Here is a 115,343-nt window from a genome sequence, read left to right as displayed (position 1 = left end):
TTGATCGACAACACTTTGAATTCGGTCCGGCGGTTTCGCTGGTGCTCAGCTTCCGTACAATTCACTTCATTGGTGCAATTGTTGAGCAGAACCGATTCGCCATAACCGGCCGCGACCATTCGTTTGCGGCTAATCCCTTTTGACGCCAGGTAACTGACCACCGAATTGGCCCGCTGCGCCGACAGATACCGGTTGTAAACCGCATCGCCCCGGCTGTCGGTGTGGGATCGGAGTTCGACCGTGAGCGAGGGGTATTTCTGCATGGTGGCCACCAGCTTATCCAGTTCCCTGGAAGCATCCGACCGAATCGTCCATTTGTCGAGGTCGTAATAAATGTTGTTCAACTGAACAATGTCGCCCACGCGAAGCATGTTCAAATCTGCCGACAGCACTTTGTTTGTCGCCCTGGTTGTCAGTCTTTTAATCCGGTTTGTATTCGTACCATACCGTTCTTTTGAGGCACTGAGGGTGTAGTCGCAGCCTTCGGTCAGTTCAAATTCATACCGGCCATCGACGCCGGTAGTGATTTGCCGGATGGCGCCGTCACAGTCGTTTTTCAAATTGACCGTGACGCCTTCAATCGGCTTCCGGTCTTTTTCGCTCATGACAATACCTCGCACTTTGGCTTTCTGAGAATCGACGATATCCCAGCCGTCATTCGCCGGTAGCGGTATATACTGCACGGTATCAATAATTTTCGGGGGCTGATTCAGCGCAATTTCCAGCCGGGAGGGCGAATCGTCGGTGAGTGAGTTGGTTGAGAAACCAACTGTGCTGGTCACGTAACTATCTTTGGAAGCCCGAAAAATAAAATCGTTGTTGGACTCCAGACACAACTGCACCAACCCGTCTTTTTTGGTCACCACCGTTCGGTCTTTGCGCCCTTCGCCCCGGGCTTTTATGTCGATCAGCACACTATCGATAGGTTGCTTCGTTACTTCATTATAAAACCGCAGTGTCAGGTTCCGGCATCCGTAGAGCGAACTTTCCCGGACAAAACGGAAAATATCGTCGTTGCCTTTTTGCCGGTTGGTGCTGAAATAACCGCCTTTGCGGTTTCCGTCGGTAATTATCCCAAAATCATCCTGGTCGGAATTGATCGGCGCATCAAGGTGTTCGACCGGTCCTACCGGCGTTCCATTGACGAGCGGGGCGTAGTAAATATCGAGCCCGCCCAGCCCTTTTCGGCCGTCGGAGGCAAAATACAGATTGCCCCTTTCGTCGATAAACGGGAATAAATCGTTGCCTTTCGTATTGATTTCCTTCCCCAGATTGACCGGTTTCGACCACTTCCCATTTTCATTCCGGGCAACGTACAAATCCGTCCCGCCGACGCCCCCCGGCATATCGGAAGCAAAAAACAGCAAGCGGTCGTCTTTGCTCAGAGCCGGATGCCCGACCGAATAATCGTCGCTGTTGAACGGTAATTCCTGAATATTGATCCAGGTGCCGTTTTGCTGAACGGCCGTATACAGTTTCAGGTTCGTCACGCCTTCCGTGCTTTGGCGTACCCGTCGGCCATCGTAGTTGTTCCGGGTAAAAACGACCTGATAGCCGTCGCTGAAAAAAGTCACCGGCCCTTCGTGGTAGCGGCTGTTGAGCGCGCGGCTGAAAGGCTGAATGGTTTTCGAAAACCGCAATCCCTCCGAAATATTGATGCCACCATCGTACCCGCCAATCGTGCGGGAATCGTTGGCCGAAGCGCGGCTGCGCGAATTGCCGCCGGACTGTTGGGCCTTGCGGGCCTTTATCGACACCGGTTTCGAAACCGTGCCATCGGCTTTAATCAACTGCGTGGCCTTCAACTGCTGCCGGTCCTGGACGTAAAAGAGGTCGAGATAACTGCCTCCCCCGCCTTTCCCGGACGTTTCGATGGCGGCACTGGCTTTTTTCCCGGACACGAACACCAGCCCGTCCCGGTAATACATCGGACTAAATTCAGCGTCTGAGGTGTTGAGGGCGAGGACTTCCAGCCGGTAGCGAGTCGGTGTTTTTTTGCCGCCCCCCCCCGTTGCTGGGTCTAAAAACGGCGCGGATTCTGCCTGGACGGCTTTTTCTTTCAGTTTTGTGTATTGATCATACTGCTTCTGTGACTCGCTGTATTTGCCATTGGCCGCCAGGGTCTGGGCATAGTGAAGGTAGCTTTCAATCTGGTTTCCGGTCAATTCGGTTGCAGTGGTCAACTCCTGGTAAGCCCGTTCGGCTTTTTTCAGATCACCCGCCAGTTGATAGGAATGGGCCAGATTAGCCTGGGCCGTTGTGCGTTGTTCAGCCGTCAACTTGTCCGGCAAATCGGCCAATAATTGGGTGTAAATCTCAATGGCCCGCCCGTAGGCTTTCAGGGTATACTGCCGGTTTGCCTGCTGCAACAGCGTATCGGATTGCGCATAGCCGATAGCCACCGCACAGAAAAACAATCCGCAGGTGAACCAGAACTTATGCCAAAGTTTCAAAATACAAGTGCCCATACTTGATCGTGCCAAAACCATTTACGATGCCAAAGCCGTCCTTTTTAGACAGGCCGCATTTTATTGTTTGACAAAGCAACTAAAAGTGAGCTGCGGATTTGCTCCATCAACATGATTATACCAATAAAATCCACGGATTGGTAACAAATCTGATGGTACATAAATCATGCCAGCCCAAAACTGGCGGAGTAGATACCAATTTTCGGTTCCCCTGGAAAAGCAAACGCTTCCTACCAATTATTAGCTAAATTCGCTACCTCAATCCTGATCCTTTATTTTTATATTCCATGCCCTCCTTTTTCTATTTGATGCTGTACGGGTTTGCCCTTCTCCTGACTGGTCCGGTCGCCGATTCCAGTCATCCACTCTCACCCGGCCATTTGCCGGTGGTGGTGGCCGAACCCAGCGGCAAGCTGCATCTGACTTTTGGCCAGGATTCGGCGATTTATTACGCGACCACATCCCCCAAAACCGTGTCATTCGGTAGGCCCACCGTGGTAGCGGTTTTGCCAAACCTGGTAGCAGGTGCCAAGCGAGGTCCCCAAATCGCCGTTACGGCCCAGTACGTCGTCATCAGTGCCGTCAACCGGGCGGGTGATCTTTTTGCCTATTCCCTCGATCGGGCAACGGGCCGGTGGTCATCCGCCGTTCGCATGAATGATGTGCCTCAGATTGCCAAAGAAGGTTTTCAGGCCGTTGCCGGGGCGTCCCGCGGAGTCTTTCATGCCGCCTGGCTCGACCTTCGGGACGATAAGAAGAACAAGATTGTAGGAACCACCTCCCGCGACGGGGGCCGAACCTGGTCGGCCAATCAGGTGATTTACCGCTCCCCCGACGGCACGGTTTGCGAATGCTGCCGGGTTTCAATGGCGGCTAAAAACAATGACGTGTATGTCCAGTTCCGCAACTGGCTCGACGGCTCCCGGAATTTATACCTGGCCCACTCGACCGACGGCGGAAAAACGTATGCCCCGGCTCAAAAACTGGGCACCGGCACCTGGCCACTAAAAGCCTGCCCGATGGACGGCGGTGCCGTGGCGGTTTCGGCTGCGGGCCAACCCTTCACTGCCTGGCGACGCGAAAACACGCTGTATACCTGCCAGCCCGGCGAACCGGAGCAAGCCATTGCCACCGGTCGCAACATCACCCTCACTGCCGGACCAACGGGGCCACTCCTGGCCTGGGACGATGCCGGGACGGTTTGGGTAAAATCCGGGACCGAGCCCGCAGTTTCGGTCGGAAAGGGCCAGATGCCCAGTGTGGCCGTCACGGGCAAAACCGCCGTCTGCGTTTGGGAGTTGGATGGAAAGGTGATGACGGGGACGGTGGGGTTGTCAGATTAATCCTGGGTAATCAGTTTAGGCCAGACTACGGAACCATTAATCAGAATATGGAGCAAAACGGACCATATCAATCCGTTGTTAATCCGAATGGTGCTAGCAATCAAGCCCATGAAAAATTGAGGCAGGACGTAGATGGGATATAGATACCATACCGGATAATTAATCGGATCAAAATTACCAAGGTGAGACAGACTGAAAATAACAGAGGAAACGATGATCCATCCGGAGGGTCTTACAGATGAATAAATTTCTACAACTTTCTTGTCAAAGCGACGTATTATTAAAAAAACGATCAGGCAAGCCAGGATTCTGAGGTAGTAAGAAATCCCATCAATATAGTAAACGTCCCCTGTGAAGTAAAAAAGTAATAAAGCTACTGAAATAGCGATTGTAAAACCCGAGGGTTTCAAAAATAATCTAAAGGCTAATTCTTCAAAAATTGGCATCAAAATCGTAATCAGAATCACGCCGTAAAAAAGTCCTATCTCTTTAAGAAGGTCATCGATCTTATAATGTGTAGCGTAAATGGAAGGCTCACCGAGCCAGGGAAGGATTCCCCTATCAACAATTATAATAAAAATAACGGAAAACAGAGCAAATAAAATATGAAGCAGCCATCCCCTAAATACGGATTTAAAGTTATCCTTAGTACTCTTACCTACGTATAATATTTCATTAAAAAAATCTATTAATCTATACATATAAGGCTTTTTTAACAATTCACATACAGAGTAATTTTAATTTTACTTAACCTTTTTCAGTCTTATGTATTCATTAACAAAATTTTCAAAGTGTATCCGTAATAGACACCTCTCAATGAGGTCATGTCTGCTATTGAGCAAAAAATGATTTTTTTACTTGGCAAACTCTTTCCCGATGTCAAAAAAACACCTTAGAATCGCCAATGAAACCATACCCATCCCTATCATACCGAGAAATAAATTAATGTCCTTCTGTGTATCTGCATCTAGGTGCTTCATATAAATGGTATTAAAAATTCACAAGTAGGAAATCCTAAAATCCTACACCTGTACATTACGGCTCGCAACTCACTACGCACATTTTCCATAATATCTGCCTAGGAAATACGCCAGTTGGCCTGCCAGTAAAATGAAAAAACAGAAAGCCATTACTAACAGAGAGATTGTTTTGATATCTAATGTATCAGTGTCTAGTCCACGCTTTAGGTCGCGTTTAATCAGCCTGTATAAATTGGTGATGGTTGTCATTTTCCTGAGCGTTATTTAAAGCGGTTTTTTCCCGAGACCTAATGATGCGCTCCGTGGCATAGTCATACCCCAAATGAAACAACCTGATCAAGGTTAGTATTAACACCGTTAACCAGGCTAGTTTTACTAGTTTTGACGCGATACGCATTCGGTTTTTCTTATATTAGACGCCCTGTAGTCCGGAAAGTAACACTTACGCAACCGGTTTCTTTACAACTAAAAACGGGTAGGCTTGAAACAAAAAACCGCCCTGATCCTCAGACCAGAGCGGCTTTTGTAACGCTCTCTACAATCAATTGCCCGGCTTCACCTCCGCCACGACTTTGATTGTGTTGTAATACAAGGTCGTCAGCCCTTCGAAACCGGAGTCCGTGCCGACCAGCAGCCACAACTCACCGGCACCGTTGGTTTTGGCCGTAATCGGTTGCGTGGTACTGCGCTGGATGAGTTTATACTGCGTTGCGTCGTCCCCGGCACCAATGTTGCCCAGCACCGGCACGGCATCGCTGCCCGTAGCCTGGTTGCCTTTGTCGATGTTCAGGCGGTAGTCGTCGCCTTCCTTCACTTTCTTCGGTTCCGTGGCCGAAACTCCGGCTTTCAAGTAGACACTGCCCCCCGGCGAACCGCCAATCCCGACGCTTTTGTCGGCGTATTGCGACGCCAGTTCCACCTCAAAATCAATCGCATACGTCTGGTTCGGCTTCAAACCCGTCACTTTCTTTTTCAGAAACATGAACAGATCGTCGCTGCGGTTGTGGCCCGAAATCATGAACGACTTTTTGGAGACATCCAGTGGCTCGGGCAATGCCTTGTGGCCCGACTGAAACTCAATAATATCCTCCTGCGCCGTCGAATAATCCGTCACTTCGGCAACCCAGCCGTCGGTATTGGTCCGAAAATCAGAGTTGGTCAAGGTTACCGGCCCATTGGGATCCACTTCACTATCCTGACAAGCTGCGCCCATGAATAACCAGATGGCGGCAAACGTCCATTTTACAAACTTCATACGGGTACTTTTTCGTGAAAAATAAACAAACAGTGTGGTAGTTACCGGTTGAATGACCCCGGTTTTGAAGACACCGTTGGAACGTTCGTTTATTTTTCGGCGGTTTTCTTCGCCACATCCGATCCATGCGACAGAGAATGAGCCAGTTTCACCAGGCGAATAAATTCACTCCGGTAGCCTTCCGGGTCACGGCCCAGCGCCTGTTTCGCCAGTGTTTCGACCTGATTATACTGCGCCTTCCCCTTAAATTCCGAGTCGCGGAGCAGCAACCCGAATTCAGCGACGGAAGCTGCAAAGCGGAAGTCGGCCGAGGTGTTATCCCACGGTTGCGGCTGGCTCATCACGACCTGCTTCATCAACTGGCTGGTTTCGTCATCCGGTTTTTTATAGCGGATTTTCAGCGTCAGCAATTCCGTCTGATGGGCCGTCGAAGGCGTCTGCCGCTGGTATTTCAGTGAATCCACTTTCTGCAAATACCGGCTTTCGACGCCCGCCGGAATGATTTCGTACAAGGCCGTTACGGTATGCCCCGACCCCATTTCGCCGGCATCTTTTTTGTCATCGTGGAAATCTTCGTTGTTCAGCATCCGGTTTTCGTAGCCGATCAGCCGATAGCCCTGCACCCGCGCCGGGTTGAATTCCAACTGGAGTTTCACATCTTTCGCAACCGTAAACAGCGTCCCCCCGAACTCTTTGCCAAATACTTTCTGCGCTTCCTGCAAATTGTCGATGTACGCGTAATTTCCGTTGCCTTTGTCTGATAATACCTCCAGTTTGTTGTCTTTGTAATTACCCATTCCGAAACCCAGCACACTCAGAAAAACGCCCGATTTCCGCTTTTCCTCCACCAGCCTCTGCATGTCGCCGTCGCTCGAAACGCCCACGTTGAAATCGCCGTCGGTGGCCAGAATCACGCGGTTATTGCCGTCTTTCCGGAAATTTTCCTGCGCAATCTGGTACGCCAGCCGGATGCCTTCGCCCCCCGCCGTGGAACCTCCCGCTGATAACTGACTAATCGCATCCTTGATTTTTTGCGGTTCATTCCCCGGCGTCGAAGGCAGCACCAGCCCGGCGGCTCCGGCATACACGACAATCGCCACCCGATCCTGCGGGCGGAGTTGATCGACCAGCAAGCCGAGCGCGGTTTTGACAAGCGGCAGTTTGTTGTCAGATTCCATCGAACCCGATACGTCGATCAGAAAAACCAGGTTGGAGGCAGGCAGGTTGCCGGTCGGAATGCTTTTGGCCTGTAACCCGATGCGAAGCAGTTGCAAACCCGGATTCCAGGGTGAATCGGACAACTCGGTTTTAACCGCCACCGGATCAGTCCCGGTCGGCTGCGGATCGTCGTATTCGAAGTAATTGACCATTTCCTCGATCCGGACGGCATCTTTGGGCGGCAAGTTTCCGCCGTTCAAAAACCGCCGGATGTTGCCGTAAGAAGCCCGGTCTACATCGACCGAAAACGTGGTAACGGGCTGGCTCTGAGCCATTCGAAAGCCGGTTTCATCAATTTTGCTGTAATCTTCGGTGTTGAAACGTGGAGCTGCGGGCATTGAATAATGGCTGGCAGAGATCCGACCGACGGCTCCCGTAAAATCCCGTTTCTGATGCGTTTGATAACCGACAATCACAACTTCTTCCAGTGTTCGTACGTCGGTGTTCAACTTTACATCGATGACGGTTTGCCGGGTGATCTTCACGTTGGTTTTCTGATAACCGACTAACTGAAATACCAGCGTTTGTGGACCTTCGGGTATAGTCAGGGTATAACACCCATCGGAATTTGTAGTTGTACCGGTCAAAGCCTCTTTGAATGAAACACGAACGCCTGACAGTGGTCGATTGGTGACAGCATCCGTCACGCGGCCCGTAATGGTGCGACTGGATCGAACGGTCGATACAAAGAGCAGTCCGAGCATCAGAATTGAAAAAATAGTGCGCATGGTCGTATGGAATTGAGGAGTCTTTTTTCTCCTATGGATGCAAACCGGTTTTGAATTCCATACGGCACCGAAACTTTTTTTTGTAAGTTGCACGGCAGCCGTATCCAGCATATGTTTTTCAGGCAGTTCCGAAAATCCAAACCCATTACCGACGCCGATTACCTTTCGGCTTATAAGGCTACGGGCGATCTGGAACTGCTTGGGGCGTTGTACGAACGGTATATGGACCTGGTGTATGCGGTGTGTTACAAGTATTTGCGCGACGAAGACGAAAGCAAGGACGCGGTGATGCAGTTATTTGAACAACTGATTACGGATTTGCGGAAATACGAGATTCAGAACTTTAAAAGCTGGCTTCATTCGACCGCCCGGAACCATTGCCTAATGCACTTGCGACAACGGAAAATGATCGCGGGAGAGGTGAATGACGAGACCGAAATCAGAGCAATGCCGCTGACGGTTTGGCCTGAAACCGACGGTCTGGAACTGGAAATGAAGTTGAACCAACTGGACGATTGCCTGAAAAAGCTGTCGGAGGAACAACGCACCAGCATTTCTCTGTTTTACCTGAACCAGAAAACCTATGCCGACATCGCCGAACTGACCGGCTACGATCCCAAGCACGTGAAAAGCCATCTGCAAAATGGCCGGCGTAACCTGAAAATCTGCCTGGACCGGAACACCGACGCAATCCATGACTGATGCCAACCGACATAACGACCTCCTGACCGCCGACGACCTGCGCAACTACCGGGCCGGTACGCTTTCCGCTGCCGACCAGCACCGGGTGGAACGGCTGTTGCTGGAAAATCCGTTGTATGCCGACGCGCTGGAAGGGCTGGAAACCGCTGAACAGGAAGGTGTTGCGCTCAGTACGGCGTCGAATGCGTTGCGCGAACGGTTGCAAAACCGCATCGGCGACCAAAAAGTCCGGCGATGGCCGGTTTGGATCCCGGCAGCCGCAGCATCGGTGGTGCTTGTGTTAAGTATTGGTTTGTATATGCGGTGGCATGAAAAACCAGAATCGGAGAACGTAGTTGGTTTGCCAGTTCCCCAGCCTCAGATTTCAGCTTCAAAGGAAGATGCTCCAAGGGTCGTTCCTATTGAAATCCCTCACTCGGAGCAGATTGCAAAAAAGGTTGCACCACCGAAAAGCGCGTTACCAACTCAAAAGAGTAGGATGTCAACTGATAGCCTCACGATTCTAACGAATGACCGAATCGCGAATGCATTAAACCCGGGCCTTCTATACAACATTCAGCCATCAGCAATACCCGCCCCTGCGAGACAACGCATCCGGGTAAATCCTGACGTAATACAACGCCAGATCATAAGCGGTCGGATCGTTGACGAAACCAATCTGCCCCTGGCCGGTGCTTCGATCCTCGTTAAAAATTCCCAACGCCGAAGCACGACCGATACAACGGGACATTTTCGGATGGATCGGGTACAGAAAAGTGATACGCTACAAATTAGTTATATCGGTTATTTGAAGCAGGAGGTACGGGTAAGTGATCTGCCTGCCAACGTTATTCAACTGAGCCCAGATCCACAGGAACTGGCGGAAGTCGTTGTAACCGGGTATTCTGTTCAACGGAAGACCGAGTTGACGGGTGCCGTTGCCGGGAATAATCTTCCTGGAATGGCCCCTCCCTCCGCTCCTGCCAACTTCAAAACCTATGTCGAAGAAAACCGCCGGATGCCGCCAGAAGCGAAGGCGAAAACCGTTACCGGCACGGTGCGCGTCCGGTTTCAGGTCGCTGCCGACGGTTCGGTCAGCCAGTTCACGATTGTTCAATCCTTGGGTTATGGTTGCGATGAAGAAGCGGTCCGGCTCATCCGTGAAGGCCCGCGCTGGAAACCGGCTTTCCGGAATGGCAAACCACTCATCCAGTTTGTAGAACAGGACATTGCGTTCTGAAACCGTCTAACCGGCGGGGCTGTTTTCGGCGGAAATTCCCGGTAACTTGCCATACTGATGTTCTACCCAAACCGGTCACCTGCTCCGGAAAAGACATGCTTCAATCCAAAAAAAAGGCGCAACTACAGGAGACCTACGGCAAACCCAAATCAGAGTCCTTCGATTTTTTCAGGATTGAGCAATTCTTCGCCAACCGGCCGAAAGAAAGCACGGATCACCTGATTTCCGAAAAGACCTATCAGGACCTGGACTTTGATGAGGTTTTCATGTTTGTAGACCGGACGGTTTCGAGAGTGGGCCAGCAATATTTATATGCCAGGCTGCGAACCATCGATTTTTTAGAGGCTAAAAACCTGTCCTTCGAACGTCTCATCAAAACCTTTCAGAACAATGGCGAATTACGGCAGGATGCAGGAATTCAGCTCGCCAGCCTTTCACACCAGAACGCCTACTACATTCCGTCGCTGTTTTTAAAATCCCATCTTCAGCCTCCCGACTGGTTTTGGGTGGTAAAGATGCTTCCTTTTATCAGCGTTTTTCTGCTGCTGTTGCTTCCTTTTTACCCACCCGCCTTTTTAGGGTTATTTGGCGTTTTGGCGATTAATTATGCCATTCATTACTGGAACAAAAATAATGTATACCAGTACATTGCCTCGATTCCGCAACTGCTTCGTTTAAATCAGGTTGCGAAAGACCTGCGCCAACACGAAGCGTTAAAACCGGAAACTGATCACGTCGATCAGGCGATTGAAACCCTCAATGAAATGGGCTATTCCATGTCTTTCTTCAAACTGGAGTCCAAATTGCAGAGTGAAGTGGGCATGATCGTGGAAGTGCTTACGGAACTTGTCAAAGCCTTGTTTCTCATCGAACCGCTGTTGCTGTTTCGGGTACTCCACCAAATCGATGCGAAAAGGGCGCAGATCGACGCGGTTTTTCAGTATGTCGGCAGAATCGATACGGCCCTGTCCATTGCCTCGCTGCGGAAAGGCGTAACGCACTATTGCCAGCCGGAAATCACTGAGAAGGCGAAAAAACTCAGCGCGACGGATTTGTATCATCCGCTGATTCCCAATCCTGTTGCCAATTCCATCACCCTAGTCGATAAATCGGTTTTGCTGACCGGATCGAACATGTCGGGAAAAACGACCTTTATCCGAACGATCGGGATCAATTGTATTCTGGCCCAAACCATTCACACCTGTTTCGCCAATGCGTTTACGATACCTCCGATGCGCATTTTGTCTGCCATTCGCATCGCCGACGATCTGCTCAGCGAGAAGAGTTATTATTTCGAGGAAGTGCTGACCATTAAAGGAATGATCGACGAAAGTCAGTCCGAAATCCAGACCTTATTTCTGCTGGATGAACTCTTCAAAGGAACCAATACTGTCGAGCGGATCGCGGCCGGAAAAGCCGTACTGACCTATCTGAACAAAGGGCCGCACCTGGTTTTTGTTTCTACGCACGACATCGAACTGACTGATTATCTAAAAGATACGTTTGATCTATACCACTTTACTGAAATCGTGGAGGAAGACCGAATTGCTTTTGATTTCAAGCTCCGGGAAGGCAATCTCAAGACCCGGAACGCCATTCGGATCCTGGAACTGAACGCTTATCCGGCGGAGGTGATCCGCGAAGCCAACGCTTTATCGGAGAAAATGAGCAATGCCAGCGGCTAAAATCCGTTGCCTTTTAAAAGCACCGCCGAAAACCGGTGCAACCGATGCTCGTTTTCGTTCCGTGGATTCGGTCTCTTTAAAGCGGCACCGGTTTGCGGAAACCTTTATCTTTGCGCCCTTCGAAAGAATGTCAAACATTTAATGACAGGAACAGTTGTAATGAATGCAAATCAAACTCACCTCACGCGAATGAATCGATTACATTGCACAATGAGAAGAAGTATAGTATTGGGAATGATGTTATTAGTAACCAGCTCGTCTACCCTGCTGGCTCAGCAACGCTGGAGTGCCGGCCCCCGTCTGGGTGTCAATATCTCGAGTCTGTATGGCAAGAGCAGTTATTACAATGCCAAAGTTGGTTTAGTGGCGGGTGGCTTTGTCAGCTACAGTTCGATCAATCACTTTGGTATTTCGGCAGACATTCTGTATTCACAACGGGGTGGTAAATACGATCAGCCCAGCGACCGAAGCAGCCATACGCAACACCTCAATTACCTGGAGATTCCGGTGGTTGCCCGGTATTATCTGAATCTGAGCGGTAATTTCCGCCCCAATCTGTTCATCGGACCCTCTTTGGGAATTTTGCTGAACTCCAAACGGACGAATTCTATTTATCAGGGGCAGGCTTTCCCCGATGCGAAAACCGATGAGGAGTTTGAACCCCTCGATCTGGGCGGAACGGCTGGTTTTCAGGCTAATTTCAAAGTCAAAAATCGCCAGCGTTTCCTGATCGATGCGCGGTATACCCTCGGCCTTACGAACGTCAGAACGAATCCATCGCCCTGGCTCGGTAATTCAACCGTATCGCTTACCCTCGGTTACAGCTTCGGCATTGGCCGAAATTATTAAGCCCGTATCCAAGGGCCGTCTGTGCGGCCCTTGGATACGTATATCACTGTCCGTATAACGCTTTTGAAGCGGCTTCGTATTTATCACCGGCAACCCACTGCGGCCGGGCGGGTCTGTTGGCAATTAACCGGGCGGCATACGAAAAGGCCTGGCTGAACTTGAGCAAATACCCAAAGTCTATCGTCTCCGGGTTGTCGGCCGCCTGGTGGTAATACTTCATAAGTTCCTCATCGAATTTCTTAAAACCGGCTGAGAAAGTCGGGGCCGGGATACCTTTCACCGCAAAATTGACATTATCGGAACGGTCGAACAGGTTTTGTTCGGGGGCCGGATCGGCAAAAACGCTCAGTCCAAACGCTTTGCTGGCGGTTTCAATCTCGGTTTTTGCACCCGTGCGCTCCAATCCTACCACCGAAACGAGCGTGGTGTCATTGTAACCTGCACCATCGCTGTTGAGGTTGAAAATGGTTTGTTTCAAAGGGATCAGCGGGTGTTCAGCGTAATACCGACTGCCCAGCAATCCCGTTTCTTCGGCCGTCAGTGCCAGAATCAGAATCGAACGTTTGGGCCGCTGAGCCTGCAAGGCCTTCGCTGATGCCAGGAGCGCCACGGTTCCAAAAGCGTTGTCCCGCGCCCCGTTGAAGATACTGTCCGCCGACGTATACGGCTGACCGCCCTGTTTGCCAATACCCACATGATCGAAATGGGCCGACAGTAACACGTATTCGTCCTTCAATTTCGGATCCGTTCCTTCAATAACCCCCGCGACATTCACTGCATCGACAAACTGTTGCGAACGCCCCGACGTCTGAACCGTCACCGTTTGGGTAGCCTCTTTCAGTCCGGCCAACTGGTTTTTTCCGTTATCAACCCAAAGGTGCAACAGCGTCGGTAATTCGGTGGACGTGGCCAGTGTCATTTGCTCACCCTGAAACGCACGGGTTACAATCGGCCACGGATACGTTCCGCTTGTATACAATTCTATCAGCCCTACGGCTCCTTTCTTGGCAGCTAGTTTCCGCTTCTGTTCCGAAGCCGCCAGCAAGGCGCGGTTGGTGGTGGCTTCCGGCGAACCGACCTGAGCCACCACGATTTTGCCCTTCACATCCCGTCCATTGTAGCCGTCGGCGGTTTCCGTAAGGCCATAGCCGACGTACACGGTTTCCGCTTTCAGATTGGTTTCCTTCCCGCCAATGACCACAAACTGTTTTCCCGGTTGCAGCGAATCGCTGCCGATTTGCAGTCGGGCGTAAGCGGCCGGTTTTGACCGAAGAAAGGGTACTTTCTGAAAATAATCCGGTTGCCCGGCCACCGGTTTTAGCCCCAGCGTCCGAAATTGTTCGGCAAGGTAGCGGGCGGCCACAAAATTGCCCGGATCGCCCGTCCGGCGACCCTGGAGTTCGTCGGCGGCCAGAAAGCGCATGTGCGCTTCGAGTTCGGTGCGGCTGAGTTTGGATTCGGGAAGTTTAGCCACCGGCTGGGCCACCGCAAGGGCGGAGAGGAAAAAACCGGTTAGGAAAAGGCCGTATGATTTCTGCATGATTGTGAAGTGTATAATTTAATTGGTCTGTTCAAAACGGCTGTTTCCCTGTTCGGCTTTGTCGCGCAGTTTTTGGGTGGGGCGAAACCGCTCTCCGTAGGCATCGGCCAGCCGGTCGGCTTCCTGCACGAAGCTCCTTATGCCCACAAAATCGACAAACGACAACGTGCCGCCCGTGTAGGCCGGAAAACCCCAGCCCAGAATGGAGCCAATGTCGGCATCCAGTTGGGTTCGAATCACGCCTTCTTCAAAACAGCGTACGGTTTCGATTACCTGCCGGTACAACAGCCGCGTTTTAACTTCGTCAACCGTCGGCTGTTGGTCGGCCAGCGGAAAGAGTTCCGACAGTCCCGGCCAGAGGTATTTCTTTTCGCCTTCGGGATACTCGTAAAAACCGGCTTTCGATTTTTTCCCCAACCGGCCCAGAGCCACAAATTTTCCGGCCACCTGGTGCACCGTATCGTCGTCGGTCATCATGCCGTCGTGGATGCTCTGACTGGAAATTTTGCTGATCAAATCCAGCGAAACCTCGTCAGAAACCGCCAGCGGCCCCACGGGCATCCCGGCATTTTTGCCCGCGTTTTCGATCAAGACCGGATTGACGCCCTCTTTCAGCAGTTCCATGCTTTCTGAGGTATAGGTCGTAAACACCCGCGATGTGTAAAAACCGTGGGCGTCGTTGACGACAATCGGCGTTTTGCGGATCTTTTTCACAAAATCCAGGGCGAAAGCGAGCGCATAGTCCGACGTTTGTTTTCCCACAATAACCTCCACCAACTGCATCTTATCGACCGGCGAAAAGAAATGCAGACCGATAAAATTTTCGGGTTTGGCCGATGCCTGCGCCAACCCGCTGATCGGCAGGGTCGAGGTGTTCGACGCAAAAACGCCCGATTCAACCAGCATCGATTCAGCTTCTTTCGTGACCTGGGCTTTCAAATCACGGTTTTCAAAAACCGCTTCAATAATGAGATCACAGCCCCGCAAATCTTCGGCTTCGGCGGTAGTTTTGATCAGACTCAAGGTAGCTTCGGCCTTTTCGGGCGTTCCTTTCCCGCGCTCGATGGCTTTTTTGAAAACCGTCCGCGAATAGGCTTTTCCTTTTTCGGCCGCTTCGACCGACACATCTTTCAAAACCGCTTCGATACCGGCCAGTGCGGTTGCGTACGCAATGCCCGACCCCATCATGCCAGCCCCCAGAATTCCCACTTTTTTAACGTCCGTCGGCGGAATCGTCTTCGGACGGCTGATGCCTTTGTTGACCTCGTTCAAACCCAGAAACATCGTCTGGATCAACCCCTTGGCTACTTTCGAGGTCGCGACCTGGACAAAATACCGGGCTTCGATCACCAGCGCGCGGTCGATGTTCACCTGTAAGCCTTCGTAAACGCACGACAGGATGGCGAGGGGTGCCGGGTAGTTTCCGCGCGTTTTTTCCATCAGCATCGCTGTTCCCGCACTGAAAACCCGCGCCCCCGTTGGGCTTTGCACCGCTCCACCCGGCACCTTGAAATGCTCTCTTCCGACAATCCGACCGGTTTTGCGGTCGCGCTCGTCCCACGGCTGCAAGGGTTCGGGATTGGCGGAAAGCCACGCAAACGCTTTTTCCAGCAGTTCGTCGCGGGAGGTTGCCAGTTCATCCACCAGACCCAGGGCCAGGGCTTCTTTCGGGCTCACGCGTTTGCCTTCCAGCAACAACGGCAGGGCGGCTTCCATCCCGAGCATCCGGGGCAATCGCTGGGTTCCGCCCCCGCCGGGCAGCAAACCGAGCGTTACTTCGGGCAAACCGATGACGGCTTTCGGGTTGTCGAGCGCAATCCGGTGGTGACAGGCCAGGCAGGCTTCGTACCCCCCGCCCAGCGCCGTACCGTTGATGGCAGCGACAACCGGCTTGCCCGATGTTTCGATGGCCCGGAAAACCCGGTTCAGTTCCGCTGAGACTTTCAACATGTCGCCCGGCTCTTTATCATTATTGCGAAGAATCATCTTCAGATCGGCGCCGGCGATGAATTCATTTTTCTCCGACGTAACAATAATGCCTTTGACCTCCGCGTCGTCGTAAGCCCGTTGCAATGCAGCCTCAAACGCCGGAATGGAGTCGTCGTTGAGCACGTTCATGGGCGAGCTGGTCATGTTCCAGCTCAGCATGGCGACGTTTCGGTCGATGGTGTAGTTAATCATGGTCAATGGCTTAGTTGATTCGTTCAAAAACCGTGGCAACGCCCATTCCTCCGCCCACGCAGAGCGTTGCCAGCCCCGTTTGCCGACCGGTTCGTTCCAGTTCGTCCAAAAGTGTTGCCGAAAGAATGGCCCCGGTTGCGCCCAGCGGATGACCCAGGGCAATGGCTCCGCCGTTCACATTCAACCGGCTGTGATCGACGCCCAATTGGTCCATATACAGCAGCGGAACGGCCGCAAATGCTTCATTCACTTCGAACAGGTCGATGTCGCTGAGCTGCATACCGGCTTTTTTCAACACTTTTTGCGTGGCCGGAACCACCCCGGTGAGCATAATCGTCGGTTCGGTTCCAATAACGGCAAAAGCCCGAATGCGGGCGCGGGGTTTCAGACCGGTTTTTTCGCCAAATTCTTTCGAACCAATCAACAGTCCGGCGGCTCCATCGACAATTTGTGAGGAATTGCCGGCGTGGTGAATGTGGTTAATCTGGGCCAGATCGGCGTATTTTAGTAAGGCCAGCGCATCGAAACCGGCTTTCCCGATGGCTTCGAAGGCGGGTTTTAGTTTCGACAGACTTTCGGCGGTGGTGCCCGGACGAACGCCTTCGTCGCGGTCGAGCAAGGTTGTACCGAGCTCATCTTTGATGGCAACCAGCGTCCGGCCAAATCGGTTTTCCTGCTGGGCTATCGTGGCCCGTCGGTAGGACTCGGCGGCAAAGGCGTCGGCATCGGCGCGGCTAAAACCGTATTTGGTCGCAATTAAATCGGCGGAAATGCCCTGCGGAATGATGTTGTGACGAGCCACAATCTGCGGGTTCATGAAAAGAGCCCCTCCGTCGGACCCGATGGGAACGCGCGACATCGACTCCACGCCACCGGCCACAACGGCCTCAAATTGCCCCGACAGGACATAAGCGGCTGCCATGTTGATGGCTTCGAGTCCGGACGAACAAAAGCGGTTTAATTGCACCCCGGCGACGGTTTCGGCATAGCCCGCTTCGATGACGGCGGTGCGGGCTATGTCGGCCCCCTGTTCGCCAATGGGCGTTACGCAGCCCATGATGATGTCGTCGAGAAGGGCTGTGTCGAGTTGGTTCCGGTTTTTGAGTTCGTGCAGAACGCTGGTCAGTAACTGAATGGGCTGGACGTCGTGCAGGGAGCCGTCACTTTTTCCCCGGCCACGGGGGGTGCGAACAGCGTCATAAACAAAGGCCTGGGTCATAGGAATGGTTGCTTATCGGATTTCACAACTGTATGCGGACATACGATCACCGAAAAACAAACTTACCGGTATGGCCAATAGGCCGCAAGCAAATGCCTTAAAATCGACAGGGCAAATTGGTTATTTTCCTGAACTCGTGGAAAGTTACAGTTCAACCGCTTCGGTTTTTTGGGAATCCAGCGCGGTAAAAATGGAGTTTTTGCTAATGTATTCCGGAATGACCAGTTTTATGATCCGCACCAGTTTCGTGGCATCGCCCTCGACCAGGCGATACCGCAATTCTTCCAGAACGGCTTTTATCTCGTTCACATCCGGCGTGTTGACCCGGGCAACCATGATTTTGGGATGGTGGGTCGGCAAGGTTTCTTCGTTGTTGTTCAAGAGTTCCTCAAACAGTTTTTCACCCGGACGCAGCCCACTATAAACCACCTGAATTTCTTTGCCCACGGTATACCCGGAGAGGTGAATCATTTTGCGGGCCAGTTCGGCGATTCGTACGGGCTCGCCCATATCGAAAATGAACACTTCGCCCCCCTTGCCCATCGTTCCGGCTTCCAACACCAATTGACAGGCTTCGGGAATGGTCATGAAATAGCGGATGATGTCCGGATGTGTTACCGTTACCGGCCCGCCGGCCTGGATTTGCTGCCGAAAAACCGTTACGACCGAGCCATTGGAACCCAGCACATTACCGAATCGCGTGGCTATAAACCGGGTCTGATGCAGCTTTCCAGGCTGCTGATTCAGGCTCTGCACATACATTTCGGCCAGACGTTTGGTGGCTCCCATCACGTTGGTGGGGTTCACTGCCTTGTCCGTCGAAATCATGACAAATTTCCGAACACCGTATTGAAGCGCTAAATCGGCCACGATTTGAGTCCCCAGCACATTGACCCGAACCGCTTCGTAAGGATGCTCTTCCATCAGCGGAACGTGTTTGTAGGCGGCTGCGTGGAAGACGTAATCGGGTTTGACATCCTGGAAAATATGGTGCATCCGCACTTCATCGGCCACATCCCCAATTTTCAGGATCAGGTTCGTGGTGGCCAGCACGGTTTTATACGCCCGGCGCAAGTTAAATTCCAGATCGAACAAGGCCGACTCGGCCTGATCCAGCAATACAATTGTATGCGGTTTATGGCAGATCACCTGCCGAACCAGTTCGCTCCCGATGGACCCGGCGGCTCCGGTAACGAGCACCACCTGATTGCGCAGTTGTTCGCCGGTAACCGGATTGACGACCTGAATGGGAGCCCGTCCCAGCAAATCTTCAATCCGAATGTCCCGAATCTGCGAAGATTTTAGTTCGCCATCGATCCACTGCCCCACCGTCGGAATGGTTTTAACGCTGACGTGATGCTGTAGAAAAAACTCGGTTATTTCGTTTTTCTGACGCAGATCAGCGGTTCCCATCGCCAAAATTACCTGCGGCAGAACGGCCTGATTCCGTACATACCGCTCATAGGCTTCCTGGCGCGAGATGACTTTTATGCCCTGAATTACTTTCTGGATTTTGTACGGATTGTCGTCAATAAACGCCAGAATGGTGTAGCGCTGGATGGAGTCCTGGGCTAATGCCTTGCGCGTCAACAGGCCGGTTTCACCCGCCCCATAAATCAAAACCGGCGACCGAACTCCTCCGTTTCCGGCCCGTAAGGTCCAATAAAATGCTTTGGCCATAAACCGGCTGACGGAGAGCAAAACAAGGCAGGAGAAATAGTCGATCAGTAAGATGGAAACCGGGATGTAAAAGGAAACCCGGCCGGTCCATTGCCAGAAAAGAAACGAACCCACCGCCGTGACAACTGCGCTGAGCGTAACGGCATAAACCAACAAGGTGACATCTTCCAGACTCGTGTGCCGGATAATGCCCTGATAAGGCCGAAACAGCAAAAAAAACAGAAACCGAATACCGACAATTACCTGTAAACAATATAAAAAGTCGGCCCGGTTAAGACTGCTGGTTTCAAAATTAAACCGCAAAAGGTAAGCAACTGAAAACGATACAATGCAGATGATTACATCGATACTCAGCACGAGATAACTGGACACGAAGCGTGTTGCACTCGTTTTTAGTAGTTGTTCAATCATTTTTTCACAGGTCGATGAGTACTGGTTACCTCATTGCCAAACATTTCTATAAGTATTTTTACATAATTGTTTGTAAAAGCAATTATAACGATATTAAAATTAATCTGCACTATCGATACGAACTGTTAGTGTAATAAATCCCGCAAGGCTGGCAATAAGTCTGGAAATAGATACTCAAATGTAGTTTCTTCCCGTATCCGTTTATTCAACACATAATTGCCTCCCAGTACGACAATAGCCATTTCACCAAAAAGCAATCGAATGGCAAAGGCCGGTACGCGGGGTAAAAGATGCGGCTTGTTGAGTAAATCTATTATTTGACGCGTAAAAGTCTCGTTAGTCACAGGCTTGGCGGCAACGGCGTTATAAATTCCCCGCCAACGCTCATCGGTAGCCGCCTGAACATACATCCGGCATAGGTCGTCAATGTGAATCCACGACATGTATTGATGCCCCGACCCCAGCGGAGCACCGGCGCCCAGGCGAATGGGCTGCACGAGCTTGGGCAAGGCACCGCCCTCCATCGTCAGCACGATTCCCGTCCGGAGTTTAACGGTCCGAATGCCCAGGGCGGCCACTTCGTCGACGGAACGCTCCCAGGCCCGAACCACCTGCGCCAGAAAATCACTTCCGCCTTCGCTGATTTCGGTCAGCGGGCGGTCGCCGGTATCTCCTCCATAATAGCCGATGGCCGAGGATGAGACAAAGGACTGAACGTGGTGTTTGCCCGAACGCAGGGCATTGGCCAGTAATTGCGTGGATTTGGTGCGGCTTTCGATGATTTGCTGTTTGCGCTGGTCGGTCCAGCGTTCGTCAGCAATACCGGTTCCGGCCAGGTGAATGATGTGATCAGCCGTCAGGATGGCCTGCGGGTCGATATGCCCTTTATCAATGTCCCACTGATAAACTGTTACGTTCGGAATATCTTTTTTGGATGCAGAACGACTCAGCAACGATACCTGAAAGCCCTGCTGAAGTAACATTTGAGTAAGTCGGCGGCCGATGGTGCCGGTGCCGCCGGTAATCAGAATAGTTTTTGCCATGACGATAGAGGATGGTCATGGTTTAACCAACCGTAGAATGAATTTGTTGCCTCACTTCGCTTATTTCAATGCCGATATGAGAGCCTGATTTTGCGACGACGGACGGGCCGCTACGGTTTGCGGGGCGGCAAAAACCGCCTTGCCTTCATCCAGAAAGCCGGCGAAATTATTGACATCCAGGTCATAATTCTTCGGCTTGACCAGCAATTTTCCCATCTGGTCGACGATGCAGTAATGAGGCTGGGCGTTGTTGTTGTAACGCACAATCTGCAAATCGGCATTTTGTGCCCCGATGGTTTTCTTCTGCTTTTTGTCGTAGGTCGAGGTATACCAGGCGGATTCCGGCAATTCGGTTTTGTCATCGACGTACAAGGCCAGAATGACGTAATCGTTTTGCAACCGGCGCAGAATCGGCTCTTCAGCCCACACGCGGGCTTCCATTTCCCGACAATTCACACAGCCGTGGCCCGTAAAATCAATGAAAACGGGTTTGTTCACTTTGGCCGCGTAGGCCAGCGCCTGTTTGTAGTCGAAAAAGCCCTGAAGTCCGTGGGGCAACCGGAACAATTCGCTGTATTTCGGTTTTTCGCCCAACGTATTTTGTTCCGTTGCAGAATTGCTGGCTCCCCGGAAACCAAAATCCTGCGTCGTTTCGGGTGGCAGATAACCAGCCAGGGCTTTCAAGGGAGCACCCCACAAACCGGGAATCATATACACCACAAACGCAAAGGTGACAATGGCCAGCAGCAAACGCGGTACGCTGACGGTTTTGGTTTCGCTGTCGTGCGGCAACCGGACTTTTCCGAGCAGGTAAAAACCGATGAGGGCAAAAATAACGATCCAGAAGGCCAGATACACTTCGCGGTCGAGCAGGTTCCAGTGGTACACCTGGTCGGCAATGCTCAGGAATTTCAGCGCCAGCGCCAGTTCCAGAAAACCCAGCACCACCTTCACCGCGTTCAGCCAGCCACCCGATTTCGGCAGGCTTTTGAGCCACTGCGGAAAAGCCGCAAACAGCGTAAACGGAATGGCAAAAGCCGCCGAAAAAGCCGCCATACCGACGATCGGTTTCAAGACTTCACCACCTGCGGAGGCCACCAGTAAACTGCCAACAATCGGCCCCGTGCAGGAAAACGACACCAGCACCAGCGTGAAGGCCATGAACAGAATCCCGGCCATACCGCCTTTTTCGGATTTGGCATCGATGGAGTTGACCAGTGAATTCGGCAGAACAATTTCGAACAAGCCCAAAAACGACAGCCCAAAAATGAAGAAAATCGCGAAGAACAGGACGTTGGGAAGCCAGTGGGTACTGACGAAATTGGCAAATGCCGGGCCGTTGATCCGCGAAACCACGGTGCCAATCAGCACGTAAATAAAAATAATGGACAAACCGTACAGAACCGCTTTCCACAATCCGTGATCCTGTTTGGTAAAGTAACTGACCGTCATCGGAATGATCGGAAACACGCAGGGGGTCAGCAAAGCCAGCAGACCCGACAGAAAAGCGGCAATCATAAATCCGATCAGGGATTCTTCCGGTTTTTCCGCCGATGCATCGGTCAGTTGGGGTGTAGCGACCGGCGCTTCGGCAGTGGTTACGGTTTCCGAATCCGGGCTGGCGGCTCCGGCTGAAGGGGCAACGGCGACGCGGGAAGTGGTGTCTGGCGCACTCGAAGCAGATGCGGGTTCACCCGTTGCGACGGCTTCCGAAGTTGGTTTTACGGGCGTTGGTGCCGCAGCCGCGCCCACGGTTTTTACCGATACCGAAAATTCGTGTTCGGCGGGCGGCAGGCAATTGGTACCGGAGCAGGTCTGGTACTCCAGCGTTCCGGCGATAACCGGATTGGCTTTCAATATTTTAACCTTCTGAATGAGCGTCGCTTTGTTCTCAAAAAACCGCACTTTGCTGTTCCAGACTTCTTCAAACTCCTCTTTCGGGGCCACCGAAACGAACGAGCCGACTTTTTCAAAGCTGCCGTTTTCCTTCAATTTCAAGGTTGTCGGAATCGGGCCAATGTCCGGATTCAGATCCGAAGCATACATGTGCCAGCCTTTGTCGATGGTCGCATTCATGCGGATCTCAATCACCTCACCGACTTTGGCTTCGGTTTTTGATGCGGTGAATGTCCAGTGCGTCGGATCGGGCTGAATTTGCGCTGTTGCCGTCAGCGTTACAAAAAATACCGTCAGAAAAGAGAAAAAATGACCAACTTGTTTCATATCAATGGCTTACTAAATTGCCCAACCTTACAACACGATTTCTGCAAAAATATCTCCAATCCACGCACAAATCATCCAGACACCAAAAAAAACACCCTGCCGGAGCTCCAGCGGGGTGTTCTGCACAACCAACCTATATTTTGTTTTAGTCAGGATAAAAGAGCAAAGACAAGCGAATACATTTAACCACCGGGTAATCCATTTTTACTCTGTCGTCTCTTGTCTTTCTTCTTTACTCTCCATTCTTTATTTTCTTTCAAACAGCAACGGATTCAGCTCACCTTCGGGCTTGCTACCGATGGGGTAACTCCCCAACCACGTCGTCCAGTCGGCTTCCTGATACGTATTTTGGGGCTGCGTAATCGTTTGTTCGGCATCCATATAAATCATCGTCATCACTTTACGCGGGGTGCTGGAGGTGTTGGGGCCCGCCCGGTGGAACGTCCAGCCGGCGTGGTAGCTCACCTCACCCAGTTCGAAAGGCGTGTCGTTGATGGTAAAATTCTGGTTGGCCAGTTCCTCGGCCAGCAATCGCTCGCTTTCGTCACTGATCTCGATGTTGCGGCCAATTTCCACCTGCTGGCTCTGCTCGGCGAAGGCCAGCGGCCCCATTTCCATTGGCGTATCCTGCAACGGAATCCAGACGGTGACGGTTTTGGGAGATGAAAGAGGCCAGTAGAACTGGTCGGCATGCCAGGGCGTAAAACCGCCCGACGGTTCTTTGTACAGCGCCTGATCGTGGTAAAGCCGAACGGCATCGACACCCATCAGGTCGGCCGCGATTTTGGCCAGTCGACGGGAGAATACGAACTCTCTGGCGGTTTTGTCTTCCCGCCAGAGATTCATAATCTGGAGGAACGCGCGCTCGTAAGTCGTACGCTCTTCCATGGATTTGGTCAAGGTGTTCAGCCTGATCACCAAATCGGTAATCACGTCTCCGTAGTGCTTGAGAACGTCCGGGCTGAGCACATTTTTTAATTTGACGTAACCGTTTTTTTGATAAAACGCGATTGCTTCCGGACTGACGGTATAGGCTTCGTTCAATTCGTCGAGCAAAGAAGTGTTGTCAACGGTCACTGGCATACAATTAACGGGTTTAGGAAAAATCAGTGACACAAATTTGATTCAATTGTTTCTTGTAAAAATTTAATTATTATGCCAATAAGTGTATAATTGTGACTTTTTCTTCCCCATATTACCCGTAGAGAGTAAAAATACTGCATGTTGTGAAAGCTTTGTTTGAAAAAATTGAATTGGGAGATCATAATTCCCTGCGGGTGATGCACGTCGACCTGCCGTATTTCGACGCGCCCTGGCATTTTCATCCCGAATACGAATTGACGTATATCGCCCGAAGCCACGGCAACCGGTTTGTTGGCGATCATGTCGAACCCTTCGATGCCGGTGACCTGGTGCTGCTGGGGCCGGGGCTGCCGCATTTCTGGCGCAACGACGATGACTATTATCAGCCGGATTCCGACCGCCGGGCCGAATCCATCGTGGTGCAGTTTTCCCAGTCACTGGGCGACACCCTGCTCCCCCAATTGCCGGAAACCCAGCCGCTGATGGCTTTGCTGAATCGGGCCCGATACGGAGTGCGGTTTGGAAAATCGAAAATAGACGAGGTGACACCCGCCCTCGGAACCTTATTGACATGCCAGGGGCTCGAGCGGCTGCTTCGCCTGCTTTTCCTGCTCCAGCAACTGGCCAGCGACACCGACGCCGTGATGCTGGCCAGCGACAACTATGAACTGAAAGCCAGCGAAGCCGAAACCGAGCGCATGAAACGGGTGCTGGATTTTATGCTGGCCCATTTTCGGGAAGAAATCCGGGTCGACGACATGGCCTCCGTAGCCGGTATGGCACCGGCGGCATTTTGCCGGTATTTCCGGAAACGAACCCGAAAATCGTTTATCGAATACCTGAACGAACTGAGGATCAGCCACGCCCGCAAATTGCTGGTGCAGTCGGATCTCAGCATCAGCCAGGTTGGACTGGAGTGCGGTTTCAATAATATCTCGCATTTTCACCGGCAATTCAAGCTGCACAACGGCACTACGCCCCTGAAATACCAGTCCCTTCAACATAATAAGTAGAAGACAACAAGAATGCTGTTTTTCTCCGTACTTTTGTACCTGTATCGTTAATTTGTTATCCAACTACGAATAGCCATTCGCTCCGGCGAACCGTTTAGCATGTCGACACTAGTTACTTCCATCACCCGTGATACGCAGGTATTTGAGCTTATCGCCAAAGAACAGCACCGTCAGGAATCCGGTATCGAATTGATCGCTTCCGAAAACTTCGTTTCCAAACAAGTTATGGAAGCCGCCGGAACCGTATTGACCAACAAATACGCCGAAGGCTTACCGGGCAAACGGTACTACGGCGGTTGCGAAGTGGTGGATGAAATCGAGCAGCTGGCAATCGACCGCGTGAAGGAATTGTTTGGTGCTTCGTGGGCCAACGTGCAACCGCACTCGGGCGCACAAGCCAACACAGCGGTTTTTCTGGCCTGCCTGAAACCGGGGGATACCATTCTGGGTTTCGACCTGTCGCACGGCGGTCACCTGACCCACGGTTCGGCCGTAAATATTTCGGGGAAATATTTCCGGCCGACGTTTTACGGCGTTGAGCAGGAAACCGGCGTCATCAACTACGACAAGGTAGAAGAAACCGCCCAGCGCGAGCGCCCGAAGCTGTTGATCTGTGGTGCTTCGGCCTACAGCCGCGACTGGGATTATGTCCGGCTCCGCGCCATTGCCGACTCGGTGGGCGCGCTGTTGCTGGCCGACATTTCGCACCCGGCCGGCCTGATTGCCAAAGGCTTGCTGAACGACCCGATGGATCATTGCCACATCGTGACCACGACGACGCACAAAACCCTGCGCGGCCCCCGTGGCGGAATGATCATGCTGCGGAACGATTTTGAAAACCCGTTTGGCATCAAAACGCCAAAAGGTGACCTCCGGATGATGTCGTCTTTGCTGGACTCGGGCGTTTTTCCGGGAACGCAGGGCGGGCCGTTGGAACATATTATTGCCGCCAAAGCGATTGCGTTTGGGGAAGCGTTGTCCGACGAATTCGGTGACTATGCCAACCAGATCCAGCGGAATGCGCAGGCGATGGCTGCGGCTTTTGTATCACGCGGGTATAAAATCATTTCGGGCGGAACCGATAACCACCTGATGCTGATTGACTTGCGTTCGAAAGGATTGTCGGGAAAACTGGCGGAGAACACGCTCATCAAGGCCGACATTACCATCAACAAAAACATGGTTCCGTTCGATGACAAGTCGCCAATGGTGACGTCGGGGATGCGGGTTGGCACGGCGGCCGTCACAACGCGCGGCATGAAAGAATCTGATATGGAGCAAATTGTCGTATATATTGACGACGTGCTGATGAATCACGATAACGACGCCAAAATTCAGGTCGTAAAAGAAGAAATCAATTCCTGGATGAAAGCGTTTCCACTTTATAATTAATTGTGAATGAGTGAATGAGCGAATGAGTGAATAGGATCAAAGATCACGCTTTTAATCGCGGCAGCTATTCACTCATTCGCTCATTCACTCATTCACTCATTTACTTCAATGAAGCCCATAGACCAAGAGTTTGATAGCGAGAGTGAGGTTGAAGAAGCCGGGGAAATGACCTTCCTCGAGCATCTGGAGGAACTTCGGTGGCACCTGGTTCGGGCCATTGGATCGATTGCGGTATTTTCGCTCCTGAGTTTCATCTACATTCGTGAAATATACGACAAGGTGATTCTGGGACCGTCAAGTCCCACCTTCTGGACGTACCGGATGATGTGTAAGCTGTCGGAGAAAACCGGCTTTACGGACTTATGCGTTGAAAAGCTGAACTTTACGCTCCAAAGTCGTGAGGTGGGTGGTCAGTTTACGATGGCACTGACAGCCTCGCTGATGATCGGGTTGCTGTTCGCCTTTCCTTATGCCTTCTGGGAACTGTGGCGGTTTATCATGCCGGGTTTAAAATCGTCAGAACGCCGGGCTGCGCGGGGTGCCGTTTTTTTTGTAACCTCGCTTTTTTTCTCGGGTGTTCTCTTCGGTTACTACATTGTTTCTCCTCTGGCGCTCAACTTCCTGGCCAATTTCCAGCTTGATCCGCGCATCGTCAATGAGTTCGACATTACCTCGTACATTTCAACGCTCGCAACGCTGACGCTGGGTTGCGGTTTGACATTCCAGATGCCGATTGCGGCTTTTGTGTTGTCTAAAATCGGAATTCTGACCCCCCAGTTCATGCGTGCCTACCGCCGTCATGCACTGGTCGTTATTCTGGTGGTTGCGGCCATCATTACCCCCTCACCAGATGTGTACAGCCAGATTCTGGTGGCCATTCCGCTGGTGCTGCTCTACGAAGTGAGTATCTGGGTATCGGGCTACGTGCAACGACTGCGGTTGAAAGAAGAGCAGGAACTGATGAAAAGCGACGGGTACGAAGATTAACCAGCCGCATCTGCGAACCGCTTGATGTAAAATGATGAATGGTAAATGTAAAAGGGCCGGTTTGGAAAAACTTTTACATTTACCATTCATCATTTTACATTGATCATTCCTGTTGTTTTTCTAACAGTTGAACAACCTACATCTTCCAGGTAGTCTTAGAATTTCCCGGTGATTCCCAATCGGATGGGGGATATTCCCAGGCCTACTTCGGCAAAACCGCCAATTTTCTGGCTAAACCGGTAGAAGCCACCGAGGTGTATGCCCGGAAAAATGCCTTTGGGGCGGGGTTTGAAATAGCCTGCATGGTCTGCCTTATCACGGCGCATGGTGCTGCGTGTGCCGACGGCCAAACCGGCATACGGATCAAATTTATCGTCTCCGACGGCCAGCAGGTTGGCCAGGTGGTAGGAACTGCGGAGGCCGATGCTCACAAACTGCGATTTCCACTGGCGGTCTCCGAATTTAGTGCCGTACAGGGCATAATCGAAAAAACCGCCCACGCTGACCTGATCCGTAAAGCCGAGTTCAAAAGAGGCTCCGTTGCACAATCCTCCCAAAGCATACGTCTGTATCCCCAACCCCATATTGAGCATGAGGTTCACTTTTCGGGCTATTTGCGAAAAGCCGGGCGTTGCTGCCGTGGAGAACCAGAGAAAGATATAGAGTATTTTTAGCTTCACAACGGGTTGATAGTTACGCTCTTCTAGTTGTTTACTGTTCCGGAAAGAGGTCATTCGCGCCTGCATCCATCACGATACGACAAAAGTGGTAACCAAACGACGGGAATCAAATCGGTAAAAGGCTCAATTGGGAAAACCACAAACTGAAACGTATAAAACGGCCCTTCAGTGGTGAATGCCGGTATCGGTTCAGCGGCAAACCTACAACGGAAAAAGCAGAATTAAATTTTACGGGCGAAGAAAGACCCGCGACGGTTTATGGCTTTTTTCTATTGTTTCACCACTTTCTTCTCGAAACGGTTTTGCGAAACCCTATAAAACCGCCCAGGGCATCCTCATACAACTGCCCCGCATCGGCCGACAGAGCGGCTGTCAGATAGGATCCGCCAAGCCAGCGCAACGGAAAACCAGCCTGCACCCAGGTCGACACCTGCGTGGGAGGTCCCGCCAGAAAAACCTCCGGAATCCCGTAATTGCGGCTGTAGGAAACCCGGGCGCGCAGGTCGATCTGCCGGGCCACTGTCGCCCGCAGAGCCGCATGAAACACCTGAACCCGGTTGTTGACAAAGGCCCAGTCGCTGGCGTTTTGATAAGCCGCCTGAATGTCCTGCCGACGGGTTAGAAAGGGCGTTCCGATCACCCGGTTCTGGTACGTCCAGCCTTCCCGGTATTGCGAATTGTTGAAGTAATTATCGGCTCCTTTCCAGGCTTTGTTGGTTTGGTACAAGGTGGGTCCGCTCTGGCTCAGCGTGGTCAGAAATTCCAGCAGCACCTCATTCAGTTGGAAACCGGAAGCGCCCGGACGGTTATTCCGCAGCCGGATCCCGCTCAATCCATCAGGAAGATTCTTGAAAAACATGCCCGTCACATCATCGAAAGCATGTTGGTGATACACAAAAAGGTTCACCGCCGGAAACCGGAGTTCCCCGGCAAAGTCGATGGAACCCAGGTGGTTGCCATATAGATTCACATAATCGAACGAGGTGAGCCGGTCGTTGTTCAGGCCGTTGGTCCGGATGGCAAACAGTACGTTCGGGAAGTCCTCCAGGCGGCCGGGCAGTTTGCCATTGACGGCAAATTTCGGATCGATGTAGTCGGATTGACCACCCCACTGCGCATTGTGGTTGATCCCGGCATACAGCCGAAGCGTTGACGTGGGCTTGCCGATGCGGAAAATCAGCGATTTCTGGTGCAGAAACGAGTGCCGCAAATACCAGGTTTTGGCATACCAGCCGTGGGCGATAAAGCCGTTGATCGACAGCCAGCCCCGCCGTCCGAGCGGCACAAAACCGCGCGTTCCAAACTGTACCTTTGGAAGCGGCAGGGCGTTTCCCGACCAGGCATACGAACCCGACGAAAGCGTGGAATCCACCAGACCAATCACCTCGCGCCGACGACCCAGCACCAACTCGATACCCCGGTGTGCCAGTTTTACGTAGGCTTCCGGCAACAAAAGCTGGCTCGATTTTCCGGCATTGGCCACCACTTCGGCCTGGTATTCCAACCGCCACGCCCGGTTGGGGCGGACCTGGTAGCGGCCCCTTGTCGTGTCACTGAGCAACACGGCTCCAGTCCCGCCAACCCGAAACGTGCCGAATGGCGCCGTCAGCGGTATAATTCCGTATTGATTGGACCGAAGCCAGAACGGCGTTCGATCTGTGGAAGAGGCCAATGCGCCGATTTCCGCGTAAACCCGATTTTGCGGTTGCGAAGGTGATTGGGCAAAAACCGGGTGAAAAGAAAAGAATCCGATCAGACTAATCAGGTAGCGTTGCTTCATGCAGGACGATATTGACAGATATACAGGTAAATATACTACGTAAATCCGTTATCTTTCGCACTTGCTGCACCGATGGTAACGACTTGAAAAACAAAACCCCGGCAAGTACCGGGGCCTGTAATTCTAACCTTTTTATCTATACCTGACGATACGCGGTGGGGTCGGGAAGTGTTGCATAAAAACGGGGTATTTAAAGCTTACTTCATTAATTTTACCTTCTGGTAATGTACATCTATTGTCCCCGCTTTGTCTGATGAGAAACCATTCCATCTGGGTCGGCCTATTGCTGCTCTCTCTTTCGCTGGTCGAGTGTAAAACAAGCCAAACCACGACCGGAAAAACCGTTCCGGTTCTGCGTGCGTCAATTGAAACGGAAAACCTGCTGACCTGCTGCGATTCCGGCACGAAAATGCCCGACGGAAACCCGGTCTGGTGCGAAGCATCGGCGGTTTTGTTCGATAACGGGACGGTGTACGTCGCCAATGACAAGGACATGCCCACCGGTCTCAGTTCGGTGTTTATGAAACCCTGGAAAAGCTTTGCCGACACCACCGTCCGGCCCACACCCCTGCTGGCAAGCGCGTTTCGGGAGGCCCGGAAATACGAAGACTTTGCCACCAACGGCGACTATGTTTTTCTGACCACCGCCTTCGACCGGGTCAAAGCGGGTTCGACCGACTGGGATGGCTATAACACCATTCTGTACTGGAAAAAGGGCAACGAAGCGAATCCGCAGATCCTAACACCGCAACGGGGGGCAAAAAATTCCGTGGCTTACCGGGAACAACTCAGCAAGGTCTTAGCCCAAAACCGCCCGGCTTTTCCGAACGGGATGCCTTATTTCAAAGTGGAAGGACTGGCGGTGATGGATTCGCTGCTGCTGTTCGGGATTCGGGAGGAAGGCGAAAAATACGACCAGTTCGACTACCGGGTTCGGATTGTCACCGTGCCGTACTTTGTGGAGAAAACCGCCGACGGGGAGCGCCTGGCGTTGCGCGACCACTGGCGTATCGTGGCCGACTTCGACCCGGCGACGGTGGCTAATTTACCAAAACCGCTGGCCTTGTCGAGCATCGAATACGACCGCAACCGCAAGCTGTTCTGGCTGCTGACATCCATTGAATCCAACGGCCAGTTAGACGCCTATCTCTGGACGGCAACGCCCGACGAATTGCTCAATAATCGGCCCTTCAAGCCGGTGCGTGATGCGGCTGGTCAGCCCATTCACTTCAACCACAAAGCCGAAGATCTGACGCTGATCGACGCCAATCACCTGTTGGTGATTCACGACGACGACCGCGCCAACACGACCGTAGGAACAAAAATCCGCCAACCCAATCAGGCCGCGTATACGGTTTTGAAAATTAACTGAGGTAGCCCATCCGTCCGCTCTGGTAGTCCGAAACTGCCTGTCGGATCTCCTGTTCGGTGTTCATCACAAAGGGGCCGTAGGAGACGACGGGTTCGCTGATGGGTTCGGCAGATCCCAGTAAAATGCGGGAATCTTCAGTAGCGCGGACCTCAAGTTCATCGCCGTCATGGTCAAAAACCACCAGCGTCCGGCCCGTAATTTCCTGACCGTTAATAACCACTGAACCGTTTAACAGATAAAACAGAATCGTGCGAGACGCTTCGATCCGGCGCGTAAACGAACCGCCCGGCAACAGGCTTACGTTCGCTAATTCAACATCGTAAACCGGCTGAACCGGTCCGGCCATTTCGTCCCAGACACCCGACGTCACGGCCACCGACCCGTTGCCCCCCTCCAGCGTCACGACCGGAATAGCCTCTTTCTGCAACCCGACATAATGTGGTTTTACCATTTTGAACCGGGCTGGCAAATTGGTCCAGAGCTGAATGAGTTCGACGGGGCCACCTTTTTCCCTGAATTCTGCGGAGGAACTCTCCGAATGTACGAGGCCGCTACCGGTGGTCATCCATTGAATGCCGCCACTTTGAATTGTGCTGGAAAAACCGCTGCTATCGCGGTGTTGCACATCGCCCTCATAGATAAAAGTCACGGTTTCAAAGCCCCGGTGCGGGTGCGGCCCGAATGGCAATCCGCTGTTGTGCGCCGGAAACACCGTTGGCCCGTGGTGATGCAGCAGCAGAAACGGATCGAGTTGGTCGATGCCGCTGGCCGGCAGCGGCTGGTGCATGGTCAGAGGCCCCATTTTCTGGGCTTGTGGCTGGATGGTAGTCTGGATGGTGCGCTTCATAGTCCGTAAAGTTAATCAGGATTACGACACTTTTACCGCAATGGAACCGGCTCCATTAACGCATCCTGTCCACTTTGACAAAAACCGGGCGCTCCGAAACGGCCACCCGAACGGAGCCCGCCGTAAGCGACAGTTTTTGAGAAACACCGTGTTTCTGCTTATCCTGTAACGTAATCAGCGTCGCCGAATTCGGGCTTCCTTTTAGGAAAAGTGGATACTCCTTCACTTCCGAGCCATCCGATGTGGAGCACCAGACGGCGTAAATCCCTTCGCCGGTTGCGGGCTTTTTAAAGGCATACACCCTGACCTTGCTGTTGCCGGTTTCAGCTTCTTCCTGAAAAATAAAACCGTCCAACTGCTCCCGAAGCGTATGTAAATAATACCACGACGGTTTTACGGTTGAATCGCCCACAGCTCCGATCAATCCGCTGTTGTCGAACTGGGTGGTGCCGGTCGTTTTCACATCACGCAGCATAAACATCGCCACGCGGTCCATTCCACCCGCAAAACACGCCAGAAAAGCCCGCACCAGCCACTGACCCTGCACCTCGGGCGTAGGGGCCGCCTGTTTGGTCACCGGGTTGGTGTCCCAGCCGAACTCGGTCATCCAGACTTCTTTGTCGGGCGCATACCGGTCTCTAAAATCGGCAATGCGCTGCATGACGGCCCGCAGATTGTCCTGCTCCGGGCTGATTCCGGTGGTCATGACAGCCTGCCCACCCCCGGCATTGCAGTAATGGTGAACGGTCAGCACATCGAAGACGAACTTCCGGTCTTTACGGTTGTGTTCAAACCAGAACTTCATCGCTTTCAGGTAGTCGACGCTCGGAATCGCAATACCGCTCATCACCAGTTTGGCGTTCGGATCGGCATTTTTAATGCCTTTGTCCGGGCCTATGGTCGATTCGTGACCGTCGTAATCGGCACTCGACATGGCCGCGTATTCATAAGGGCTGAAATAATCGCTGCGGCCACCCCACCAGCCATCGGGTTCGTTCCAGTTTTCGTAGTAATCCAGATACCCCAGTCCCGACACTTTGGGCTGGTTCGGAGCCAGTTTAAGCTGTCGATCCGGCACTTTGGTATGGCCGTAGCGGGCGGCATACTGGAACAGGAGATCCGCATGGGCGGCATACGAAGCCGGATTGGCCGGATCGCTCCCCGGTTTTCCCACGGGCTTATGCCGGGAATGTTTGTCGGGTTCGCCGTTTAGCCACGGCACCGTACCCTGAATGCACGGAAAAACCGTAATCCCTGCGTGCTTCATTTCCCGGTAATACCGGTCAAAGTCAACGCCGGTTTTCAGATTTGGATTCCAGGCCGGAATCTCCCCCGCAGCTTTTTTTGCCGTATCGCTTTTGAGTGTGCTGGGATTCCACTGCGTTGCGTTGTTCGGATAGCCGGGATAACCCCGCGTAAAACCACCTTCGTGGTAATGCCAACTGTGGTATTCCCGCACAATACCGGCCACGGCAACTTTGTCCATCGGATCTCCACAATGGGAGTTGATGCCGATGGTATTCTTCAGAACCGGACCAATACGCGCCGGGGCATTCGCTTTTTCGTTTACCGGAGCCGATTCGACAGGATACCCATAAACCACAATTTCCCGCATATCAGCGTCGGTTTCTTTGGAAATTTGCAGATACCGCGTCCGAATGGATTTGACCGAATGCGTAGTCCAGGCGTTGTTTCTCGTCAGCGGGTCGATCAGCAAGGGCGTCCAGCGGAAGGGAATCCCGTAGTTGATGCGGCAGTTTCCGGCAATCCCGTTGCCGTCGTAGAGATAAACGGTCGTGATGATGTGTTCCCGGCCCAGATCGATCACGGCATTGGCGGGCAAATACCACGACAGTTCTCCTTCCGCCACGTTCACCGACCAGTTGGTGACCCGGTTTCCGGTTGGAGCTTCGCCTTTCGGCCCCTGTTCATCCACCAGAAAACCGGCGTTACCCTTGGCAACCTCATTGATTAGCATTGCCGGCGACAGGGCTATTTTCTCAATTTTATCCACACCAAAGCTGTTATTCGACTTGGTTTGGAACGCCATAGTCAGCAAAAGCAGGAGGTAACACAAACGGTTTGGCTTCATCGTCAATTGAGTCAGGTTCAGAATTATCTGGAAGACAGGCCACCGGCCCCATTCATACTCAGTCTTTCTGCTGTATTACCCGTAGCAATGCCTGACCAGATTGCTTCATTAACTTTTATCAACCTACACTTTATTTGAATAGTACAATATTTCGCAACCTAAAACTGCAAGCCTTCGTAAATCTGCCGGACCTAATAAATGTATTTTTTACATCTATTCGAAAAACCGCCATTCGATATACCAAGCCAGAATGCAGTTTTTATATATTTTTTTGGAAAAAATAGAAAAATCTTTATCTATTTGTGTCACCATTGCGGGTTTAGCGGAGGGCATTAAGCCATTTATTCACAGAAAAATACAATTAGACAAATCAGTTTCAGATTTTTATCATTTCAGGTTGATGGAGACTTCTGTTGAAAATAGGGCAGAAAATGGGGTGTGGAGAAATTTCAGAAATGGAGACTCCAACGCCCTGGCCCAAATTTTCAGGGAGCATTACGACAGCCTGTATTATTACGGAATGAAACTGACCCGGGACGAAGATCTGGTGAAAGATTGCATCCAGAATATGTTCCTGAAACTCTGGAGTCGACGCGACCAACTGGGCGAAATCCGGTATGTCAAAGCATACCTCCTTAAAACGCTGCAACGCCACATCAGCGACGAAGCCGTGGCCTCGGGCAAGAAGAAAAACCTGCAGACCGATCTGGTTTACGAGGTCGATATTACGTTTTCCCACGAAGATTTTCTGATTGCGGCCCAAATTTCCAAAGAACAAGGCGAGGCACTAGCCCGTTTCCTGAACCAACTTTCCAAACGGCAGCGTGAAGCTCTTTTTCTGAAGTTTTACGAAGGATTAGATTACGAAAAAATTGCGGACGTCATGGCGCTGAACGTTCAGTCGGTCCGGAATCTGATTCACCAGAGCCTCAAAAGCCTGAAAGAACACAAAGCCGAATTGATGCCCCCGTCTTCGTCGGCCCTCCGCCCGGTGCTCGACAGTGCCTGTTTCGACGGAAAATACGCCAGCCCGCTTGCGCTACTCATCGCGTATTTTTTTGCCGCCTGATTTCCAATTAGTTGCTTTTGCTTCCAGATTAGCCCACAGTAAAACCCGCTAACCGAAACAGTTTTCGCGCCGTCAGGGGCTTCACAGCGCAGCGTCGGTAGACCAAGATGAATCCTTCTCCCCGCGTGCCGTGAGGTACGCAACAATATCCGAAACATGCAGTCGCGTACCTCACGGCACGCAGGAGTTGGGTGGTAGACTATTCCTACCGACGCTGCGCTGTGAAGCCCCTGACGGGGCACAAAACCGCCGGATCGATCCGCTAAAAAAAGTTTGAGTATATAACCGCTTTTGCGCTGTCCTATAGGCAAAAGAGGAGAAGAACCGGTTTGCCAATCAGCCTTTTTTCGTATTTCCACGCGCTTTCGTCATGCATCAGTCATCCCATTTCATACACTATACCAGCGAAGATTTTGCCACCAACGAATCTTTTCAGGCTTTCGTCTACCGCACGAAGGCTGACGAGATTCACTTTTGGGAGGATTTCATCCGGCAACATCCCGAAAAACAACGCGACATCGACGACGCCATCGAGCTCGTCTCGATGCTGTCTCCCAACAAACTGACCACCTCAGACCCGCACAAAAACCGGGAACTGGAACGGCTGCTGGCGACCATTCGGGCGCATGACAACCCGGCACCAACGATTCCGCTGTGGCCCGATGCGGACGAGAAACCGTGGTTTTACCGCTGGCGGGGAATAGCCGCTTCGCTGGCCGGATTCCTGCTGCTGGCGGCTGCCGGGTATTTCTGGCTGAGCCACTCCCGGAACGACGCCATCCTGCTGCAAACCGCCTACGGTGAAAATGCCACCTTCACCCTGCCCGACAGCTCTGTGGTGACGTTGAACGGCAACACCCAACTGCGATACGCCCCGAACTGGGACGGGAAACACCAGCGGGAAGTCTGGGTGGATGGTGAAGCGTTTTTCGACGTAAAACACAAACGGAACCACGCCCGCTTCGTGGTGCATACGCCGGACCTGGATGTCGAAGTGCTGGGAACCCGGTTCAACGTTTTTAACCGCAATGACAAAACCAACGTCGTGCTCAATTCCGGCAAGGTCAAGGTCAACATCATGTCGGCGAAAGATACCAGCCGGGTGATGATGGTCCCCGGCGAAACGGTGGAATATTTCCGGAAAAACAAAAAGGTGATCAAAAACCAGGTGAATGCCGAAGCCCTGACGTCGTGGCGGAATAAAGTGCTGGTTTTTGAAAACACGCCCCTCTATAAAGTCGGCGAAATGATCGAAGACACCTACGGCGTCGACGTGATTTTCAAAGACAACGTGAAAGCCAACCAGAAACTGGTCGGTACCATTCCGAGTGATAACCTGGATGTGCTGCTAACGGTATTGGCCAAGTCGTCGAACCTGCGCATCAGCCGGAACCATAACCAGGTTGTCATTGAAAACAGCATTCCTTTATCCGATCACCCTTAAGATGTTCACCTTATGAAGCAGAACCGATACACGCTGAGCAAGCTATTGTTGTGCCTGTTCCTCCAGGCCGTCAGTAGCTGGCAGGGATACACATACGCCCAGGTAACGGCTTCCATTGACAACTCACCGGTCGATAAGAAAGTGCTGGCCACCGACCTGCATAAGCCCCTCAAACAGGCACTGAATGAGCTGAGTACGCGGTACAATGCCTCGGTGATCTACAACCTTCAGACAGTCGAGAACAAGTTTGTGACCCGACAAACCCAATCGCCCGCCCGAATTGAGGACGCCCTCCAGAATTTGCTGGGACCACTGAATCTGCATTTCGAGAAGGTCAAAGAACATGTGTATGTGGTGGTGCCGCCCAAAGAAAGCCGCAAAGAAAACCGGCCCGACGGAATCGAAGCCGCCCGAACCACCTCCCTGCCCCTGCTGGACAACAGCCTTTTTAATCCCTTGCAGGCCCGCATGAACACGATGTTGCTGGCCCGCATGGAGCAGAAAACCGCCATTACGGTGCGGGGACGTGTAACATCCGACAACGGCGAGGGCCTTGTGGGCGTGAATGTCATCATTAAAGGCTCCACCACCGGGGTCACCACCGACGGCGAAGGGAACTATACGCTCACGGTGCCGAATGGCAACGGAACCCTGATTTTTTCCTACATCGGTTTTCTCTCCAAAGAAATTCCGATCAACAACCGGTCGGTCATCAACGTGCAGCTCGCGACGGATGAGCGGCTGTTGAGCGAAGTCCAGGTCGTGGGATATGGCACGCAGTCGAAGGCTGAAGTGACCAGTGCCATTGCAACGGTTACCGCCAAAGAAATCAAGGACATGCCGCTCGTTGGGCTGGATCAGGCGTTGCAGGGCCGGGCTTCGGGCGTTCAGGTGACCAACAACACCGGCGCACCGGGCGGAGGGGTTTCCATCCGGATTCGCGGAACGTCGTCATTGGGAGCGGGCAACGAACCGTTGTACGTCGTGGATGGCGTGCCGATCAACAATACGCAGACCTTCAACCAGCAAACCGGCGAAGAACGCATCAACGGGATGTCGAACATCAATCCGGCGGATATCGAGTCGATTGAAATCCTGAAGGATGCCGCTTCAACGTCCATTTACGGGGCGCGGGCAGCCAACGGCGTCGTGCTGATCACCACCAAACGCGGAAAAGCCGGGAAGCAGCAAATTGACCTTACCAGTTATTACGGTTTTTCCAAAGCCACCGGTCGCTACAACGTACTGGGTGCTTCCGACTTTGCCATTTTGTCCAACGAAGGGCTGGCTTCCATCAAAGCCGCACCGGTTTTTACGCAGGCGTTTATCAATAACCCCACCACCAATACCGACTGGCAGGATGCCGTGCTGCGAACCGCTCCAACCGCCAACATCAACATTTCGACCCGGGGCGGCACCGAAAAAACGCAGTATATGCTCAGCGCGGGGTATATGGACCAGCAGGGAATTCTGATCGACTCCCGCTTTAAACGCTACAACCTCCGGGTCAACCTTGATCAACGCATCAATAAAAAAGTAAAAATCGGCAACAGCCTGATGGTGAGCTACACCGATAACAACCGACTGCGGAACAACGGAACGCCCCGGTCCGACGCGGGTGGTAATCACCTCTACGGTTCTCCGGTGTTGACGACAGCCCTGACCCGCAGCCCGGCGACTCCGATTCGGCTACCCAACGGCGAATATTCCTTCGATCCGCTGGCTCCGCTGATTGCCAACCCGGTGGCGATGGCCCTGGCGCAGCACCTCGACAACAAAACCATCCGCTTGATCGGCAACCTGTTTGCTGAGTGGGAAATCATCCGGGGACTCCGTTTCCGGACACAGTTGGGAACCGATGTTCGCTTCGAAAACGAGGATTTTTTCTACGAACCGTTCCAGGCAGCAGTGCAGGGCAACGGAACCGGCACCGGGAGTGTGCGGAACTTCAACGAAGTGTTGTGGCTGACCGAAAACTATTTGACTTATGACTTCGGACTGGGGAAAGACCACAAATTCCAGGCGCTGCTCGGCACCAGTTTTCAGGAGTCGCGGCTGGAAGAAGCGTTTTCGTACGTCGGCGGTTTTGTCAGCAAAAACGTCACGACGCTCAACGGCGGTTCCACCATTCTGACGTCGACCTCAAACGCCGAATCCTGGGGCATTGCGTCGTATTTCGGGCGGTTGAACTACAACTACAAGAGCAAATACCTGCTATCGATCAACGCCCGTCTGGATGGTTCATCCCGGTTTGGGGCCAATAACAAATACGGTTTTTTTCCCTCCGCGTCGGTGGGCTGGAACCTCAGTGAAGAGGAGTTCATGAAGTCGTCTACCACCATCAGCAACCTGAAATTCCGGGCGAGCTACGGCATTACCGGCAACCAGGAGATCGGGAACTACTCCTACATTGGCACCTTCGGCGTTGGTGGAGGAGCCAACACGGGCCGCAATTACCTGAACCGGCTGGGTGCGGTGGCCAACAACATTCCGAACGACGATTTTTCGTGGGAACAAACCGCCCAGTTCAACGTCGGAGCCGATGTCGGTTTCCTGAATAACCGCCTGAGCCTGACCGCTGACTACTACATTAAAACAACGACGGACCTGTTGCTCAACCTGCCGCTGCCCCGCACCTCCGGGTTTAGCTCGACGCTGACCAACATCGGAAAAATGGAGAACAAAGGGTTTGAACTGGGCATCAATACCATCAACCTGAACGGCGCTTTTTCCTGGAGTACGAACCTGAATTTCAGCATGAACCGCAACAAAGTGCTTTCACTGATCGGTGGTCAGGACATTGCGGTCAATGAAGCCACGCTGATTCGGGAAGGCCAACCCATTTCATTCTGGGTATACGAACGGGAGAAAAATGTGAACCCGGAAAACGGCACCGTCGTGATTGTCGATCAGGACAAATCGGGCGGGGCCGTCAACAGCCTCGACCGGGTGATTATGGGCAGTCCGCTCCCGAAACACATCGGCGGTTTGACCAACACGTTCGGTTACAAAGGCTTCGATCTGAACATTTTCTTCCAGTGGTCGTATGGCAACAAGATTTACAACCAGACCCGGAAGTGGATGGAAGGGCTGAACCGCGACCTCAATTCCACGATCGGCTACAACACAACGCAGGTTTCGTTCGACAAACGGTGGCAAAAACCGGGCGACGTCACGGCATATCCGGGGGTGTTCTACGACAACCGAAGCGCCAACAACCTGCTGCCCCACAACGGCTGGCTCGAAGACGGTTCGTACCTGCGCCTGAAAACCCTGACGCTGGGCTACAACCTGCCCCGCAGTGTAACCAGCAAACTCCAGATTGCCTCGGCCCGCCTTTATTTCTCGTCGAACAACCTGCTGACGTTCACCCGCTACAGCGGTTACGATCCGGAAGTGAGCCATTTCACCGGCTCGGGTCTGGGCGGAAACGTGGCGATGGGGTATGACTACGGCACCTTCCCGCAGCCGAAAACCTACACGTTAGGTCTGAACATCTCTTTTTAAGCATTGCCAACTTTTAGATTTCAGCAGTGATCATGAAAAAAATACACAACAAAGGCTATCGGCTGGTGGCTCTTCTTCTGATCGGATTCCTAGTGAATGGCTGTAATACGCTGGATCAGAAGCCCGAGTCGGCACTGGCGCAGGACGGTTTTTACTCGAACGGAACCGATGCCGAATTGGGCCTGATCGGAACCTACAACCGGCTGTTTACCGAAAATCATATCGTTGGAACGTACATGTTACTGGATATGAATTCCGATGACCTGACGACGGCTGCCGGGAAGTTCGGCTACATCATGGAAAACCGGGGCGACATGTCCAGCGTCAACCACGGCACCACCGAATCGTATTTTCAGGCCCCGTGGGTGACCATCGCCAACGCCAACCTCTTTCTGGAAAAGGTGAAGGATATTCCACCGACGGCGTTTGTGGGGGCCACCACGGCCAACGACAAGCGCAAGGATGAAGTGCTGGGCGAAGCCCATTTCATTCGCGGACTGTCGTATTATTACCTGACCATGCTGTGGCGCAATGTGCCGCTGATCCTGAACTTTCCGGCGGGGGCCTTGCCCGAAGACAACCAGATTCCCAATTCGACCCAGCCGGAAGTGCTGGCGCAGGTTGTGAAGGATTTGCAGGTGGCCGAAGCGAACCTTCCCAATTCGATGACGCAGTTTTCGGCCAACGAGCGCCGGGGGCGGGCCAGCAAATGGGCGGCCAAAGGCTTTTTATCGCGGATTCGGTTACAGGAAAAAAACTGGCAGGAAGTCGTGAAGCTGTCGGACGAAATCATCAACAGCGGTCAGTATTCGCTGGTCAATCCGTGGACGACGATGTTTCTGGGCGATCAGAACAGTGGCGAAGCCATTCTCGAAATTCAGGCCGAAGCCGGACCCGGTTTTTTCAACATGGGAATCCACGGCTGGTTTTACGGCAATGGCGAGTTTCGGGCCACCGACGATGCCGTGGCGCAATACGAAAAACCGCGCAAGGATGCGCGGTACGAATACACGATCAAGGACGATAAAGTCTCGAACAAGTTTTTGCCACAGCCGCTTTGGGCCAACGAAGGCATTGCGCGGGCCAACCTCGTGATGTTGCGGTTGGGCGAAATCTATTTCAACAAAGCCGAAGCCCTCAACGAGATCAATTACGAAGCCAACAAGCAGGCGGTTTTGACCATTCTGAATACGTTCCGCGCCCGCGCACAGGATGCCAACTTTGCCAACCGCTTCCGGCCCACCTTGCCCGTCGGCACCACCGGGATTCCGCTGCTGACCCTGGCCGACGTCGATACGCCGGAAAAAATGCGGCAGGCCATCCGCGCCGAAAAACGCCGGGAGTTGATGTTTGAAGGGGTTCGCTGGCTGGATTTGCTGCGCTGGGATCCGGCTTATGCCGCGCAAATCGTCAAAGCAAGCAGCCCGGACCGGCTGTATTTCCCGATCCCCGAAAACGAGATTCTGCTCAACAAAGGCGTTCTGAAGCAGAATCCGGGTTGGTAAAACAGGGTTAGCCTCTAAAGCTTTGTACGTGTCCAACTTACCCCGGAGGGGTAGAATGTTAATAGGAAAAAGCTTATCTATCTTTTAGCCCCGGCAGTGTCGTCCTAACGTTGTTAAATGAATTTAGAACGCCCCTGCCGGGGCTTAGTAATCGATCTCACTTGGTTCTTCTATTAACATTCTACCCCCCCGGGTAAATCGGACACGCACAAAACTCCTGCAAGCGTAGCCGTTAGTTTTTGTTCGATGCAAGCCGTACTACTAATTGGATATGCGCAGTCTGTTTTCTACCGGTTTTTGTTTGCTCTGCTGGTTACTGTTCCTCTTTTCCTGCCAAAACCGGAACGAAGAAACGCCCCTTTTCGAGCTGGTTCCCGCCGGGAAAACCGGTATTCAGTTTGCCAACACCATCACTGAAAATGATTCCGTCAATCTGATCGATTACGAATACGTCTACAACGGCGGGGGCGTCGCCGTGCTGGATGTCAACCTCGACGGTCTGCCGGATCTCTTTTTCAGCGGCAACATGGTGCCCAGCCGACTGTATCTTAATCAGGGAAATCTGACGTTCAAAGACATCACCGAATCCGCCGGCATCCGGGGCGACAACTGGGCGACCGGCGTGGCCGTAGCCGACATCAACGGTGATACCTATCCCGATTTATACGTTTGTTCGGCGGGGGTGTATGGCGAATTGCGCCAGACCAACCGGTTGTATATCAACAACCAAAACGGAACGTTCACCGAACGGGCGGCCCAATACGGCCTTGCTTACACCGGCTTTTCCACCATGGCGGTTTTTCTGGATTACGACCGCGACGGCGACCTCGACCTTTTCATTGCGACCTACGCCAACGAAACCTGGGACACCAGCGTCATTCACCCCAAAATAACCGATGGCTCCGGCAAAAGCGCGGACAAACTCTTCCGCAACAACGGCAACGGGCGTTTTACGGACGTGTCGAAACAGGCCGGGCTGCTGGTCGATGGCTACGGCCTGGGCGTGGCCGTCTGCGACATCAACAACGACCACTGGCCCGACCTTTACGTCTCCAACGATTATGTGGACGATGACTTCATTTACCTCAACAACCAGAATGGCACCTTCACCGAAAGCGCGGCTAAATACCTGAAACACACCAGCAATTTTGCGATGGGTAACGACGTAGCCGATGTCAACAACGACGGTTTGCCCGACATCCTGGTGGTCGATATGCTGCCCGAAGACAACGAACGGCAGAAGCTGTTTAGCGGGGCCAAAAATTACGACAAATTCATGATGACGCTGGCGCAGGGCTATTTGCCGTCGTACATGCGCAACACGCTTCAACTCAACAACGGCAACGGCACCTTCAGCGAAATCGGGCAACTCGCCGGGGTGCATGCCACCGACTGGAGTTGGGCACCCTTGCTGGCGGACTTCGACAACGACGGTTATAAGGACCTGTTTATCAGCAACGGCTATCCGAAAGACATCACCAACCGCGACTTTTCGGTCTATAACAAATATGCCGCTTCGCCTGACGCCCCCAACCGGCTACCCGAAAACCAGCACGAGCAGCACCGCATCATGCTCCGCGCCGTCGATGAATTGCAGGGGTCCAAACTTCAGAATTACGTTTTTCGGAACAACGGTGGCGACCGACCGGGTGGCGACCTGACCTTCACCAAAAAATCCGACGCCTGGGGGCTGCGCGAGTTGAGTTTTTCCAACGGAGCTGCCTACGCCGATCTGGACAACGATGGCGATCTGGATCTGATTATCAACAACATCGACGACCCGGCTTTTATTTACAAAAACCGCGCAAACGAACTGAAAAAACATCATTTTCTGCGAATGAAACTCATTGGTGACTCGCTCAATACCGCCGGTCTGGGTGCAAAAGTGTGGGTATATGCGGGTAAAAATGGAGTGCAGTACCTGGAAAATTCGCCCTATCGCGGTTTTCAGTCGAGCGTGGAATCGATATTGCATGTTGGGCTGGGAGCGAACCCCGTGGCCGACAGCGTCGTGGTTCGTTGGGCAGACGGTCGGCAGACGGTTTTGCGGGATGTAAAAGCCAATCAGGTCTTGACCATCCGGCATCAGGACGCGGTTGCCAAGCCGGTTTTACCGGCAAAACCAGGGCCGGTTTTGTTTGAGGAGGTGGCGGCCCGTTTGGGAATCGATTTCAAACACCAGGAAACTGAGTACGCCGACTTTAAAGTGGAGCATCTGTTGCCCCACAAATTTTCGCAGAGCGGCCCCGGTATCGCGGTGGGCGATGTCAACGGCGACGGGCGATCCGACTTTTTTGTGGGCGGTTCGGCGGGTCATGCCGGTACGTTTTTTCTCCAAACCGCCGACGGCCGGTTTACCGGAAAAACCTTCGATCAGGACGTCATGTACGAAGATACGGGCACGCTGCTTTTCGACGCCGACAGTGACGAAGACCTCGATCTGCTGGTGGTCAGCGGCAGCAACGAGCAGATGGCCGGGACGAGTTATTACCAGTCCCGACTGTATCGAAACGACGGCAAAGGAAATTTCAGCCGGGATTTGGCGGCCTTGCCCCGCATGACCGACAGCGGTTCCTGCGTCGTTGCGGCTGATTATGACCACGACGGCGACCTCGATCTGTTTATTGGCGGGCGGGTTTATCCGGGCAAATATCCGTTACCGGCCAGAAGTTACCTTCTGCGGAATGAGGGCGGGAAATTCAGGGATGTCACCGAAAAAGCTGGCGGCCAGGCGTTGAGTCGGATCGGCCTGGTGACGGCGGCTTTGTGGACGGATTTCGATAACGACGGTCAAATCGACCTGATGGTGGCCGGGGAGTGGATGCCGGTAACATTTTTCAAAAATGACAAAGGGCGGTTTACCAACGTCGCTAATTCGATTGGATTGCAGAACACGACCGGCTGGTGGAACAGCCTCGCCAGCGGAGATTTCGACAACGACGGTGATACCGATTACGTACTCGGCAATTGCGGACGGAACAGCCGCTACCAGCCCACCGCCAACGAACCGATTGCCGTCTACGCAAAGGATTTCGACCAGAACGGCACGCTGGACCCGGTTTTGACGTATTACCTTCATGGAAAACAACAGGTGACACACGCCCGCGACGAGCTGATCGGCCAGATGACGTTTATGCGAAAGCGCTTCCTGAAATACGCCGACTACGCCAAAGGAACGTTTGCCGATGTGTTCACGAAAGACGAACTGACCGGCGCGTATGTGTTAACCTGCGAACGGTTTGAAAGCGTTTACCTGCAAAATGAAGGTCACGGGAAGTTTACGTTGAAACCGCTGCCGACGCAGGCCCAGTTTGCTCCGCTCTTCGGAATGACGAGCCTGGATGTGGACCAGGACGGCAATCTGGACCTGCTCGCCGTCGGCAATTCTTACGCAACGGAAGTGACCATCGGGCGGTATGACGCGGGAATCGGCTTGTATCTGAAAGGCGACGGCAAAGGCAACTTCGCGCCCGTTCCAGTCACCCAAAGCGGTTTTTCAGCGACCGGCGATGCCAAAGGGCTGGCGACGTTGCCAACCCGAACCGGTCAGAATCTGGTTTTGGTGACGCAGAATGCCGGGCCACTGCTGGCCTTTGCCCAGCTTATCCGCAAAAGCCAGCGGGTCATTCCGTTGCAATCAACCGATGCCTGGGCAGAAATTACGCTGGCGAACGGGCAGAAACGGAAGCAGGAATTACCGTATGGCTCGACGTATTTATCGCAATCGGCACGGACGCTGGTGGTTCCGGAAGGGGCGGTTTCGGTTACGATCTATTCGTTTTCCGGGAAGCCCAGACGAATTACGGTTTCATAAACCCGAATCGACGTAGAAAATCGTCCGTTTTCGTCAGGATTCCTTCATCAAACAACCGGGCATAATGCGGATCAGGATCGCCCAGATAATGCTGCCGCCCTTCATATTTGTAAATTTCCATGTGATTCCCCAACGCCCGCATCTCGTCAGCAAAAAAACTGACCGTCCAGAAGTCAACCACATGATCAGCCACGCCGTGAAAAGCGATAACCGGCGGCATTTTAGACTTTACATTATGCGCCGGTGAAATGCTCCAGATTTGAGCCCGCTTGTTGCCCAGCAAGCGGTCGCACCACGGATCGAGCGTGTTGACCGTTCCCGACCATGAAATGATGGCATTCGGTGCCGGGCTAACCCGGAGATTATCTTTCGGATCATTGGGCGCGTCGAGCATGGCGGCACACAAAATCAGTTGGCCGCCCACCGATTGACCACCCGCGACAATTTTATCGGAATCAACCCCGTAGTCTCTGGCGTGTTCGCGCAACCACCGCATAGCCGACCGTACGTCGATCACGCAGTCGATGGGCGTAACGGTTTTATCCGGATTATTGCCGGTGTCCGTAACCAGCCGGTATTGAAACGAGATGGCGACAAAGCCGAGGTTCGCATAGCGTTTACAGGCGTTGAAAAACTCGTCCGGTTTGCCGAATGCCCACCCGCCACCGTGGAAAAATGCCAGGGCGGTATTGCCCGTTTTTCGGAGTGTCGACGGTTTATAAAAGACATGCGCCGTTAATTGAACCGTATCGACGGTTTTATAGATTTTTCGGGCATAAACCACGGAATCATAGGCCGTTTGGGCGCGGCTAAAACCCGAACTGAAAAGAAAGAAAGCAAATGCCGTTGCGAGGTATGTCTTCATCAGAAAATTAATTTCGCGCGAATTATTGATGGATCACCGAAAAATCCCGTCATGATGGCTGCCCATATATCCCCCCCAAATCCGGTTCTGCTGAACCGGCACCGCTAGTTTCAGCTTATTGATTTTCAACCCTTTTTTCTGCTTAACCGACAGCAGATCAACCGGGTCAATTTCGTGGGCATAAACCAGATCGAGCAGCCCGTCGGCGTCCAGATCACCGAGCCAGGGCGTGCTGGCGACGTTGGCCCCGTATTGCCGCTTACTGATTTGGTACGTCGTGTCGTTGTGGAAGTCGATCACCATCAACTGGTTGCTGATGGTGGAAAAGTGGTTGTAGTTCAGGCTCAAAAGTGCATCGTCAAAACCGTCCCGGTTGTAATCGAACGCCAGTGGGCTGCTCTCCTGAAAGCTGCCGAGCGAATCCTGAAAAGCAATCCGGCCGGTTTTTCCGTTCACCATCAGTTGCACCGACCGGTTCAGGTTCGGCCAGGTGCCGATGCCGTAGTTCGTAAAAAAATCCGGTATGGCATCATCTGTGAAATAACCGACCGCCAGGGAGCAGTACGCTTCGGTTTTTGGAATTGTCACCCGCCAGAGTACCTGTTCTGTCGCGCCGTCGATGGCAATCATCCGGCCGTTAACGGCGTTGGCGATGATGTCTACAATACCGTCCTGCGTAATGTCTGCCAGAACCGGCGGAGCTACAAAGCCCTTCTCCTGCCCCGACTCCAGCCGCGTTGCCTTCGACAAGTCGTTTTTCATCAAATCTGCGACCGAAGCTTTATACAGGCTGCCTTCCAGCGTCTCCCCGCCCGTACCAAAAATAAGGGAAAGGTTTCCATCCTTCTTAAAATCAGCCACAACCACCGACATATAGATCTCAAAACCGTCGGGCATCACGGCCGCAGCGAGTCGTTTTCCGGTGGCGCTGCTCAACACCAGCAACCGGCCCGGCGGGCGTTTCGGATCGTGGGGCAGCGCTTTGACATACCCACCGGCCGCAACCACCAACTCCTCGAAACCGTCACCGTCCTGATCGGGAATAAACTGCGGACTGAAGAAATTGTAGGTACCGGAATCACTTTCGGAGCGGTTGTCCGAATTCGTGAAATAGTCCCAGATCACCGCGCCCGATTCGCCGTCGATGGCTTTGAACTCGGCGGCTCGCCCACCGATGAATACGTCGGGAATGCCGTCGCCGGTGATGTCGCGAAAGCGCGGAGAGCCGAAAATCTGGTCCCGCGCCCGGACATTCCAGAGCAACTGGCCGGTGGCTCCATCGACGGCTATAATGGCAGAATCGCTCGTCTTGAATTCGATGCCGCCCGCGCCCATGACCAGATCCAGAATACCATCGTTGTTGAGATCGGCCAGTCGGGGCGATGAAAGCGTCCCCAACCCTTTGAAAACCGTTGCCCACTCCTCCCGTTTGACCGCCTTCGGTTTTGGCTTCATGAACTGATACGCCACCAGCAGAACCGTCGCTACGGCGATGAAGGCCAGAAGCAGGAAAAGGGGGCGTCGTTGGGGCGTCATTGCTGTCAGGAATCCGGAAGATCGGCTATACGAAAGACGGTTCAGCGCGTCTTTTATACTCATTTCCTATAACGTCAACCGCTCCGCCCGCACCGGCTTTCCCCAGAACAGCCCGGCTTTCTGTTCAAATTCTTCCGCCGAATCCGTGGTATAAAAGGTCAGTGTCTGCCCTTTGCTGCATTGGGCGTCGATTTCCGGGTGGCGTTGTAAGTAATCCTGCAAGCTGTTGGCCACAATGTCGCCCTGACTCAAAATCGTCAGATTTTCAGGAGCGAATTGTCGAATTTTGGGGAGTAAGAGCGGGTAATGCGTGCAGGCCAGTAAAAGCGTATCGATGGCCGGCGATTGCTGCAACAGCCGGTCGAGGTGTTTCTGAACGAAATAATCGGCACCAGGGCCGTTGTGTTCGCCATTTTCGACCAGCGGCACCCACATCGGGCAGGCTTCCTGATAGACCTTCAAATTCGGAAAAAACTTTTCGATTTCCACCATATACGACTCCGACGTCACCGTTCCGCGCGTGGCCAGAATTCCGATGTGACCGGTTTTGGAATACGTTCCAATGACCTCCGTCGTAGGCCGGATGACGCCTAAAACCCGACGATCGGAAGCGATTTTTGGCAAATCGAGCTGTTGAATATTGCGCAACGCCTTGGCGGAAGCCGTGTTACAGGCCAGAATGACCAGCCGACACCCTTTATTGAACAGGTGCTGAACACATTCCAGCGTGTAATGATAAACGGTTTCGAACGAACGCGTGCCGTAGGGCGTGCGGGCGTTGTCGCCCAGATAAATATAATCGTACTGCGGCAATTGCTGAACAATCGACTTCAGGACCGTCAGGCCCCCGTAGCCGGAGTCGAACACGCCAATGGGTTGGGTTGCTACCATACCCCAAAGATACGGTTTCCGTGCCGTTACTTCCGCACGCTCGTGTCGGGTGTAATGGTGGCGGCTGTTGCAGCCGCTTCTTTTTGTTTGGCCTGCTCTTTGGCCCGGCGCCGGAAAAAACCGCGCAGCAGGAAGTTGTGCTGCAAGGCTTCCAGGTTTTCGTCGAGTTTGTAGCTGCTGCTTTCCAGATTCTGGATCGTATTTTTCAGGTTCTTATTCACGGCCTGGTCGTTGAGCAGAATTCCGATGGCGTTGTCGCTGCTGTTGAGTTTATCGCTCGCCCGCTTGACGTTCTCCGTCGCTTCGGCGGCCGTTCCCGACACCTGCCGCAGCTTGGCCGACGACATCCGCAGGTCGTGGAAAATAACCGTGTCGGACACCAGATCGCTGGCCAACGTGCCTTTTGTGTTCAGTTTACCGGCATACTGGTTCAGGGAGTTCGACACCTGGCTCAGCGATTTGGTGGCCTGAGCCGCCCCGCTCGAAGCTATCTGGAGATTAGCCATCGTATTTTTAAAGCGATTGGCCATCGTAGAATCCCGCAAAACCGCCCCTGCCATGCCTTTTCCTTTCAATACTTCGTCCAGAATTTTTTTGGCATCGGAGGTGACGCGCAGCAGGTTGTTATTGTTTTGCTGGAGCGTCGCCATGATTTCATCCGTATTCAGAGCGGCTTTGGCGTGCAGAATATCGCCGTCTTCTACGGTTCCCGCCTTCATGCTGCCGCCAACGATTTCCACGATTTTATTTCCAATCAACCCGTCGGTGCTCAGGGCGGCCAGTGCATCTTTGCGGATATACTGCTGACTCGATTCCTCGATGTTCATGGTCACTTCGACCTGCGAATTTCCGTAGAACTGAATCCGTCGAACGGTTCCGATTTTCACACCGGAAAACCAGACATTTGCACCGGCCTGCAACCCGCCGACGTTGTCAAAAATCGCGTTCACACGAATGCTTTTGACAAACCGCTTTTGCTGCCCGCCCAGCACCATGATTCCGGTAACCAGAATGACAATGCCGATTAACACAAAAATCCCGACGGTGATGGCCCGCTTATTTTCTGCCGCTTTCATTGAGTCTCTTTTTTGAGGTATGGATTAGTTTCTGGTTTAGTGTTTATGTTTTGTCATTTTTAATGACAAGTATCTGTACAACAGAAATTTATTCAACAACAAACCCTAAACTTCAAACAGATTAACCATTAATTAACAAAGTTGTATTCATAGAACTGTTTTGCACGCTCATCGTTCGAATCTTCAAAAACTTCCTCGAACGTACCCTGCCGTTCAAACCGGCCATCGAGCAACATCGCAATACGATCGCCGACGGTTTTGGCACAGGTCAGGTCGTGGGTAATGATAATCGACGAGGTATTGTGGCGCTCCTGCACCTCGTTGATGAGGTTGTTGATTTCGTTGGACGTAATGGGGTCCAGACCCGCCGTGGGTTCGTCGTACAGCATAATCTCCGGTTTCAAGATCAGCGTCCGGGCAATGCCGATCCGCTTGCGCTGCCCGCCCGACAGTTGCGATGGCATCTGGTTGATGGTTTGACTCAGTCCAACATCCTCCAGGGCTTGCTCAACGGCCTTGTCGATGTCGCTGCGACTCAGATTCCGCACATTCCGGATCAGCGGAAATTCGAGGTTCTCGCGAACGGTCATGCTGTCGTACAGGGCGCTGTTCTGAAAGGAAAACCCCAGCTTTAGCCGCAAAGCATCCAGTTCCCGCTTGTTGAGTTTTGCCACGTCTTCGCCCAGCACATTCACCGTGCCTTCATCCGGCTCCAGCAAACCGGCAATAATCTTGATCAGAACCGACTTGCCCGTTCCTGAGCGACCCAGTACCACCAGGTTTTCGCCCTGGTACAGATCCAGATCGACCCCACGCAGGACGTGCAAATCGCCGAACGAAATTTTCAGGTCCCGAATCACAATGACGGACTCTTTCGGGTGATTAACCGATTTTTTCGTGTTCATGCGTTACGCAGCGCGAATGGCATTGATGATTTGGAGGAACAACAGTTCTTCGATAAAAACCAGGAACATCGACGTAACCACCGAGGCATTGGCCGCTTTTCCGACCCCTTCCGTCCCTTTCGACGAATTGTAGCCTTTGTAACAGCCAACAATGCCGATGGTAAACCCGAAAATAAGGGCCTTCACAACGGTGGAGTTGATATCCAGAAAAGTAATCGAACTGAAAAAGGTTTCAATGAAAGACATGAAACTGGTTTTTTCGTTCTGGGCAACATTGACATAGGACCCCATTACGCCCAGAAAAACGAAGAACATCGCCAAAACCGGTATCATAAACGTGGTGGCAATGACCCGGGTAACAACCAGAAATTTGAACGGATTGGTACCCGAAACTTCCATCGCTTCGATCTGCTCCGTTACACGCATGGAACCCAGTTCAGCCCCGATGTTGGAGCCTACCCGCCCGGAAGCAATCAGGGCCGTTACCAACGGAGCCAGTGCCCGAACCAACGCAATGGAAATCAGCGAGGGAAGCCACGAAGTGGCTCCAAAGGTGGCCAGCGACGGCCGCGACTGGTTGGTAAACACAATGCCGGTGATGAAACCCGTCAGCGAGATCAGCGGCAGCGAACGAACGCCCACCTCGTAACATTGCCGGACAATTTCCTTTCCTTCGTAGGGCGGAACAAAAACTTCCTTAAAAAATTGCCCGACAAACGACGCGACGTCGCTGAGAGCGAGAAACATGCGGTCGAGCCGCCGGGAAACGACCGGTTTAGGGGTGGTATCCGTTTTCGATGGGGTTGTGCTGGCTTGCATCCGTAAAAATAATCACCTGGGGTGTTAAACGGTTTATTCGTTAAAATTTAGGGTTTTACACGGTTGAATGCATTGGAAATCAAGAAAATAATTTGACTGTACCGGGTACCCATATCAGCTAAACGATAAACTAATTTTAGCTATTAACTGGATTTGAGGATACAAGGTTAGATTTTGTTAGATTTGGGATTCAAAAATCATGAAATACTTCCGTATCTTCTTCAAAGTGCTGTTGGGTCTGGTTGCGGCCATTCTCCTGTTTTTAGCCGTCAGCCTGGCACCCGTCGATGATGAGCCGTATCGGAAAACCGACTATTACCGGTATACGCGGCAACAACTGCTGGACCTGGCTCCTCCACCCAATCCGCAGACGGGTTTGCGGGCGGGCTGGGCGAAAACCAACCTGACGCCCCCGTTCACCACGCCGACGGGCGGTTACGGGGCCCGAAGAGGCCAGCACTGGTCAACGGTCAGCGATTCCATTTATGTCCGGACCATCGTTCTCAGCAACGGCGGCACCAAAGTAGCCATTATTGCGCTGGATTTACTCATCACGCCCCCCACCGTAACCGAGCAACTTAAAAAAAGATTGCCGGAAATCGGATTTCAGTGGGATCAGGTGTTCACGGGTGCCATTCACAGCCACAACAGCCTGGGCGGCTGGGCGCCCGGTCTGGTCGGCGAACTGTTTGCGGGCGACTTTGACCAACGCGTAGTCGATCACATTACGGATATCATTCTGAAATCCATTGTGCTGGCGGAGAAGCAGATGGCTCCGGTGGAAGTAGGCTTTTCGCAATTCGACGCCCCCGATCTGGTGTATAACCGGATGAATCAGGAGGGGAAAGTGGATGCCAATGTGCGGCTTTTGAAACTCAAAAAAAATACCGGCGAATCGGCCCTCCTCTGTACGTTCGGGGCACACGCTACGATTTTCCGGGCGGCCGATTATCAATACCTCAGCCGCGATTATCCGGGCGCATTGGTGGACCGACTGGAAAAGCAAACCGGCACCTTTGTGGCCTTCATGGCCGGATCGGTGGGCAGCACCGGGTCGAAAACCACGCCGGGGAAAGACGAATTTGCCACCATCCGAACCTACGCCGATACATTGACCGCACGGATTCTGCCGATATTGCCCCAGTTCAAAACCCAGCCCGACAGCACGCTGGAAATTCTGACCTTGCCCCTGCAACTGCGCGAACCCCAGGCCCGTGTCATGGAAGGCTGGCGGGTGCGCGGCTGGCTGTTTCATTCGGTTTACGGCGACTATCCTTCCGATCTGAAGGCGTTGCGCATCGGTCAGACGGTTTTGCTCGGCACGCCCTGCGATTTCTCGGGCGAGCTGGTGGCCGAACTCCGGCAGGAAGCCGACCGGAAAGGTTTCCAGTTGATGGTTACGAGTTTCAACGGCGGCTATGTCGGTTACATTACGCCCGACCAGTATTACCACAAAAATTCGTACGAGACCCTAACGATGAACTGGTTCGGGCCGGAAAACGGGGCGTATTTTGTGGAAATGATGAAAGGCTTGGTGGATCGCTTATAGAGTTAGGGCATGGTTTCCCACCACCGCCCGGTCGGAACCGTCGAGCCCAGAACGACCACTTCGCCAATCCGGGGCGTGGCGACTTTGGTGCCCAGTTCGGCCGACTTTTTCATCAGACGCTGAATGGGATCACGCCAGGTGTGCAGGGCCAGATTGAATTTTCCCCAGTGAATCGGAATGAGCAAATCGGCTTTTACATCCAGTTGAGCCTGAGCCGTTTGTTCCGGCATCATGTGAATATCGATCCAGTCTTCGTTGTAGGCACCACATTCCAGCAAAGCAACGTCGAACGGACCGTATTGTTCGCCGACGGTTTTCAGACCCGGATAATAACCCGTATCGCCCCCGTAATACACCCGTTTCTGCGTCCCCAGCAAGGCCCACGAACACCATAACGTGCCGTTTCGGTTGGTCAGGCTACGCCCGGAGAAATGCCGCGCCGGGGCACACACCAGCGTCAGATCACCGAATTTAGTGGATTCATGCCAGTCCAGCTCCGTAATCTGATCGGGCGCAATGCCCCATTTTTCCAGATGCGCACCCACGCCCAGCGGCACGAAAAACCGGTTTACTTTTCCTTTCAGTTTTGTAAAGGTCTCGTAATCCAGGTGATCGTAATGGTCGTGCGACAGCACAACGGCGTCTACCGGCGGCAGTTCATCGACGTCCATGTAATGATCAAAAGGAAACCGCTTGGGGCCACTGAAGGACGCAAACGACGCCCGTTCGCTAAAAACCGGGTCCGTCAGCAAGGTTTTTCCCTGAATCCGAATCAACAAAGATGAATGCCCAAACCAGCTAATGGCGACCTGCTCGGGTCCGCCGTTGCCTTCAAAAACCGCCTGGTCGAACGGGATGGTTTGGATGGTATCGGTCGGCTCGGCCCCCGGCACACCCGTCAGCATTTTCCAGGTGGCGGATATCATTTTTCCTGCCGACATATCGAGGCTGGTCGGCACCAGATTCTGAAACGTGCCGTCTTTAAAATTGGGGGAAGCCTGCATGCGCTTCAGCCGCTCGCCCGCCGGATTTTCGCCGAACTGGGGAGCAAAATTCACAAACGCAACGGCGGCAATAACCAGGAGAATGAGGAGAGAAACAAGAATAAGGGCCATTCTTTTTAAGACTTTTTTCATGCAGGGGTGTTGCTCAGCATTGGGCTTCACGTCACAACACCCCGGCCCTTTGGGGAGTTCCTCAACGAACCCGGTCAAACACAAACAAATCGGCGAAAACCCACTTGCCGTCTTTCTGATTGCCGCGTTGAATCACCAGTTGGTTGTCCGAGCGTTTTTCGTAGATAATCCGGATCGAGCCGTCTGATTTCTCAAACAAGGCCTGGTTCTTTTTGGCTTCGATGAACGAATACCGGTCGGATACGTCTTTTTCTTCGGAACCGATCAAACCCGGTTTGAAGTGTTTGACCAGCACAATCGGCCCTTTTTCGGTCTGCTCAAAGATCAACAGTTCGTACATCGTCACTTTGTTGTCTTTCATCATGCGCATAAAACCGGCCAGGTTGTCGCCCTGCGGAGCGGCCCAGGCGGCATCAATCGGCCCGCCGTTGAAGGTTCCTTTCCAGCGGCCTTCCATAAAGCTGACATCCGCCAACGAGCCGGTTTGGGCCTGAGCCGCCTGGCTGACAACGAAATAGAGTGCTATTAGAATGGCAAAAGGAATGGAATCGCGCAAGGTGCCGAAGCGGAAATTTCTAAATCGGTTCATGGGAATAGGTTTTGTTGATCGGCAAGATACGCATCACGGCTTAAAGAGAAAAGACGGGCGAAAAAAGACCATTCACTCCCCCCTAACTGGTCTTTATGCTTTCGTCTCACTTCTTTCATCTCATTTGCTTTTTTGCGTACGCCTGTAGACCTTGCCTTCCGTAAAATACCGCCCTCTACCCTTCTATGATCACCACTACAATCCGTGCGAATCAAATTCGTTCATTTTTGACAGGAATCGTCTGCTGGTTTCTGTTAGGTCCTCAGCCGACTACCGCACAATCGCTCAAAGTCAGCCCGCAGGATCTACGGTTTTCGCAACTCCCCACCCGCTGGGACGAAGCACTGCCGTTGGGAAACGGGGTTCTGGGGGCGCTGATCTGGCAGAAAAACGACCGTCTCCGGTTTTCGCTGGATCGGGTGGATCTGTGGGACTTGCGCCCGATGCGCGGACTCGACCGGCCCGAATTCAGCTATCAGTGGGTGCAGGATCAGGTCATGAAAAAAGACTACAAAATCGTTCAGCAGTATTTCGACAAACCGTATGATGAAGAACCCGGCCCGACCAAAATCCCGGGGGCGGCTCTCGAATTCAACACGGCGGCCCTCGGTTCCGTGCAGTCGGCCCGGCTGCTCATTCAGGAGGCCGTTGCGGAAGTAACCTGGCAGAACGGAGCGGTTCTGCGTTCGTTCGTCCATGCGACGGAACCGGTTGGCTGGTTTCGTTTCGAGAAGATCCCGGCCCACTTCACCCTCGAACTCATTCCGCCGGCTTACGGAAAATCGATTCAGGAAAAAGCCGAAAATGCCGTGGTCGATGGCGACGATCTGGTGCGTTTAGGGTATCCTCAAGGAACCGTTTTACAGCAAAAAAACAAGATTACGTATCACCAGATCGGCTGGGGCGGTTTTTCTTACGATGTCACGGTGCAGTGGACCCAGAAAGGCAGCACGCTGGAAGGAACCTGGACGATTGCATCGGCGTATCCCGAAAAAAAGAAAACCGCGAGTTTGACCAAAACCGCATCGGCGGCCCGAACGTATGCCGCCGATCTGGCGTCGCACCGAAGCTGGTGGCAACGGTTCTGGTCGAAATCGTCGGTTCAGGTGCCGGATTCGTTGCTGCAAAAACAATGGTATCTGGAAACCTACAAGTTTGGCGCCACCGCCCGCGCCGACGCGCCACCGATTTCCCTGCAAGCTGTCTGGACGGCCGACAACGGCCGGATTCCGCCCTGGAAAGGCGATTACCACCACGATCTGAACACCCAACTCAGCTACTGGCCGAGCTATAGCGGGAACCATCTGGAAGAAAGCATCGGGTACATCAATCACCTGGAAGAGAACCTGCCGACGTATCGCGACTATACGAAGCGGTTTTTCGGAACCGACGGGATTGCTGTACCGGGCGTCACCACGCTGACGGGCAAGGAAATGGGCGGCTGGATTCAGTATTCGCTCTCGCCCACGGTTTCGGCCTGGCTGGCTCAACATTATTATTTACAGTGGCGGTATAGCGACGATGCGGTTTTTCTGCGCCAGAAAGCCTATCCGTGGCTGAAAGGTGTGGCGCAGCACCTGGAAAAACTGACGGTTCTGGACTCAACTGGAAAACGGAAACTGCCCATCAGTTCGAGTCCGGAAATCAAAAACAACAGCCTCGAAGCGTGGTTTCCGACCAATACCAACTACGATCTGGCCCTCATGAAGTTTGTGTTTAAAACCGCAACCGAAATGGCAACGGCTATGGGCAACGAAGCGGATACCCGGCATTGGCAGGCTATTCAAAACCAGTTTGGTGATTTTGCGTTGAGCGACCGAAACGAACTGATGTTTGCCGCCAGCTTGCCCTACAATGAGTCCCACCGCCATTTTTCGCACGTCATGGCGATTCATCCGCTGGGCCTGATTCGGTGGGAAGACGGCGAAAAGTCGCAGCAGATTATTCGGAATTCACTCGCGTTGCTCGACCGCGTCGGGCCGGATTGGTGGTGTGGCTATTCCTACGCCTGGCTGGGCAGTCTGAAAGCGCGGGCGAAAGACGGATCGGGAGCCGCCGAAGCCCTGCATACCTTTGCCTCGGCCTTTTGTTCGGTTAATTCGTTTCACCTGAACGGCGACCAGACCAAATCCGGAAAATCGAAGTTTACGTACCGACCGTTCACGCTGGAAGGGAATTTTGCGTTTGCCGCCGGTTTGCAGGAAATGCTGATGCAGAGTTATGCTGGCTTTATCGAGGTATTTCCCGCCATTCCGGCCACCTGGAACGATGCCGGTTTCACGGATTTGCGGACGGAAGGGGCGTTTCTGGTCAGTGCTCATCAACGCGCCGGAACCGTAAAAGAGATTACGGTAAAAACCGACCAGGGCGGCACAACCCGTCTGAAACTACCTTTCAACTCCTACGCTGTCAAAACATCACAAAAGGCTGTCGTTGAAAACGTAGAACCCGGTTTTGTGACGTTAAAGCTACAAGCGGGCGGTTCGATTACCTTGCAAAATCAATAGATTAATTGTCTTTCCGCCGGGTGGTATCACGTTTTTCCAGGGTTGCTCCCACACCAAAGGCATTGGGATCGCTCGGCGGAACGACCCTGACCTTGCGTTTGCCCCTTCCCTCGCGCGGGCTAATGACCTTGCCCGGCGTTGATAAAGGTTCGGCAGCCGGGCTGGTCAGGGGCGCGCTGTTCGAAGGCGTCACCACGGGCGCAATCGTGGTCGGGAGTTGTTGCGGTTTTTGCCGAACGGTATCGCTTTGTCCCAAACAGACACCGGCAGAAAAACTAAAAACGAGAAACATGACAATCGGGCGCATAACAATAACATCATTTGTTCAATGAAACGAATTGCAACCGGTTTTGTTAGAATGAACGGTATAACGCTTCCCAAAGCAGCCTGAAGCGGTGCCGACAAACCCAAAATCATCACACACTATGAAATACAACCTTCTGGGAAACACCGGATTACTGGTTTCCGAGCTTTGTTTAGGCACCATGACCTTTGGCGGAAGCGGCACGGGCATGTGGGCGGCCATTGGAAAACTGGAGCAGGAACCGGTCGATCAGCTTCTGAAACGCTCGGTCGATGCGGGTATTAATTTTATCGACACCGCCAATGTCTACGCCGAAGGCGTTTCGGAACAGCTTACCGGCCAGGCCATCCGAAACCTTGGCCTGAACCGCGATGATCTGGTCATTGCTACCAAAGTCCGGGGTAAAATGGGCGAAGGACCCAATCAGATCGGCCTGAGCCGGAAACACATTGTGCAACAGGCCGAAGAAAGTCTGCGCCGTTTGAACACCGATTACATCGACCTCTACCAGATCCACGGTTTCGATTTTCTGACTCCGCTGGAAGAAACGCTTCGGGCGTTGGACGATCTGGTGAAGAGCGGGAAAGTCCGCTACATCGGTTGCAGCAACCTGGCAGCCTGGCATTTGATGAAAGCGTTGTCGTATTCTGAACACAAGGATCTGGCCAAATTCGTGTCTCTGCAAGCGTATTACACCATTGCCGGTCGGGATCTGGAGCGTGAAATCGTTCCGCTGCTGCTGGATCAGAAAGTGGGCCTGATGGTCTGGAGTCCGCTGGCGGGTGGTTTGCTGAGCGGCAAATACGGTCGCAACAAACAACCGGAAGATTCCCGCCGGGTGAATTTTGATTTCCCGCCGGTCAACAAGGAAAAAGCGTACGATATTCTGGACGTGATGGAACCGATGGCCGAAGAAAAAGGCGTTTCAGTAGCCCAGATCGCGCTCGCGTGGCTGTTGCACCAACCCGCAGTAACCACGGTTATCATCGGAGCCAAAAAACCGGAGCAACTCGAAGACAACCTCAAAGCGATCGACGTCGTTCTGAGTGCCGACGACCTGAAAAAACTGGATGACATCAGCAAACTGGCTCCCGAATATCCGGGCTGGATGGTGGATCGGCAGGCAAATGATCGAAAAAAGTACGTACAGTAACTAAAAAAGGCCAGGAGCGACCTGGCCTTTTTTATGATGTAGATACCCGAAGTTGTTAGTTCATGACCACCAGTCGCGTCGGCGCTTCAACTGGCTCCGAACCCAGGTTTACTTCTTTCACAATGCTGCCTTCCTTCGATTTTACTTCCAGTTCATACTGGCCATCGGGCAACTCCGCAACGTTCAGTTTGACGGCATACTTTTGTTCTTTCTTGCCCACAAATTGCTGAAACATCACCCGGTTGTTTTTGTCGCGCAACAGAACGACCACCGGTTCCAGGGCGGTTTTTTCGACCGCAACCCGGATTTGGTTGTTGATGGTCACGTAGGCACTGGCATCGAACGAAAGGGTTTTGGGGGCCGTCCCGTTGTCAACTGGGGTCGTACTCAGGATAGCAGTGCAAATCAGGTTACTCAGTAAATTCATCATGATATTTGTTGTTTAGTATTGTGTTGTTTATGTCTTAGAGTTGTTGTTTCCTGTTCGATGATCTATAATGCCAACGCCGTGCCAAGGCAATACCAATTTTGTAACTAACTGATAATCAGCAAACAGGAATTTACACTTACTTTTCAAGTGTACGAAGCCGGACAATCCCTGTTCAAATGCGGACAGAAGTGTACGCCCAGCGACCGGTTTTCCAAAAAACTAAACGAAGTCTCCCTGTCTTTCATGTTTGTAAAAACATTAACTTTCTGCGTGCCTATCAGGCCAGCCCAATTCGCTTGAAAAAACGCTAAAAACCATGCTACTATGAAGAAAATCCTTTTCTGTTTTGCGGCTTCGATCGCAGCCATCAGTTATGCGCCAACTGCATCGGCCGCAGCACCGGTTCGAGGTGCCACCATGATGTTTCAAATCAGCTCCGACTCAACGGCAACCCTGCTCGATAAAGCCGTAGCAGCCAATGCGAAAGGCGACAAAACCGGCACCGTCAAAGCGTTGCAGGCCGGCACCACAGCCCTTGAAACCGAAGCCAAAAGCAACACCGGAAGTCTGAAAGACAAATTGCTGGGACAAGTCGGAAACCTGAAAAAATTGATTCCGCTGGCGCAAAGCGGTTTGCTGAAAGGCGATATTTTGCAAAAAGCAGTGAACCTCGCTAAAATGGCCCTCGGAGCAAACCAAGTCGAAAAGCTCATGGGGGGCGGGAACCTGCTCTCGAAAGTTACCGGACTGACCAGCAACCTGAATCTGGTTAAAACCGGCCTCTCGGCGCTGGGCGGAAGCAGTGCCAGTACGGGCAATTCACTCATCACGACAGCCCTCGGCGGACTCTCGAAACTGAGTAAAGGGGGCGTAGCCGCAAAAGCTGCTGAACCCGCCGTGAAGGGCCAGCTGGATAGCGTTCTCGGCTTTGTGAAAGGCGTTCTTTAAACTGAAACACCTTTTGAACTATTGCAAAAAAGCCCGGCGCAAACACACCGGGCTTTTCCAGTTCAACTCTAACCCTTAAACACACACAAACTGTCTTTTAATGAAATAATGTCGAATAATGAATACTGAATAACGAATATCGAAGTGTTCATCGCTCTGTCATGTCTCTAATCCAATATTCGTTATTCAGTATTCATTATTCGATATTGTTTTTTTCTTCCTTCACTGTCCTATGGCAAACGAGTAGCCTATCGACGCGCTGAGTCCGCGGTTGCGGATGGGAAGTTGAAGAAAGGGTAAATCATATTGCCGCGAAAAACCGTGTTCATACCGAGTTTCGACGAAGAATTTTCCTGGTCCGGCTTCGGCACTAAAGCCCAGTCCGCCAATGGCACTGAAATCCCAGCGGTTATAGCCCAATGTATTCATATTCATGTCGACATCGATGGGCTGGCTCCGGAAAATACCGCTGGTGCGGGTGCGAATCCGACCGTTGGCCGCATAACCGGCGGCAGCTCCCGCCAGCATGTAGACTTGAACCGGTCCTTCGTTCAGGTTGATTTTGGCCAAAACCGGTAGTTCTACATAGCGCGTCTGGTAGGCAACGCGGGCACCCAGTGGCAAATCCCAGTTGCCTATCGACAGATCGAAGCCTTCGTCGACCACAAAGCCTTTCTGAACGTACGAAATTTCGGGGCGGATACTCACGCGGTCACTGACCGGAATTTCGAAGAACAACGCGCCGGTTGGGCCGGGCGACAGGCGGAACGTGGGTGAAAAACTGTCTAAAAATTCGGGTTTGGAAACCGCCCCCCAATTGGCTCCTGCCCGAAAGCCGACCTGAACCTGAGCCGATGCCGTTTGAATCAGAAAGAAGGTCAGCGCAGCGAGTGCTGCCAGTGTAAATCGTTTCATGGTCGATCAAAAGATTGGTTGGTTGTTCGATGGCAAACCGGTAGCTTACGTTCTGATCTCAAAAGGGCCGGTTGGTTTTGCAATCTGATGCTTGGACAGGCGTCGGCAGCAATGGATTAATGACCCGGGGCATTTTGTTCAGAATTAGTTAAAATCAGGGATCTTTTAGTACTTTATACCGAAAACATTGCATTGCTTTTGTCGCTTTAGTACCTGCTCAACCATGCCAACGCTTTTGAATAATGACGGAGAAAAAACCAACCCGCTACAGCTTTTTACCAAAACCGCTTGACAGGCTGGACTTTTTGGGGGTTTTCGAAAAAGACCCTTTCGGTAACTCGCTGTTTATCAAACGAATCATGATTGCCATCGTCGGCTGGATCACCTACTTCCGGTATACGGTTTACAACAAAATCACCATTGAGGGGGCTGAGCATTTGAAGGATTTGCCGATCAACAACGTGGTATTTCTGTCCAACCATCAGACGTATTTCGCCGATGTCATTGCGTTTTACCACATTTTCTGTAGCGTCAAATGGGGGTTTACCAACACGATTTCGCCCCCGGTCTATTTGTTCTGGCCCCGCGCCCGCAACTATTACGTTGCCGCCAGCGAAACCATGAAAGGCGGTTTGGTACCGCGTATTTTTTCGTTGGGAGGAGCCATTCAGGTCGAGCGTTCCTGGCGGGCGAAGGGGCAGGATGTAAAACGGGAAGTCGATACGACGGCCAATGACCGCATTGCTGCGGCCCTTGAACACGGCTGGGTGGTCAGTTTTCCACAGGGGACCACAAGCCCCTACGCGCCGATTCGGAAAGGCACCGCACACATCCTTAAAAACAACAATCCGATTGTAATTCCGGTTGTGATCAACGGTTTTCGGCGGGCTTTCGATAAGAAAGGATTACGGATCAAGAAGCGGAATACCCAGTTGAGTGTGCGCTTCAAACCGCCTTTGCACTACCGGGAAGATGAACCCGTTGACACTCTGATCGATAAAGTGCGGGCCGCCATCGAGCAGGACATTCCGAAAGAGAAACTGACGTGGTTGTAGCAAAAACCGGATTTAATCCAAAATCCAGCGGAAAAGCAGGTAAAGGGTGAACGACAGCGTCACGGAAACCGGCAGCGTCATCAGCCAGGCGAGGGCGATGTTTCGAACGGTTCCGCCCTGCAGGTTTTTGATCCCTTTGCTGGCCACCATACTCCCGGCAATCCCCGACGACAGCATGTGGGTCGTGCTGACCGGCGCTTTATAAAGCGTGGCAAGGGCGATGGTCGTAGCGGCTACCAACTCCGCCGAAGCACCCTGCGCGTAGGTTAAATGCTGCTTCCCGATTTTCTCGCCGATCGTGACCACAATCCGCTTCCAGCCCACCATTGTACCCAGGCCGAGCGACAGGGCGATCATCAGAATGACCCAAAATGGTGCATAGTCCGTAAACCGGCGCAACCCTACTTTCTCGTTCAGGTTCGTCGTCAGCGTGTTGATATCCGTCGCACTCAGATCGACATCTTCACTTTCCATCAACTTTTTGACGTTGTTGTTGATCAGCAGCAAGTCCCGGCGAATCTGCAACCGCTCTTCGGCCCTGAACTTCCCATCCACCAGTGGCAGACTAATCACGCGCTGCAAATCAACAATCTCGGCTTTTGTACCGGCCACCCGGCCCCGATCGGTGTCGGACAGCCCCGTGGTATCAATTTTGTTGACGATTTGTGAAATCTGCACCAGATTGCCGCGCATTGTAGTCGGGTCGATGGTGTTGTTGAGGGCAAAATAAGCCGGGGTAATCCCGATCAGAATCAGCATAATCAGCCCAACACCTTTCTGCCCGTCGTTCGACCCGTGGAAAAAACTAACGCCCGTGCAGGTAATAATCAGAATGGAGCGAATCCAGGTCGGCGGGGGCGTGTTTTTTTTGGGTTCTTTAAAAAGGTCTTTGTTGCTCACCAACCGGCGTAACAGAAACATCAGGATAATGGCAAGGCTAAAACCGATCAAGGGAGAAAGCAGCAGGGCCTTCCCGATTTTCGTGGCTTCTTCCCAGTTGACCCCTCCAGGCTCACCCGCCCGACCCATCGTTGAAAAAGCCAGTCCAACGCCCAGGATCGAGCCAATCAGGGTGTGCGAACTTGAACTGGGCAGACCAAAATACCAGGTTCCTAAATTCCAGATAATGGCGCTGAACAGGAGCGCCAGCACCATCGCAATGCTGTGATACACATTCTGGTCGACCAGCAATTCGACGGGCAGGAGATTGACAATTCCCATGGCCACGCCAATACCGCCCAGCAACACACCTATAAAGTTCCAGATGCCTGACCAGACCACGGCCACATTGGGTTTCAGGGAGTTTGTATAAATAACCGTAGCCACGGCGTTGGCCGTATCGTGAAATCCGTTGACAAATTCAAAAGCGCAGGCAGCGAAGAGACAAAGTGCGAGGAGGATAAAAATATCCGTTTCTAATCCGAACATGCAGATACAAGTCTGTGAAACTGAGTCTTAGTAAAAACTCAACAAATCAATTTGGCTCAAAAGTACGGTAAACTTTTGATCGCAATGTTACCTAAATGTTAAGCAATGTACCTGTGGGGTTTTGAAAACCTGGCAGGTCTGGCTAAAGTGATACCCTTCATTGAAATCTCAAAAAAGCTTCTTCTAGACCTGTCAGGTTTCAAAAGCCTGACACGTATGAGTGAGTTACTCGTTACTGTTTCCCGGCCAATTGTCCGCAGGCGGCATCGATGTCTTTGCCCCGGCTCCGGCGAATGTTGACGATAACGCCCCGGTCTTCCAGAAAACCGGCGAACCGGTCGAGTGTCTGGGGGTCGGTATTTTTATAATCGGCTTCCGAAATCGGATTGTACTCGATGATATTGACTTTTGCCGGCACTTTCTTCGTGAATTGCCACAGCTCTTTGGCGTCCTCCAGCGAATCGTTGACGTTGTTGAAAACGATGTATTCAAACGTAACCCGCGTACCGGTTTTCTGGTAGAAATACGTCAGCGCTTCGGCCAGTGCGGGCAGCGAATTGCTCTCGTTGATGGGCATAATCTGGTTGCGCTTTTCGTCGTTGGCGGCATGAAGCGAAAGCGCCAGGTTAAATTTCACCTGATCGTCCCCCAGTTTTTTAATCATTTTGGCAATCCCGGCAGTCGAAACCGTAATCCGTTTGGCCGCCATGCCCAGGCCGTTGGGCGACGTAATCCGCTCGACCGACGCCAGCATGTTGGCGTAGTTCAGCAGCGGCTCGCCCATACCCATGTAGACAATGTTGGTCAGACCGGTTCCGTAGGCTTCTTTCGCCTGCTGGTCGATGGCCACCACCTGATCCACCATTTCGCTGGCTTCCAGGTTGCGTTTGCGGTCCATATACCCCGTTGCGCAGAATTTACAGGTCAGCGAGCATCCCACCTGCGACGAAATACAGGCCGTCATGCGGTCGTCCTCGCTTTTCCGCAACGACGGAATCAGCACGCCCTCCACCAGATTACCGTCATAAAGCCGGAACGACGATTTGATGGTGCCGTCGGCACTTTGCTGCTGTTTCGAGACCGCCAGCGTCCGCACTTCAAAATGTTCGGCCAGCAATTGCCGCGTTTTCAGCGACAGGTTGGTCATTTCCTCAAACGTTCGTACCGAATGTTTCCAGAGCCATTCCTGAATTTGTTTCGCCCGAAAACCCTGCTCGCCGTGGCTGGTCAGCCAGGTTTTCAGTTGGTCGTCGCTGAGCTTGCGTATATCCTGCTTCGTCGTAATCATCCCTTTTTATGCGGTCTTTCCACGCCGGAGTCTTCCGAATCGGTATTGTCGTCGGACCAGTTGCGTGAGAATTCTTCCTTTTGTTTTCGAATCCAGTTCGTTCCTACGGGAATCCAGCCGGAGGTTACATCCATCACGATGGGTGCGATGGGTTTTACGACCGGATACAGATACGTTTCATGCGTGTGTTTCACGGGCATACGGATTCCCATCCACGTTAACAACCAGAGCATTACACTAATTCCGAAAACCCAGGTAAAAATTCCGACGGCCGCTCCGGCTAAACTGTCGAACGTTCCCAGAAGCGTGTATTTAAGCGACTGACGCAGGGAAAAACCGATGCGGTTGATCAGAAAAACAGTCGGAAAAAAAATAATGGAGAAGCCCAGCCACGGCAACAACCGCCGGGCCACTTCCATGCTGATGTACGGTGCCAGCAGGTCGATGCCAAAACCCAGAAACTTAAATCCCACGATCATCGCCACGATAAACGCCACAATGGCCACAATTTCCACCAGCAAACCTTTGCGGTAGCCATTGAACGCGCCATAGAGCAACGTAATCAGGATGATGATGTCGAGGATTTTCAATTCTTTAAAAGAATGGTGTGAAATGGCTGGATGGTTTTAATGGTTAAGGGGTTGGACGGCTCGTCGTAATTGTAACCCTTTAACCATTCTCAACCATCCAACCATTTAAGCAGTAAGCAAATTCTTTACCAACGCTGAAATGGCTTTCCCTTCGGCCTGACCCGCCAGTTCTTTGGTAGCCACGCCCATTACTTTTCCCAGATCCGACGGCCCGGTGGCACCAACGCGGGCGATGATGTCCTGCACGCGGGTTTTCAGTTCGGCTTCCGAAAGCTGCTGGGGTAAATAATGCTCGATGATGGCGATTTCCGCCAGTTCGGCTTGCAAAAGATCGTCGCGGCCCTGCGTCCGGTAAATATCGGCCGAATCCCTCCGCTGTTTCACGGCTTTGGTCAGCAGTTTCAGTTCATCTTCGGGCTTGATGTCGCCCCCGGCCGAACCGTCTTTGGTTTCTTCCAGTAAAATCAGCGACTTAATCGCCCGCAAAGCCCGCAACCGATCCTGCTCTCTGGCTTTCATAGCCTCTTTGATGTCAGCATCGATTTGTTGTTTCAGCGCCATATTTCAGTTAATAATTAAAAGTTATGAGTTAAGAGTTACTTTAACTCCGGAACCAATGACTGTTTGGCAAAGTTACGAAAACAGGATGGGCTTGTTTGCACCTCATAACTCTTAACTGATAACTCTTCACTAAAAAATGACTCGTTTGAGTGTCAATATCAATAAAATTGCCACGTTGCGGAATTCACGGGGTGGCAATAACCCGAATGTGGTCAACGTAGCCCTCGATTGCGAACGGTTCGGAGCGCAGGGCATAACGGTTCATCCACGCCCCGACGAACGGCACATCCGCTATAACGATGTGTTGCAGTTGAAAGAGGTAGTCACGACCGAGTTTAATATTGAAGGCAATCCCGACGAGCGGTTTATTGAGCTGGTAACGCGCGTGCGGCCCGAGCAGGTAACGCTTGTTCCCGATGCGGTCGACGCCATTACGTCCAATGCGGGCTGGAATACGGTTTTGCACCGGGGCTACCTGACGAATCTGGTCAAGCAGTTTAAAGACCTGGGAATCCGGGTTTCGATCTTCGTCGATGCCGATGAGCAGATGGTGCAGGGCGCCAAAGAAGTCGGTACCGACCGGATCGAATTGTATACTGAACCCTATGCGGCTCACTACGCTGAAAACCGGGAAACCGCCATTGCTCCCTTTGTTCAGGCGGCCAAACTCGCCAATGAGCTGGGATTGGGACTCAACGCGGGTCACGACTTAAGTCTGGAAAATCTGCGGTATTTTCACCAGAACATCCCCGGTTTGCTCGAAGTATCCATCGGTCATGCGCTCATCAGCGACGCACTGTACCTGGGCCTGGAAAATACCATTCAATTGTATTTAAAAGAATTGGAATAAAGAGGGTAGACAAGAGAGTAAAGACAAAAGACTGGTATCCAGATTAGTATGTCTTTACTCTCTTGTCTCGCTTCTCTTGTCAACACCATGATTTCATCCGTCGAAACCCCCAACGCTCCGCTTCCTGCCGGGCATTATGCCCAGGCCACAGTCTGGAACGACCTGATTTTTGTATCCGGTCAATTGCCCATACATCCCGTCACGAAGGAGAAATTCACCGGCCCGATCGACGTACAAACCCGGCAGGTGCTGGACAATGTCAAAGCCATTCTGGAAGCCGCCGGGAGCGACCTGGCCCACGTCCTGAAAACGACGGTTTACATCGCCGACATTTCGCTCTGGGATCAGGTCAATGCGGTTTACGCGGATGTTTTCGGTGACCACAAACCCGCCCGCGCCGTGGTACCAACGAAGGAACTTCACTACGGTTTTCTGATCGAAATTGAAGCCGTAGCCGTGCGGACACCCTGACAGCGGTCGAAGACCCTGTCAGGATGTTACAACGAATAATTACCCCGGTATTGCCGTTTTACAAACTGGTTGGCGTAATCGAAGTTGGTAATTTTCATGTTTACGCCGTCCCAAAAAAGCTTCTTGCGACCCGGGAAAGTGAATCCTCCACCGGTTTTCGGTTCCCGGTACAAATAACTACGCGTGGCCAGATTCCCCATCAGGACGGTTTCGGTCAGCGGGCCGGATTCATCGAACGACGAACTGGTATACGCACCATAGCCTTGCTTGCAGGCTTTGACCCATTGCTGCTGATGGCCGTCGGTTTTGCCTTCGACCAGCGGTTTTTCGGCATCCGGCATTTTTTTGTCGCCAAACTTTTCTTCCGGAAACAAACGCGGATTGTTCCCAAACAACTCGGCAACCAGAATGCCTTTGCTGCCGATGAACATCATGCCGCCGTCGATGTTCGTAAATACTTTTTCGTACGGAATGCCGTCCGGTACTTGCGGACGAATCCCGCCATCGTACCACGAAAACTTGATTTCTTTTACCTTTTTGTCATCCGACGGAAAGGTCAGGTGAATGGCCGATGAAGGTGGGCAGACATCATCGTAAAACGCTTCTTTGAAGAAATCGGAATAGACCGAGCCCACGCTGCACTCCACCGAAGTCGGGTATTTCAGTTTCAACGCCCGAAACGGCACATCCATGAAGTGGCAACCCATGTCGCCGAGTGCGCCCGTACCGAAGTCCCAATAGCCCCGCCAGCGGGTCGGCATGTAGGCTTCGTGGTAGTCGCGGGCGGGGGCCGTGCCGAGCCACAAATCCCAGTCGACCTCCGACGGAACCGGCTGCGACTCACCTTTGTCCTTCGGCGACCGAACGCCCTGTGGCCACACCGGGCGGTTGGTCCAGCAGCTGACGGTATGAACGTGCCCGATGACGCCTTTCTGAATCCAGGTTTCTATTTTGCGCGTATCATCACCACTGCTGCCCTGATTGCCCATTTGCGTCACGACCTTGTATTTCCGGGCCGCTTCGGTCAGCATTCGGGCTTCGTAAATATCGTGCGTCAGCGGTTTTTCGCAATACACGTGTTTGCCCAACTGCATGGCGGCCATCGCAATCGGCGCGTGCATGTGGTCGGGGGTCGAGATAATCACGGCTTCGAAATTCTTCGCTTCCTTGTCAAATAACTGGCGGTAATCTTTGAAATACGGGGCCTTGGGAAACTGGGCGCGGAACTTCTTCGCCTGCCGGTCGTCGACATCGCAGAGCGCGACCATGTTGTCCGAGCCGTTGTTATAGGCCATCCGAATGTTCACATCCGCTTTGCCACCGCAACCCACGGCCGCGATGTTGAGCTTATCGCTGGGGGCCGTAAAGCCGGAACCACCCAGCACGTGACGGGGCACAATTGTAAAACCGGCGGCAGCCAGGGCACTACCCTGAATGAATTTCCGGCGGGAAAGGGAGGCAAATTTCATACGGGTCTAGGTTTAGAGAGTGAAATACGGAGAACGAGCGAGCCGTTAGCTCAGTTTTTGACCAATTTTCATGGCCAGACCCATATCGCCCTGGACCTTGAGTTTACCAAACATAAACGCGGTCATGGGGTTCAGATCGCCGGTGCCTAATTTTTGCAAATCACTCAGTGACACCTTGATCGTGCAATCCGCGTCGGTGTCTTCGTTGGAAACAACGGCTGGCACCTGCCGCCCGTCGATATAGATAACACCCTGATCAGTAGCCAGTTTAACGGTGGCATTTAACCCGCTGTCGGTACCAAGGCGTTGCCGGATCTGATCCGTAAATTCCTGTAAATTCATGCGTGTGGTTTGTTTGTGACTCGAAATAGGACAAAAACCGCTAAAACTAGGCGGTTTTTTCGGTAAAAGTAGAAACAATACCGAAATTTTTAGTAAGTTCAAACCTGTTAATCACGCCCTGAATGAATCTGAATTTCTCTGCACTGATGGAAGGTTCCTCCACAGCAACGGTTTATTTAACGGTAAACCCATTTTCTGCAATTCTGACAATTCTGTGTATCTTTACCCTCTCAATCTGTCCGATCAGAATAGATAATCACCTTCCCGTGTTTTCACCGATGGCGGGTACTACTTTGGTCTGCCGGGAGATTCTCACTAACGCCAGAGCGCAAATTCGTGACCAGAGCATTCGGAGTTTGTTGACGAACCAGTGGAGTTCTGCGTCTGATAACTAAGAACAATCAGACTGCTATAAAAAACGTGTATTAGGATGCAAGCTGAACAAACCCTTCTCCGACAACTGCGGAACGCCGACCCAACAGCCTTCAGGCGGGTCTACGATCGGTATGTTCAACGGATTTATTATTTTACAGTAAGCTTTCTAAAATCACCGGAAACCGCTCAACAGATCGTACGAGACGTCTTTACCACGCTTTGGGAACGACGCAGTACGCTTGATGAAGACATCCCCCTGAACGGTTATTTGTTTACCATGACCTACGGACTAGTGCTTTCGGCTTTTCGCGAACGGCACAGCCAGTGCCAGCCACAGGAAATTCTCCAGCGGTTGACCACGCAGTCCGGCACCGATACCGAGGAGCAAGTACTGTATCAGGAACTGGAATTACTCTATCAACAGGCCGTTGGGCAGCTTCCCCCCCGTCGGCGTGAAATCTACTTGCTCAGCCGTCACGAGGGATATACGTCGCAGCAAATCGCGGATCGCATGAACCTCTCCACCCGAACAATCGAAGATCATCTGGCCCAGGCTTACGACACATTGGGCAGTTATTTTCAACGACATACCTATTAAATGAGTGCAGGAGTGAATGAGCGAATGACCGGGCCGCCGGAGCGCTCATTCACTCCTGCACTCATTCTACCATTAGAATGGAGGAATTGCTGGTTAAATACGTCCGGAATGAATGCAGCCCTGAGGAAGAGCAGTGGGTTATTGGCTGGTTACAGAACCCGGACAACGAATCACGTTTACGCGGATTGATGCGGAAACAATGGAGCAATCCGTCGGTTTCCGGGGTCGAATCGCCCGACTGGCAGCAGATGTGGATGGGTATTGCCCGACAAACCAAAGACCTGCCCATGGAATCCGAGCCTCCTTTATACCGTACGGTATGGCGTCAGATAGCCCGCATTGCAATCTGGATTGGTTGCATTATTGCTTTTGGACTTGGCATCCGGTTCCTGCGGGAGGCCCAGTTGCCCGCCGACGTTATCTACCAATCCGGAGCCGATCAATCCATGCGGGTGGAATTAACGGATCATTCGTCCGTCATCCTCAATAAAAACTCCACCTTAACGGTTTCCTCCGACTGGTCAGGGCCAAACCGCAGCATCTGGCTCGATGGCGAAGCGGTTGTTGATGTGGCAGAGCAGCCCATCGGTTTCCGTTTGCTGATTCATACTGCCGACCACGTGGTGACCGAAGCACAAAAAGCCCGGATTTTCGTAGCCCGAAAAGACAAAAAAGTACGGGTCGTGGTGGAACAAGGTCTGGCTAACTTCGTCATTCACTATTCAGGCATGTTGGGCGAAATGAAGAAATATGCCCTGCAACGGGGCGGTATGGCCGAGTACGACGAGAAATCAACCCAACTAATCAGACGCCAGGTTAATCCGCTGACCTACACCTCCTGGGCACAGCCTGAATGAGTAAATACCGGATAATCGATCTACATCCCGGTCTGCGGCTCCACAACCGGCACCACCGTCAGCAGCCGTTGCGTTGAACGCTGCTGAATTCCGGACGACTTTAATTGAAAGGCTTTTTCAATCGTTTCCTCGCCATTGGTGATCTGGAACGTATAAGCTCCGTCGGCCATCGCACTCATGTCAAACCGCTGACGGTATTTATCCAGATTTCTGGGCATGGTTTCTGCAAAAACGATCCGGTTGTTCTGATCGCGCAACCGAACAATGATTTTACTTTTGGGATCATTTTTCTGAATAGCCACCCACAACTTCAGCGGGTTAGCCGACGGGTAGGTAGCGGCTACAAAGGGCTTGTCTTCGGTAGTCGTCTGGGCGAAAGTGGACGGGCCGACCAGGAGAAAGGCACCAAGCAGAAGGGCACCAAGGGGGCGAATGAGCTTTTTCATGTGTGTTCGTATTTGTTGCTTACTGTTCAATTGCAGACCAAAGACAACAACACAGACAGGCCGGCACCGACGGCTGGGAAAAACGGCAGAAAAAAAGGATGAGTGGTTGTGAGTCGGGAAGAACTGTCGAAAAAGCGCGGAGCTTACTTGATTACCGGCACCTCAAAGGTTGAAACCGTCGCACGACGATCCGTGGAAGCCCCCGCCATAAACCGGTCTTTCAAACGCAGGAAAGGTTTCTCGAAGTAGGTATAGGAAAGGTACGCCAACAGAATCGTGAGCAAGATTATCAATGCATACGCCTGCAAATTGAACAGGAAAGAATGGAGGAGCCCGGGATTGTCACGTCGACCGGCAAGCAGATTGAGCACCAGGGTAATCGCAACCGGATGATAGATGTATAGTCCGTACGAAATACTTCCCATGAACTTCATTAACGGGTTTTCAAACTGCACAACGGATTGGGGATTAGACGCCAGATTAATCAATAAAAAACAAAATAATACCGCGTAAAATTCATAATTAATTCCCGGCACCCGGAAACCGGTTGCGATAAAAGCAATCAGAAATAAATACATGATAATCTGAACTGATTTTCGATGTAAAATTTCTAAAATCGGGTGATTTTTAAAAACTAAATAAGCGCCTAATCCACCAATGGCCATGCAACCAATTCTGAATTGTGCCATGAACATCGATACAAAAAATAAAACCGGATGGGTTTGTTCTTTGGCAAGGTGATACGGATTAAGAATGAACCGGTAATAGAAAAAAACCCCTGCCAAAACAAGGCCAATTGCTCCGATTATAATCAATGTTTTTTTGAAATGACGGCTCAATACTAGCCAGGGCCAGAACAAATAAAACTGCTCTTCAACCCCGATCGACCAGACGTGCCCGGAGAGCGGCATGGGCTCGTAAAGGCCAGAGACGAGGTTGGGCAGAACGAGTAAATAGAGCGTTAGTTTCTCGTAAAAGTGATGGAACGTGGTTTCTGACCAGATGGGCATTTGAAGAAGGCCGATCGTGGGAAAAACGAAGAAGCTGAGCAGAACAATCAGGAAGTAGAGCGGCCAGATGCGAAGCATCCGTCGAATGTAGAATTTTGCAATATCGACTGTGCCGGTTTTCTGCTTTTCAGCCAGTAGTAAATAGGTTATTAAAAAACCACTCAGGACAAAGAATAGAGCGACGCCAAATTTGCCAAGTTGGTAAATGACCGGCCGGTCATTTAAATTATCGATTCCAAGAAAAAAGACCGACTTGTATTCTTCAATATGATGAATAATAACAGCGAAAGCAGCAATAAAACGAATACCATTAAACCCCTTAAAGTAAACGGAATCAGTCTTAACAGGAAGCATAAGGAGAACAGAGTAGAGCGTATATTACATAGATAATGTAGTTAATTGTAAATATATTATTTATATGGATACTTTATAGAATGCGACGGTATTAATCTTCAATGTAGTTTAAATCTTTACCATAGGTTTCATCTAATGTCGCTAACGACAAGAAACTAATCATAAAACAAAGCAATCCAACCAGGGCGGCTGCGCCGATCACACCAACCGAAAGTTTGAGCGATTGAAAGAGTGGAATCGTTACTAAGGTAGTGGCCCGAACGTTGTTTGCAATGGAGGTTGTAGCGGTGGCGCGCAGGTTGGTACCAAAATGTTCGGCCGAAACGGTTAAAAACAAGGCGATGTAACCAATCGAGAACCCCAGCCCTACGCAAACGGCATAAAACAGCGGGACGGACGAAATACCGCCAAAGAGATAAATGCCTACGAACACGAGATTCATTGTCATCAACGCCCCAATGGCCCGTCGGCGGGACCGAAACCACTGGCTCAGGGCACCGCTGATCAAATCGCCTACCGCCATACCAATATACGTAAACATGACGGTTCGGCCCGGCGCGATGGGCTCGGCAATGCCCAGGGCTTTCCCGAACTCGTTGCTGAAGGTGGCCAGAATGCCGATTACAAAGTAGGTCGGAACAGCCAGCCCCATACAACGCAGGTAGGTCAGAAAGCGTTTTTGGTTGGAGAACAGCGACCAGAAATTACCACGCCGGACGGTTTGCTCCTTGATTTTGAGAAACATCCCCGACTCGAAAACCGACACGCGCAATAGCAACAACAGCAGGCCCAGGCCACCCCCGATGAAATACGTTGTCCGCCAGTCGAACAGCACGACGGTGAAATACGCCACGACGGCCCCAAACAGGCCCACACCCGCGATCAGCGAGGTGCCATAGCCCCGGAGTTCTTTCGGCAGGATTTCGGAAACGAGCGTAATGCCCGCGCCCAGCTCGCCGGCCAGCCCCAGCCCGGCCACAAAACGCAAAACCGCATACGTATCCGCATCCTGCACAAAACCGCAGGCGATGTTGGCGAGTGAATAGGTGATGATGGACCCGAAGAGCACCGAAAGCCGCCCGCGTTTATCGCCCAGAATACCCCAGAAAACACCGCCCAGCAACAACCCGGCCTGCTGCCAGTTCAAAACCGTCCCTCCAATGACCGACACCTGTTTTTCGTCGAGCCCCAAATCTTTCAGACTCGGCACGCGAACGATGTTGAACAGCAACAGATCGTAGACATCCACGAAATAGCCCAGAGCGGCCACAATAACCGGCAATGTAAACAACGGGCGGTAGGTTACGGAAGGCGAAGAAAAAGTCATGCCAGAGGAAGAAGGAGAATGGTTTAATTTTAAATGAATGATGAATGTAAAATGAGCAACGCTAAATGTAAAAGTAGGCTGGGTGCTTCTGAACCCCTTTTACATTTAGCGTTACTCATTTTACATTCATCATTTTTAACAACGTGTCCCTTACTCCTCCAAGTAATTAAGATCTTTCCCGTGCGTTTCGGGAATGGTGAGGATGGAGTAAAAGCCGATCGCAAAGCTGATGATTCCAACGGCGACGCCCGCATTGACGATGTCGAGAGACGGTTTGAGATACGCGTATAGACTGGTCATCAGGATAACCGTTCCGCGTACCATGTTCGGCACGGTGGTGGCGGCAGTGGCCCGGAGATTCGTACCGAATTGTTCGGCGCCGATGGTGACAAACATAGCCCAGTAGCCGATGCCGAAGCCCATCGCCAGAAAATACATGTAAAGCCCCATGACGGTTTTCGGTGCTACATACACGTAAATCAGACTGACAACCAGGGTAAAGCCCATCAACAGCGAAACCGCCTGCTTACGCGATTTGAGGCCCTGACTGATGACACCACTCGCCAGGTCACCAATGGCCAGACCGATGTAACACCACATGATGGTCAGACCCGGTTTAACCGGTTCGGCGATGCCAAACGCCAGGCCAAATTCATTGCTGAACGTGGCGAGAATACCGATTACAAACCAGGTTGGCAGACCGATGCCGATGCATTTCATGTATTTCGAAAACCGCTCCCAGTTCGTAAAAAACGCAAAGAAATTGCCTTTCTGAACGTGTTTCTGTTCAGACACCTGCGTAAACATGCCGGACTCGATGACCCCGATCCGGAGCAGAAGCAGGCCGATTCCCATGGCACCTCCGATCAGAAACGCATTTTGCCAGTTGAACAGCTCGACGGTGAAATACGCGACGACCGCGCCGAACAACCCAACCCCGGCCACCAGCGACGTGCCGATGGCGCGCAGTTGTTTGGGCAACACTTCGGAAACGAGTGTGATGCCTGCGCCCAGTTCGCCGGCCAGCCCGACACCCGCCACAAACCGCATGGCCGCGTAATAATCGGTCGGGTCCATGAACGTCACGCGGTCGATGAAACCACAGGCGATGTTGGCGAGTGAATAGGTAATGATGGACCCGAAAAGTACTGAAAGCCGTCCGCGTTTATCGCCCAGAACGCCCCAGAGAATGCCGCCGATGAGCAACCCGCCCATTTGCCAGTTCAGAATGTTGGCCCCAACGCGGGAAATCTGCTCGTCGTTCAATCCCAGATCTTTGAGGCTCGGAACGCGGACAATGCCAAATAGCAACAAATCGTAAATGTCGACAAAGTAGCCCAGTGCAGCGACAATGACCGGAAGGCCAAAAAGGGATTTGTACGATACCTTTGGCGGGGGAGGAACTGTAGATTGCATTCGTTTGGTAAAAGGATGTTAGGAAAATAGAATGAATGGCAAGTTACCGATTTAGCCACATTTGACCAACTTATCCGCAAAGGTAGTGCCAGCCCGGTGGTTTAAATCGGTTGATACGGAGTCGGTTGCGCTTCGCGGTGGACGATCACCTGCAGGGCGGTTGCCAGGGTCCAAATTTTCAGCGCGACTCTTGAAAAAATGAAGAGTTGCTGAACAATGAACAGCAGGATAATCGGGAGCCAGCCGCTGGTAACAATCCAGGACTCGATCAGGAAGTAGATAGCAAAACAAACCGCTCCTATACTCATCAGGAGCAGATAATAACCAAAAATTGTTCGAAAATGGGCTAAAACAAACCACAATGCCTGACGGAACGCCAGAAATACCCGAGTGTCATCCTGACGGAACAGCAAAATTTTGGTATAATCTCCCAGGCAAAGCACCAGCAAAGCAAAGAAGGCAAATACAAAAAAACAGGCCATCAGGAGATAAATCATACTTTGCTCATTCAGCAGATTGCTCAGGCTGTAGGCCAGCAAGCCGGCGAAAAGCATACCGACAAAGGCCAACGCCAGCAGGATGCCGGCGATGCCGATAAATAGCCGAAAAAACCGCCCAAAACATTCAACGCAGGCCGATAGAAACCAGCTCAGCCGGAACGCTTGCCGGAGGTGTTCGGCCGAGGGTGCTACGTACAGCAGTATACCGCCCGAAAAAAACACACTCAGAATCAGATACAAGACGCCCAGCCAACTCCCGACAGCCAGCAACGGACCGATAGCCGATTCGCTGTTTTGCATGAAATCGCTGTAAACCGTATAATCGAAGCTATTCAGTAATTTCAAATACGCCAGGGAAGAACCGGCTTCATTTCGGAGCGTCGCATAGGCCGGAAGTAAGACCAGCAGACCCACTAGAAAATGAATAAAATACACCCACAAAACCATACGCCACGAACGAACGACGACGTGTAAGGCACTAAAAATCACCATTTCGGTTCAATAACAATAAATAAAAAGACTAGGGTCGCGTTCATTAGTCCGTGTTAAAATCAAACCAGCCACGCCAGCCACTGCATCCAGTTTTGCGCCCAGAACATCAGTTTTGCGGCATATTTAGCGGCCGGGCTGGCGGGTGGACGGGTCGTAAAGCTGTTGTTGTTCAGATTAATATCGATGTAGATCTTCTGATGCGGATCAACTTTCGCCCAGTCGGCGCGGGTCGTCTGCGTCAACGTAAAGGTGTGGGAGCGGGCCTTGCCGTCCCAGTGCAGAAGTTCTTCTTTTCCGTTCTCGAAATGCACCAAAACCTCTACCGGCAATTGCGCATCACCTTTTCGGTATACCGTAATGGCGGATCGGTACGAACTCCCCTGCTTCGTGCTGCGTACGGCGTGCAATTCGTAGTCACAAACCTGATTGCCGTAGAGCACCTGATTGAAAAACCAGCTCATATCCGGCCCGAACCGGTTGCCTAACCGTTTCTGAACGACCTCATTCACAATGGCGATGAAGTTGTTGGCATTGGGGTGTTTGAATTGCCACCGTTTAAAATACGTCCGCATGATTTCGTCCATCACCGGGCGGCCTACCAGCCCGTCGAGCGTCCGCATCCAGGTGGCGGGTTTGAAGTAGGTTAGTTCACCGTAATAGTCGTCGGGCAGTTGCCAGACATTGCCAAACGAGGGAGCAATCGTCGGATGGTCGAGGTGAACATAAGACGTGCGTGACAATTCCAGATTGCCCATCCGGTAGCCGAACAGATCAATCACCGACGATTTCGGGCCGTAGGTTTCGTCCATGATCCGGCCTTCGTAATACTGGTTGAACCCCTCGTCCATCCACGCTTCCTCAAATTCGTTGGTCGCCAGCAGTTGCATAAAGTACTGATGACCAAACTCATGGATGGTTACCTGCTCCGGTAGCCGCATTCCGGCGGGCATTCCCCAGCTTGTTCCGGCGGTAATGAAAGTGGGGTACTCCATGCCCGACGCACCCAGCGCCCACACGGGCGGGTCCACGATGGTGAGCGTGGCAAACGGATACCGCCCCAGGTGTTTATCGAAATAGGCCAGCGCGACTTTGGCCGCATCGATGTGCCGTTGCGCCTGGCTGGCGTGTTCGGGCTGCATCAGGGCGCGAATCGACACGTGCCGCCAGCGGTCGTCAAACACTTCAAAATCCGGGGAAGCCGTCCAGGCGAAATCAACCACATCTTCGGCGTACCAACGCTGGGTTTTGGTGCCATTCGGATTTCGTCGCTCACTTTTCAACTGACCAGTTGCACCAACGCGGAAGAATGCCGGTGTGGTCATGGCGACGTCGTAGACTCCAAAATCAGCGTAGAACTCCGAATGGGCGTGAAATTGATGGCAGTTCCATTGGCCCTGTGTGGCGTAGCGGGTTCCGGCCGGTTCATACACCCCGATCTTGGGAAACCACTGCCCGATCAGAAAAAAATCGCGGCTGTAGCCGGTTCGGGCAAAAATTTTAGGCAATTTGGCCCGAAACGCAATGTCGAGCGTGATGCTCTCGCCGGGCGCAACCGGTTTGCGGAGCGGTAGGCGAATTACGGTCCGGTCGTCCGGGTTCGCATCGTCGGGCTGGATAAACTGGTAGCTACCCGTCAGATTTTCGGCTTCGCCCGAGGCCCCGGCGCGGGTTTCAATCGACACAATATCGATCGATCCGAAGGCCTCCGGGTCATTTTTATCGATAAATTCACCCCGCAACTGTCCCCCCGATTCCCGCATGAAGGTGGATTGGAGGTTCCGGAAAGCGTTCAGATACAAATGAAACTGTAAGTCATGAACAAATTCGTTCGATGGGTTTTTCCAGACCAGCGTTTCTTTCCCTTCCAGCCGCTTCGTTGCCGTGTTGAGTTCGACCTGAATCTGGTAATTCGCAATTCGCGGACTGAGTGGCACCGCAGAAACGGTTTTCTGCGCGTACACACTCCGGCCAAACCAGAAAATACTGACGACGATTACAAAATAGTTCATGCCCCGTTTGAATCCGGTTTCAACGAATTGACCACACAACCCGCTCTCTATTGATTTTCGCGGAGCCGAATCGGCACAATGGCCTCGGTTTGATCCCAGGCCAGCAGCATGTCGCTTCCGCCCGCCTGGGGCGCGAAACTGATGTAGAACTGTTCGGCCACCGCATTCCGTTTCCGGGCCGCCACCGGCACCCGCAAAACATCTTTGGTCTGGTCGTAACTGGTTCCCCACTGCCCGGTTTCCCGGTTGAAAATGACCATCCAACTGCCTTCCGACGGGATGGTCCAGAGCGAATATTCGCCTTCATCCAGCGGTTGCCCGGCCACGGTAACGTTCTGATCGAGTGTAATAATCGTCGCTTCGTTTGCCCCCGTCCGCCATACTTCGCCATAGGGAACCAAACCACCGAAAATTTTGCGTCCTTTTTTATACGGCTGGCAATATTCCACTTTTACCTGAACGCCATTCTGGTCACTGGTCGCAACCGCTTCCGGGCTGGACGACTTGGTAAACGACCGCAGGCCAAAAAAACCGATGAGTACTAAAACTGCAAGGCCGCCGACGATCCATAAGACTTTTTTCATAAAACAGGAATTTTGTTTAGCTAGCAGGAAAGTTATGAAAATTTGTTTGGTTGCGGGTTTCTAACTTATTATAACTTGCAGATAAACCGGCATGTCATTTGTGCGGATGTCCACGCGAACCGCTTGTCAAGTGGCAGGAAATAAACCCATACCGTTTGAAACCGAACAAATACCTTCTTTTTCTGATGACAACCATCGTTGCGTACGGGCTGTTCGAATTTTATCGCCCGAAACCCATCGACTGGAACCCCACCTACACGAACAAGGACAAAATTCCGTTCGGCACCCGGGTGTTGTTCGACCTGTTGCCGGACATGATGAACCAGCAACCCGTAAAAAGCCTGCGCCTACCGGTTTACAACCACCTCTCAGATAGTACCTTACCCGCCCGTAGCAACTATGTCTTCATTTGTCATACGTTGAAACTGACCGGTTTTGATCGAAAAAAGCTGTTGGAGTATGCCAGCCGGGGCAATACGGTTTTTATTTCGGCCTACGAATTTCCGGATTCCCTGGCGATGCGGCTCGGTTTTCGCGCCGATCTGAAAACGCCCACCTTGCGCGATACGACCTTAGGCATGAATTTCACCAATCCGGGGCTGAAAAACCGGGGCGATTACCACTTCCGGCACGACGATGGGCGGAATTTTCTGGTCACCACCAAAGCCACTCAAACGACGGTTTTGGGCCGAAATGCCCGAAACGAGCCTATTTTCCTTAAGATTCAATATGGTAAAGGTGCTTTTTTTATCCACAACCTGCCGCTGGCGTTTACTAATTTCTACCTCCTCGATCCGTCTACGGACGATTATGCCTACAAAGCCTTGTCGTATCTGCCCGCCCAGCCGACCTTCTGGGATGAATACCAGAAACTGGGGCGTTTCGATGAAGACGAGCAGTCGCTGCTGCGGTATATTCTGACGCAGCCGCCGTTGACCTGGGCCTATTACCTCACGGTCGTGGGCTTGCTGCTGTACGTTATTTTTGCGGGAAAACGAACCCAGCGCGTCATTCCGCTGGTCGAACCGTTGAAGAATACCTCGCTGGCGTTTGTGCAGAACGTGGGCCGTTTGTATTTCCAGCGCGCCGACCACGGGAATCTGGCCCAGAAGAAGATTCAGTATTTTCTGGCGTATGTTCGGGAACAGTTTGGATTGAATACTGCTTTTCCTGACGAAGAATTCAAGCTGGCTCTGGCGCGGAAAAGTGGCGTTTCGGAGCCGGATGTTCAGGCACTGTTCCGTCAAATTGCTTTTTCGCAACAGCAGATCATGAGTGAATATGATTTGATTCGATTGAATGAGTTGATAGAAAATTTTTATATACAGGCAAAAGCGTAACTGCGAATTCACACCATGTCTCCCTACGAAAACCGCTTGGATTTAACCGAACTCAAAACCGCCGTCGATGCCATCCGGGCCGAAATCGGCAAGGTCATCGTCGGGCAACACCAAACCATCGATCTGCTCCTGACGGCCTTGCTCGCCGACGGCCACGTGCTGATCGAAGGCGTTCCGGGTGTAGCCAAAACGCTGATTGCCAAACTACTGGCCAAAACCATTTCGGTCGATTTCAGCCGGATTCAGTTTACGCCTGACCTGATGCCGTCCGACGTTTTGGGAACGTCCATTTTCAACCCCAAAACCACGGATTTTGAATACCGCCGGGGTCCGATTTTCTCCAACATCGTGCTGATCGACGAAATCAACCGCGCCCCGGCCAAAACGCAGGCGGCTTTGTTTGAGGTGATGGAAGAGCGGCAGGCTACCAACGACGGCATCACGTATCTGCTGGCCGACCCATTTCTGGTGCTGGCGACGCAAAACCCCGTCGAGCAGGAAGGGACCTACCGGCTGCCCGAAGCCCAGCTCGACCGGTTTCTGTTCAAAGTCGTCGTCGGCTATCCCAACGTGCTGGAAGAAGTGAACATCCTGAAAGGCCACCACGAACGCCGGAATCTGGCCGACGCGGTTGAAGCGGTTCAGGCGTCGCTGACGGCGGATCAGTTGCAGGCGTTGCGGTCTCAGGTTCACCGCGTTCACATCGAAGATAAATTGTTCGAATACATTGCTCAGATCGTTCAAAGTACGCGCACGCACAAATCACTGTTTCTGGGTGCCTCGCCCCGGGCTTCGGTGGCGCTTCTGAACAGTTCCAAAGCCCTCGCCACACTCCGGGGCCGCGACTTCGTCACGCCCGAAGACGTGCAGGAACTGGCCGCGCCGGTGTTGCGTCACCGCGTGTTGCTTACCCCCGAACGCGAAATGGAAGGCGGTACGGCGGATGAAGTGATTGGTCAGGTGGTGCAGAAGATTGAGGTGCCGCGATGACCATTTTCCGCGCGCTCTACGTTTCAATTCGCGTCTGGCTGTTGCTGATCGCGTTCGTATTGCTGTTCATTCTGGCGTACGTTTTTCCAGTGCTATTCCCATTTGTCAAACTGCTGCTGGCAGTTTTGGTGGCCCTGTGTCTGCTGGACGGCATCCTGCTGTTTCGAAACCCAACCCAACGGGCGGCTTTTTTTGCCCGACGCGAACTCCCCGACCGGCTCTCGAACGGCGACGAAAACCCGGTGACCATTTACCTCGAAAACCGCTATTCCTTTCCGGCAAAGGTCGAAATCATCGACGAAATCCCGTTCCAGTTTCAGAAACGGGATGTGCTGTTTACGGCCACGCTGAAGCCCAACGAAACCAAAGCGCTGCGCTACGAACTGCGGCCAACCAAACGGGGAGAATATCATTTCGGCGCGGTGAACGTCTACGCAATGACGCCCCTGCGGCTGCTGAAACGGCGCTACCAGTTTTCGCAGGACAAGATGGTGGCGGTTTTTCCATCGTTCCTCCAAATGCGGCAGTATGAATTGCTGGCCATCTCGAACCGGTTAAGCGAAGTAGGCATCAAGAAAGTCCGGCGCATCGGACACAGCATGGAATTTGAACAGGTACGGGCCTACAACCGGGGCGACGACGTCCGGACGATCAACTGGAAAGCCACCGCCCGCCGGAGCGACCTGATGGTGAACGCCTTCTGGGACGAAAAATCGCAGGCCATTTATTGCCTCATCGACAAGGGCCGCGTCATGAAATCGCCGTTTGAAGGACTCAGTTTGCTGGATTATGCCATCAACGCGACGCTCGTTCTGAGCAACATCGCCCTGCTCAAACAGGACCGCGCCGGGCTGCTGACGTTCTCGGAACAGATCGGACAACTGGTACCCGCCGAGCGACGGCCGGGCCACATGCAGAAGATCCTGGAAGTGTTATACCGGCAGAAAACCCGGTTTCTGGAGTCGGATTACGAAGCCTTGTACACCAACCTTCGCCGACACATCCGCCAGCGGAGTTTATTGCTGTTATTCACTAATTTTGAGACGGTTAACGCCCTGCGTCGGCAACTGCCGTATCTGCGCCGGATGGCCAAAGACCACCTGCTGATCGTCGTTTTCTTTGAAAATACCGAATTGAAAACGTTATTGGACCGCCCGGCCAATTCGACGGAAGAAATCTACCAGAAAACCATTGCCGAGAAGTTTTATTACGAAAAGAAACTCATTGTCAAAGAATTACAACAATACGGTATTCAGGCCATTCTGACCGCTCCGCAGAACCTGACCGCCGACACCGTCAACAAATACCTGGAACTGAAAGCCCGGGGCATGATTTAGAAAAAATGAAACGACTCCGCTGGCTCCTGATTGGATTGGCTGTCCTGCTGCTTGTTCTGCTGGTCAACACCCTCCGCTTTTCTTCGAAGCAACTGAGCGATGTTCCACCCGCAGCAGCCGTTGCGGTGGGCGATTCGGCCGTGAACCGGCTGGTGGCTGCGTTGCGGCTGCGGACGGTTTCTTATTCCGATGCGTCGCTGACGGATACCACGCAGTTTGAACAATTCCTCGGCCTGCTCCAGCAATCGTTCCCGCGAATCCATAGCCAGCTCAAACGGGAGACGTTTAACCAGTACGGGTTACTCTACGAATGGAAAGGCCGTAATCCGGCGCTAAAACCGGTGTTGCTGACGGGGCATTACGACGTCGTTCCGGTGATTCAGGGCACCCAGAAAATGTGGAAACGACCACCGTTCGACGGGTTGTTGGAAGGCGGTTTTCTGTATGGCCGGGGCACACTGGACGACAAAAGCAGCGTCATGGCGCAACTCGAAGCCGTGGAAGGACTGCTCGCTACCGGTTTTCAGCCCGAACGGACGATCATGCTGGCCTACGGACAGGACGAAGAAGTTACCGGTTTTCGGGGCGCCCAAACCATGGCTGCCGAACTGGAACGGCGCAAAATCACGCTGGAATACGTGCTGGACGAAGGTGGTGTGATTAAAACCGACGGTATTCCGGGCCTGCCCAAACCGGTCGCGCTCATCGGAATCGGTGAAAAAGGTTATGCCAGCATCGAATTGACGACCGTCAGCAAGGGCGGACATTCGTCGATGCCGCCGAAACAGACCAGCATCGGGCTGGTGGCCGAAGCGGTGAGCAAACTGGAAAAGAACCCGTTTCCGGCGCGGCTGGACGCGGGACTGGATCAGATGTTTACGTATATCGGTCCCGAAATGCCGTTTGGACAACGGATCGTGTTTGCCAACCAGTGGTTGTTTGCGCCCCTCATCACCCGCATCATGGCGCAGTCGAATTCTGGCAATGCGACGCTTCGGACCACTACCGCGCCCACCATTTTTCAGGCGGGTGTGAAAGACAACGTGCTGCCGATTGAAGCCACGGCGACGATTAACTTCCGGATTCTGCCCGGCGAAACCGTGGAAACCGTTGCCGAACGCGTAAAGGAAGTCATTGATGATGAGCGGATTCAGGTCAATGTGCTGAAAAAATTCATCAGCCAGCCTTCACCGGTTTCGGATCCGAATGCGCTCGGTTTCGAACGGATTCACCGCACCATCAAGGGGGTTTTTCCCGAAACCATCGTCACGCCGTATCTAACGCTGGGCGGCACGGATTCCCGGTTTTACGCCCGGGTTTGTCCGCAAATCTACCGGTTTTCGCCCACGCCCATGAACGACGAAGACACCCAGCGGGTTCACGGCACCAACGAACGGATCAGCCTGAAAGACTACCGGAACATGATCCGGTTCTACGCCACGCTGATCAGGAACAGCCAGAATTGATCGCCGGTTTACGGTTTTTAGTTTACGATTACTGGTATTTTGTTACCATTTTATAGATAGATAGGATTATTTGTAACTTTATCAGGTAATCAGCCAAACCCTTTCCTGAAAACCGGAATCCTGTCTGTATGGAAACTCTACCAGCGAATCCCCATAGGGTATCTCATTCAGCCAGAAGCAGGGGTTTTAAAGGCTTTTTCTTCGGCCTTTGTCTTCTGTTGCTTGTCCCCTCTCTCCTTTTTGCGCAATCCTTTTCGGTTCGACCCGATCAGCACGGTTTGTATCAGATTCATAAAGAAGCAATGTCTTCTTCCTCAGCCGCCCGAAAGGCGCAGAATGGGGTGATGTCGGTGACGGCTGATTCACGACGGCCTTCCAATACGGTGATGGTTTCAATACTATTTGATGCAGACGTCAATCTGGCTAGTTCCACCTGGTTTACCTTGTCGATCAAAACATCGACTGACTTTCGAGCACCTGCCAACATACTTTTTATTTCCAATACGGCTCTCGACAAGACCACCCGAACGCTACAGGTACCGGTAGGCGGATTGAAAGAAAATACCGACTATTATTTCGCCCTCACCCACTGGACCGGATGCGATGGAAATGAGATTGCCCAGGGACATTACAAAACCGGGCCTGCCCCGAAACGCCCTAAAAAAGTCCTGCTGGTGCTGGATAAGGCGTATCAAAACGATGCGCAGATCGAACAGGCGCTGGCGGTTTACAAAGCCGATGCCCTCCGCGCCGATCCAGGCCTTATTTTTGAACCGTATTATCTCTCCATTGACGCTGCTGAGAAAGGCAAACTCTATGAGCAGATCAAGAGCCGGTATTTCGATTCAGCGGCTCCGCTCCATTATTTATTTTTCATTGGCCGAAATGCCAGTACCTATGTTCGGTCTTACCAGATTGACCCCAAAACTAATCAGGAGGTGCCGGGTGGTGTTACGCACGTTTCCAGCATCAGTGTATATGCCAGGATTCTAACGCAGGATTATCCGTTTGATGCGAAAGAGAACGTTTTTATAAACCGAAGATACCCTTGCCAACTCATTGGAGAAGAGGGCATTCCCAACGATATTGCTTCTACCTATTTCCAGTCTACCACCCTCGATGTTTCCTACGGTGCCATCGTGCCCACCCGCGAAGAAGGCGCGAAAGAATACATCTTGCGGTATTTTGAAAAACTGCATCAATTTAAAACCGGCAAACTCAAATTTGACAAAAAAGTCCTGCTGGCCGACACCTTTCGACATGACGGTAGCTATCCCCAAAAAATAGAGGAGCTGACCGGGCGTTGGAAAAATAATGACACCATCAACGTTGCCCAAAAATACGGCGCCGAATACCACGGTCCCGATGAAAGCTGGCGTCAGGATTATCTTAAAAAACTAAGCACCAACTCATTCGAGATTGTCTACTACATGGGCCACGGTACCCCTTTGTTGCATTATTTCGGAATTGGAACCAACGACATTCGTAATCTTGAAAAACTGAATACGTTGTTGTTCGATTTTAACTCCTGTTCAGTCGGTGCGGTGGATGCACAGGATTATCTCGCCGGTACCTATCTGAGTAAAGGCAATACGCTGTTTGTCAAAGCCTATTCGGTACCCATTGGCATTTTTTCTTACGATAATGAATCCCCACTGCTGGAAAGCTTTAAAGAAAAACAACCCTTTCATTCATTCGCCAAGGGCGCTTATGTCAGCGATGCCTACCGCTATGGCTTTCATTCTGACATCAGCCAGTATCTTTTGGGCGACCCGCTCCTCTTGCTCGATCCGCCCTGTACGAATGCCGAACCGCTGGTGATTTCAGCAGCCGGTTCGCTGTCACTGTGTCCCGGCGATACGGTTTCGCTCAGTGTTCCCGAGACCTTCACCGACTTCCGCTGGTTCCGCAACGGGCAGGAAATCACTACGCCCAAAAGCCGAAAACTGGTGGTGAGTCAGGGCGGCAGTTACACCGCAAAAGCCAACCAATGCGGACAGGAGGTGAGCAGTGAAGCCATGACCATCACGGAAAAACCGGGGCCTGAAACGCCGGTGTTAACGGTCGAAACCTTCCCGGATCGCTACCGGCTGCGCGTAACGCCCGCAGGGGCTTTTACCGGTGGTTTCAGTTGGTTCATCAATGGCGAACGCTGGCAGGAAACCACGCAGGACACGGCCCGGCCCCTTTTGCTGGCCGACTATTCTGTTCGCGTCGTCAAAAACGGGTGTTCAGCGGTGTCAAAACCAGTTTCAATCCGCATCGAACAAGCGGTTTTGACAGTAACGGGCAGCAACCCGGCCTGCGAAGGCGACAGCATCGTGGTGAAAGCCCCCGAAAATTTTAGTTCCTATACCTGGTTGACGAAGGACGGCGCATCCGTGGTGACCACCAGCAACAGCCGGGTTTACAGGCAGAATGCAACGGTGGCCGTTCTACCCAAACGCGGAAATCTGGAAGGCCCCGTTTCGGCCTATGCCACACTGACCTTTAACCCAAAACCGCCTAAACCGACCATCACGTTGGAAAATGCCGGATTCCGGTCGAGCAGCCCGGTTAATAACCAGTGGTTTCGGGACGGAAATCCGTTACCCGATTCGACCCGGCAGCTTTTGCGCAATCCGGGGGCCGGAACCTACCGTGTTCGGGTGACGGATAAGGGATGCTACAACGACTCGGACCCGATGATCATCACAGCCGTGGAGCCGATGCCGGGAACCTTGAAGGTGTACCCAAATCCCGGCAACGGGACGTTCTGGGTGGAGTGGCCCGATGCGTTCCGGTCGGGAGAGCTGGAGGTGGTGGATAACCTGGGCCGCAAAGTCTACAGCCGTTCCTACGCCAGCAGACCGGTGGGGCCAGTGCCGGTCAGGCTGAAAACCGCTCCGGGTCTGTACCTGTTGCGGCTTTCGACTGCCGGACAAGTTCATACGGTCAAGGTAGTGATTGAAACCGATTGATGGAGCTAGCCCCAAAACCGCTGCCATGACCCGTCTGTGGTGTATCGCCCTCCTGTTCATTTGCTCGTTGAGCGTCTGGAGCCACGCCCAGACGGCCCGCCAGCTCCGCTTCGAACACCTGGGCATCAACCAGGGGCTGGCCAATAATGTGGTGTATGCCCTGCTTCAGGACCGCCAGGGGTATATGTGGTTTGCGACCGACAATGGACTCAGCAAATACGACGGCTACACGTTTACCACCTACAAAAAGATTCCCGGAGATACCACCTCCCTCGCGGGCAATTCCGTGATTCAGTTGATGGAAGACCGGGATGGCGTCCTCTGGCTCGGCCTGATGGGGCAGGGAATTTGTAAATTTGATAAACAGACTGAAACCTTTACCTGCTACGGCCCTACTCCCCAAACCCTTCATCATGGAACGATAAACACCCTTGCGGAAGATCGGGAGGGCAATCTGTGGGTAGCGAACGGCACGCCCGAACTCCGGAAGTTCGACAAAAAAACCGGTACCTATTCCCGCTTCAATTATGCGACCTTGCTGGCCGAAAAGTCTTCCACCGGGAAAATCCCGGAAGTCAACACGATATACCGCGACAAAACCGGAACGCTGTGGGTAGGTAGTCAACAGGGGTTGCACCGGATGAGTCGCAACCCGGCCGGAGCCGGAAAAACCGCTTCCGTTAGCTTTACAACCTACCGGCACGACCCGGCCAATTCCCGCAGCCTGAGCCACGATGAGGTGCGGGAACTGTATGAAGACCATGCGGGTATGTTGTGGATCAGCACCGAAAACGGGCTGAACCGGTTTGACCGGAAAAGCGGGACGTTCAGGCATTACCCGTACACATCAGATCCATCGCTGGCCATCAATGCCACCATCAACCGAAAGTTCAGGCACTTTGCCGAAGATCAGCAGGGGAATCTTTGGATTGGCACCAACACGCAGGGTTTGTTTCAGCTCAATTCCGAACGCACGCACTTCACGCAGGTGCAGCACGACCCGGAAAATCCAGCGAGCCTGCGTGGGCCTTTCGTGAACGCCCTCCTGGTGGATCGATCCGGTTTGTTGTGGGTCAGCATTTGGGGGGAGGGCGTTGACCGGGCTCATCCCCGCCAGCAGCCGTTCCAGCATTACCGACCGCTTCCCGCTCCGGTTTCATCCCTGAGCAATAAGTACGTCGATGCCATTCTGGAAGACCGCTCCGGCATCGTCTGGCTGGCCACCGGGGCCGGGTTAGACCGGCTGGACCAACGAACGGGCCGCTTTAAGACGTACCAATTCGCCCCCAACCAGCCAAAGGGGCAGCCGAATCGCCATGTGAATGCCCTGCTTGAAGACCGCGACGGCAACCTGTGGGTGGGTAGCCAGGGCGACCTGGCGCTGTTCAACCGGCAAACGGAAACGTTCATTCCGTTTACGCAGGACACCCTCCGCTATCCGGGCCTCGGTGGCAATGGCGCGATCTTCACCCTTTACGAAGACCACCAGGGTCTGCTTTGGCTGGGCACCAACAACGGGATCAAAAGCTTCGACCGAAAAACGGGCCACGTAACCCACTATGCGTATAATCCAAAAAACGCGATGGGAATCAGCGATGCCTGGGCGCTTTCGATCCGCGAAGACAAGCGGGGAAACCTCTGGATTGGGACGGGGAGCGTGGCGCTCAATCGGCTGGATCGGAAAACCGGGCAGTTTACCCACTACCGCCCGGATCGTCGCAAACCGGGCAGCCTGCCATCGGATGCCGTTCCCAGCATCTTTCAGGATTCGAAAGGGAACCTCTGGCTGGGGACCGCCGGGGGAGGACTGTGCCGATTTGAGTATGAAACGGCAACATTTCAGGTCTTTACGCAGGCCGACGGGCTGGCCGATCATTCCATTTTTTCCATTCAGGAAGACAATCAGGGGCAGTTGTGGTTGGGAACCTCCAAGGGCCTCTCCCGGTTTTCGTTTGCCAACAAGACGTTTATCAATTATGATGTCAGTGATGGTTTACCCGGCGACGGGTTCAAAAAGGCCCATGGCAAGGGAAAAACCGGTGTGCTGTACTTCGGTGGTGAGAATGGATTCGTTGCGTTCGATCCCCGACAGCTAACGACCAACCGCCATGTTCCGCCGGTGGTGATTACGCAGGCCAAATTGTTCGACAAACCCATCCCCGGTCAAATAGAAGCCCGAACCCTGCACCTGAACTACGATGAAAACTTTTTCTCCTTTGAATTCGCGGCCCTGAATTATGTAAATCCTTCCAAAAATCAATACGCCTACCAACTGGCAGGCCTGGAAAAAGACTGGGTGTATAGTGGCTCGCGACGGTATGTGAGCTATACCAACCTGGATCCCGGAACGTACACTTTCCGGGTCAAGGGATCGAACAACGATGGCGTCTGGAACGAAAAAGGAACGTCGATCCGGGTCATCATTCATCCCCCGTGGTGGCAAACAACCGGGTTTCGGCTGGTGTCCATCCTGAGCCTGCTCCTGCTGGCCGGTACTGCCGTCCGACTTTACACGCAGATGAAACTGAGTCGGCAACGACACGAGATGAAACAGGTCTTGCAGGCGCAGGAGGGCGAACGACAACGGCTGGCTGCCGATTTGCACGACGACCTGGGATCGACGCTGGCCGCCATTAAGGTGCAACTCGAAATCGTTCACGAACCCGACGATGCCCTGTTGCAGCCGATCAGGCTGATGGAAAAAGCGATTCGCGACCTTCGGCACATTTCCCACAACCTGATGCCCCCGGAGTTTGCCCGTCTCGGCCTGACCGAAGCCCTGCACGAAACCGTAAACCGGGTCGAAGCCAATTCCGGGATTTACTTTCTGTTCATCTCGTTTGGCCCGGAACGCCGACTCGACAACGAAATGGAGCTGACCATTTACCGGATTGCGGTTGAACTCATTCAGAATGCCATCCGGCACGCCCGGGCAAAGCAGATAACCGTTCAGTTGCTTTTTTACCCACAACAGGTATCTTTATTGGTCGAAGACGACGGTCGGGGGTATTCGGCAACCGGGCACAACAAACCCGCCGGAATCGGGCTGCGCAATATCCGCTCCCGGGTCACGTATCTGAAGTCGAAATTACTGGTCGATTCCGGTGAACGCGGAACAACCATCATTCTGGAGGTGCCTATTGATTCGTAAATGCATGGCTTCTGCTGTTAAACCGATCACCATTCTGATTGCCGACGACCATCAAGTGTTTAACGATGGCTTACGCAGCCTGCTCCGGTCGGTTGGCTCGCGCTATCAGGTGGTCGATCAGGTCTATACCGGAGCGGGCATCCTGCCGGCCATTCAGAACGTACACCCTGATCTGGTTCTGCTGGACATCAACCTGCCCAACCGAATTGGGCTGAATAGGGCCCGCGAGGTCGTTCAGGCGTTTCCGCAGGTCCGGGTCATCATCATTTCGATGTACAGTTACCAGACGTTTGTCGATGAACTGAAAGGCATCGGTGTGGCCGGTTATCTCCTGAAAAGTGCTTCCCAGCAGGAACTGTTCACCTGCCTGCAAAACGTCGTCGACGGTATTCCGTACTTCGACCCGAAATCGGGCAGCAAGGCCGGAACGCTACACCCCGAAGATGATCTTCTGCAACGGTTTAAACTATCGCCCCGCGAGCTTGAAATTATTACGCTTCTGAAACAGGGATTCGACACGCCTGAAATCGCCAAACGGCTTTTCCTGTTGACCGAAACCGTTAAGATCCACCGCAAGAATATCTATTACAAGCTGGCAGTCAACAACCTGGCCGAATTGATCCAGTTTGCCGATGAACAGGGTTTGTGAGTGTTGATAAATTTTCCTTGAAAGCCGCGTTCGGCGAATGTGTAAAAAGCGGGCCTAGAAACCAAAAAGGGTTGGTCTTACGTCCGTGGGTTGATCGATGCTTTCATACCACGTCCCCAGAAAACGAAAAGAACGAAAGCCAGCATGACAAAGTTGAATGGCGTGTTGGCAGCCTCTCCACGGGAAAAATGAAAGACAATGGCACTCACCTGGAGCGCAGCGCAACCCAATGCAGCCCATACCGTCAACCCGGGCCTGATACCGGTAAATGCAGGCAAAATGAGGCCAATGCCGCCAGCTAGATCGAAAACACCCGTTACACGAAGCAGATCCGGGTATTCTCCCGCCCAGGGCCACATCCCGGCGATTGTAGAAACGGGCGTAACCAGCTTGAAAATTCCCGTGCCGATGAAGAGAAGGGCAAGCAGTGCCTGAGTAATCCACAGGATACTGTGGAGAGTTTTTGATTTTTTTGGCGGACTGGTCATAAGGCTTAACGTGAAGTTGGTTCGTTAGGCAAAGGTGACTACTTTTGCTTTCAAAAAGTAAGCAGTTACCTTAACGTAAGCGGTATGATTTTAACGGAAGGCAAAACGAAGCACATTGAATGTCTGGAGCAGATGCTCCCGATCCGGGATGCGCTGGATGTTATTAGCGGCAAATGGAAGATGTTGATTTTGACGTCCATCATGCATGGCAACCGGCGGTTTAAGGAAATAGAGACGAGCATTCCCAAAATCAATCCCAAGGTGCTTTCCAAAGAATTGAAAGACATGGAAGAGCACCAGTTAATCAAACGCGTTGTCCATGACGAGTATCCGGTTTTAATCGAATACATCGCTACGGATTATTCTCGCACGCTGAAAAGTGTAATGATGGAACTGCATGCCTGGGGTGTCAATCACCGGAAGAAAATCCTCGGACAATGATTAAAATGAAAGAGGCCGCCCCTTTTGAGACAGCCTCTGCAGACTTTCAACGCAACCGCCGGTTACGCCAGTGAGGCAGATCATACTAAACACCTGAGTTCCATCCCGCTTATTTCCCTTGCGAAACCGCCCCCATCAGCTTTCCTTCCAGCACCGGGCGCGGGTCTTTGGTATTTGACAAAACCGCCAGGCTTTTCTGGAATTCAAGCCGCAGATCGTCGCCCGAAAACCGGCAGGTTACGTTCTCATAATGGGCCGTTTCGATAAACCGCCACGTCATCGTGAAGGTATTTTCGTCGCTCCAGGCACCACTCCCGGCCAGTTTCGTTTTGGTCTCCTTCGGCACTGCCGTCGGAACAAGTTTCAGCGGAACAGTCGACAAATTGGATTCTCCTTCTTTCCAGTTCCCCAAACCACAAACCACCCGGTGTTCGCCCTGGTCGTCGTGCAGCGTACAGACGCAGGAACCGTTCTGAAAAGCCAGCGAAACCCGTTTGATGTTCAACGAATTGTCGGCCATCTGATACGGTTTTCCCGTCACCCGCGCCACCGTCGGCGAAGTGGCTTGTCCGGTTGGCAGCGGCAACGCCAGCGTGGCTAATTTCTGCTTCAGCGGAACCGCCGGTTTGGCCGCGATGGCCTCCGGCTGAATGCCGGGCAGAATGTGCTTCCAGACCTGATCCAGAATGCCCTGCATGTCACTCGTTTCGCTCGTAATGGCAATCACCGTGTCCTTTTCAGGCATCACAATGCAATATTGGCCGTAGGCACCATCCCCCCGGTACGCGCCGTTGCGGCACCGCCAGAACTGATAACCGTAGCCTTGCAGCCAGTCGTTTTCTTCCTTCGGGCGCGAGCCGCCTTTCGATTGAATCTGGAATTTGGTAGCGTCTTCGATCCAGGCTTCGGGCAAAATCCGCTTGCCGTTCCAGAGGCCTTTTTTCAGGTATAGCTGACCGAACTTCGCAATATCCTCGGTACGCACGCGAAGCCCCCAGCCGCCGGTCGCGATGCCTTTCGGGTCGGTTTCCCAATCGGCTCCTTCGATGCCCAGCGGATCGAAAAGCCGGGGTTTCAGATAAGCCAGCAACGGCTGACCCGTCACTTTCTGAATAATCGCCGACAGCATATAGGTAGCCCCGCTGTTGTAGACGAAAAACGTACCGGGTTCGTGCTCGACCGGCTGCGCCAGAAAGGCTTTCACCCAGTTCTTGTCCGGGTCGGCCCGAAGAGAACCCGTCGAATCCTTGTCATGGCCCGTTGCCATCGTCAGCAAGTCCTTCACCCGCATGGCCGCCAGATTGGCGCTGACCGTAGCCGGAACTTCATTTGGAAAAAACGAAACCACCTTGTCGTCGACCGTCAACCGCTTTTCGGCCACCGCCAGGCCAATGGCCGACGACGTAAAGCTCTTGCTGAGGGAATACAGCGTGTGCTTGAGATCGGGAGCATACGGCGCCCACCAGCCTTCCGCCACCACCTGACCATGTCGCACCACCATCAGACTGTGCAGATTGAGTTTCCCCGCTTCAACGGCATTGACAAAATCCAGCAAACCCGCCGACGACACGCCCTGTGCTTCGGGCAGGCTGCGGGGTAGCCGGAACGAACGCAGCGGAGCCGCCCGGAGCGTCGTCGGCAGGGAGCCGATCAGACCCAGGCCCGCAACGCCCAGACCCAGTTGATGGAGGAAAATTCGACGATTTAAGGTCATGTTTTTAGGAATAGTATGATTTTATCCAGTGATTTTGCCAAAATACACAGAAATTGGCAATCTTTAGACTCACGGTTCCCCATTTAACGACTAAACCCTTTCATGAAAAGAACATTTATCCGGACCATCTGTCTGGTTAGCGCACTGGCAGGCTTTCATCCGGTCTGGGCCACCGGCGACACGCCCGCTTCTTCAACCCCAAAAAGCAAAACCGTGGAACCATCGGCGATCAAACTCCCTGCCGGTTTTTCGGCTTCCATCCTGACCACGGATCTGGGCGCGGCCCGGCACATGGCCGTCAGCAAAAACGGCGACATCTACGTCAAATTGGGAAAACTGAAAGATGGTAAAGGCATTTACCGGCTTCGGGATACCAACAAAGACGGCGTGATCGACGAACAAACCGGTTTTGGCGATTATCCCGGCACGGGCATTTTTATCAAGGACGATTATCTGTACGCATCGTCCAACAGTGGCGTTTATCGGTATCAGTTGAATGAAAAAGGCGAGGTGATGCAGCCGGACCAGCCGGAAAAAATTGTGGAAGGTCTGCGGCTGAAAGAACGCGATCAGTCCAAATCGATTGCGGTCGATAACCAGTCGATGATTTATGTCAACGTGGCGTCGGACAATGATGCCTGCCGCCAGGCCGGAACCGGCAAAGGGCTGATGCCGTGTCCGTTGCTGGATTCGGCCGCTGGCATCTGGCAGTTCAAAACCAACCGGCTCAACCAGTCGTACAGCGATGGCGTCCGGTTTGCGACGGGTTTGAAAAACACCGTCGGCCTGGACTGGAACACCAAAACGAACTCGTTGTTCGTCGTACAGCACGGGCGCGGCAAGTTCCATGATTTCTATCCGGAATATTATACGCCCAAACACAGCGCGGAATTACCGGCCGAAACCATGTACGAAGTAAAAAAAGGATCGGATGGCGGCTGGCCGTATGTGTATTATGACCACATTCAGAAGAAGAAAATTCTGGCGCCCGAATACGGCGGGGACGGTAAAAAAACCGGTGGCGAAAAAGCCATGAACCCCGTGGTGGCCTTCCCGGCGCATTTGGCCCCGAACGGTTTGCTGTTTTACACCGGCACGATGTTTCCCGAAAAGTACCGCAATGGCGCTTTTGTCGCCTTCCACAGCCAGTCGGCGGAACTGCAAAAAGGCTATTTAGTCGCGTTTGTGCCGTTTAAAAACGGCAAACCGTCGGGAGCCTGGGAAATTTTTGCCGACAATTTTGCCGGTATCGACTTAGCCAAACCAACCGGCCCCGTCCAACACCGCCCGTGCGGCTTGGCGCAAGGGCCTGACGGCTCGCTGTACGTTTCCGACGATCTGGGCGGAACAATTTTCCGGATTGCGTACAAGAAAAAATAGGTTTACGGTTCCTTTTTCACTTCGTTATTCGATATTTCGTATTCATTATTCGGTATTGAGTGTACAAAATCATGTAACATCGAATATTGAATAACGAAGTGAGGAAACCGCTTGATCAAGCGACTACACCCTTCAACTCAAACACCTCCGCCAGCAGCCGATACGACTCCAGGCGCTCTTCAAGTTCGGAACCCACGTTGACCAGCATCAGTTCATCGACTTCGTATTGATCGGCATACCTCAGCAGTTGTTTTTTCACTTCCTCCGCATTGCCCATAATCATCCGCTGCCGGTTGTGCTGAATGCGCGCTTCCTCGCCCGGCGAATACGTGACGGTTTTCAGATCATTATAGTCGAACGGATCTACTTTGCCCCGGGTTTCGTATTGCAAAAACCGGTAGTCGATCATGGCCTGCTGCCGGTGTACGGTTTCGGGGTCGTTGGAACAGAAGACGAAAAACGCGACGTTGGTCTGCGGTTCTTCCAGGTTCTCGGAAGGCTGAAACCGCGCACGATATTGCTGCATGGCTTCCGGCCCGCCGTGGGGGTTGATGAAATGGGCGAACGAAAATCCCATGCCAAAATGAGCCGCCAGCAAACCGCTGTGACCGCTGGAACTTAACATCCACTGCTCCGGCACCGACGGCGGAATCGGCATCGCCCGCACCTTGGCCTGAACGCTGCCCGGCGCGTACCGATCATTTAAATAATTCTGTAAATCAAACAGTTGCTGCACCAGATCCTGCTCACTGAAGGTGTTGGTCGGGTTCAGAATGCTGGCCGTAACCCGATCACCGCCCGGTGCGCGGCCCATGCCAAGATCGATGCGGCCGGGGAAAAGTGTTTCCAGCATCCGAAAATTCTCGGCTATTTTCAGCGCGCTGTAATGCGGGATCATCACCCCGCCTGATCCTACACGGATCGTTTGGGTCTGTCCGGCAAGGTGAGCAATCAGGATTTCCGGCGTTGTGCCCGCCAGCGAGGTCACATTGTGGTGTTCGGAAACCCAAAACCGGGTGTAACCCAGTTCTTCCGTTAGTTGGGCGAGTGCCACGGTTTCCAGCAAAGCTTCCCGCGCGTTGCTCCCTTTGCGAATGGGCGACTGATCTAAAACACTTAACTTCATTTCTACTTTGGGTTATGCGTAACCCCGTTTCCCTGGAGGGGACTTGGACGCGGCATCTTCCAGCTGCTAAAAGTCCGGCAGCGGCCGACCATCCTCTGGGGATTTAGGGGCAAAAAATAAGTTCTATTGTTCTAGAACAACAAACAAACAAAAAAAGGTGCCATTCTTCTCATAAACCTTGGCGATTCGGAAGGTAACTAAATCCAGGGCCATGTTTCGAGGAAACGGTCTTGCTTTTTCGAATGCATTCTGGTAAATCGACTGGCTATTCCTCTATTCCTTCCTAAACGATCATGAAATCCATCCTGTTGTTTGCCTTTTTCGGACTTACACTGAACGCTTTAGCGCAATCGTCCTCGCAGGCCCGCGTCGATACGGGAACCATTGGCGGTGCCCGCTACCGGATCGACTTTCCTGCCAACTGGGGCCAGACCGGTTCGCCCAAACGCCTGTTGATGTACGCGCACGGCTATGAAACGATCGGCAACAAACGGGGCAACCTGAGTGGCGGATGGATGGCCCCTTTCCTGAAGAAAGGCTTTGCCGTGGCCCAGTCGGCCTACCGGCGGCAGGGCTGGGCCGTTTCGGAAGGCGTGGACGATACGGAAGCCCTGCGGCAGTATTTCGTCAAAAAATACGGACAGCCCGACAGTACGTTTGTTACCGGCCATTCGATGGGTGGCATGATCACCCTGGCGACCATCGAGAAATTCCCGCAGCATTACCAGGGTGCCCTGCCCTTTTGCCCCATCTCCGGCCATTTGTACCAATCGTTGCAGAGACACCTTTTTGCGGTTCTGGTTACCTTCGACGGCCTTTTCCCCAATACGCTGGCATTGGAAAAGCTGGCAACAGGAACCGGCGTTCCCACAGCACCGGATGCGATCCGGCAAAAACTACAGGCCGACTCACTGACTGGCCAGCAATTCGCCCGCCGGTTTTCCATCAAATACAAAGACCTGCCGGGCGTCCTCTCGTTTTTTCAGGAAATCTACCGCGACATCAGTCAGCAGGCCGGTGGCAATCCGTTCGACAATACGAACCTGTTGTATAGCGGTTTTCCGGACGACGCACTCGTCAACCGCCAAGCCACCCGGCTGACGGCCCAACCCAAAGCCCGAACGTTCCTGGGGCCTTACACGACGTTTAGCGGCAAAATCAGCGATCCGGTTTTGCTGGTTCACACGACCTACGACGAGTTGATTCCGCCCGAAGAAGCCACGGCCTACGACGCCATTGCCCGGCAAGCGGGTAACGACCGGCTTTTTGTCATGAAATTCACCGACGGACAGGGCCACTGCCGGTTTACTCCCAGTCAGACCGAAGCGGTTTTCGATCAACTGCGAAACTGGGCGAAGGCGGGGCAAAAACCCCTGGCGGGGGAAGTGAAGTAGGTTTATCCTCGATAAAATTAAAGAGTATCAGCCCCCGGTTTTAGCCGGGGGATGTTTTTCCACGCTTTGTTCCCCAAATAACCCAACAAAACCTTTTTTTCAAACAAAAAACTAACACATTAGTTGTAAAACTAAATCATTAGTCATACATTTGGTTTAAGATCGTAAACAACCTGATGTCGTATGCAAGTTCGCGAATTGACCAATGCCGAGGAAGAAATCATGAAGGTGTTGTGGAAACTGGAAAAAGGGTTTGTCAAGGATGTTCTGGCCGAACTCCCGGAGTCGCTCCCGACCCGGGCCAAACCAGCCTACAACACCGTCTCGACCATCATCCGCATTCTCGAAAAAAAGGGACTGGTGGGCTACCGGGCCTACGGCAAAACGCACGAATACTATCCGCTGATCACGGAAGAGGAGTACAAACGCTTTGAAATGGAGCAGCTCATGTCCGGTTATTTCGACAATTCGCTGAAAAAGCTGGTGTCGTTTTTCGTCAAAGACCGCAACCTGAGCCTAAAAGAAGCCAACGAAATTATTGACCTTCTAAACCGCCAAAAAGAATCATGAACGCGGCCCTCGAATACCTGCTGAAAGCCAATCTGTTTCTGGTATTGTTTTACGCCTGTTACTGGATGTGGCTCCGAAAACATACGTTTTTCCGGCTCAACCGGGCCTACCTGATCGTCTCGGTGCTGCTCTCGCTCACCCTGCCACTGGTGGAATTACCCGCCGACGCGGCCGAAACCATCCCCGTCCCGGTAGTCGCGTTTTCGCTGCCGGTCGTTATCCAAACGGCGGAACAGCCGACCGGGCCGGATTGGGAAACCATCGCTTACTGGGTATACGGACTGGTCGCCGGGGGGCTGTTTCTGCGGTTGCTGGTGCAGCTAACGGGTGTGGGGCGGCTGATCAGACGCTCGGAACGGCACGATCTGGACGAATACACGCTGGTGCTGCCCGCCGATGAGCGCGTTCCAACGTTCTCGTTCTTCCGGTATCTGGTGCTGTGCCGCCGGGATGCACAAACGGCCAACACACCGATTGTCGCCCACGAACTGGTTCACATCCGTCAGGGACACAGTTTTGACGTGCTGCTACTGGAAGTGGTCCAGCTTTTCTTCTGGATGAACCCGGTTCTGATTCTATACAAACAGGCCATTCAGCAAGTCCACGAGTTTCTGGCCGACGCCCAGGCGGAAGACAAACACGAATACGCCACTTTTCTGATCAGCTATGCGTTTGGCGTACAGCCCAATACGTTGACCAACGGTTTTTTCAATCCTTCGCTGCTCAAAGAACGCATTAAAATGCTGCAACGCCGGGCCACCAGCCACTGGGCGTTGGGAAAATACATGCTGGTGTTGCCGCTCCTGCTGGGGTTACTGGCAATGACGGCCGCCCGCGAGCAACTTACGGAACTGGTGACCCCGGTTTCGGATGAAAAAGGAACGGTTTCAGGAAAAGTTATCGATAACGATGGACAGCCGCTGCCGGGTGCGACGCTCATCGTCCGCAACACGACGAGTGGTGCACAAACCGACATGCAGGGCCGCTACGAGTTGAAGAATGTTCCGTCGGATGCCAAAATTGTGGCCAGTTTCGTCGGCTATGTATCGCAGGAGAAGGACGTAGACGGCAAAAAGACCCTTGATTTTAAGCTGGTTCCTAAAGTCGATTCGCTGGATCGCATTGTGGTTGTCGGTTATGCCTTACCCCCCAAATCCACAAATACCACAACCATAACGGCACCTCCGGCGACGAACAACGCGAAAGACGGCGTTTTTACAACGGTTGAACAAATGCCGGAATTTCCGGGCGGGAACAGAGCGCTGGGCCAGTATTTGGCCGAAAACCTGCGGTACCCGCCGGATGCTCAACGAAACAATACGGACGGGACGGTTTTTGTTCAATTCACCATTGGCAAGAACGGAGCCATTTATGGGATTCGCGTGAAGAAAGGGGTTGGAGACGGATGCGACGAAGAAGCCGTACGCATCATAGGTAAAATGCCGTCCTGGAAACCAGGCCTGCAAAACGGCCGACCCGTTGCGGTTCAATACATTTTGCCCATTCAATTCATGCTGGAAGGCAAAGAAGACAAGCGAAGCGGTCAAGTGATAGACAGCAAACCCAATGCTCCGAATGTCATCCTCAGGGGTTCGGTCGTTTCCGACCCGGATAAAAAACCGCTGTTTATCGTTGACGGTGAAAAACTGGCAAAAACCGAAAGCCTTAACTCTTCTCTTAAACAGAATGATATCCAGTCCATTAATGTCCTGAAAGGAGAATCGGCTACCACCCTGTATGGCGATGAAGGTAAAAATGGGGTAATTCAGGTGAAAACCAAACAAAAAGCGATGAGTGACAACATTCAGCAGGTCACCCAACCGGGCTTCGGGAATCAGCCCATCGACTTTATGCTGGACGACAAAACCATTACGCGGGAGGAATTCCAGAAGCTGAACCCCAGGAATCTGAAAAGTGTCGAGGTTGATCATACCAAATCCACTTACACCATCAAGGCCATTACCAAAAACTAAACCCGTTATGAAGCTTTCCACACCCGTTTCGGCCCGGCTCCGCTTCTGCCAGCGCCGGATGGACAACCGACTCATTGCCTACACGTTCGGGCCGAAACCGTCGGCTTTTGTAACGCCTTTCTTTCAATCTTCCACCTTAAAACAACGCATTCTGATGCTCCAGAAATCCGAAACCAACCGCTGGGCAATGGCCAAATACGGCTTCGTGGTCCTGCTTACCCTGAGCTTATTTGTGTTCGTGGCAGCTTGCGAAGACCAGTCGAAAAAAGATGTGATCAGCAAAGGTCCGGTCACAATTTCCGGCCAGATTTTTGGCTCTAACGACAAACCGATTCCGGGTGCCAATATTGAATTGAAAGGATTGCAAAGGGGCACCAGTACTGACGCAAACGGAGAGTACCAGTTTAGTACAGTGCCCGCCAATGGCACGTTGATCGTTTCGTTCGTCGGCCATGAGACCATCGAAGTGCCGGTCAATGGTCAGGAAGCTATTTATGTTCGTCTGGCCCAGCCCACTGATCACGAACGATCAACCTATTGGGTTAGTAACGCAAAAATTCCGAAACGCTCCACTAATACCGATGTCCGCGATCTGCTCAACCGCAAACCCGTGGATGATGGCAACGGTGAAATTTTCACCGTCGTTGAAAAGAATCCTGAATTTCCGGGCGGGATGGCTGGGTTGACCCGTTTTATCAATGAAAACCTGCGTTACCCGGAAGCCGCCCAAAGAGCATACGTGAGTGGAAGGGTTTTTCTTTCGTTTGTTATCAACACGGACGGCAGTTTTCAGAACATTCAGATCCTGAAAGGCATTGGTTTCGGAGCCGACGAAGAAGCGATTCGGGTGATTAAAGCCATGCCGCGCTGGAAACCAGCCACGCAGGATGGAAAACCGGTGCGGGTGAAATACAACCTGCCGATCAATTTTAACCTGAAAAATTCCTGAAACAAAAAGCCCCGACACGCAAGGTGTCGGGGCTTTTCTGGAGTTACTTTCTCCGGTTTTTGGGGAACAGTTCCATGAATTGCTCATAAAACTGTTCGTACTCATCCGGGGCTTTTCGTTTTTCCCAGCCCACGGCAAACTCGGTTTTAGCTCGCTTCCAGGTTACGGTTACCGCCGGATTCTCCGGTTTTTCCAGTTTGGTGGTTTTGATTTTACACGTCTGCTCCAGCTTCGCGAACACCTTTTGGGTAGTATCCTTTTTCTGCTGGCCCAATTGCGTAAATCCACCCTCGGAACCTTCCCGGTAATACATCAACCCGTTGTCCAGCAGCCGGTATTCGGGCCGGTCGGTATCGCTGCCCAGCGTTACCACAATCTGGCGTCCGGTAAACCGGTTCGGAAACGTTGATCCGGTGGGTGCCGGTGTTTGAGCCGTAACCAGGCTCATTTCGAGCAGATACGTCAGACAAAAAACAAAGAACAATCTTACCAGTCGAAAACTCATTAAACGGATTCAATTTGGGTTAATACTCTCTATTTTAACTGCCTAAACGACAAAAAATTGCCCGATTTTTTGTCGCTGGGCATTCACATTTCCCCGAAAGCAGGCGAATCAAGGTTCTGTCGGCTTGCCGTACGTTTCTTCCTGCAAGCTGACCGATTTGCCAAAAAGGCCATTCTTGATGTTCACAATCAGCAAGTTATCGTGATCGCCCGATTCGATTCTGGTTTTTGTTGGTTTGGTCCCGAGCCCCTGCGCAATCTCCAGAATCGTGTTGCTGTGGCCGACCACCAGGCTATTTTTACCCTTCGTTTGCTGGATCAGTTCTACTACCGCACCAACCGGTTTTGCCGGATACGAGTCGATGGGCAGGTTAAGTCGCTGCGAAAGGGGCCGGGCCGTTTCCTGCGTCCGGCGGTAGGGCGTAGTCAAAATCTGGCTAATCCGCTCGTCCTCCAGCCGGTCGGCCAGGGCCTGAGCGCGTTCCAGCCCAACGGCGGTTAAACCGCTGCTGTCGGCCTCGTTGATTTTCTCCGCGTGCCGAACGATGTAAACCGTAGACGTCGAACAGCCCGTCAGGCCGAGCACCAAAAACAGAACCGGAAGCAATCTATCGATCATCATCGGGCAGTGTTATAAAACTCTTCACTTTTAATTCTTAACTCTTCACTCTCAACTCCTCCAGCGCCAGCCAGCTCATCAAACCGGCCCCGATTTCCAGCGCCGATTCGTCGATGTCGAAAGTGGGCGTGTGAACGCCGGAAATGATGCCCCGCTCTTCATTGCGCGTTCCGAGTCGGTAAAAACACGAATCGACTACCTGCGAATAGAAGGCGAAATCTTCACCCGCCATCCACAAATCAAGGTTCACGACGTTTTCAGGCCCCATGTATTCCGTGGCCGCCGAGCGCATCCGCCGGGTTAGTTCGGGGTGGTTTTTCAGGAAGGGATAACCGCGCACCACCGTAAATTCGCAAACGGCCCCCATCGCTTCGGCCATGCCTTCGGCCATTTTTTTCATCCGGCGCAGGCCATCTTCCCGCCATTCTTCGTCCATGCAGCGAAACGTGCCTTCAATTTTCACTTCGTTGGGAATCACGTTGGTAACGCCGTCGGCAATAAACCGCCCGAACGACAACACCGAGGGATTGGCCGGTTTGCGGTTGCGACTGATGATCTGCTGCAAAGCCACGATGATGTGCGAAGCGATCAACACCGGGTCGATGAGCTGGTCGGGCATGGCTCCGTGGCCGCCTTTTCCAATGACGGTCAGATACAGTTCGTCGGTGCTGGCCATGTACATGCCTTCCCGAAAGCCGATTTTGCCGACTGGCACATTCGGGGCCACGTGCTGGCCGAGCATACTGGCCGGAGCCGGATTTTCCAGCACGCCATCCTTGATCATCAGCGACGCGCCACCGGGGGCTTTCTCCTCTGCCGGTTGAAAAACCAGTTTCACCGTTCCTTCAAACTGGTCGCGGAGTTGCTGCAAAATGCGGGCGGTTCCCAACAGCGACGACGTGTGAACATCATGCCCACAGGCGTGCATGACGCCCTCGACGGTCGATTTGTAGGGGACATCGTTGGCTTCGTGAATCGGCAGCGCGTCCATATCGGCCCGCAGCCCCACAACCCGGTTTTCGGACGAACGACCCGCCCGTCCTTCGATGAGCGCAACCAAACCCGTGTTGGCAACGCCTTCCTGCGGAGTCAGGCCAATGGCTTTGAGCTGTTCGGCAACGAATCGGGCGGTTTTGAACTCATGGAACGACAACTCCGGGTTGGCATGCAGGTGACGGCGGTTGGCAATCAAATCGGCCGCATAGTCCCGCGCTAGTGTTTTGATTTGTTCTTTCATATGTATAAATCCCTGCGGAATCGAGCCGCGCAGGCTTTAAGAGGCTAAAAACTGGTAATCATTGATCAGCGTCCGAAGAAACGTGGTATCGTCCAGTTCCGACCGAACCCCGATGACTTGCTTGACTTTATTGGCGGCTAAACCGCTGATTTCGGGATTATTCATCCGCAAAGCCTCCCGGACAATGTTCAAATCCCGGTCGGAAAGCCGGGACACTTCCGGAAAACGCACCTGGTAATCGTCGGGTAAGGCCCGGTAGGTAATCTGCGCCAGCGTGACGGGACGGGTTAATTTCACTACCGTGGTACCGGCGGCAATGTCGCCAATTCGCTGGCCACGACCGTTGGCGGCAATGGTAATGACGGCCACCATACCGCCAAAAAACATCGGCGATTCGATGATCCGGAGCAGCCAGCGGAGCAGATAAGCGCCCAAACCAGGTTGTGATCCGTCGAGCATCACCACCCGGATTTTCATCGCGATTTTCCCCAGACTCTGCCCGTTCAGAAACGTTTCGCACAGCAGATCATAGAGCATGAACGGCAACAGCAAAAACAGGCCCGTCCAGAAAGGGCTCCGGAAAGCGCCGGGGAGTAGTTTGGTCAGCACAAAATACAGAATCAGCCATCCCAGCAGAATCAGGTAATCGAGCAACAACGCCAGAATCCGGTCGCCCAAACTGGCGGGTTCATATTCCAGCGTAACGTTTTGGGAGGTCTGAATTGAAACGGTCATAGTAATCTGGTTTTCCTGGCAAGGCTTTCAATCAAAGATGATTAAAAATCGTCTCTGCAAAATAAACGTTCGAATTGCGATCGGCTAACTTTTGCAGATTTGTTTTCGAATACGGTGGTGTTTCCGTCAAAATCCGTTCCAGAAGGGCCCGAATCGCATCCGGCGAGGTAGCATCCGTCACGGCCCCCAGTTGCTCGGTTTGCACCAGATGACCCAGATAACCGTAATCTGACGCCAGAACCGGTTTTCCGGAAACCGAAGCCCGCACCACGACCGACGCCATGCCGATGTGGTTCTGGTATAACGCCAAAACGTAGTCCGACAACTCGAAATACACCTGAATTTCCCGCCCTTTTATTTCGTCAAACACCCGCACAATTTGCATGTCGCTCCCGACCTCAGCCATGCTGCGTTCGACTTTTTCCCGAAAACCGGGTTGAATCGGCCCGGCCAGTACCAGACACAACGCCCGTTGCTGCGCCGGTTTCAGGAGTTTCAGCGCTTCGAGCAGCGGTTCAATGCCTTTGCGGTCGTCCAGATGCCCGAAAAGCAGCAGAATCCGGCGGTTGGGTGAAATCTGGAGTTTCGTTCGCAGGTGTTCGACCTCGGCGGGCGCAATGGCATACGATTCGACCGGATCGGCCAGTGGCCAGATTTTCACGTGCGGACTCAACTCCCGCAACCCCTCCACCGCCGAATGATCCAGGCAAAACAGATTCGTTAAGCCTTTCCGATTCAGAACCCCGTTCAAGGTTACTTTTTTTCGGATTCCGTTCAGCCGGGCCTTGATGCCGGGCCGGGTTTTATAATGAAAATCCGGCCGAAAATAAATACCGGAAACCGCAAAGGGCGCCGACCGTCCGAGCCAGGTTGCCAGCATAAACAGATCGAAATACATCAGCAACACGTGCGATGGCTGATGCGTCTGCCCGTATTTCAACACCAGATTCCACTCCTTGAACGAACGGGTCGCCATCGACGCTCCGTGTACGGTTTCAATGTCTTCCTCCGAAATGGGCACGAACCGGATGTTTTCGACACCCGGTTTGGCTTCGAGCAAGGCCTCAAATTGCTTCCCGAACGATTGCTGCGTAACGACGATCAGTTCACCTTCGGGGCGATTTTGCACCCAGTAGGCGATCAGATGCGTCAGGTAATCAGCATGGTGGCCGTCGATGATCGTATCAAAAAGCAGGATTTTCTTCGCTCTGTTCACTTATGCAATACGTTGGTAAACCTGAAGTGTTTGACTCGCCGTTTTTTCCAGCGAAAAATGCTGCCCCCGCTCGCGTCCTTTCCGGACCAGGGACTGGCGCAGTGGCTCGTCCAGAATGATTTTTTCGATTTGCTGCTGCATATCCAACGCCGATTCCGGGTCGAAATACAACGCGGCTTCCCGCGCTACTTCCGGAAAACACGACGCCCGACTTAATACCACCGGGCAACCGGCCGCAAAAGCTTCCAGAATCGGAATGCCGAAGCCTTCGTAGAGCGACGGATAAACAAATGCCAGCGCATTCTGGTACAGCCGATACAGCGTAAAATCGTCGATGTTGCGCTGGCTGATCCGGCCCGTCATGTTCAGTTGCTGAATCCATTGCGTCTCTTCCGGACTGAACGAACCGCCCCCGGCACAGATCAACTGAACATGACCGTGTTTTTTGAGCGTCGGCGCCATCGCCTTCAGAAAAGGAATGAAATTTTTGTAATCGTTGCGGGCACCGACGTATAGCAAATACGCTTCCGGCACCTCAATCTGAACGGCTTCGGGGACTTTCAGCGTCTGAAAAGCCGTCGCGTGGTAAACGACGGTGATCTTCTCCGGTTTGATGTTGAACAGGTCGATCAGATCGGTTTTGGTGTTTTCCGAAACCGCAATGATCTGGGCGCTCCGGTCGAACAGGGTTTGCTTCAACTCCTTCGACGCGTTATCGATGTGGCCGAATTCGGGCCCAAACTTGTCTTTGATGGCATCGTGGTACGTCAACACCACCGGTTTTTTCGTGTGCTTCAGAAAGTACGGGTGAAAAAATGTAGGATGGAAAACGTCGTAATTATTTCGCATCAACTGGGTCACGCTCCACAACCGGTTCACCTGCGAAAAGAGCATATTGGTGGGCATAAACCCCAGAAAATGCGAAAAAGACTGCACCCGAAACGCGTCACTTTCCAGCAGGTAGGCATTGTTGGAAAACAAAAGCGACAACTGGGTTTCAACGCCTTTTTTTTGCAGCGATACCATCAGATCGTAAAAATACCGGGACACTCCGCCATACCGCACCCCTGTAAAGGCCTGATGGTCAAACAATACTTTCATAAAATAGCCAAATACACACAGAAACTACAAACTTACGGAGAAACCCTTTGACAACGGCTATTTGTTGCCGAAATCGACCGTATTGTCCCCGTTCGTATGAGCGGCTTTGAAATATGGCATTTGATTTGCAACTTATCCAACCCAATGGCTTTCGGCCCATAACCCGGTTTTTTCATGCGCGAAGCGGCTTTTATCAAACAGAATACGGAAAAATGGAAGGAGATCGAGAGCGAACCGGTAACTGCCAACGACCGCTCCAACCCCGACGTGCTGACCGACCACTTCATCGAACTGACCGATGATCTGTCGTATGCCCGGACATTCTACCCCACGTCGCCCGTCACCCGGTATCTCAACGGTCTGGCGGCCACGATGCACCGGCGGCTGATGGGCAACAAACGGGAGGAACGCAGCCGTTTTGTCCAGTTCTGGGCGGTAGAATTGCCTTTGCTGTTCCGGAAATCACACCGGCTTTTGCTGGTGTCGTTCGTCATTTTTCTGGTAGCGGCTGCGCTGGGCTGGGTGTCGGCGGCCAACGACGAGTTGTTTGTCCGGCTGATTCTGGGCGATGATTACGTCAACATGACGCTCGAAAACATCCGGAAGGGCGATCCGCTGGCGGTTTACAAAGGCAGCGGACAGGCCGATATGTTCATGGGCATTACCGTCAACAACATCCGGGTTTCGTTCATCGCGTTCATTCTGGGTTTGTTTGCGTCCTTCGGAACGATTGCCGTCATGTTTCAGAACGGCGTGATGCTCGGCGCTTTCCAGTATTTTTTCTACGAACGCGGTTTGCTGCTGCCGTCGGTCTTGACCATTTGGATTCACGGAACGCTGGAAATTTCGGCGATTGTGATTGCGGGCAGCGCGGGCTTGACACTCGGCAACAGTTTGTTGTTTCCGGGCACCTGGTCAAGGCTGGAGTCGTTCAAACGCGGGGCCAAACAGGGGCTCAAAATTGTGATCGGGCTCGTACCGGTTTTCATCACAGCGGGTTTTCTGGAGAGTTTCGTCACGCGGTTACCGCTGCATCCGGTGGTTAGCGCTGCCATTATTCTGGCGTCGGCCGCGTTCATTGTCTGGTATTTTATTCTGTATCCCATCCAACTGGAAAAGAAGTTTACAGTTGATGGGAACACCGATTGAACGGATGCAACGGATTTCCACGGATAAAATCAGTTTCAATCCGTTCAATCGGTGTTCCTATTCATTAAACGAATAACAAACTATGAACCTCTACCAAACGCGCGATTTCGGCGAAAAAATCAACGCCACGATCCAGTATGCCGTCAAGCAAATCCGCAGTCTCAGCACGGCGCTGCTCTACATTGCCGGGGCTCCGGCGCTGATTGCGGGGATTGCGTCGGGCATGGCATCGGCATCGATGCTGTCGACCCAGCCAACCGGGGTGAATCCCCCCCGCATGAATGAGTGGATGATTCGACAAATTTCGAGCCCTTATTACCTGGTGGCCATTGTGTTTGCCTTGTTCATCCCGCTGCTGGTTAACCTCACGGTCTACAGTCATTTGAAAGTCTACAACCGCAACCCAGGCGAGCCCATCACCGTCGAAGCGGTTTGGGCGGAGGTGCAGAGTGCCTTTGGGCGAGCTGTCATTACCTGGCTGATGGTTGGCGTCCTCCTCATTGCGGCCACGCTCTTTTTCCTGATTCCGGGTATTTATTTGGGCGTTGTCTTTTCGTTGGCACTGGCGGTCGTGGTCCTGGAAGACGGTTCGGCCAGCACGTTTATGGGACGATGTTTCGAACTGATTCGCGATCACTGGTGGTCGACCTTCGGGCTGATCATCATCATCAGTTTCATCGCCTATATTCTCAGTTTTGCCTTCAATGTGCCCGCAGCCGGTGTCAGCATGATGGTCGCGCTGAAACTCGTCCCCAGTATGCCGGTTTACGTGACGATTCTGACCAGCATCCTTAGTACGGTCGGCAGTGTGGTAGTTTCATCGCTTATCGCCCTGGGCATCGCTTTTCAGTATTTCAACCTGGTTGAATTGCGGGATGGCCGCAGCATTCTGTCGGCCATCGACAGCATTGGATCGTCCACGCCCCCACCCATCCCCCGTTCCAGCGATGAAGGTGATTATTAACCGTAAGGCGAAAAACCGCCTGACCGGTTTGTTGCTCCTGGCGATCCTGACCGGTTTTCCGGCAATGGCCCAATTGCCCGTTCCCCAGGCCAAAGACACGGCGCAGGCGCAACCGGCTCCCGACGACCGCAGTCCGATCCGGGTGCGAAAACCGTCGACGGCCAAGCTGAACGACTACCGCAACGACCGCGATTACCAGTACGGTCAGGACTTTAAACCGGGCAACAATCTGTGGTCCAAGTTCTGGAGTTGGTTCTGGCAAAAAGTGGGCGAATTTTTGACGAGCAAATCCTACCAGAATTTCTGGCAATATGTGTTTCTGGCGGCTGCCGCGAGTCTGGTAGTCTGGCTGATCATCAAGGCCGAAATCATGGGATTCATTTTCAGTAAAAAATCACAGGGAGCAGCCTTGACTTATGAAACGCTGACTGAAAATATTCACGAAATCGACTTTGAGCAACAGATCAATGCGGCCATCGACCAGCGAAACTACCGACTGGCGGTGCGGTTGCTCTATTTGCAAACGCTGAAACACCTGAGCAACCACAACCTGATCGACTGGAAACCGAATAAAACCAACCGCAGCTACGTCTACGAACTGGCGCAATCGCCGAAGCAACCAGAATTCGAAACCCTGACGACCCAGTTTGAATACATCTGGTACGGCGATTTCCCGATTACCGAAGAGCGGTTTAAACCGTTGCAGGAGTCGTTTGAACGGTTTAACCGGTAATCACAAACCACCGGTTTTTCCACCATCCACCGGCACATTGATTCCGTTGATCGAAGCCGCTGCGGGTGTGCAGAGAAAAGCCACGGCTGCCGCTACTTCTTCTGCTTCTGCAAACCGCCGACTCGGAATTTCGGCTTGCATCTGGGCTTCAATTTCATCCCGTGATTGATTCTGCGCGCTCGCCCGCATGGTCAGCACGGCATCCAGACGGGCCGTACGCGTATAACCGGGCAACACGTTGTTAACCGTGATTCCGAATTGGGCCATTTCCAGCGACAGGGTTTTGGCCCACTGCGCCACCGCCCCGCGAATGGTGTTGGAAACGCCCAGCCCAACAATGGGTTGTTTCACCGACGTGGAAATAATGTTGACAATCCGACCATAACCCGCCCGCTTCATGGATGGGACCACAGCCTGCGCTAAAATCTGGTTGTTGAGCAAGTGCGCGGCAAAAGTTTTGGTAAACTCCTCCAGTTTGGCGTCGATCAGCGGGCCGCCTGCCGGGCCACCGGTATTGTTGATCAGAATATGAACATCCGGAAAGTCAGTCAGATAATCATCGATGGCGGTTTTCACGTCTTCCGGATTGGCAAAATCGGCTACCTGATACCGGTGTTGCTGCCCCTGCTGTGTGTCCAATGAGCCAATGGCCTCTTTCAGTTTCTCTTCATTGCGAGCCAGCAGCGTAACATTCGCTCCTAATAGCGCCAGTTCAATGGCGGTCGCGTAGCCAATTCCCTGCGTGCTTCCACAGACAATAGCGGTTTTTCCGGTAAGCGAAAGATTCATCGTAAAGTCGGTTTAGTCCGGGCCGTTTTTAGCGTATACAACCCATTCATTGATGTAAAACGCTAAATAACGGCATTGCGGCAATATTTTTACTAATTTACCAATCAATTGGTATCCGTAATCAGTTATTCCCCCAAATCACCTGCCACTCGCCTGCGCCGGTTTCCAATCATCAACCCCGGCGGAGGGATTACGGTCGAAAGCGTCCGGCCGTGTAATTTATTGGGATACGGATCCGGTTTTAACGAACTTTGCTAACAAATTAATCGATAAAAAACATGTCTAAAGGTCTTATTATTGGCATCGTCCTGGTTCTGATTTTTGGTTTTTTCGGATGCAGTACATATAACGGTATCGTCGGAAAAGACGCGAATGTAGGTGAAAAATGGGCCCAGGTCCAAACGCAATACCAACGCCGGGCCGACCTGGTTCCGAACCTGGTGAACACCGTAAAAGGAGCCGCCAATTTCGAGAAAAGTACACTGACAGCAGTGATGGAAGCCCGTTCGAAAGCCACCAGCGTTCAACTGACCGCCGACCAACTGACGCCCGAAAATGTTCAGAAATTCCAGGCGGCTCAGGATCAGTTAGGCGGTACGCTGTCGCGTCTGCTGGCGGTGTCCGAAAACTATCCGCAGTTGAGAGCCACGCAGAATTTCTCCGAACTTCAGTCACAACTGGAAGGCACCGAAAACCGCATCAGTGTGGCACGGAACGATTTTAACGCGGCCGTGAAAGACTACAACGTCTCCGTCCGCACGTTCCCGGCCAATATTTTCGCCGGCATCTTCGGTTTCTCAGCGAAAGGTTTCTTCGAAGCGTCGCAAGCCGCCCAGAATGCCCCAGCCGTTCAGTTTTAAGTTAAAAATTAAGAGTTAAGAGTGATGACGGGGCCGCCCGTGCGGTTGGCTGACGCATTCAGCTAGTCATTTTTAACTCTTAACTTTTAATTCATAATTCCTTTATGTCCGCAATCAACCTTTTCACGTCCGAGGAACAGCAGCAGATCATTCAGGCGATTCGGTCGGCTGAACTGGAAACCTCGGGCGAAATCCGGGTCCATCTCGAGCTGCATTGTCCAACACCCGACGTCATCGAACGGGCGGTGCAGGTTTTCCGGCAACTGAGCATGGACCAAACCGCCCAGCGCAACGGCGTTTTGTTTTATCTGGCGACGGAAGACCACAAGTTTGCCGTGTTGGGCGATGAAGGCATCAATAAGGTTGTGCCCAAAGACTTTTGGGTAACCACCAAAGACATTATGCGTGACAATTTTCGCGCCGGTCGGTTTACGCAAGGGTTCTGTCTGGGAATTGAACGGGCAGGACAGCAGTTACGACAGTATTTTCCTCGTCTGGACAATGACTCTAACGAGCTTTCCGACGAAATTTCACACTAAATGAAACTTCCCTTCGTCACATATCGCTTTGCAATACCGGTTCGAATTCTGTTGATTCTTCTGCTGGCCGTGGTTTCTTTCCGGACCTACGCCCAGGATGATGTCATTCCGCCCCGACCCAATCCACCGCGTCTGGTCAATGATTTTGTGGGGATTCTGAAAGCAGACGAACGGGCGAGACTGGAGGAAAAGCTACGGGTTTACAACGACTCGACGTCCACTCAGATCGTCATTGTGATTGCCAAAACCACCGAACCTTACCCGATTGGCGACTACAGTTTTCAGATCGGCCGCAAGTGGGGCGTGGGGCAGAAAGGGCAGAACAACGGCCTGGTAATGACCTGGGTACCATCAACCCGCAAGGTATTTATTGCTACGGGTTACGGCCTGGAAGGGGCGATTCCGGATGCCATTGCCAAGCGGATTGTCAGCCAGATTATTGTCCCGCGTTTCAAGAGCGAACAGTGGTACGCCGGTTTGGACGAAGCGACCGACGAAATCATTCGCCGGGCCAGTGGCGAATACAAAGCCGATCCGTCGGACGATGGCGGTGGCGGTGACGGCATCCTCTTCTTTGTGATCATTTTCGTTGTGATCATCGTCATCATCTGGATCAGCCGGAACCGGGGCGGGGGTGGCAGCAACCGAAACCGGGGCGGGGGTTTCTTTCCGGTTCCTTTCCCGACCTCCACGTTCTCCGGCTGGGGCAGTTCGTCCGGCAATTGGGGTGGCGGAGGTGGTGGTGGCGGCAGTTTCGGCGGCTTCGGGGGCGGCAGCTTCGGCGGGGGCGGTGCTGGCGGGGATTATTAGGACTAATCGATTCCTTGAGTTGTAGTATATAAAACTTCTTAAGCCGACGCTTTCGAGCGATACAGCATGTTATGGCGTTTTGTTAATTAACAGTATACTTGGTTAAAGTAACTTTAAGTTTTTGTAGGCCAGTTTTTGTTCGCTATCTTTCAAAAAATATTCAGATTCTTCTATTTATTCTCACTCTGGCTGAGGTTTTATTGTTTTCTTTAAACCATTCTTCTATGCTAAACGCCTTTACCACACGTACATGCATTGTACTATTCTTATGTTTGCTTGCATCATCAATCTACGCTCAGGTTGGTGTTAATCTGGAGGATCAGGTTTATGCGGGGCCCATTCGTGGTGCAACTGGAATTGTTTTTGATAAAAACGGTAACTTGTACACACATGACGTATATGGAGCTGTGTATCGAGTAAAACGCGGAGAATCTACGCCGACATTATGGTTAGACATCCGAGAAGAAGTTGGTAACTACGGTGACCACGGTTTGCTCGGTATGACACTAGACCGCGATTTTTTAGAAAACGGGCGGTTCTATCTCTATTACAACGTCGATATGTACTGGTATAAGAACGTTGGTAAGCCGGGTTATGATAAAAACCGTTCTTTAGAAAACTATCCGTCATTTGGTCGTCTTACCCGATATACGGCTCATGTACATGCTGATTTTTCTGTAGACCTAAACAGTCGCAAAGTCTTGATCGGCGAAACCCATGACACTGGTGTGCCGGTTCTGACCCTATCTCACCTCGGTGGAGGGTTGGCAACTGGAACCGATGGCTCTATTTTGATAGGAACTGGTGATGGTTCCAGTTTCGAGCAAGTAGACACTGGATGTAACAGTACGACTTGGGTCAATCTGGCTATGCAGGAGGGAATCATTAAATATATTCCAAACCCTGGTACTACGACCCCTGAATCTTGCAGCAAACCGGGGTATTACGATAAAAATAGGGTTACGGAGAATATAGGGGCTTATCGGGCTCAGGCATTGTTTTCGTTGTCCGGTAAAATTCTGCGGATTGATCCCGAAACCGGCGATGGGCTACCTTCAAATCCCTTCTACGATGCCAGCCTTGGTCTCCGGGCAGCTCAAAACCGAGTCTATGCGCTGGGATTACGCCAGGCGTTTCGGATATCTGTGCGCCCTGGAAGTGGCAGTACCAATCCGCAGGAAGGTAAACCAGGGGTTATTTATATTGGTGATGTTGGCTTTTCTAATTGGGAAGAACTCAATGTAGTTACTCAGCCAGGTCAGAACTTTGGCTGGCCTTACTATGAGGGAATCCTGAAAGGCCGGGAGGGCTATTGGAAAACCAAGGCTTTTGAACCGATCAGTCCGGTTAAACCCAGGATTCAGTGGCGGGATAACAAATATACCGAAATCGTTCAGGGCGAAACCGTTATCAACTTAAACAATACGGTTCTTGAAGGTGGTTGTGTAATCGGAGGAGCCTGGCATGAAGGAGGGGGTAACTATCCGATAGAGTTACAAAACACCTATTATTTTGCTGATTACAATGCCGGGTGGATTGCCGGGATGCGTTTTGGCCACGATAATGAACCCGAGGTTAACAGCCTGTTTAAAACAACTAAAAAAATTGTAACTGATGCCGGGGGGCAGCGCCTTACGCATGTTGCGTTCAATCCTTATGACCGCAACCTGTATTATATAACATTTGGTGAAGCAGGCGTAATCCGTCGATTCGTAGTGAGCAACGATCAACCTCCAGTCGCAGCAATCACACAGGATAAAACATTTGGTAATAGTCCATTAAATATTACTTTCTCAGCCAAAGAATCCTACGATCCAGAAGGTAAACCTTTAAAATATGAATGGAATATCAGCGACGGTGCCAAAAGCACTGCGATGAATTATACAAAAACTTTCACCAGTGCTACCCCCAAATCCTACACGATTACGTTGAAGGTTACAGACGAACAAAATAAAACGAACTCGACTCAGACGGTAGTTTCCGTTAACAATACCCCCCCAACAATCCTATCCACCAGTGTGGATAATTTGAACCACATCACTATATCCTCTCCATACACCATTCATCTGAATGCAACGGCAACGGATACCGAATCGCCTGGTCAGTTATCCTATCGATGGACAGTTTATCTGTATCATAACGATCACCGGCATGTGGTAACTACAGTTGCCAATCAAACCGGGGCAGTAACCGTATCGGAAGGAAGTTGCGACGGAACAGCAAGTTACTGGTACGGTGTTGTACTAGATGTAACCGATGCGAACGGTCTAAGCACTACTCATACGAAGTTTCTTTACTTAGATTGTCCAGGAGCTTCTCAGACAATTGATTTTGCATCTATATCTGATCGACTACCGACCGCCCCCCCGTTTAATCCACACGTTTCGGCAACATCAGGTCTACCGACCAGTCTGTTTGCAATTGAAGGACCCGCTTTCATTAGTAACGGACAAATCAATCTCACTGGTGGAATAGGCCGCGTGACGATTCGAGCTACGCAGCACGGGAATAGTAGCTTCCAATATGCCCCACCGGTAGAACGCTCATTTATTGTCACTAAAAATGTAACTCCGACACCTGATAACCAAGCCCCAGTTGCTCCAGTTGCATTTACCCTATCCGCCACCATCAATATTGCCTATAACTCAGGGGCTCTTGCGGTCTTCACCGATAGTAATCCGCTTACATACTCACTCACTGGATTGCCCAACGGCCTTAATTTTAACCCCGAATCACGCGTCATTAGTGGCATCCCTAACCAACAGGGAACGTACCAGCTAATTTACTCAGCCACCGATGGATCGCTCAAAACCGACCTTGTGGTCAATCTCATAGTGATCGCTAATGGAATGCCGGTCGTCACCGGTAACTTTGAAGGGTACCTTGATCAGGTCAACTGCAACACAGTCTCTGGTTGGGTCTGGAATCGTGACAAACCCAACACACCAGTCATCGTCGAATTTCTCGATGGAGCAACGACTGGTAGTGCCATTCCCGTTGGATCGACATTGGCAGACATCTTCCGGGATGATTTAAAGAATGCCGGGAAAGGCAATGGTGCTCATGGATACAACTTAATAGTTCCTGAAAATCTTAAGAACAACCAAACGCACACCATCTGGGCGCGGGTACAGAATTCGGAATTCACCCTCAAGTGGGCTCCCAAAACCATCAATTGTGCCGGT

The 115,343-nt window shown here is 52.5% G+C and carries 92 protein-coding genes (1 of these 92 running past the window's edge); 43 read left to right on the top strand and 49 right to left on the bottom strand.

What is annotated here, in order from left to right; genetic code table 11:
- On the bottom strand, positions 1–2,402 hold the 5' portion of the coding sequence (locus FH871_RS28015; protein WP_229317662.1) for an OmpA family protein. It extends 4 nt beyond the left edge of the window; 2,402 of the gene's 2,406 nt are visible here — the first part of the coding sequence; its start codon is at positions 2,400–2,402; its stop codon lies beyond the left edge, outside the window.
- Between the two features lie 353 nt (positions 2,403–2,755).
- Here FH871_RS28015 and FH871_RS28010 point away from each other — a divergent pair, with 353 nt between their 5' ends.
- Positions 2,756–3,811 carry a sialidase family protein gene (locus tag FH871_RS28010; protein WP_229317659.1) on the top strand — a complete coding sequence of 352 codons (1,056 nt, stop codon included), beginning with the start codon at positions 2,756–2,758 and terminating at the stop codon, positions 3,809–3,811.
- On the opposite strand, the gene FH871_RS28005 is transcribed toward FH871_RS28010, so the two are convergent.
- From FH871_RS28005 to FH871_RS27995, 3 genes are all read right to left on the bottom strand, one after another.
- Positions 3,808–4,512: a CPBP family glutamic-type intramembrane protease gene (locus FH871_RS28005; RefSeq protein ID WP_138994725.1), complete on the bottom strand. Its 705-nt coding sequence runs from the start codon at positions 4,510–4,512 to the stop codon at positions 3,808–3,810. The genes FH871_RS28010 and FH871_RS28005 overlap by 4 nt on opposite strands.
- Positions 4,513–5,332: 820 nt before the next feature.
- Entirely contained in the window at positions 5,333–6,046 is a 714-nt protein-coding gene (locus FH871_RS28000; protein ID WP_138994724.1) for a hypothetical protein, read from the bottom strand.
- Between the two features lie 89 nt (positions 6,047–6,135).
- Positions 6,136–7,992 (bottom strand): VWA domain-containing protein, encoded by a 1,857-nt coding sequence (locus FH871_RS27995; protein ID WP_138994723.1) that lies wholly within the window; start codon positions 7,990–7,992, stop codon positions 6,136–6,138.
- A gap of 111 nt (positions 7,993–8,103) precedes the next feature.
- On the opposite strand from FH871_RS27995, the gene FH871_RS27990 reads away from it, so the two are divergent.
- The 4 genes from FH871_RS27990 (at position 8,104) to FH871_RS27975 (ending at position 12,447) form a co-directional block, all read left to right on the top strand.
- Positions 8,104–8,694: an RNA polymerase sigma factor gene (locus FH871_RS27990; RefSeq protein ID WP_138994722.1), complete on the top strand. Its 591-nt coding sequence runs from the start codon at positions 8,104–8,106 to the stop codon at positions 8,692–8,694.
- Positions 8,687–9,913, top strand: a complete 1,227-nt coding sequence (locus FH871_RS27985; protein ID WP_138994721.1) for an energy transducer TonB — start codon at positions 8,687–8,689, stop codon at positions 9,911–9,913. The genes FH871_RS27990 and FH871_RS27985 overlap by 8 nt, the downstream gene beginning before the upstream one ends.
- 95 nt (positions 9,914–10,008) lie before the next feature.
- A complete protein-coding gene (locus FH871_RS27980) occupies positions 10,009–11,598 on the top strand; it encodes a DNA mismatch repair protein MutS (protein WP_138994720.1) in 1,590 nt (529 codons plus the stop codon).
- Between the two features lie 210 nt (positions 11,599–11,808).
- The gene (locus FH871_RS27975) at positions 11,809–12,447 is read left to right on the top strand and encodes a porin family protein (protein ID WP_229317658.1); all 639 of its coding nucleotides are present in this window, start codon (positions 11,809–11,811) and stop codon (positions 12,445–12,447) included.
- A 43-nt stretch (positions 12,448–12,490) separates the two neighbouring features.
- Here the strand turns inward: FH871_RS27975 and FH871_RS27970 are convergent, their stop codons facing one another.
- The 7 genes from FH871_RS27970 to FH871_RS27940 form a co-directional block, all read right to left on the bottom strand.
- Positions 12,491–13,987 carry a M20/M25/M40 family metallo-hydrolase gene (locus FH871_RS27970; protein WP_138994719.1) on the bottom strand — a complete coding sequence of 499 codons (1,497 nt, stop codon included), beginning with the start codon at positions 13,985–13,987 and terminating at the stop codon, positions 12,491–12,493.
- Between the two features lie 18 nt (positions 13,988–14,005).
- On the bottom strand, positions 14,006–16,168 hold the full coding sequence (locus FH871_RS27965; protein WP_138994718.1) for a 3-hydroxyacyl-CoA dehydrogenase NAD-binding domain-containing protein: 2,163 nt from the start codon (positions 16,166–16,168) through the stop codon (positions 14,006–14,008).
- A 10-nt stretch (positions 16,169–16,178) separates the two neighbouring features.
- The gene (locus tag FH871_RS27960; RefSeq protein ID WP_138994717.1) at positions 16,179–17,387 is read right to left on the bottom strand and encodes an acetyl-CoA C-acetyltransferase; all 1,209 of its coding nucleotides are present in this window, start codon (positions 17,385–17,387) and stop codon (positions 16,179–16,181) included.
- Positions 17,388–17,531: 144 nt separating this feature from the next.
- Positions 17,532–19,478: a nucleoside-diphosphate sugar epimerase/dehydratase gene (locus FH871_RS27955; protein ID WP_138994716.1), complete on the bottom strand. Its 1,947-nt coding sequence runs from the start codon at positions 19,476–19,478 to the stop codon at positions 17,532–17,534.
- 125 nt (positions 19,479–19,603) lie between these two features.
- Positions 19,604–20,521, bottom strand: a complete 918-nt coding sequence (locus tag FH871_RS27950; protein WP_138994715.1) for a TIGR01777 family oxidoreductase — start codon at positions 20,519–20,521, stop codon at positions 19,604–19,606.
- A 60-nt stretch (positions 20,522–20,581) separates the two neighbouring features.
- Positions 20,582–22,744 (bottom strand): protein-disulfide reductase DsbD, encoded by a 2,163-nt coding sequence (locus FH871_RS27945; RefSeq protein WP_138994714.1) that lies wholly within the window; start codon positions 22,742–22,744, stop codon positions 20,582–20,584.
- Between the two features lie 246 nt (positions 22,745–22,990).
- On the bottom strand, positions 22,991–23,827 hold the full coding sequence (locus FH871_RS27940; RefSeq protein ID WP_138994713.1) for a phytanoyl-CoA dioxygenase family protein: 837 nt from the start codon (positions 23,825–23,827) through the stop codon (positions 22,991–22,993).
- Between the two features lie 143 nt (positions 23,828–23,970).
- On the opposite strand from FH871_RS27940, the gene FH871_RS27935 reads away from it, so the two are divergent.
- From FH871_RS27935 to tatC, 3 genes are all read left to right on the top strand, one after another.
- Positions 23,971–24,840 carry an AraC family transcriptional regulator gene (locus tag FH871_RS27935; protein WP_138994712.1) on the top strand — a complete coding sequence of 290 codons (870 nt, stop codon included), beginning with the start codon at positions 23,971–23,973 and terminating at the stop codon, positions 24,838–24,840.
- Between the two features lie 99 nt (positions 24,841–24,939).
- A complete protein-coding gene (gene glyA / locus FH871_RS27930) occupies positions 24,940–26,232 on the top strand; it encodes a serine hydroxymethyltransferase (RefSeq protein ID WP_138994711.1) in 1,293 nt (430 codons plus the stop codon).
- 108 nt (positions 26,233–26,340) lie between these two features.
- Positions 26,341–27,219 carry a twin-arginine translocase subunit TatC gene (tatC, locus tag FH871_RS27925; protein WP_114406291.1) on the top strand — a complete coding sequence of 293 codons (879 nt, stop codon included), beginning with the start codon at positions 26,341–26,343 and terminating at the stop codon, positions 27,217–27,219.
- A gap of 155 nt (positions 27,220–27,374) precedes the next feature.
- Here the strand turns inward: tatC and FH871_RS27920 are convergent, their stop codons facing one another.
- Positions 27,375–27,899: a hypothetical protein gene (locus tag FH871_RS27920; protein WP_138994710.1), complete on the bottom strand. Its 525-nt coding sequence runs from the start codon at positions 27,897–27,899 to the stop codon at positions 27,375–27,377.
- 277 nt (positions 27,900–28,176) lie between these two features.
- Complete coding sequence (locus FH871_RS27915) at positions 28,177–29,679, bottom strand: capsule assembly Wzi family protein (protein ID WP_138994709.1); 1,503 nt, start codon at positions 29,677–29,679, stop codon at positions 28,177–28,179.
- A 253-nt stretch (positions 29,680–29,932) separates the two neighbouring features.
- On the opposite strand from FH871_RS27915, the gene FH871_RS27910 reads away from it, so the two are divergent.
- Positions 29,933–31,051: a hypothetical protein gene (locus tag FH871_RS27910; RefSeq protein WP_138994708.1), complete on the top strand. Its 1,119-nt coding sequence runs from the start codon at positions 29,933–29,935 to the stop codon at positions 31,049–31,051.
- On the opposite strand, the gene FH871_RS27905 is transcribed toward FH871_RS27910, so the two are convergent.
- On the bottom strand, positions 31,044–31,898 hold the full coding sequence (locus FH871_RS27905) for a pirin family protein (RefSeq protein ID WP_229317656.1): 855 nt from the start codon (positions 31,896–31,898) through the stop codon (positions 31,044–31,046). The two genes, FH871_RS27910 and FH871_RS27905, sit on opposite strands and share 8 nt — an antisense overlap.
- 55 nt (positions 31,899–31,953) lie before the next feature.
- Positions 31,954–33,990, bottom strand: coding sequence for a glycosyl hydrolase (locus FH871_RS27900; protein ID WP_138994707.1), 2,037 nt, complete (start codon positions 33,988–33,990; stop codon positions 31,954–31,956).
- 400 nt (positions 33,991–34,390) lie between these two features.
- On the opposite strand from FH871_RS27900, the gene FH871_RS27895 reads away from it, so the two are divergent.
- The 5 genes from FH871_RS27895 (at position 34,391) to FH871_RS27875 (ending at position 45,329) form a co-directional block, all read left to right on the top strand.
- A complete protein-coding gene (locus tag FH871_RS27895; protein WP_171062979.1) occupies positions 34,391–35,059 on the top strand; it encodes an RNA polymerase sigma factor in 669 nt (222 codons plus the stop codon).
- Positions 35,060–35,429: 370 nt separating this feature from the next.
- Positions 35,430–36,503, top strand: a complete 1,074-nt coding sequence (locus tag FH871_RS27890; protein WP_138994705.1) for a FecR family protein — start codon at positions 35,430–35,432, stop codon at positions 36,501–36,503.
- 12 nt (positions 36,504–36,515) lie between these two features.
- The gene (locus FH871_RS27885; RefSeq protein WP_138994704.1) at positions 36,516–40,010 is read left to right on the top strand and encodes a TonB-dependent receptor; all 3,495 of its coding nucleotides are present in this window, start codon (positions 36,516–36,518) and stop codon (positions 40,008–40,010) included.
- 32 nt (positions 40,011–40,042) lie between these two features.
- Complete coding sequence (locus tag FH871_RS27880; protein WP_138994703.1) at positions 40,043–41,515, top strand: RagB/SusD family nutrient uptake outer membrane protein; 1,473 nt, start codon at positions 40,043–40,045, stop codon at positions 41,513–41,515.
- A gap of 271 nt (positions 41,516–41,786) precedes the next feature.
- The gene (locus tag FH871_RS27875; RefSeq protein WP_138994702.1) at positions 41,787–45,329 is read left to right on the top strand and encodes a VCBS repeat-containing protein; all 3,543 of its coding nucleotides are present in this window, start codon (positions 41,787–41,789) and stop codon (positions 45,327–45,329) included.
- On the opposite strand, the gene FH871_RS27870 is transcribed toward FH871_RS27875, so the two are convergent.
- The 6 genes from FH871_RS27870 to FH871_RS27845 form a co-directional block, all read right to left on the bottom strand.
- The gene (locus FH871_RS27870) at positions 45,316–46,194 is read right to left on the bottom strand and encodes an alpha/beta hydrolase (protein ID WP_138994701.1); all 879 of its coding nucleotides are present in this window, start codon (positions 46,192–46,194) and stop codon (positions 45,316–45,318) included. The genes FH871_RS27875 and FH871_RS27870 overlap by 14 nt on opposite strands.
- Positions 46,195–46,227: 33 nt before the next feature.
- Positions 46,228–47,730 carry a PQQ-binding-like beta-propeller repeat protein gene (locus FH871_RS27865; RefSeq protein WP_171062978.1) on the bottom strand — a complete coding sequence of 501 codons (1,503 nt, stop codon included), beginning with the start codon at positions 47,728–47,730 and terminating at the stop codon, positions 46,228–46,230.
- 66 nt (positions 47,731–47,796) lie between these two features.
- Entirely contained in the window at positions 47,797–48,621 is an 825-nt protein-coding gene (gene murI / locus FH871_RS27860; RefSeq protein ID WP_138994699.1) for a glutamate racemase, read from the bottom strand.
- A gap of 26 nt (positions 48,622–48,647) precedes the next feature.
- Positions 48,648–49,697, bottom strand: coding sequence for an MlaD family protein (locus FH871_RS27855; RefSeq protein WP_138994698.1), 1,050 nt, complete (start codon positions 49,695–49,697; stop codon positions 48,648–48,650).
- Positions 49,698–49,825: 128 nt separating this feature from the next.
- Positions 49,826–50,602, bottom strand: coding sequence for an ABC transporter ATP-binding protein (locus tag FH871_RS27850; protein WP_138994697.1), 777 nt, complete (start codon positions 50,600–50,602; stop codon positions 49,826–49,828).
- Between the two features lie 3 nt (positions 50,603–50,605).
- Positions 50,606–51,421 carry an ABC transporter permease gene (locus FH871_RS27845; protein ID WP_138994696.1) on the bottom strand — a complete coding sequence of 272 codons (816 nt, stop codon included), beginning with the start codon at positions 51,419–51,421 and terminating at the stop codon, positions 50,606–50,608.
- Positions 51,422–51,620: 199 nt separating this feature from the next.
- Between FH871_RS27845 and FH871_RS27840 the strand changes: the two genes are divergently transcribed.
- Complete coding sequence (locus tag FH871_RS27840; protein WP_138994695.1) at positions 51,621–52,970, top strand: neutral/alkaline non-lysosomal ceramidase N-terminal domain-containing protein; 1,350 nt, start codon at positions 51,621–51,623, stop codon at positions 52,968–52,970.
- A 2-nt stretch (positions 52,971–52,972) separates the two neighbouring features.
- Here the strand turns inward: FH871_RS27840 and FH871_RS27835 are convergent, their stop codons facing one another.
- Together FH871_RS27835 and FH871_RS27830 are read right to left on the bottom strand one after the other, a co-directional pair.
- Positions 52,973–54,085, bottom strand: a complete 1,113-nt coding sequence (locus FH871_RS27835) for an MBL fold metallo-hydrolase (RefSeq protein WP_229317646.1) — start codon at positions 54,083–54,085, stop codon at positions 52,973–52,975.
- Between the two features lie 82 nt (positions 54,086–54,167).
- Positions 54,168–54,695: a DUF6265 family protein gene (locus FH871_RS27830; RefSeq protein WP_229317644.1), complete on the bottom strand. Its 528-nt coding sequence runs from the start codon at positions 54,693–54,695 to the stop codon at positions 54,168–54,170.
- A gap of 185 nt (positions 54,696–54,880) precedes the next feature.
- Here FH871_RS27830 and FH871_RS27825 point away from each other — a divergent pair, with 185 nt between their 5' ends.
- Positions 54,881–57,202 (top strand): glycoside hydrolase family 95-like protein, encoded by a 2,322-nt coding sequence (locus FH871_RS27825; protein ID WP_138994693.1) that lies wholly within the window; start codon positions 54,881–54,883, stop codon positions 57,200–57,202.
- Position 57,203: 1 nt separating this feature from the next.
- Here the strand turns inward: FH871_RS27825 and FH871_RS27820 are convergent, their stop codons facing one another.
- On the bottom strand, positions 57,204–57,509 hold the full coding sequence (locus FH871_RS27820; protein WP_138994692.1) for a hypothetical protein: 306 nt from the start codon (positions 57,507–57,509) through the stop codon (positions 57,204–57,206).
- 118 nt (positions 57,510–57,627) lie between these two features.
- On the opposite strand from FH871_RS27820, the gene FH871_RS27815 reads away from it, so the two are divergent.
- Positions 57,628–58,659: an aldo/keto reductase gene (locus FH871_RS27815; RefSeq protein ID WP_114406309.1), complete on the top strand. Its 1,032-nt coding sequence runs from the start codon at positions 57,628–57,630 to the stop codon at positions 58,657–58,659.
- 55 nt (positions 58,660–58,714) lie between these two features.
- Here FH871_RS27815 and FH871_RS27810 read toward each other — a convergent pair whose 3' ends face one another.
- Positions 58,715–59,089 carry a hypothetical protein gene (locus FH871_RS27810; protein WP_138994691.1) on the bottom strand — a complete coding sequence of 125 codons (375 nt, stop codon included), beginning with the start codon at positions 59,087–59,089 and terminating at the stop codon, positions 58,715–58,717.
- Between the two features lie 324 nt (positions 59,090–59,413).
- On the opposite strand from FH871_RS27810, the gene FH871_RS27805 reads away from it, so the two are divergent.
- On the top strand, positions 59,414–60,037 hold the full coding sequence (locus tag FH871_RS27805; protein WP_138994690.1) for a hypothetical protein: 624 nt from the start codon (positions 59,414–59,416) through the stop codon (positions 60,035–60,037).
- Positions 60,038–60,259: 222 nt separating this feature from the next.
- On the opposite strand, the gene FH871_RS27800 is transcribed toward FH871_RS27805, so the two are convergent.
- Complete coding sequence (locus tag FH871_RS27800) at positions 60,260–60,952, bottom strand: porin family protein (RefSeq protein ID WP_138994689.1); 693 nt, start codon at positions 60,950–60,952, stop codon at positions 60,260–60,262.
- A gap of 242 nt (positions 60,953–61,194) precedes the next feature.
- Between FH871_RS27800 and FH871_RS27795 the strand changes: the two genes are divergently transcribed.
- A complete protein-coding gene (locus FH871_RS27795; protein WP_138994688.1) occupies positions 61,195–62,007 on the top strand; it encodes a 1-acyl-sn-glycerol-3-phosphate acyltransferase in 813 nt (270 codons plus the stop codon).
- Positions 62,008–62,019: 12 nt separating this feature from the next.
- On the opposite strand, the gene FH871_RS27790 is transcribed toward FH871_RS27795, so the two are convergent.
- The 4 genes from FH871_RS27790 to FH871_RS27775 all read right to left on the bottom strand — a co-directional run bounded on the left by FH871_RS27790 (position 62,020) and on the right by FH871_RS27775 (position 65,874).
- Complete coding sequence (locus tag FH871_RS27790; protein ID WP_114406313.1) at positions 62,020–63,435, bottom strand: inorganic phosphate transporter; 1,416 nt, start codon at positions 63,433–63,435, stop codon at positions 62,020–62,022.
- Positions 63,436–63,667: 232 nt separating this feature from the next.
- Entirely contained in the window at positions 63,668–64,723 is a 1,056-nt protein-coding gene (gene rlmN / locus FH871_RS27785) for a 23S rRNA (adenine(2503)-C(2))-methyltransferase RlmN (protein ID WP_138994687.1), read from the bottom strand.
- A complete protein-coding gene (locus tag FH871_RS27780) occupies positions 64,720–65,313 on the bottom strand; it encodes a CvpA family protein (RefSeq protein ID WP_171062977.1) in 594 nt (197 codons plus the stop codon). Before FH871_RS27780 ends, rlmN begins: the two co-directional genes overlap by 4 nt.
- Positions 65,314–65,418: 105 nt before the next feature.
- Positions 65,419–65,874: a GatB/YqeY domain-containing protein gene (locus tag FH871_RS27775; RefSeq protein ID WP_138994686.1), complete on the bottom strand. Its 456-nt coding sequence runs from the start codon at positions 65,872–65,874 to the stop codon at positions 65,419–65,421.
- 136 nt (positions 65,875–66,010) lie between these two features.
- Between FH871_RS27775 and FH871_RS27770 the strand changes: the two genes are divergently transcribed.
- Both FH871_RS27770 and FH871_RS27765 read left to right on the top strand, forming a co-directional pair.
- Positions 66,011–66,724 (top strand): pyridoxine 5'-phosphate synthase, encoded by a 714-nt coding sequence (locus FH871_RS27770; RefSeq protein WP_138994685.1) that lies wholly within the window; start codon positions 66,011–66,013, stop codon positions 66,722–66,724.
- Positions 66,725–66,811: 87 nt separating this feature from the next.
- Positions 66,812–67,195 (top strand): RidA family protein, encoded by a 384-nt coding sequence (locus tag FH871_RS27765; RefSeq protein ID WP_171062980.1) that lies wholly within the window; start codon positions 66,812–66,814, stop codon positions 67,193–67,195.
- A 26-nt stretch (positions 67,196–67,221) separates the two neighbouring features.
- On the opposite strand, the gene FH871_RS27760 is transcribed toward FH871_RS27765, so the two are convergent.
- Together FH871_RS27760 and FH871_RS27755 are read right to left on the bottom strand one after the other, a co-directional pair.
- Positions 67,222–68,664 (bottom strand): Gfo/Idh/MocA family protein, encoded by a 1,443-nt coding sequence (locus FH871_RS27760; protein ID WP_138994684.1) that lies wholly within the window; start codon positions 68,662–68,664, stop codon positions 67,222–67,224.
- Between the two features lie 45 nt (positions 68,665–68,709).
- Positions 68,710–69,006: an SCP2 sterol-binding domain-containing protein gene (locus FH871_RS27755; protein ID WP_138994683.1), complete on the bottom strand. Its 297-nt coding sequence runs from the start codon at positions 69,004–69,006 to the stop codon at positions 68,710–68,712.
- A 430-nt stretch (positions 69,007–69,436) separates the two neighbouring features.
- On the opposite strand from FH871_RS27755, the gene FH871_RS27750 reads away from it, so the two are divergent.
- The gene (locus FH871_RS27750) at positions 69,437–69,979 is read left to right on the top strand and encodes an RNA polymerase sigma-70 factor (protein ID WP_114406319.1); all 543 of its coding nucleotides are present in this window, start codon (positions 69,437–69,439) and stop codon (positions 69,977–69,979) included.
- Between the two features lie 77 nt (positions 69,980–70,056).
- Complete coding sequence (locus tag FH871_RS27745; protein WP_138994682.1) at positions 70,057–70,836, top strand: FecR domain-containing protein; 780 nt, start codon at positions 70,057–70,059, stop codon at positions 70,834–70,836.
- A gap of 20 nt (positions 70,837–70,856) precedes the next feature.
- Here the strand turns inward: FH871_RS27745 and FH871_RS27740 are convergent, their stop codons facing one another.
- The 7 genes from FH871_RS27740 to FH871_RS27710 form a co-directional block, all read right to left on the bottom strand.
- Entirely contained in the window at positions 70,857–71,282 is a 426-nt protein-coding gene (locus tag FH871_RS27740; protein WP_138994681.1) for a hypothetical protein, read from the bottom strand.
- Positions 71,283–71,425: 143 nt separating this feature from the next.
- On the bottom strand, positions 71,426–72,646 hold the full coding sequence (locus FH871_RS27735; protein ID WP_138994680.1) for an acyltransferase: 1,221 nt from the start codon (positions 72,644–72,646) through the stop codon (positions 71,426–71,428).
- Between the two features lie 91 nt (positions 72,647–72,737).
- Positions 72,738–73,973, bottom strand: coding sequence for an MFS transporter (locus FH871_RS27730; RefSeq protein ID WP_138994679.1), 1,236 nt, complete (start codon positions 73,971–73,973; stop codon positions 72,738–72,740).
- Positions 73,974–74,123: 150 nt separating this feature from the next.
- The gene (locus FH871_RS27725) at positions 74,124–75,389 is read right to left on the bottom strand and encodes an MFS transporter (protein ID WP_114406324.1); all 1,266 of its coding nucleotides are present in this window, start codon (positions 75,387–75,389) and stop codon (positions 74,124–74,126) included.
- Between the two features lie 101 nt (positions 75,390–75,490).
- The gene (locus FH871_RS27720; RefSeq protein WP_138994678.1) at positions 75,491–76,381 is read right to left on the bottom strand and encodes a hypothetical protein; all 891 of its coding nucleotides are present in this window, start codon (positions 76,379–76,381) and stop codon (positions 75,491–75,493) included.
- A 59-nt stretch (positions 76,382–76,440) separates the two neighbouring features.
- Positions 76,441–78,390: a M1 family metallopeptidase gene (locus FH871_RS27715; protein WP_138994677.1), complete on the bottom strand. Its 1,950-nt coding sequence runs from the start codon at positions 78,388–78,390 to the stop codon at positions 76,441–76,443.
- Positions 78,391–78,437: 47 nt separating this feature from the next.
- A complete protein-coding gene (locus FH871_RS27710) occupies positions 78,438–78,974 on the bottom strand; it encodes a DUF2911 domain-containing protein (protein WP_138994676.1) in 537 nt (178 codons plus the stop codon).
- A gap of 155 nt (positions 78,975–79,129) precedes the next feature.
- Between FH871_RS27710 and FH871_RS27705 the strand changes: the two genes are divergently transcribed.
- The 7 genes from FH871_RS27705 (at position 79,130) to FH871_RS27675 (ending at position 90,867) form a co-directional block, all read left to right on the top strand.
- A complete protein-coding gene (locus FH871_RS27705) occupies positions 79,130–80,314 on the top strand; it encodes a DUF4350 domain-containing protein (RefSeq protein ID WP_229317642.1) in 1,185 nt (394 codons plus the stop codon).
- A gap of 15 nt (positions 80,315–80,329) precedes the next feature.
- Entirely contained in the window at positions 80,330–81,304 is a 975-nt protein-coding gene (locus FH871_RS27700; protein WP_138994675.1) for a MoxR family ATPase, read from the top strand.
- Positions 81,301–82,641, top strand: coding sequence for a DUF58 domain-containing protein (locus FH871_RS27695; protein ID WP_138994674.1), 1,341 nt, complete (start codon positions 81,301–81,303; stop codon positions 82,639–82,641). Before FH871_RS27700 ends, FH871_RS27695 begins: the two co-directional genes overlap by 4 nt.
- A 5-nt stretch (positions 82,642–82,646) precedes the next feature.
- Positions 82,647–84,107 carry a M20 family peptidase gene (locus FH871_RS27690; protein WP_138994673.1) on the top strand — a complete coding sequence of 487 codons (1,461 nt, stop codon included), beginning with the start codon at positions 82,647–82,649 and terminating at the stop codon, positions 84,105–84,107.
- A gap of 302 nt (positions 84,108–84,409) precedes the next feature.
- Entirely contained in the window at positions 84,410–87,067 is a 2,658-nt protein-coding gene (locus FH871_RS27685; RefSeq protein ID WP_171062976.1) for a T9SS type A sorting domain-containing protein, read from the top strand.
- A 25-nt stretch (positions 87,068–87,092) separates the two neighbouring features.
- Entirely contained in the window at positions 87,093–90,218 is a 3,126-nt protein-coding gene (locus tag FH871_RS27680) for a sensor histidine kinase (RefSeq protein ID WP_138994671.1), read from the top strand.
- Between the two features lie 4 nt (positions 90,219–90,222).
- The gene (locus FH871_RS27675; protein WP_138994670.1) at positions 90,223–90,867 is read left to right on the top strand and encodes a response regulator transcription factor; all 645 of its coding nucleotides are present in this window, start codon (positions 90,223–90,225) and stop codon (positions 90,865–90,867) included.
- A 77-nt stretch (positions 90,868–90,944) separates the two neighbouring features.
- Here FH871_RS27675 and FH871_RS27670 read toward each other — a convergent pair whose 3' ends face one another.
- Positions 90,945–91,355: a DoxX family protein gene (locus FH871_RS27670; protein WP_138994669.1), complete on the bottom strand. Its 411-nt coding sequence runs from the start codon at positions 91,353–91,355 to the stop codon at positions 90,945–90,947.
- A gap of 84 nt (positions 91,356–91,439) precedes the next feature.
- Between FH871_RS27670 and FH871_RS27665 the strand changes: the two genes are divergently transcribed.
- A complete protein-coding gene (locus tag FH871_RS27665; RefSeq protein ID WP_138994668.1) occupies positions 91,440–91,796 on the top strand; it encodes a helix-turn-helix domain-containing protein in 357 nt (118 codons plus the stop codon).
- Positions 91,797–91,905: 109 nt separating this feature from the next.
- Here FH871_RS27665 and FH871_RS27660 read toward each other — a convergent pair whose 3' ends face one another.
- Complete coding sequence (locus tag FH871_RS27660) at positions 91,906–93,510, bottom strand: serine hydrolase (RefSeq protein WP_138994667.1); 1,605 nt, start codon at positions 93,508–93,510, stop codon at positions 91,906–91,908.
- Between the two features lie 102 nt (positions 93,511–93,612).
- On the opposite strand from FH871_RS27660, the gene FH871_RS27655 reads away from it, so the two are divergent.
- Complete coding sequence (locus tag FH871_RS27655; protein WP_138994666.1) at positions 93,613–94,890, top strand: sorbosone dehydrogenase family protein; 1,278 nt, start codon at positions 93,613–93,615, stop codon at positions 94,888–94,890.
- Between the two features lie 115 nt (positions 94,891–95,005).
- Here FH871_RS27655 and FH871_RS27650 read toward each other — a convergent pair whose 3' ends face one another.
- Positions 95,006–96,016: an LLM class flavin-dependent oxidoreductase gene (locus FH871_RS27650; RefSeq protein ID WP_138994664.1), complete on the bottom strand. Its 1,011-nt coding sequence runs from the start codon at positions 96,014–96,016 to the stop codon at positions 95,006–95,008.
- Between the two features lie 293 nt (positions 96,017–96,309).
- On the opposite strand from FH871_RS27650, the gene FH871_RS27645 reads away from it, so the two are divergent.
- From FH871_RS27645 to FH871_RS27630, 4 genes are all read left to right on the top strand, one after another.
- On the top strand, positions 96,310–97,410 hold the full coding sequence (locus tag FH871_RS27645; RefSeq protein WP_138994662.1) for an alpha/beta hydrolase: 1,101 nt from the start codon (positions 96,310–96,312) through the stop codon (positions 97,408–97,410).
- 183 nt (positions 97,411–97,593) lie between these two features.
- Positions 97,594–97,980, top strand: coding sequence for a BlaI/MecI/CopY family transcriptional regulator (locus tag FH871_RS27640; protein ID WP_138994661.1), 387 nt, complete (start codon positions 97,594–97,596; stop codon positions 97,978–97,980).
- Positions 97,977–99,953, top strand: coding sequence for a M56 family metallopeptidase (locus tag FH871_RS27635; protein WP_138994660.1), 1,977 nt, complete (start codon positions 97,977–97,979; stop codon positions 99,951–99,953). The genes FH871_RS27640 and FH871_RS27635 overlap by 4 nt, the downstream gene beginning before the upstream one ends.
- 7 nt (positions 99,954–99,960) lie before the next feature.
- Positions 99,961–100,902 (top strand): TonB family protein, encoded by a 942-nt coding sequence (locus tag FH871_RS27630; protein WP_138994659.1) that lies wholly within the window; start codon positions 99,961–99,963, stop codon positions 100,900–100,902.
- 43 nt (positions 100,903–100,945) lie between these two features.
- Here the strand turns inward: FH871_RS27630 and FH871_RS27625 are convergent, their stop codons facing one another.
- The 6 genes from FH871_RS27625 to FH871_RS27600 form a co-directional block, all read right to left on the bottom strand.
- Positions 100,946–101,350, bottom strand: coding sequence for a hypothetical protein (locus tag FH871_RS27625; protein ID WP_138994658.1), 405 nt, complete (start codon positions 101,348–101,350; stop codon positions 100,946–100,948).
- A 165-nt stretch (positions 101,351–101,515) separates the two neighbouring features.
- A complete protein-coding gene (locus tag FH871_RS27620; RefSeq protein ID WP_229317640.1) occupies positions 101,516–102,028 on the bottom strand; it encodes a phosphoglycerate mutase family protein in 513 nt (170 codons plus the stop codon).
- A 34-nt stretch (positions 102,029–102,062) separates the two neighbouring features.
- Positions 102,063–103,262: a M20 family metallopeptidase gene (locus FH871_RS27615; protein ID WP_138994656.1), complete on the bottom strand. Its 1,200-nt coding sequence runs from the start codon at positions 103,260–103,262 to the stop codon at positions 102,063–102,065.
- Between the two features lie 36 nt (positions 103,263–103,298).
- A complete protein-coding gene (locus tag FH871_RS27610; protein ID WP_138994655.1) occupies positions 103,299–103,997 on the bottom strand; it encodes an RDD family protein in 699 nt (232 codons plus the stop codon).
- 31 nt (positions 103,998–104,028) lie between these two features.
- Positions 104,029–105,213: a glycosyltransferase gene (locus FH871_RS27605; RefSeq protein WP_138994653.1), complete on the bottom strand. Its 1,185-nt coding sequence runs from the start codon at positions 105,211–105,213 to the stop codon at positions 104,029–104,031.
- Complete coding sequence (locus FH871_RS27600; RefSeq protein ID WP_138994652.1) at positions 105,214–106,314, bottom strand: glycosyltransferase family 1 protein; 1,101 nt, start codon at positions 106,312–106,314, stop codon at positions 105,214–105,216. It abuts the gene before it with no gap.
- A gap of 174 nt (positions 106,315–106,488) precedes the next feature.
- On the opposite strand from FH871_RS27600, the gene FH871_RS27595 reads away from it, so the two are divergent.
- The 3 genes from FH871_RS27595 to FH871_RS27585 all read left to right on the top strand — a co-directional run bounded on the left by FH871_RS27595 (position 106,489) and on the right by FH871_RS27585 (position 109,160).
- Complete coding sequence (locus FH871_RS27595; RefSeq protein WP_138994651.1) at positions 106,489–107,463, top strand: stage II sporulation protein M; 975 nt, start codon at positions 106,489–106,491, stop codon at positions 107,461–107,463.
- Between the two features lie 82 nt (positions 107,464–107,545).
- On the top strand, positions 107,546–108,427 hold the full coding sequence (locus tag FH871_RS27590) for a hypothetical protein (protein WP_138994650.1): 882 nt from the start codon (positions 107,546–107,548) through the stop codon (positions 108,425–108,427).
- A complete protein-coding gene (locus FH871_RS27585) occupies positions 108,411–109,160 on the top strand; it encodes a DUF4129 domain-containing protein (RefSeq protein WP_138994649.1) in 750 nt (249 codons plus the stop codon). The genes FH871_RS27590 and FH871_RS27585 overlap by 17 nt, the downstream gene beginning before the upstream one ends.
- Here FH871_RS27585 and FH871_RS27580 read toward each other — a convergent pair whose 3' ends face one another.
- Positions 109,161–109,949, bottom strand: a complete 789-nt coding sequence (locus FH871_RS27580) for an SDR family oxidoreductase (RefSeq protein ID WP_138994648.1) — start codon at positions 109,947–109,949, stop codon at positions 109,161–109,163.
- A gap of 278 nt (positions 109,950–110,227) precedes the next feature.
- Here FH871_RS27580 and FH871_RS27575 point away from each other — a divergent pair, with 278 nt between their 5' ends.
- From FH871_RS27575 to FH871_RS27560, 4 genes are all read left to right on the top strand, one after another.
- Positions 110,228–110,809, top strand: a complete 582-nt coding sequence (locus tag FH871_RS27575) for a LemA family protein (protein WP_138994646.1) — start codon at positions 110,228–110,230, stop codon at positions 110,807–110,809.
- 104 nt (positions 110,810–110,913) lie between these two features.
- Positions 110,914–111,348 carry a TPM domain-containing protein gene (locus FH871_RS27570; protein ID WP_171062974.1) on the top strand — a complete coding sequence of 145 codons (435 nt, stop codon included), beginning with the start codon at positions 110,914–110,916 and terminating at the stop codon, positions 111,346–111,348.
- Positions 111,349–112,158, top strand: a complete 810-nt coding sequence (locus FH871_RS27565) for a YgcG family protein (protein WP_138994645.1) — start codon at positions 111,349–111,351, stop codon at positions 112,156–112,158. It abuts the gene before it with no gap.
- A 224-nt stretch (positions 112,159–112,382) separates the two neighbouring features.
- Positions 112,383–115,343: PKD domain-containing protein (locus FH871_RS27560; RefSeq protein ID WP_171062973.1), on the top strand; the 2,961-nt coding region annotated here is incomplete at its 3' end.

The sequence above is a fragment of the Larkinella sp. C7 genome (genome assembly GCF_006149005.1).
In the GTDB taxonomy this organism is placed as follows: domain Bacteria; phylum Bacteroidota; class Bacteroidia; order Cytophagales; family Spirosomataceae; genus Larkinella.
The sequence above is the reverse complement of the archived record's forward strand: the minus strand, read 5'-3'. Positions and strand labels throughout refer to the sequence as shown.

What these genes read in the sequence shown, in the direction of transcription:
- FH871_RS28010 (WP_229317659.1), top strand. Translation starts at nt 2,756, where the DNA reads ATGCCCTCCTTTTTCTATTTGATGCTGTACGGGTTTGCCCTTCTCCTG.
- FH871_RS28005 (WP_138994725.1), bottom strand. Translation starts at nt 4,512, where the DNA reads ATGTATAGATTAATAGATTTTTTTAATGAAATATTATACGTAGGTAAG.
- FH871_RS28000 (WP_138994724.1), bottom strand. Translation starts at nt 6,046, where the DNA reads ATGAAGTTTGTAAAATGGACGTTTGCCGCCATCTGGTTATTCATGGGC.
- FH871_RS27995 (WP_138994723.1), bottom strand. Translation starts at nt 7,992, where the DNA reads ATGCGCACTATTTTTTCAATTCTGATGCTCGGACTGCTCTTTGTATCG.
- FH871_RS27990 (WP_138994722.1), top strand. Translation starts at nt 8,104, where the DNA reads ATGTTTTTCAGGCAGTTCCGAAAATCCAAACCCATTACCGACGCCGAT.
- FH871_RS27985 (WP_138994721.1), top strand. Translation starts at nt 8,687, where the DNA reads ATGACTGATGCCAACCGACATAACGACCTCCTGACCGCCGACGACCTG.
- FH871_RS27980 (WP_138994720.1), top strand. Translation starts at nt 10,009, where the DNA reads ATGCTTCAATCCAAAAAAAAGGCGCAACTACAGGAGACCTACGGCAAA.
- FH871_RS27975 (WP_229317658.1), top strand. Translation starts at nt 11,809, where the DNA reads ATGAGAAGAAGTATAGTATTGGGAATGATGTTATTAGTAACCAGCTCG.
- FH871_RS27970 (WP_138994719.1), bottom strand. Translation starts at nt 13,987, where the DNA reads ATGCAGAAATCATACGGCCTTTTCCTAACCGGTTTTTTCCTCTCCGCC.
- FH871_RS27965 (WP_138994718.1), bottom strand. Translation starts at nt 16,168, where the DNA reads ATGATTAACTACACCATCGACCGAAACGTCGCCATGCTGAGCTGGAAC.
- FH871_RS27960 (WP_138994717.1), bottom strand. Translation starts at nt 17,387, where the DNA reads ATGACCCAGGCCTTTGTTTATGACGCTGTTCGCACCCCCCGTGGCCGG.
- FH871_RS27955 (WP_138994716.1), bottom strand. Translation starts at nt 19,478, where the DNA reads ATGATTGAACAACTACTAAAAACGAGTGCAACACGCTTCGTGTCCAGT.
- FH871_RS27950 (WP_138994715.1), bottom strand. Translation starts at nt 20,521, where the DNA reads ATGGCAAAAACTATTCTGATTACCGGCGGCACCGGCACCATCGGCCGC.
- FH871_RS27945 (WP_138994714.1), bottom strand. Translation starts at nt 22,744, where the DNA reads ATGAAACAAGTTGGTCATTTTTTCTCTTTTCTGACGGTATTTTTTGTA.
- FH871_RS27940 (WP_138994713.1), bottom strand. Translation starts at nt 23,827, where the DNA reads ATGCCAGTGACCGTTGACAACACTTCTTTGCTCGACGAATTGAACGAA.
- glyA (WP_138994711.1), top strand. Translation starts at nt 24,940, where the DNA reads ATGTCGACACTAGTTACTTCCATCACCCGTGATACGCAGGTATTTGAG.
- tatC (WP_114406291.1), top strand. Translation starts at nt 26,341, where the DNA reads ATGAAGCCCATAGACCAAGAGTTTGATAGCGAGAGTGAGGTTGAAGAA.
- FH871_RS27915 (WP_138994709.1), bottom strand. Translation starts at nt 29,679, where the DNA reads ATGAAGCAACGCTACCTGATTAGTCTGATCGGATTCTTTTCTTTTCAC.
- FH871_RS27910 (WP_138994708.1), top strand. Translation starts at nt 29,933, where the DNA reads ATGAGAAACCATTCCATCTGGGTCGGCCTATTGCTGCTCTCTCTTTCG.
- FH871_RS27905 (WP_229317656.1), bottom strand. Translation starts at nt 31,898, where the DNA reads ATGAAGCGCACCATCCAGACTACCATCCAGCCACAAGCCCAGAAAATG.
- FH871_RS27900 (WP_138994707.1), bottom strand. Translation starts at nt 33,990, where the DNA reads ATGAAGCCAAACCGTTTGTGTTACCTCCTGCTTTTGCTGACTATGGCG.
- FH871_RS27895 (WP_171062979.1), top strand. Translation starts at nt 34,391, where the DNA reads ATGGAGACTTCTGTTGAAAATAGGGCAGAAAATGGGGTGTGGAGAAAT.
- FH871_RS27890 (WP_138994705.1), top strand. Translation starts at nt 35,430, where the DNA reads ATGCATCAGTCATCCCATTTCATACACTATACCAGCGAAGATTTTGCC.
- FH871_RS27885 (WP_138994704.1), top strand. Translation starts at nt 36,516, where the DNA reads ATGAAGCAGAACCGATACACGCTGAGCAAGCTATTGTTGTGCCTGTTC.
- FH871_RS27880 (WP_138994703.1), top strand. Translation starts at nt 40,043, where the DNA reads ATGAAAAAAATACACAACAAAGGCTATCGGCTGGTGGCTCTTCTTCTG.
- FH871_RS27875 (WP_138994702.1), top strand. Translation starts at nt 41,787, where the DNA reads ATGCGCAGTCTGTTTTCTACCGGTTTTTGTTTGCTCTGCTGGTTACTG.
- FH871_RS27870 (WP_138994701.1), bottom strand. Translation starts at nt 46,194, where the DNA reads ATGAAGACATACCTCGCAACGGCATTTGCTTTCTTTCTTTTCAGTTCG.
- FH871_RS27865 (WP_171062978.1), bottom strand. Translation starts at nt 47,730, where the DNA reads ATGACGCCCCAACGACGCCCCCTTTTCCTGCTTCTGGCCTTCATCGCC.
- murI (WP_138994699.1), bottom strand. Translation starts at nt 48,621, where the DNA reads ATGGTAGCAACCCAACCCATTGGCGTGTTCGACTCCGGCTACGGGGGC.
- FH871_RS27855 (WP_138994698.1), bottom strand. Translation starts at nt 49,697, where the DNA reads ATGAAAGCGGCAGAAAATAAGCGGGCCATCACCGTCGGGATTTTTGTG.
- FH871_RS27850 (WP_138994697.1), bottom strand. Translation starts at nt 50,602, where the DNA reads ATGAACACGAAAAAATCGGTTAATCACCCGAAAGAGTCCGTCATTGTG.
- FH871_RS27845 (WP_138994696.1), bottom strand. Translation starts at nt 51,421, where the DNA reads ATGCAAGCCAGCACAACCCCATCGAAAACGGATACCACCCCTAAACCG.
- FH871_RS27840 (WP_138994695.1), top strand. Translation starts at nt 51,621, where the DNA reads ATGAAATACTTCCGTATCTTCTTCAAAGTGCTGTTGGGTCTGGTTGCG.
- FH871_RS27835 (WP_229317646.1), bottom strand. Translation starts at nt 54,085, where the DNA reads ATGGCCCTTATTCTTGTTTCTCTCCTCATTCTCCTGGTTATTGCCGCC.
- FH871_RS27830 (WP_229317644.1), bottom strand. Translation starts at nt 54,695, where the DNA reads ATGAACCGATTTAGAAATTTCCGCTTCGGCACCTTGCGCGATTCCATT.
- FH871_RS27825 (WP_138994693.1), top strand. Translation starts at nt 54,881, where the DNA reads ATGATCACCACTACAATCCGTGCGAATCAAATTCGTTCATTTTTGACA.
- FH871_RS27820 (WP_138994692.1), bottom strand. Translation starts at nt 57,509, where the DNA reads ATGCGCCCGATTGTCATGTTTCTCGTTTTTAGTTTTTCTGCCGGTGTC.
- FH871_RS27815 (WP_114406309.1), top strand. Translation starts at nt 57,628, where the DNA reads ATGAAATACAACCTTCTGGGAAACACCGGATTACTGGTTTCCGAGCTT.
- FH871_RS27810 (WP_138994691.1), bottom strand. Translation starts at nt 59,089, where the DNA reads ATGATGAATTTACTGAGTAACCTGATTTGCACTGCTATCCTGAGTACG.
- FH871_RS27805 (WP_138994690.1), top strand. Translation starts at nt 59,414, where the DNA reads ATGAAGAAAATCCTTTTCTGTTTTGCGGCTTCGATCGCAGCCATCAGT.
- FH871_RS27800 (WP_138994689.1), bottom strand. Translation starts at nt 60,952, where the DNA reads ATGAAACGATTTACACTGGCAGCACTCGCTGCGCTGACCTTCTTTCTG.
- FH871_RS27795 (WP_138994688.1), top strand. Translation starts at nt 61,195, where the DNA reads ATGACGGAGAAAAAACCAACCCGCTACAGCTTTTTACCAAAACCGCTT.
- FH871_RS27790 (WP_114406313.1), bottom strand. Translation starts at nt 63,435, where the DNA reads ATGTTCGGATTAGAAACGGATATTTTTATCCTCCTCGCACTTTGTCTC.
- rlmN (WP_138994687.1), bottom strand. Translation starts at nt 64,723, where the DNA reads ATGATTACGACGAAGCAGGATATACGCAAGCTCAGCGACGACCAACTG.
- FH871_RS27775 (WP_138994686.1), bottom strand. Translation starts at nt 65,874, where the DNA reads ATGGCGCTGAAACAACAAATCGATGCTGACATCAAAGAGGCTATGAAA.
- FH871_RS27770 (WP_138994685.1), top strand. Translation starts at nt 66,011, where the DNA reads ATGACTCGTTTGAGTGTCAATATCAATAAAATTGCCACGTTGCGGAAT.
- FH871_RS27765 (WP_171062980.1), top strand. Translation starts at nt 66,812, where the DNA reads ATGATTTCATCCGTCGAAACCCCCAACGCTCCGCTTCCTGCCGGGCAT.
- FH871_RS27760 (WP_138994684.1), bottom strand. Translation starts at nt 68,664, where the DNA reads ATGAAATTTGCCTCCCTTTCCCGCCGGAAATTCATTCAGGGTAGTGCC.
- FH871_RS27755 (WP_138994683.1), bottom strand. Translation starts at nt 69,006, where the DNA reads ATGAATTTACAGGAATTTACGGATCAGATCCGGCAACGCCTTGGTACC.
- FH871_RS27750 (WP_114406319.1), top strand. Translation starts at nt 69,437, where the DNA reads ATGCAAGCTGAACAAACCCTTCTCCGACAACTGCGGAACGCCGACCCA.
- FH871_RS27745 (WP_138994682.1), top strand. Translation starts at nt 70,057, where the DNA reads ATGGAGGAATTGCTGGTTAAATACGTCCGGAATGAATGCAGCCCTGAG.
- FH871_RS27740 (WP_138994681.1), bottom strand. Translation starts at nt 71,282, where the DNA reads ATGAAAAAGCTCATTCGCCCCCTTGGTGCCCTTCTGCTTGGTGCCTTT.
- FH871_RS27735 (WP_138994680.1), bottom strand. Translation starts at nt 72,646, where the DNA reads ATGCTTCCTGTTAAGACTGATTCCGTTTACTTTAAGGGGTTTAATGGT.
- FH871_RS27730 (WP_138994679.1), bottom strand. Translation starts at nt 73,973, where the DNA reads ATGACTTTTTCTTCGCCTTCCGTAACCTACCGCCCGTTGTTTACATTG.
- FH871_RS27725 (WP_114406324.1), bottom strand. Translation starts at nt 75,389, where the DNA reads ATGCAATCTACAGTTCCTCCCCCGCCAAAGGTATCGTACAAATCCCTT.
- FH871_RS27720 (WP_138994678.1), bottom strand. Translation starts at nt 76,381, where the DNA reads ATGGTGATTTTTAGTGCCTTACACGTCGTCGTTCGTTCGTGGCGTATG.
- FH871_RS27715 (WP_138994677.1), bottom strand. Translation starts at nt 78,390, where the DNA reads ATGAACTATTTTGTAATCGTCGTCAGTATTTTCTGGTTTGGCCGGAGT.
- FH871_RS27710 (WP_138994676.1), bottom strand. Translation starts at nt 78,974, where the DNA reads ATGAAAAAAGTCTTATGGATCGTCGGCGGCCTTGCAGTTTTAGTACTC.
- FH871_RS27700 (WP_138994675.1), top strand. Translation starts at nt 80,330, where the DNA reads ATGTCTCCCTACGAAAACCGCTTGGATTTAACCGAACTCAAAACCGCC.
- FH871_RS27695 (WP_138994674.1), top strand. Translation starts at nt 81,301, where the DNA reads ATGACCATTTTCCGCGCGCTCTACGTTTCAATTCGCGTCTGGCTGTTG.
- FH871_RS27690 (WP_138994673.1), top strand. Translation starts at nt 82,647, where the DNA reads ATGAAACGACTCCGCTGGCTCCTGATTGGATTGGCTGTCCTGCTGCTT.
- FH871_RS27685 (WP_171062976.1), top strand. Translation starts at nt 84,410, where the DNA reads ATGTCTTCTTCCTCAGCCGCCCGAAAGGCGCAGAATGGGGTGATGTCG.
- FH871_RS27680 (WP_138994671.1), top strand. Translation starts at nt 87,093, where the DNA reads ATGACCCGTCTGTGGTGTATCGCCCTCCTGTTCATTTGCTCGTTGAGC.
- FH871_RS27675 (WP_138994670.1), top strand. Translation starts at nt 90,223, where the DNA reads ATGGCTTCTGCTGTTAAACCGATCACCATTCTGATTGCCGACGACCAT.
- FH871_RS27670 (WP_138994669.1), bottom strand. Translation starts at nt 91,355, where the DNA reads ATGACCAGTCCGCCAAAAAAATCAAAAACTCTCCACAGTATCCTGTGG.
- FH871_RS27665 (WP_138994668.1), top strand. Translation starts at nt 91,440, where the DNA reads ATGATTTTAACGGAAGGCAAAACGAAGCACATTGAATGTCTGGAGCAG.
- FH871_RS27660 (WP_138994667.1), bottom strand. Translation starts at nt 93,510, where the DNA reads ATGACCTTAAATCGTCGAATTTTCCTCCATCAACTGGGTCTGGGCGTT.
- FH871_RS27655 (WP_138994666.1), top strand. Translation starts at nt 93,613, where the DNA reads ATGAAAAGAACATTTATCCGGACCATCTGTCTGGTTAGCGCACTGGCA.
- FH871_RS27650 (WP_138994664.1), bottom strand. Translation starts at nt 96,016, where the DNA reads ATGAAGTTAAGTGTTTTAGATCAGTCGCCCATTCGCAAAGGGAGCAAC.
- FH871_RS27645 (WP_138994662.1), top strand. Translation starts at nt 96,310, where the DNA reads ATGAAATCCATCCTGTTGTTTGCCTTTTTCGGACTTACACTGAACGCT.
- FH871_RS27640 (WP_138994661.1), top strand. Translation starts at nt 97,594, where the DNA reads ATGCAAGTTCGCGAATTGACCAATGCCGAGGAAGAAATCATGAAGGTG.
- FH871_RS27635 (WP_138994660.1), top strand. Translation starts at nt 97,977, where the DNA reads ATGAACGCGGCCCTCGAATACCTGCTGAAAGCCAATCTGTTTCTGGTA.
- FH871_RS27630 (WP_138994659.1), top strand. Translation starts at nt 99,961, where the DNA reads ATGAAGCTTTCCACACCCGTTTCGGCCCGGCTCCGCTTCTGCCAGCGC.
- FH871_RS27625 (WP_138994658.1), bottom strand. Translation starts at nt 101,350, where the DNA reads ATGAGCCTGGTTACGGCTCAAACACCGGCACCCACCGGATCAACGTTT.
- FH871_RS27620 (WP_229317640.1), bottom strand. Translation starts at nt 102,028, where the DNA reads ATGATGATCGATAGATTGCTTCCGGTTCTGTTTTTGGTGCTCGGCCTG.
- FH871_RS27615 (WP_138994656.1), bottom strand. Translation starts at nt 103,262, where the DNA reads ATGAAAGAACAAATCAAAACACTAGCGCGGGACTATGCGGCCGATTTG.
- FH871_RS27610 (WP_138994655.1), bottom strand. Translation starts at nt 103,997, where the DNA reads ATGACCGTTTCAATTCAGACCTCCCAAAACGTTACGCTGGAATATGAA.
- FH871_RS27600 (WP_138994652.1), bottom strand. Translation starts at nt 106,314, where the DNA reads ATGAAAGTATTGTTTGACCATCAGGCCTTTACAGGGGTGCGGTATGGC.
- FH871_RS27595 (WP_138994651.1), top strand. Translation starts at nt 106,489, where the DNA reads ATGCGCGAAGCGGCTTTTATCAAACAGAATACGGAAAAATGGAAGGAG.
- FH871_RS27590 (WP_138994650.1), top strand. Translation starts at nt 107,546, where the DNA reads ATGAACCTCTACCAAACGCGCGATTTCGGCGAAAAAATCAACGCCACG.
- FH871_RS27585 (WP_138994649.1), top strand. Translation starts at nt 108,411, where the DNA reads ATGAAGGTGATTATTAACCGTAAGGCGAAAAACCGCCTGACCGGTTTG.
- FH871_RS27580 (WP_138994648.1), bottom strand. Translation starts at nt 109,949, where the DNA reads ATGAATCTTTCGCTTACCGGAAAAACCGCTATTGTCTGTGGAAGCACG.
- FH871_RS27575 (WP_138994646.1), top strand. Translation starts at nt 110,228, where the DNA reads ATGTCTAAAGGTCTTATTATTGGCATCGTCCTGGTTCTGATTTTTGGT.
- FH871_RS27570 (WP_171062974.1), top strand. Translation starts at nt 110,914, where the DNA reads ATGTCCGCAATCAACCTTTTCACGTCCGAGGAACAGCAGCAGATCATT.
- FH871_RS27565 (WP_138994645.1), top strand. Translation starts at nt 111,349, where the DNA reads ATGAAACTTCCCTTCGTCACATATCGCTTTGCAATACCGGTTCGAATT.